Here is a 115343-nt window from a genome sequence, read left to right as displayed (position 1 = left end):
TAGCTTCAATCGTGTCAGCAAGCCTTATCGGTTTGGTATTATAATGACATCATCCTCTACACTATCGTAGCTCTTAAATCCAATAAATATATATACGAACGTGGGACATAAATCCCAATATAATAGCACAAAGATGATTTAAAATTAAGAATCGTCTTTGTGCTTCTTTATATACTCCATACTTATATGTGTCTTTAACATTAACAAATATGATTAAGACGTACTTTTCTTGTGGATTTATACTAAAAAGGTCTGGACATTAAGTTCCTAAACAATGTAAAAAAGACAATTTCTATTAAAATTATTTGATAGAAATTGTCTTTTCTCTTATGTATTATAATATACAGCTCGTTATCATTTTAGGGGGATAAGATGTAGTCCCACGATAGTGTTTGAATTCATCAAATTCATTATCTGGGATTGTTTCAACAATTTCATTTACATATCGAGAAATATTATTTGTAGGAATAAGAATTGAAGTTTCCATTGGTAGTGTATAGTGTAAGTTGCGTCACATTATAATCTTTATACATAAGGTACCTCGTTAATTTAGTTTAGTGATATTTATTAAATGATACGAAAGTGCCTTATTTTTTTAAAGTATGTTGATGTAAAATTACATATAAATGCAACGTATTTTGGCGAGACTCTTGAGGAAACAGGACGAGCTGAAGACTACAGGCTGAAGCTGTCCCCTAAGAAAGCGAGCCAACAATACGAAGTATTGAATAAAAAGAAGCGCTCAGATGAGTTGAATTCAATTCATCTGAGCGCTGTTTTTCTGAGATGTATGTCCCAGACTGTTTTTATCTTTTATTAAACTACTGCTATAAAATTATTTATTTGCAACTTTAGATACATAGTTTGAAGGCTTGTCTTTATCATAAATAGTTAATCCTGTAATATCCTTTGCATATTTAGCTGGAACAACTAAACTGATAAGATATCCAAAAATAAAGGCTATCATAAATGATATAATTGATACATAAAATGGCGAATTGCCTCCACCTATGCCATTAAAGAAATACGCGAAGATTACACCTGAAATAAGTCCAACGAACACTCCAAATGTATTTGCACGCTTTGTAAAGATACCTACCGCAAAGATACCAGCAAGTGGTACACCAAAAAGACCTGTTACTAATAAGAAGAGATCCCATAAGTTATTTGAATCTGCTGCGATTAAATACATAGAGATACCATAACTAAGCAAGCCAGCTATAATAATGACGATACGTGCAAAATTAACTTCGTCCTTGTCACGTCCTTTACCAAAGAAACGATGTTTAATATCTTCTGATATACACGCTGAAATTGAATTCAAACTTGATGAAATTGTAGATTGCGCAGCTGCAAAAATTGCGGCAATCAATAGACCACCTACAAAAGGTGGCATTTCAGTTAAAATGAAATACGGTACAACTGAAGAGGTATTAAATCCCTTAGGTAAGCTATCTTGATGTTGATAAAATGAATACATCATTGTGCCCATACCATAGAAAATAGGTGCAGAAATAAGCGCTAATACACCGTTTGTCCACAATGACTTTTTCGTTTCTTCCATTGAATCTGAAGCTTGATAACGTTGAACAACATCTTGACTAGCTGTGTATTGATGTAAGTTATTAAAAATATTTCCCAGGAAAATAATAGGAATCGATGCTGCTGCAGAATTCCATTTCCAGTTATCTGCACTCATAATCTTTTTATTAGCAATCGCATCATGAATGATCGTGCCAAAACCACCTTTAATTTCAAAGGCGCCAATTAAAATAATCATTAAAGCGCCACCCAATAGGATTACACCTTGGATAAAGTCACTCCATACTACCCCTTCAAATCCACCTAAAAACGTATATAAAATACATAATATTCCTACTAAGCTCGCTACTAAAAATGGATTCATATCTGATACAGATGTAATGGCTAGTGTTGGTAAATAAATCACAATTGCAATACGTCCTAAATGGAAAATGACAAAAAGTAATGAGCCAATAACGCGAACACTTGGTCCAAAGCGCGCTTCTAAATATTCATATGCTGACGTGACTTTTAACTTTTTGAAAAATGGTACGTAGAATGCAATTAAAATAGGTATAATTGCTACAATTGCGATGTTTCCTGCAATATATGCCCAATCCGTTAAAAATGCTTTTTCGGGTGTAGACATAAATGTAATCGCACTTAACGTTGTTGCATAAATAGAAAAGCCAACTGCCCAAGACGGTAAACGACCGCTAGCCGTAAAGAAACTATCTGTGCTTTGACTGGCACGTTTAGTAAAATAAGCTCCTACAGCTAACATAATCAATAAATACAGTAGAACTGCGACCCAGTTCCAAAATCCAAATCCTATTTGCTGCATTCACAACACCTCTTAATTTTCAATATTTTGTTTTTACAAGTTGTATTTATTAATTAAGTTGTCTAATGTGGCACGATGCGCTTCATTGAATGGCGCAAATGGGCGTTTTGGCAAACCACCATCGATACCACGCGTTTTTAATATTTCTTTTAAAGTTGGATAAATACCCATCGCTAACACGTTTTGAATAATATCGTTTGTTTCATGTTGAATTTTATACGCTTCTGATACATTGCCTTGTTGCGCTAATTCAAAGATTTGACGCGCACGACGTCCATTTACGTTATATGTTGATCCTATCGCACCATCTACTCCGGATACCGTTGCTTGAACAAGCATTTCATCAAATCCCGATAATATTAATTTATTTGGAAAGGCTTTACGAATACGTTCTAGTAAGAAGAAATTAGGTGCTGTGTATTTCACACCAATCACTTTGTCATGATTAAAGAGTTCCCCAAATTGTTCAATACTAATATTGACACCAGTTAAGTCTGGAATCGCGTATATAATCATGTTATTTTGTGTTGCCTCGATAATGTCGAAATAATATTGTTTAATTTCTTCAAAGCTAAATGGATAGTAAAATGGCGTAACGGCTGATAATGCATCATAACCTAATTCTGTTGCATATTGTCCCAATTCAATTGCTTCATTTAAATCTAATGAACCTACTTGAGCAATTAGTTTTGCTTTATCGCCAACCGCTTCTTTTGCTAATCTGAAAATTTGTTTCTTTTGTTCTTTACTAATTAAAAAGTTTTCTCCTGAACTACCATTTACATATAAACCATCTAAACCTTCTGTTTCAATGGCATTGCGTGCAATTTGTTTTAGTCCCTCTTCTTTAACTTGTCCCTGTTCATCAAATGGAACAAGCAGCGCTGCAAATATGCCTTTCAAGTTGTTATCCATTGTTTATCACTCCAATTTCATTGTTATTCATTCAAAGTTTATTTAGATAATAAATAGACTTAACCATTAACCCAACTTTTACATTAAAATTGTAAACGCTTTCTAATAAGGTTACAATATGTTTTGAAACGTTTTAACATTTTTGTCTTAATTTTATGAAAAATATTTTCAAAACATTAAATATTGTTCTAACTACGAACAACTGTTTATATAATGTTAATTGATAAAGGAGGAATAATAGATGTATAAAATTGCGGTAGACATTGGTGGTACCAATATTAAAATTGCCGTATTTAATACGGACTTAGATATGCTGGCACATGAATCTATAAAAACACCTGATAATAAGAAAACGTTAATCATTGATACGGTTCATGACTTAATTGCTAAGTATATTCAACATTATCAGCTAAAACGTCCACATATTGGTATTTCAACGGCTGGTGTAGTTGACACTGAACGAAAAGCAATTATTTACGCTGGTCCTACAATTGCAAATTACAATGGTACTGATTTCCAACAACATTTGGGAGATTTGTCTAATCATATTACAGTACATAATGATGTTGATGCAGCGTTGTTAGGAGAACTTGTATTACATAAGTATCCAGAAAGCCATATTTTCTGTTTAACATTAGGCACTGGTATTGGAGGCGCGTTTTACACACAACAACATGGCTTATATACAGGGGCGCGTTATCACGCAAATGAAATTGGCTACTTACTTTACCGTTCAAGCGATGGTTTAACTTATGAGCAACGGGCTTCAACATCTGCTTTGAAAGCGTTAATTAAAGCATACGGCTTAGATGCAAACATCAGCGTTCCTGCACTTTTTGACCTTGCAGAAGCTGACGACAAGCAATCTGTCCAACTGCTTAATGATTGGGGAAATGCTGTTGCTGAGGGAATTGCGCAAATACAAATCATCTATGATCCAGATTTAATCTTAATTGGTGGTGGTATTTCCTCACAAGGTGACAGGCTTATTCAATATATCGAACCCCATATTCAGCACTATTTACCCCATGGCTACGGAGGCGCTCGACTTCAAACAACACGCACGAAAAACCATGCTGCTTTGTATGGTGCACTTGTTGAATGATAAAGGGAGCAGGACTACGAATTCATTATGAATTCTGTCCCGCTCCCTTATCAATTGGTTCTAGTAATGATGTACCAATCTTTAGCTTATAATCACTATTTACCTAATATTGTCTGTCGTGTATGCTGATAAAGTTGATTCATATGGGGATCGTTTAATAGGAGATAACTGACAATATCCATTAAAAAGAAAGTGGCAATTTGCGTATTAATAAATTGAGAATCATTAATTCGAGATTGATCCGTAGTAATCAGTACTAAGTCTGCCTTTTCAGTAATACTACTACCTTCATAATTCGTTATAACCGCAACATATGCGCCTTGATCATGTGCAATCGCTGCTGCTTCAATTAATTCTATCGTCTCTCCACTATTAGAAATAGCAACAAACATATCTTGCGCTGACAATAAGGACGCCGATATTTTCATCTGATGCGCATCTGTGGACACCATTCCTTTTAAGCCCATACGCATCGTTCGATAATAAAATTCGCTGGCTGTTAACCCAGAACTACCTAAACCAGCATAGTTAATTTGACGTCTTGTTTTTAAATTATGCGCAAAGCGTTTAATCTTTTCCTCAGAAATAAATTCCCCTGTCTGTTGTATAATACGTTGGTGATAACGGTGAATTTGTTGTACTAGTGGCGCATTTTCGACTATTTTTTCAGATTTTTCATGTTGTACACTAAATTTCATATCTTGAAAGTTATCATAGCCTAACTTATTACTAAAACGTGTAATAGTGGCCGGAGACGTACCAATGGCATAAGCAAGAGAATTAATAGTAGAAAAGCGATCATCTAATTCTTGTTCTTGAATAAATGTGACAATTTTGCGATCCATTTTTGTTAGTATGTGCCGACTACGTTGTACTCTATTATCAAATTTCATCATCCTCAGTCCTTTATTCGTATTAACTTGAGTGTAGACTATTTGAAAATCTTTTTCAAAAGTTAAATTTAAATTGATAAAAAATTTCTTAATGATATGATGATATTAACCAATCATTCTAGACCTATCTTTTACAAATTAAACAAAAGTAATTGGAGTGTTTAACATGTTACCACAAGGATTAATTGTTTCTTGCCAAGCTTTACCTGATGAACCATTACATTCATCATTTATTATGTCTAAGATGGCTTTAGCCGCTTATCAAGGAGGCGCAGTTGGCATCAGAGCCAACACTAAAGAAGATATACTCGCGATAAAGCGTGAAGTCAATTTACCAGTTATTGGTATTGTTAAACGAGATTATGCCAATTCGGATGTCTTTATTACCGCAACGTCTAAGGAAGTCGATGAATTGATCGCTAGTGGCTGTGACGTTATTGCGTTAGATGCGACGAAACAAACTCGACCAAAAGAAACGCTGTCAGAATTAGTTGACTATATTCGACAATATGCACCAAACGTAGAAATTATGGCAGATATTTCGACATTAGACGAAGCTCAGCAAGCAGATAAGTTAGGATTTGATTATATTGGCACAACATTAAGAGGCTATACCTCATATACTAAAGGCCATATTTTATACGAAAATGACTTTGCTTTTTTAAAGGATGTACTGAATTCAGTTTCAGCCAAAGTTATAGCTGAAGGCAATGTCATCACACCAGAAATGTATAAACAAGTGAGTGATTTAGGCGTTTATTGTACTGTCGTTGGCGGTGCAATCACTCGACCAAAACAAATTACCGAACGCTTTATTAAAGCGATAGCTGAAGATTAATTTACACATTTATTTTAAAATTGAATGTCACTGGAGGTGTTTCAAATATGAGAATTTTAAATCTTGGAGACCAGCAAACAGCTAGTCGCTACGTCGCTATAGAATTAATTAAATTACTCCAAGATAAACCTGACGCAATATTAGGTTTAGCAACAGGAGCTACGATGACAAGCGTTTATCCATATTTCACTGATTTATTAGATTTAAATCACATAGATGTCTCTCAAGTGCACACATTTAACCTCGATGAGTATGTTGGTTTAGACGCACATCATGAGCACAGTTATCATCACTATATGCATGAACGCTTATTTGACAACTATTCTGGCTGGAATAAAGCGTTCATCCATATCCCAAATGGTGCGGCAGACAATCTTGAAAGCGAAGCATTGCGCTATGAAACATTATTACAATCGGTTGGTCAACGTGATATTCAACTGTTAGGCATTGGTCAAAATGGGCACATTGGCTTTAATGAGCCAGGAACACCTTTTGATAGTCACACCCGCGTCGTTAATTTGACGACATCCACGATTCAAGCTAATAGTGTGCATTTCTCTAAGTTAGCAGATGTTCCTAAACAAGCCATATCTATGGGTCTAGATAACATCACACGCGCGAAACGTATTATACTATTAGCGTTTGGTGACAAGAAACATGATGCCCTACAAAGATTGATAGATGGACATATTACTGAAGATTTACCTGCGTCTATTTTACATCAACATGAACGTGTAGATGTGATTGTTGATAACGCGCTTTATCAATCATTAAACATTTAGTTGACCAAAATACACTAAATAACATACTATAAAAGCCATTCTGTGTAGTTAACGTTTCTACATAGAATGGCTTTATATTCCGGTTTGATATTTGACTTATTTATATTCAAATAATTTTAAGATAAATAGTGCTATTAAACTAATAAGAATACAGATACCACATGCTGATACAAAAATAATTTCAGTTTCTTGCCAGGCCATCTCAAAGACAACGCCTGCTTTAGTTATGATGCTATTAGAGATAAAGTTGACAATCGCCAAAGCAATAATCGCTAATGTTGCGGCTAATAACAGCATATTAAAGAAAAAGATAGCATTAGGAAATCTATAATTACTTTGCATATAATACGCCTCCTAAATTTATTTATTATGGTCTTAATTTATCTATTCCCCAAGTGAACGATATCGATGCATACAACCTGCTTTGATTGTTGTTAATACTTGAATATCATCATCAACAATAACTAAGTCAGCGTCTTTACCTACTGCTATACTACCCTTTTGATCATCAATTTTTAAAGCGATTGCCTGATTTAAACTGGCTACGCGCCACACTTGGTCTAGTCCTTGTCCAGTAAAGGTCATCACATTTTTCAGTCCATCATTCATTTTCAAAATACTTCCAGCTAAAGATCCTGATGCTAGACGCGCTTCTGACCCTTTAACGATAACATTTTGACCGCCTAGGTCGTATTCTCCATCAGACATGCCTTTAGCACGCATGGCATCAGTAATAAGATAGAAATGTTCATGTCCTTTGAGTTGATACGCAAGTTTAACCGCTGTTGGATGTGAATGAATACCATCAACAATCACTTCCGTATTTAATCCTGAATTGGTCCATGCTGCGCCGAAAACTCCTGGCTTGCGATGCTCAAAGCCTGTCGCTGCATTGTATAAGTGTGTAATATGTTTCGCACCACATGTGACTGCCTCATTCGTTTGATCAAAATCCGCAACAGTATGACCTATTGAGAAAATAATATCATGATGTAGTGCAGCTAATGTCTCTTGTGCACCTTCCACTTCCGGTGCAAAGGTGATCACTTTAATTAAACCTTGCGCACTTTGTTGAAATTGTTGAATTTTATCCACGGAAGGTCGTTGCACATATTGTGGATTTTGTGCACCCACTTTATGTTCTGAAATAAATGGCCCTTCTAAATGTATTCCCACAATTTCTGCTGCAGTTCCTTGTTGTTGTTCTTGATGATACTTAGCAATATTAGCTAAAGCTTTAATGATATTTTCATCAGACTGTGTCATTGTAGTTGCTAAGAAACTTGTCGTTCCTTCTGACAATAAATTTTCAGCTAAATGTTTTAATCCTTCATATGATGCATCCATGGCATCAGCACCATATCCCCCATGAATGTGAATATCAATAAATCCTGGTAGGACGTGCTGACCTTGTGCATCAACCGTTTCTAACATACCATCATATTCACCTGATGCGATTTGCTCAATACGTCCATCATTAATCACGACATATCCATGCTCAATCACTTGCTGTTCTGTGTAAATCTTCCCGTTAATTAGCGCATATTTAGACATACGATCCCTTCTTTTCTGTGTATAATGATTGTCTTATAACGCCTTTATTATATCATTTCAGACTCTGCTCTCCCATGCTTCTTGAAAAATGAAAAATCTTTTCATTATTAGATGTTTCACCATTGTCCATATATGATTGTGTTACTTTTCTCACCACAGCATTTGTATTTAAAATCCATAAATTTTTGAATTATTTTAAAACTTATGGTTATACTTTTAACGACAATAAATTTAAACAAAGGGATGACTAAACAGCTCCATGTCTGACAAAAGGAAGAAAAATAACAATTTTGTTTATGCATTTTCCGTACTTATCATTTTAATCATCACTGCAATTGCCGGCTTATTTCCAAAAGCATTTGGATCACGAGCACAAGCAATTTATAATTTTTTGACTAATTCGTTTGGCTGGCTATTTTTGCTAATTATCTTTATTCTCGACGTCTTTTTGATTTCCCTCGCTGTTTCACGTTATGGCCGCTTCAAGCTGGGAGATAATGATGAAGCGCCTGAATTTTCAACTATTTCATGGATTGGTATGCTATTTTCTGCTGGCTTAGGTGTTGGTATTGTCTTTTGGGGTGTAGCCGAACCATTGACGCACTATTTACATTCACCTTTTCCTGGGAAGATTACCAGTGAATCTGCATCATCTGCACGGCTAGCTATGGGATATACGTTCTTTCATTGGGGAATCTCTCAATGGTCTATATTTGCGATTGCCGGTTTAATAGTAGCATTCTTTCAATTTAGAAAAAAACGCAACGGACTCATTTCCACCGCAATGGAACCTGTCTTTGGTGAAGCTTATAAACGTCCATTTCGCAATATTATTGATATTTTAGCTATTATTGCCACTGTCATGGGTATTGCAACCTCAATTGGTCTTGGAATTTTACAGATTGGTGGCGGCCTTAACTATGTATTCCATATTCCAAATACAAATGTAACTAAGATAGGAATTACAATTTTAATGGTGTGTATCTTCTTAGGCTCTGCTTTAACCGGCTTAAATAGAGGCGTAAAATGGTTGAGCAATATCAACATTGGGTTAGGCGCACTGTTACTTAGCTTTATGCTTATATTTGGTGATTTAAAATTTATTGTAGAATCTTATACGCTTGCGATTGGCGATTATATCACGCATTTTGTTGAATATAGTCTCCGTATTAATCCGTATCAAGGGGATAATTCTTGGGTGCAAAAATGGACCGTCTTTTATTGGGCCTGGGTTATTTCTTGGTCCCCATTTATTGGTGGTTTCGTGGCTCGTGTTTCTCGTGGGCGCACAATCCGCGAATTTGTCGTAGGGGTTCTGCTCGTGCCACCTTTAATTTCATTTTCATGGATAGCTGGCTTTGGCGGGACAGCATTAAAAATAGCACTTGGCGGTGATCCGATTGCTAATGTAGTCGATAAAGATTATACTGTAGCATTATTTGAGTTACTGTCTAAGTTCCCGATTAGCGACATCACTAGTGCCCTAGCCATTACCTTAATCTTTATCTTCATCGTTACTAGTGCGGATTCCACCACACATATCGTTGCTAGCATGGCCACAGGTGGTGAAGAAAATCCAAAAGTTAAACATAAAGTTATTTGGGGTTTATTAATCGGTGCTATATCGGTTGCTATGACGATTGCCGGTGGTTTAACAAGTTTACAATCCGCAGCCGTCGTTACTGGTTTGCCTTTTTCTATTATTTTGCTGTTAATGATTTTTTCTTTAATGCGTGCATTACGCAGAGAGCATACGAAACACTTTGCCATGACATATATTAATGATGATAAAGATTACACGATTAGCTTAGAAGAACGTGAAGATCAACAAGATAAACAACATGATTCTACAAACAATATAAATAAAAAGAAATAGCATAAAGGGAGCAGAACTGAACTCATTATGAATTCCTAGTCCTGCCTCGGCAAGTTGACTTGGATTGAAAAAAGCTTGGTATAAGCATATTTTCAATCCAATCAACTACTGCCAATATATCGTTCATAGTCTCAAACTGGTCAATGTTGTTAGTATAGGTATTGATCTGCAAAAAAGGCTACAGTCGTCAAGATTGAATTAGATTTAGGCACTATATCTTGAATCTAATCTGATAAAGTGCATGATGTCGCTACAAGCACCATAGCAATGGCTATTGAAAATGCGATATCTAATAATTGGATTTGTTGTGGCTGCCAATAAGCTTGTTATGTTTCAGGTGTTGCCTCAGCACCATAATCTGATTTAAATATTCGAAGTACCCATGGCAGCCCATCTAATGATGCCATAATAGCCTCCCACGTATCATCTTTCACAATCAATGTCGCTATCTTAACAGAAAACAATTATCGTTGTTGCCCTCAAACATCCACTAATTCTTATTGTTCATTGTAAATCTTCATATTTTTAAACACTCAAAAAAAGAAACTGATTATTTCTCTCCCCAAAAAAGTCTTTTTTATGCGATAATTATATATAAGATTAATTTTAGATAGAAATTGGAGTGACGAAGATGTCCGCAGATATATTAACTACTGATGTATTACAAGCGCGTCTAAATTTGATGCCTCAAATACACGATGAATTGGAAGCACAAATTAAAGAACAACTGCAAGGTCAAAATCGTAAAGATATCGCTCATATTAAAGAAGCAACAATCGTTTTAATTAAGTTACATATTACAAAAATGATTAAAAATCAAGCACGTTATGGTGAAACAAGTACTAATGATGATCACTTACACTTTATCGAAGGCCGTCATGCCTACCAACTATTTTATGCATTAGATAGTTCAATGCATGTAGAAGAATTAGAATTATCAGAAGACTTATTGGCTAAATATGATGCTGATATCGAGCGATTATTAAATGTGCGTGGACAATTGACACCATTTATTAACGTAGCTATCGAAACATTCGATTCTTTTTCTGAAGATTTAGATCTCACTATTGAATATCTTTTCAAAACATATCCTGACATTTTAACAATGGTACAAGATAAGGAGTTTAGATTGCATAAATTTGATTCACTCATTGAAGAGGCTTTTAAACAATTAGCCACTACACATCAATACGGTGACTTTGGCACAGCGATGGCTCAAGCATCAATTGTAGATACACCATAACAATATAGGGAGCGGGACTACGAATTCACAACGAATTCTGCCCCGCTCCTTATTGTTAATCGTCATAATTTTGTTCTAATTTACGTAGTTCATCTCTTGTTTTCAAAGCTAATCCTTCACCATAATCCATCATTTTCACAATATCTTTAAAAGCTGCATGCGGAATAGCTAATTCCTCTAAATCATCTTGAGTGATGTGTAAATCAATACATTCAGGCTGCCCTGCTGCAAGTTTTGTCACAAAGTCAGGTTCTGTGACAAACGGTGACGACATACCCACCATATCTGCTTGTCGCATCGCATCTAATGCACTTTCTACCGAGTTAATTCCACCACTCGCAATCATAGGTAAACGCCCATTCAAATGATCATATACAACTTGATTGACACGTTTTCCAAAGTGTTGCCCTGGTGTACGGCTTGTATTTTGATAGATGTGTCGACCCCAACTAGCAATAGCTAAATAGTGAATATTGGCAACATCCATGACCCAGTCTAAGTGTTGATTAAATTCATCAATGGTATAGCCTAGATCACTTCCACGTGTTTCCTCAGGTGTAGCCCTATAGCCAAGAATAAAATCAGCAGGTGCTTGTTGATCAATCACATTTTGAACAGCTTGCATGACTTGTAGTCCAAAACGTGCACGGTTTTCTAAGGAATCTACCCCATAGTCATCATGTCGTTGATTTGAAAAAGTAGAAAAAAACGTTTGTATTAATAGACGTTGTGCAACTGATATTTCTACACCATCAAAGCCTGCTTGAATAGCACGAGATGTAGCATCAGCATATTGTTGAATCACATCTTTAATCTTCTCTTGAGACATTTCTAGTACTTTATGAGGTGTTGGAGAATGCAGTGACATCGGGCTAGGTCCATATACTTCACCAAAATTTCGAATCGCTTGATTGGAAAAACGTCCTGCATGTGCCAATTGAATAATCGCTTTATTGCCATCTTGTTTCATGACTTGGGCTAGCTTTTTCAACCCAGGAATACATGTATCATCTGAGATATTAAAACCATACTCAAAGAGCTGACCATAAGGCTCAATATAAGCAGCACCAGTCACTTGAAGTCCAGCTGATCCCGCCCGTCTTTCAGCATAGCGCAAATCTTCTTGAGTAATATGTCCATCATGCGTCGATGAATTTGTCGTCATTGGTGACAACACGAAACGGTTGTTCAATTGTACGCCGTTAGGTAGCGTGATAGGTTGCAATAATGGTGTGTAATCTTCCATGTCAGTGTCATCTTCTTTCATCTGCTTATTAACATCAACGTATCACGACCGCTTAAAATTAGCAATTTAATCACACTTCTTAAATAGTTTTTACTAATGCATTTGACCACTTTGAACCAAATAAACCACATAAAAATATGTTGTTGTAAACTGAAATTTAGCAATACATAACAAAAACCGTTAAAATAAAATTGGGTAAATAATTGGGGAATGATAAAACAGTAATGGAGATGAGTTTTTGGTAGAACTAAATGTGTTAGATTATGCGATGATAGATGAAGGGAAAAATGCTGAGCAGGCACTTCACGATACAATACGCTTGGCACAACTGGCAGATCGACTACGCTTTAAACGTTTTTGGATAACAGAGCATCATAACGTGCCAGCTTTTGCTTGCAGTAGTCCAGAATTATTGATGATGCACATTTTGGGTAAAACATCCCACATTAAAGTAGGCTCAGGTGGTATTATGTTGCCTCATTATAGTCCTTACAAAGTCGCCGAAAATTTTCGCATGTTAGAAGCATTTTATCCTGGACGCGTCGATCTTGGCATTGGCAATAATCCTGGTACACCTGCCGTGAAACGTGCAATGGACGAGGATAAATCTGAATATCTTGATTATCAACAAAGTATCGTAGATCTTCGTCATTACTTAACAAATCAGCAAAGTGAGCAGCGCTTTTCTAACGTCATGGCACAACCAAACATATCACATCATCCTGATATGTGGCTATTAAGCATTAGCCAACGTTCGGCTAAAATGGCTGCACAGCAAGGTATGGGGTTTGCTGTTGGTACATTTTTATTGCCAGATACAGATAGCATACGTGCCACACAACATAGCATCGCTGCTTATCGCCAGCATTTTGAAATTACATCATTACAGATGTCACCAAGTGTTATGTTAACCGTGTTTGTCATTGTAACTGACACTGAGAAAGAAGCTACACGATTATTACAAGCACTAGATGTATGGTTATTAGGAAAACGTTATTTTGCTGAGTTCGAACGTTTTCCATCTTATGAGACTGCATTACAATATCAACCAACTGCGCGAGATAAAGCACGCATGCAAGCATCTCATTCTAAAATTTTAGCTGGAACCATCACACAAGTAACACCAAAACTCGACGCCATGATTCAAGACTTTCAAGCTGATGAAGTCTTAGTGGTACCTCTCCTACCAAATATAGAAAACCGCTGTCGCACGCTAGAATTACTTGCACAAGCATATCTATAATTAAAGAAAGGAAGTATATATATGGCTAAATTAGCAAACTATCTATTAGTACAAAAGGAAGGAAACCAATATGTCTATTATATGACACCAGAACTTCAAGATGATATTGGTACTGTGGGTTATGTTGAATTCATGACTGCAAACGATGTCGCTAAAAACGATGAAATTGTAAGTATTGAAGCTTCAAAAACGGTGTTAGATGTCCAAACGCCTCTTGCCGGCACAATTGTGGCACGCAATACAAAAGCTGAAGACGAACCAACGATTTTAAACTCAGAAAAACCAGAAGACAATTGGTTAGTCAAATTAGAAAATGTAGATGAAGATGCGTATAACGCATTACCAGAGGCATAAATGTTACAAACACAGAGTAAACGTCTCGCTTATTTAACACATTATTTATGGCAAGAAGCACATGGTTCAGAACCGTTAAACTACCCTACTGACTCCACAGCACAATGGGAATTATATCGTGGCTTAGCCAATGTCAGACCACCAGAACCTATTTCTCAAGAATATTTAGATATTCAAGATGCTTATCTTTCAGCATTATCAACTGAACGACAGCCCATTCATATGGATGCGTTAACACCTGTAGAGAATCAACAGTTATATGTGTGGCAAGGTGATATTACACGTCTGGCTGTTGATGGGATTGTCAATGCTGCTAACAGTAGCCTCTTAGGTTGTATGCAAGCCAATCATGATTGTATAGATAACATAATCCATACAAAAGCAGGCGTTCAACTTCGTCTTGATTGTGCACAAATCATCAAACAACAAGGTCGTAAAGAAGGTATAGGTAAGGCTAAAATCACACTGGCGTATAACTTGCCTTGCCGTTATGTCTTGCACACTGTCGGTCCACAAATACGTAAATATCCTGTTTCGCAAATGAATAAAGAACTGTTAGCGCGCTGTTATACATCTTGCTTAGAATTAGCTGAACAGCACGGTTTACAACATATAGCTTTTTGTTGCATTGCGACAGGTGTATTCGGCTTTCCACAAGAAGAAGCTTGCCATATCGCGATTAAGACCGTTTCGGATTATTTAACAACACATCCATCATCAATAAAGGTTATTTTTAATGTCTTTACTGATAAAGATGCACAACTTTATACGGAGGTGCTTCAGACTCATGAGTCATAATAAATGGGCAGCACTCCAACTTGCTCGCGAAGACGCTGCACAAGTCGATATACTACTACGCGCTATCTATGAAGCAGATGCAGTCGTTGTCGGTATTGGCGCTGGTATGTCGGCAGCTGATGGCTTTACCTATATAGGTGAACGTTTTACACAAAACTTTCCAGATTTTATCGAAAAATATGGTTTCTTTGATATGTTACAAGCCAGTTTACATCCCTTTGATAGTTGGCAGGAATACTGGGCATTCGAAAGTCGTTTTGTTGTTTTAAATTATTTGGATCAGCCGGTCGGAGCATCATATCTTGCTTTAAAATCATTATTAGCGCAAAAAGCGTATCATATTATTACAACCAATGCAGATAATGCTTTTTTAGCAGCAGACTATGATTTAAATAAAGTATTTCATATTCAAGGCGAATATATTTTATGGCAATGTAGCCAGCATTGTCATGCACAGACCTATCGTGATGATGATGCTATTCGTCAGATGGTAGCTGAACAACAAGATATGAAAATTCCTTGGACATTGATTCCACATTGTCCAAAATGTGATGCGCCTATGGAAATTAACAAACGTAAAGCACAAGTTGGCATGGTTGAAGATGCTGATTTTCATGCACAGCTCGAACGGTATAATGCCTTTTTAGCTGAACATCAACATGGCAAAGTCTTATACCTTGAAATTGGTATCGGTTATACGACACCACAATTTGTGAAACATCCGTTTCAGCGCATGACACGTCACAATCCAGATGCCCTTTTTATGACTTTAAATAAAAAAGCTTATCGTATTCCACAAAATATTAAAGCGCGAACCATTCATTTGAATGAAGACATTGCTACATTAATGACAACTGCACAGCAGAAAATGAACAACTAGGAGCTAAAATTATGTATTTAATTGAACCCATCCGCAATGGAAAATATATCGCTGATGGTGCGGTTAACCTTGCCATGCAAGTTTATGTAAATCAGCATATTTTTTTAGATGAAGATATTCTATTACCATACTACTGTGACCCTAAAATTGAAATTGGACGTTTCCAAAATACTGCCATCGAAATCAATCAAGAATACGTTGATACGCATGGCATTCAAGTAGTACGTCGAGATACTGGAGGCGGTGCCGTTTACGTTGATAAAGGTGCTGTAAATGTGTGCTGCATCCTTGAACAAGATACGTCAATTTATGGAGACTTCCAACGTTTCTATCGTCCAGCAATCAAAGCATTGCATCATCTTGGTGCCACCGATGTCATCCAAAGTGGACGCAATGATTTAACACTCCATGGCAAAAAAATTTCTGGCGCCGCTATGACAGTAATCAACAACCGTATTTATGGTGGTTACTCTCTACTGCTCGACGTTGATTACGATGCCATGGTGCAATCATTAAATCCAAATCGCAAAAAAATTGAGTCCAAAGGCATTAAATCCGTACGTGCTCGCGTGGGTAATATTAGGGATTCACTTGCCCCTGAGTATCAAGACATCACCATTCAAGCGTTCAAAGACCTTATTATTAAACAAATTATGGGCATCGATGACATTTCAGATGCCAAACGCTATACATTAACCGACGAAGATTGGGCTGGTATTGATCAACTCGTTGCTGACAAATACGCAAATTGGGAGTGGAATTATGGACATTCTCCGCGTTATGAATATAATCGCAATGCGCGTTTTGCTTGTGGTACCATTGATATTTCACTTTCAGTAACACAAAATCGTATCTCAGGTTGTAGTATTTTTGGCGATTTCTTTGGACAAGGCGATATTCATGATGTTGAAACACATCTAGTAGGTACACGAATGGTTAAACAGGATTTAATCGCTCGCTTAGAAGATATTGATTTAAATTATTACTTTGGATCATTATCAGCAGAAGAATTAACACAACTCATTTTAAGCTAGTTACCTAAAACGTCTCGGACATCGTCATGTTTTAGGCTATGAACTCTATATTGGCAGTAGTTGACTGAATTGAAAATACGCTTATCCCAAGCTTTTTTCAACCCGAGTCAACCTTGCCAGGGTGGGACTTCAAATTCACAATAAATGCTGTCCCGCTCTTTTTTTATTATTTAAAATGTAAAAAGTATTTGACATTCTAAATTTCAGTTGTTATGGTATTTATGTAAAAAACTTTTGACATTTTGAGGTGTAATACAATGAAAATCTTAGCATATATCGGTTTCTTTATATTTTCAGTATCATGGAGTATCGTCACCACTGCATTGTTGCCAGCAGAGAGCGTCGATGGTCGTAAAAAAGACGATACCAAATACGATGAACGACAACGGCGGATGTTCCTAGAAATATTTGCACGCACATTTGTGTGGATAGTTTATATAATGCTATCTTCAGTATTTTTGCGTTTATTTGGTATATACAAGAAAGTTTCAGAATCACTTTTTATATTTAAAGATTATCCAGAATTACTATACATCTTATTGGGCCTGTTATTTTTAGTCATGAATTACTTTTCTGTAAAAAAGAAATATACCACTTAGGATGCGTGATATATGAAAAATAAAATTAAAGCCTATCGTAAAAAAATAGGCATGTCTCAAGAAACGTTAAGCAAAAACGTCAACGTTTCGCGCCAAACAATTAATGCTATCGAGAATAATAAATATGATCCCACATTAATGTTAGCGTTTAAACTTGCAAAGCAGTTTGATACAACCGTTGACGATTTATTTAGCACAAAGTAAAGCAAAGGATGATTCAAATGTTAAAAAAGCAAGATGAAATGGAACGTCATCACTTTAGTATCGCAAGTAAATGGACAATTGGTTATTTCTTTATTGCTTTATTCATCTACAGTGTATACACCAAGATAACAACAGGACAATTCGATATCATTTGGCTTATTTTAATGAGTGGCCTTGTACTGTTTTGGGGTATTTTAACATGGCATAAATATCACACACGTTTATAGTTTAATCGTGAGTCCAATATAACACTATGCTGCGCCGTTTCTGCTAGCTCGAGCCGACATATATGATGCCCTGATGGCAGGTGGTGCTTGAATTGCTCCCAAAGCCAGTTAGCGATATTTTCAGCTGTTGTATTCATTAAAATCAATGTATTGTTGATAAGCTGACCATCCAATTTAGGATGAATATATTGATAATATATCTCGTCAATATCAAAGAAATCAATGGCTAACCCGTATGCATTAACTGGAGACTGGATATCTATCGTTAACCGATATTCATGATCAATCAAATCTCGATAATGATGTGCGTCAAAATAAATACGATTATCAGCTGTAAACTGATAATAACTGCGAACAACAATGTCTTGCTGACTACCATATTTAAATTGTTGTGGTAATTGTACTTCACTGATATCGTTATACATCATCTGTTCCTCCTTTTATAAATAAGTTCCTCCAATTAAGAATATAAAAAATCATCTGATATAATCATTTATATACTCAGATGATTTTTTATACTTATCTAGCTGTTTACAGACGCTATCGATCTGTTTTATTTTGTAGTTTATTTTTCAAAAAGTTATTGTCGAAAAGTACGCTTAAGAAATTCAACACGATTTCACGTTCTTTCTTGTTTTTAAAAGCTATCGTGGCATTAAATTCAAATTGATTATCCCCATAAATCAATTCAACAACGGCACTCATAAACTTATCAGATAAGGTATATCCTTTAATATTGCGTATAATAATTTCCTTAAAAAAGTGTTCCTTATTTGAAATAATAACAATATGTCGTCTACTTAAAATCAATGTCGATTCGACAAATGTTTTCTTGCCATTTTGATTATAGACATACTTTACTTTTGTATTATATAGTTGTGCTTCTGTCCCAAATTTCTTATTATATAACTCCATATCTGCATTCATGTGTAGCACCTCCAAAATAATTATTATCATCCCCGAAATAAGTTCTTTCATGCTTATAAGTAACTAAAAAAGTGCGATTCATTCTATTTAATAATGAAAAAGGCACACAAGGTTATCTCAAACCTCATGTGCCATATCATTTGTCTTATCAAACGTGATGCATCAACAAATCAAATCCTAATTCAATTGTCTTAAATAATACTGTTCCGTAAATGAAATATTCAACCACTTATCATAGTTTGTAAAAGCCTCATTTATATTATGAATCAGCTCATCACGATAAACATCTGCTTGTTCAATCGTTCTAATTGCTGATTTGGAATCTACAATATTTTGTAAATCTATATAAATCGCTTGTCCCATTTTAGAAATTCTTAAATCTTCTTCACGAATATTATATTTTAAGTTTAATTCTTTAACAATCGTAAAAATTTCATATTGAACTTCTTCAGATGCTGACATAGAAATAAGTTCCTTACCATTATTGTATAGTAATCGAATTGGCATTGTAATCAGGATAATCCCTGCGAGTAACACCATTCCTGGGTCAATGTAAGGAATGAGCCATGCAAGTGGCGTGTATTTTAAAACAAACATTAACACAAAGCCAAATACTAAACCAAAACTAACTACAGTATCGAGTAACCACTGCAACATTTCAGCATAAATAAGATCTGAACGTTTACGGTTGCGTGACAACATTAAACACACTAGACCACAGCCTACAAATGAGAAAATACCATAGAACAAACCAATGTTTGCATTGATATCTCTCCCGCCTTGTAGAATCGCATAAACTGATGATACTAATGATAAGATACATAATAACAACATGATTGATGAGTTAAAGATAATGGTAAGAGGTTGAAACACATATTTACCAAACGGAAAAGACTCATGATTCGGTTTCTTGATTGCTATAGATGTAAATAAAGAAAGTGAAGAAATTAATAAGCTAAGCACTGCATACAGACCGTCAAGTAACACCATGTCACTGTTTGATACGATACCTAAAAAGATACCTACCACGGAAAAGATCAGTGCACCTATCGTAGAAATGACTAATATTCTACTCACAGAATGATCTGCTTTTTTCATTTTTATCTAGTCCTTTTACATATTTACACCTATTATTTTACACCTAAATTCAAATAAAACAATCCCATAGCCGTGTTGCGAGAGGTTTGAGAATACAGCTAATGGGATTGTTAAGGAAAGAATATTCACGTTTTTTAAGCTATCTTAATTATTTTGTAATATTTTCATGAGGTTTGTTTACGTCAAATCTATAGGAAATCAATCCATAAAGTGTCCATCCGGCAAACGTTACTATTGCACCGTAGTAAACTGCGATACCACCAGAAGAGTAGATTGCATATAATGTGTAAAGTCCTGCAATGACTGCAATAAAGTTTGTCCATTTCATGCCTTTAGCAGACACACTACCTGCTTCTTTCTGCATCGTCTTAATACTTGCCATAGTAAGAACGTATGGCACAGCGTTCGTTACAACGGCCAAGTTAACTAAAATGGTAAATTGTTTAGATAATGATGGACTAATTGTCATTAATGAAATTAGTGTTTGTAAACATGTAATTATCAACATACCAATTAATGGTGTACCATTACCAATTGTTTTAGCGAATACTTTAGGGAAGTATTTTTCAACTGCAGACGTTCTAAACACTTCTGCAATTGTAAATTGCCAACCAATTAATGAACCGAAACATGAAATAATCATTAATCCGATTACAATGCTACCTACTGTTGGGTTAAACATATGACTAAATGCTAAACCGAATGGTGCATTTGAATGTGCTAAATCTTTAATTGGTGAAATACCTAAAATAACGTTTGTAGAAATAATGTACATTACCGCAGCACCGATTGTACCACCCATAACGGCAATTGGTACGTTTTTCTTAGGATTATCTACAGCATCACTATTTGCTGCTGCTGACTCTAAACCTAAGAATGCCCATAAGGTAATTGAAATTGATTTACCCATACCTTCGAAGAATCCAAAGTGATGTGGGTTCCATGATGATGCGAAGTTACTTCCACTGAACCAGAACCATCCAATAATACTGATGAATACAACTGGAAGAATAACGCCCCATACAGTAAATGAACTGATTTTACCAGTGATGCTTGCACCACCAAAGTTTAATGATGTTGCTACCCATAACGCTAAAATTGTCCATAACGCTGTAGCAACTGGTGACATATGGATGTGAAGTAATTCAGCTGTATAACCTACTGCTGAAATAGCGATGGCAGCATTGGCAATTACCAACGAAAGACCATACGTATAGTTAGTTAAGAATGCTCCGGCTTTACCGAATGAGTATTCTGCATAACCACCCATTCCTCCACCTTTTGAGCTGTATAAACCTGCTCTAGCAAAGATGAAAGCAAGCATTACTGCTCCAACTGTTGTCACAATCCATGAAAGGATTGACATTGTACCTACTTGTGCGAGGTTCGTCGGTAACATGATAATACCTGAACCCATCATGTTAACAGCCGTAACGATTGTTAACTGAGTCACACTCATTTTTTTCTTTTGAGCCATGTTCGTTCTCCTTCCTAGCTTTCTAGCACATAACCAAATGCTTTAATTTTGCCGTCTACTTCTTCAAAGTAAACACCTTGAATTTCTGGTGCGAATCCAGGGAATTTATTGATACCTTCTTCTAAAATCTTGAAGTAAGATTTAGCTGTTTCGCTCCATTTTTCACCTGGAACAACACAGAAGATTCCTGGAGGATATGGTAATGCACCTTCAAGTGCAATTTCTCCAACGATGTTGTCTAATTCAACTAATTTAGCGTTGTTTTTCAATAATTGAATGTTAGCATCGTAAGGTTTCATGCTTTGTTCTGGTAAGTAGTCTTTTAAGAACATTTTTTTCTGGAATTCTTTTGTATTATGTTCTTTATAGAAATCATGTAATTCTTGGCATAATTGACGAATTGTATAACCTTGATAGCGTTCAAAGTTTTGATGATACAATCTTGGCAACACTTTATCTAGCGGTGCATCTTGATCAATTAAGCTTTCGAATTTGATTAATTTAGCGATTAAATTGTTCATTTTAGCTTCGTCGCTAGCTGGTGTCATTAAGAATAGAATAGAGTTTAAGTCATTTTTCTCAGGAATAATGCCATTTTCACGTAAATAATTAGCCAAAATAACTGCTGGGATACCAAAGTCCATGTATGAATCATCTTCTGGGTTGATACCTGGTGTTGTTAATAAGAATTTGTTTGGATCAACGAAATATTGGTCTTTACCATAGCCGTTGAAACCATGCCATGATTCTTCTGGATTGAATTTCCAATAGTCTAAATTGCTAATGATTTCTTCTGTTGGTGCATCAGACCATTTTTTACCATTCACTTTTTCAGGTAAGAACGGTTTAATATATTTACATTTAGCTAGGATTTCTTTTCTAGCATTTGTTGATACCGTTAAACAATCGTTCCAAAGTTTTTCTCCCATAGGTCCTTCTTGCATTCTTGCGTTGATATCTAGAGAAGCGAACATTGGATAGAACGGTGAAGTTGATGCATATTGCATATAAGCATTATTGAAACGTTTATGATTGATATAACGTTTTTGGCCTTTAATGTGTTTATCTTTTTTATGGATTTGTGACGCTTGTGAGAAACCAGCTTGTTGTTTATGTGTAGATTGAACAACAAAGATACCAGGATCATTTTCATCAAGGTCTAATAATAATGGTGAAGATTTTTTCATTAATGGAATGAATTGTTCATAACCCACCCAAGCTGAGTCGAATAAAATGTAATCACATAAGTGACCAATTTTATCTACAACTTGACGTGCATTGTAAATCGTACCATCATAAGTTCCCAATTGGATAACGGCTAAACGGAAAGGTCTATCCCATTTTGCACGTTCAGGATCCACTTTAGCAACTTCTTGTCTCAAATATTCTTCATCAAAGTCGTGTTCGTGAATACCGCCAATGAAACCATAAGAGTCACGTGCTGTTTGCATATAAACTGGACGGCCACCGTCTTTAACTAAAGCTGAAATATAAACTGATTTGTGGTTGTTTCTGTCAAATAATACTAAGTCATCAGGCATAATTGCTGATGTAATCGTAATGTTATTTGATGTTGTTGAGCCGTTCATAACAAAATATGTTTTGTCTGCATTATAAACTTTTGCAGCATGTTTTTGAGCATCTACGGCTGGACCTTCATGGATTAATAAGTCCCCTAAATCCACGTCTGCGTTACAAATATCTGCTCTAAAAATATTTTCGCCGAAGAATTTGTAGAATTGTCTTCCAGCTGGATGTTTAGCAAAATATTGTCCACCTTGGTGTCCAGGACAGTCGAATTGCACATTACCGCGTTCAACATAGTCCGCTAAAGTATTAAAGAATGGAGGTAGTACATTGTTTTCATATTTAGAAATTGCATATTCTAATTTTTTTGAATTATATTCAAAATTACTATTGTTTACATCTATTATGAAATCTACTTCTTTTAAATCCACTGCGTTAGCTGCATCTTTATCATTTTCGTAGTCGGAAACAACAAATACAGGAATGTCTAATTTTGCCTCTTTAAGTTTGTTGACAAAATCCATATCCTCTTCCATAAGAACAACAGCACCTAAATCGATGATGTCTTCATCTTTGTCATGGATCGATACAATTTCTCTTTCGCTAGTGAAATATTTTCTTGCTTCCTCCGAAGAAGCAACTTTCAAGAATTTCATAAATATAACCTTCTTCCCTCAAATTAATTTATTCTCTTTTGTACCTCCACCGACAGTGTAGTACGATTATCAAAAATTGTTAATACCTTAAATAATTATTTCTGTGAAATATTTCACATTTAATATTACAACGCTTACATACACAAGGCTTTTGAGAATTGTTAAGTTTTTGTGACAAGTATGTAAATTGCATTTACAAAGTAAAAACCCCGCCATTGTAGGCATATTTGTCTATACAACTTGGGAATTTTTATTATAATATGTCTTTAAAAGTAACCAATATGCAAAATATTATTGCGGACTATGAACAAATGTTTATATCTATTTTTTCACAATCTCACATCCGATTTTTGATTAAAAATTTAGACATGTATCTTCTCAAAAAGATGATCCATGTCCTAGAAAATAAATTTTCACACTTCCTTGTATATTCATAATATTTTATATTTATGCATTTAATACGATTAATAATTCAATTCTCGCTTGCTTAAAATCGAATGTTTTTTTAAAAAACTTGCAGTTAAATATTTTGCTATTCTATCTATTCTGGCTATTTACAACTTGTGGCTCAATTAATTCGACTATCTGCTTTTCATAAAGAGGTCGCTTGCTTCAATTACTACCTAACAACTACACATATATGGTCGACTGATACTAAGTGGTGTTGTCTCAACTGTGGAAATCATACCAGCTATAATAAATATTGAATCAAATTTAGCATCCCGTTGATTGGTAAATGATAGTGCCTGTCTTCTTTTGTCATGCTTAACTATGACAGTGTCTACCTAATAATATAAAGATTTATCACATTGTTTTTGATTGTCTAATATGATGCGTTTGGCGTTGTGATATAATTGCTTGCAACATTAATGACGCAGCATTTACAGACCAATATAAAGCTAGTGCTGAGGGAGATTGAAACGCAATGTAGAGAATAAATAACGGGGAAACAATCATCATCACATAGCCCATCATTCTTTGTTCCTTAGGCATTTGTCTGGCACTTAACCATGATTGGACAAAATACATGAACCCAGCAATCATAGCCATCATGCTATCTGGTGATGTGAGATGAAACCACATAAATGTTGGATGACTTAGAATTCCTCCTGAAGTTGGCCATTTTAATGTCGCATATAATCCTAATAAAATAGGGATTTGTATTAGCATAGGTAAACAGCCAAACATGGTTGTTAAAGGATTAAGTTGATGTTGTTGATATAACTGCTGCAACTCTTGATATGCCTCATTTTTTAGTTGCTGAGTTGCTGCTGCTTTCATTTTTTGTTGTATCGGTTCAATTTTGGGTTGTAATTCTTTCATTTTCATACTGGTTATTGCCATTTGTTTTTGGTTATGCAACATGAGTGGCATTAATATTAATCTTACTAGGCACACAATAATAACAATAGCCAATCCATAATTATGATTCAAATGTAAACCCAAATAATGTAGCAACCCATCCATAGGTCCAACAACAAGTTGATACACCAAACCTGTCCTTTGATGTGTATCACTGTAATTGCATCCTGAAAGTAAACTAATCCCTAATAAAAGTATTGTCACATACCATTTCTTCATTTTATTCAGTCCCCTGGCGATATATAAAGTCTAAACGCTTCACAATGTGTTGAAATTGTGGATTATGCCACAATTCTGCAAATCGTTGTTCGTCAGCTACGACTCTATAAAAGTCACGTACCACTCTATCATTTTGTATATTTAATCGCTCACCAAACGGCATTTTTGCTAAAAACATATCAATATCATTAAAAAAATAATCTTGCTGATAATTGCAATTTCGCACAACTCGTTCATAGCACTGACAGTAGTCTTCTAAATATTCTAAAGCTTGCTCATACTCAGTTTGTTGATAGTAATACATAGCCAGCGACAAATTAATACCAATATTGATATATGGAAATAATTGATTGGTATTAAATCCCTGCTGCAATGCTTTAAAACGCTGTTCGATATCACTGATTTCTTCGTATAAATCACGAACCAATATCAACTGTAACTGTTGAGACATTAACATTAGTGATTGATACATATCCACTTGAATCACACTTGAAGCCTTCGCTAAGTTCCCTTGTTGTGCATAAGCATCTGCTAAAAAGAACGCTGTTCCCTCTTTAATTGAACAATCAGGAACAGTGTCGATAATGGCGCCATAGTCTGCAGAATATAGCTGAAATGCTAAACGATAACATTTAGCATATTTTATCAGTTCATCAGAATCGGATTTTTCTTCAACTATATCGCATAATGTTTGTGCAAATTGAATCGTATCTAGACGTTGTTCCTCATTTTCAGCATAATAAATATGATTCATCAGCAACGCAATGATTGACAATAAAAATGAATACTCATTATTGTTATTATGACAACTCTCTCTCACTGCAGTTAAAAATGTCCCATACGAATGATTAGTCAATTGTTTAGACAATTGTTGACATAGATGAGTAGCGTCTTCTTTCGTTAATACATCTTGATAATCCAATAATTCGTCCACACTCATATTAAATAATTTTGCAAGCTTTGGTAACAACTGAATATCAGGCATTAAACTACCATTTTCCCATTTTGAAATAGTTGGCTTTGTGATATCTAAATATGCAGCCAATTTATCTTGCGTTAATCCTAGTTTAGTCCGCTGCGCTTTTATAACCTTATTAATTTTAATCATATTAAACAACTCCTTACATTTATTGTATCTAGCAGTTGAACTAAATTGTATTTCTAATATGACAATATCAAGGAAATAAAGTTTCCAAATAAGAAACTTATAGTCGTATGGATATTCTTTTCGTTTAAAAATTCGTATAAAAACACGGTGTATGATAATTTAAAATACTATCATTCGAAAATCTTGTATCGTAAGTTACAATATTGATAAAGAGGTGATATAAATGAAAAGCATCTTTAATTTCTCATTCGTTCTAGGGCTTATGTTAATTATCGTTGGGATTGTACGTTTATTTAATGGTATTGATATTGTATCTATCTTTGCAATTGCACTGGGAATTATGGAAATATTTCTCTCATTAAGTCAGCGCAAACAAATTAAACGACAAAACCAACATGCTTCAAATGACTCAAAACACGAAAAACCAAGTTTTAAACATACTCATGATAAAGAATAATCATCATTTCAGCTACTAAAATAAACAAAATTTATTATAATATATATAAATGATAAAATAATATAGTCTGTACTAAATAACGCTCCATGTTATCGTTTTTTACGATTGAATTAATGTGTACTTATCGTTTTACTTTATTCAAACTTTACAACTTTTAAATAAGATACGTGAGATTAAGTGTTTTCTCATTTTCTCTAGCAGTATCTTCACAAAAACAAAAAATAAACATATTAACTATTAACTTTATTTCACAAATTAGTGAATCTTTAGCATTGTTCAATAGTTAAATATGCTTATCCGCTCTCGTTTCCTATGTTCAGTAATCTAATGGCCCTAATAGTATAAAGATAATGAATAATACAGCACTCAAAAATGTTGTCGGCATAAGCCACCATACTTTGGTAAAATGTTGGCGCTTAAGTTCAATCAATCCAATCATAGTAGAAAAACCCCATAAATCATCAAATACAACATTTCCAAATATATTCTCTGGTAGTAGCGCATCTAATAATTCAATTAAAAATGCTGCCATTAAACCAAGTTGGTAGCTAATCACTAAAATACGTCGCTGCTTAGATTGCCATTGTCGACTCAGACGCAAATACGCCCAAAGTATTATTACAAGAATGAACACCTCGATGATAATAGTTAAATAATACAAGTAATCATTGCTTATTAACATTTTAACCCTCTTAACATTAAAAAAATTATAAATATGTTCACTTTTAGAATAGGTCATATCAATGCATCATTCAATTATGATATACCAATTTTATTTACTTATGTTGTTATGTTATGTTGTATATGTAAATGATCACTGGGGGTGCAGTAATCGCTGCTGAGAGAAACTTTGTTTCAACCCTTGAACCTGATGGTTAGTACCAGCGTAGGAAAGTGAACCTTGTGCGTCATTGATGCGTAGTCCTTTTGATATCAATCTTTTTCTTGTTAAACACAAGCATTCACTTTTGCTACGTGAATGCTTATTTTAATAGGAGGAGAAAAGATAATGGATACACTAACAGTTGGTTTAGAATGGTTTTTAAATCCAGATCATATGCCGCTGATCATTGGCATTGAAAAAGGCTGGTTTGCAGACGCACAACTTGACGTACATATGATTGAGCCAGAAGCGCATTTCGATGCACTATCTGAAATTGAAAACAACAAAATGGATATAGCGATAACAGAACCTATTCACTTAGTTGAAGATCGTGCTAACGCTAAAGATGTTGTTGGCTTCGCACGATTCTTGCACACTAACGGTGGTGTCATGTTCAACAAAGATAAAGCAATAACTCGTCCACGTAACCTTATTGGAAAACGCTTAACCTATCCTGGGGCACCAGGCTCCGGTGGTATTGCAATTGTTAAAACAATGATTGAAGCCGATGGTGCTACATATCAGGAAGGTGATTTGATTCCTGTGAACAATAGCTTTTATCATACAGATGCATTAGAGAAGGACAAAGCAGACGCAGCAACGTTAATCTTTGAAAATTTCGAAATAATCGAAGCAAAATTACGTGGCTTAAATGTCGATTTCTTCGCTCTTAAAGATTATAATGTTCCAGATTTTTGTCAATTAATATTGATTACCTCTCCACAACACCTCAAAATACAGCATGATAAATTATCACGTTTTATCACTGTCATTAAAAAAGCTATAGATTATATTCATCAACATTTGGATGAAGCGATTGCAATTTATTGTGCTTATACGCACACTGATGTATATGATGCATTAAACCAACAAACCATACAAGCTACAGCCCATTGTTTTACTAATGATTTATCAATGAGCTCCGATTATTACAATGATTTACAACTATGGTTACACGAAAACGATAAAATCGTACAACCCATTGATTCACAACTTTATTTCACTAATGAATTATTATTCCCACGTTATCACCGACACTAATCAAAACCACCCGTTATAAGGGAGGGTTTGATTGTAGACAAACCTACTTTTTATAAAGGGGGGTTTGTCTTTTTATAATTTTAAAAATTATAAAATGAAATTACTTTTTATTATTGAACATCTCCTTAAATATTTCTGTATTAGCATATATAAATATTGAGATTAGAACTAAAGATACACTTGCAAAATAATAAGGCATAAATGTTTGAGGCACCAATCCAATTAATATTGCACCTATAGTCATACCTATATATCTTACAAAATTAAAAACACCTAAAACCTTTCCTTTGATACTTTCGAACCTTTGAGATATTAGAGTTGATAGTAAGGCAGGAACAAGGCCGACAAAAAGTCCTAGTATAAAAATGATGAATGATAAAATTATTAAACTTAAAGTATTAAACAATCCAAATAGCAAAGTAAATATTGAAAAAATAATAACAGTGTATTTAAGTATAATTAAACCCTCATGCTTCTTTGAAATTCTTTTGTAGAACATACTACCTAATATTACACTAACTGTAATAGGTAAAAATAATACACCGGATATTCCTTCACCTATATTGTATATATTGTTTAATAATGTTGGTAAATAAACCAATATTGAGAAATAGGTAAAAAATATTAAGAATCCTAACAATACTAAAGTAATAAAAACTTTATCAGATAAATAATTTTCATTTACTTTTTCTGTTAATTTTCCTATTCCTTTTTCAACATTAGGTATATTTGTAAATGATATAATTAAAAATAGTATCATTGATATCGCAAACAAAAAACTAAAAATCCCCATATAATCCCATTTAGCACCTATACTACTGCCCAATATAGGTGCCAATGCTGGAGCACATGATAAAAATATTTGATAATTTGCCATTGCGGATGCTCTACCATTACCTGAACTTAACTTAGCCAATAAAGTTAAGGTTACAAGTGGAATTATTCCACACCCAATAGCTTGTACTAATCTTGATATCGCAAATAAAATGAAATTATTTGTAATAGCACAAACAAAACTAGATAAAATAACAATTCCTAATCCTGCTAAAAGTACTTTTTTCGAATCTCTAGAATCTATACTTTTACCTAGCAATATTTGCATGATGGCAACAATAAATATGAAACCACCAACTGTTACATTGATCCAAAATAAAGACACATGAAAATCATCATGTAATCTCGGAATGATAGGTGTATATATATTTTGAATTAGTGATACGAAAAACGCTAAAAATCCTAGAATATATAATTTTATATTACTTTTCATTTCAGCCATTAGAATCAACTTCTTCTTTTTTTAGTTCATCAACACTTCTCTGTAGAAATTCAATAATTGTTTCCATTTCTTTATCATCGAATACTTTTAATACTTCTTCGTATTTTTTAACTGCTTTTTTATGTAAATCATCGTGTATAAAAGAAAGTTTTTCCCCTTTTTTTGTTAGCTTATAATAAATCTCCCTTTTATTTTCCTCATTATTCAATTCAACCACTAAATTCTTAGATAATAGTTTTTTTATGGATTTAGTAACTGCTGGTTTAGATAAATTTAACTCTTTGGCAAGAAATTTATTATTGATTTTATCATTTTTATCGATTAACTCTATGATATGAAATTGAGTTAAAGATAAATCAAGGTTTTCATTCTCTCTTCTATACTTTCTTCTTTTATCAGCATTTTCTCTTTCAATTATAAATTTCTGTAACATTAATATGACTTTTCTTTGCATATCCACTTTAATTCCCCTCCAATAGTTAACCAGTTAACTATATTATTATCTATTTTATTTTTATTGTCAAATGTAATTGCTCACATTATATAAATTTGGTATTATTTAATTGTTAACCAGTAAAATGTTTATGGGTTAACAATTAAATGGGGGGGATTAATGTGCATAACTTTAAAGTAGACTTTTTAACAAAAAACTGTAAACAAATTTATCAGAGAAAAAGGCATGTCATTTTAGGTATAAGCCCTTTTACAAGCAAATATAATGAATTATATATAAGAAAAGTTATTCAATGGGCTAATTTAAATTTCGATGATTTTTCTATTCTATTAGCAGGAGAAGAATCTAAAAATCTTTTAGAATGTTTAGGTTATTCAACTTCTAAAGCTAATCAAAAAGTTCGGAAGGAAATCAAAAGACAAATTAGATTCTGTGAAGACGCAATCTTAAAATGTAATAAAACTATAACAAACAGAATTCATAGATTTTCTGATTTCAGACAACATATTTCTTATATTGAGATGTATGAGAACATCGTAAATCAATTCTATACAGACTCTAACTTCAAAAACAGTTGTTTAAAAATGTCATTTCAAGCCATTAAAAGTAAAGCCAAAAACCTTAATACATCTATTGAAATGACACATGAATCTTTAGAATATGCAGCACAATATGTTTTGGCAGAACTACCATTCTTTCTCAACGCCAATCCTATAATTAATACTCAAGAAACTTTAATGGCTTATCATGCACCATGGGAATTAGGTACGAGTATTATAAACGATAAATTTAATTTAAAAATGAATGAAAAACAGGGCTATATAATATTAACTGATAGAGGGGATAATTATGTTAAAAGTGTCTAAAAGTATTTTCGACAAAGGATACGAAGTAAATCCTACTTCCTACTTCAAATATTTACGAGAAAACGATCCAGTTCATTATGAAGATTCAATTAATGCTTATTTTATAAGTAATTATAAAGATGTAAAGTATGCTCTTAAAAATAATGAAGTTTTCACTACTAAGACATTAGCCAAAAGAGCTGAGCCTGTTATGAAAGATAGGGTTCTAGCACAAATGTCCGGTCATGAACATAAAGCTAAAAAGAAAGCTATTTTAAAAGGTATGACTGGAAAATATCTTGAAAAATTAATACCTATATTAGAAAAAAGAGTTAATTATATTATTGACAAATTTATTGATAAAAAAGAAATAGATATAGTAAACGACTTTGGAAAAGTATTTGCAATTCAAAGTTCTATGGATTTATTGGGCTTAAACATTGAAGACTCAGAAAAAATTAGAAAATGGCATAATGGCATAGCTAAATTTATAACTTCTTTCAACTTAAGTAATGAGGAAATTAAATATTCATTAGAATGTAGTGATAAATTAGAAGAATATTTGATGCCTTTGATTAGAAAAAGAAAAAATTCTGCTAAAGACGACTTAATTTCTATTTTACAAGAATATAAAGATACTGAAATTTTAGCTTTAACTTTAAATATTTTATTAGCTGCAACAGAACCTGTCGATAAAACATTAGCCTATTTATTTTACAATTTATTGAATAACCCTGATCAATATCAAGATGTCATAGATAATCCTAAGTTATTAAGGGCAGCAATTACAGAAACCCTTCGTTTCAATTCTCCTGTTCAATTAATACCTAGACAATTATCTGAGTCTTTTACTTTGCACAATACACACTTGAAAACCGGGGATACAGTGATATGTATGATTGGAGCTGCAAACAGAGACCCTAACGCTTTCACTAATCCTGATAAATTTAATATTTATAGAAATTCTGAAAGTAGCAAGCCATTCACCACTCATTCTCAAAGTTTATCATTTGGAGCAGGAATCCATACATGCGTTGGTGCATCTTTCTCGTTAATTCAATTAGAAATGGTGGCAAATATTTTATTAAAACGATTAAAAAATATAAAATTAAAATCCATGCCTCTTGAAGAAAAAGGAATATATACTAGAGGACCTAAATCAATGATAATTAATTTTGATTAATTACAAATTGTAGACAAACCTACTTTGAAAAAGGTTAGTTTGTCTTTTTATGATTTTTAAAATATATTTAATAATCCAATAGATTCTTACAAACTTTATTAATAGCCTTCACCAGCAATATAACGTATAAGTTTTTATTACATCAAAATCGAGACTGAAGCATAGAAATTTTGTTTTCTGAGAATTATATTATCACTAATACGAAGGTATAAGTAGTAATAAAAAGTTGAACATTGACATCACAAAAAAGCTTTTCAACAAAGAAACCCAAAACAGAGAAATGCTCCTCACGTGTATACGAACAATACGAGTTCGGTTAAATGATACAATTCGCAAAAATTTGAGGTACAATTTTCGCGAATTGCTCGTTTCAACTCAAGTCATCAACATTTTTGTCTCGACCTCGTCTTTATGGATGACTAACGATTAACGTGAGTTGTCCATCAAATTCAACGTCATAATCATCAGCTGTGATAATAAAATGACTGCCTTTGTTAATTGGCCATTGTTCTCCATCTATAGCTACAATACCTTGTCCATCTATCACAGATACTAGACAATAAACATGTGGTTTCTCATATGGTAACGTGCCATCAATTTCCCATTTATCTACTGTAAAGAATGCGTTTGACACAAACTGTGTCATTGACTGGCCGTGCTTGATACTATGTATCGGCACCGTATTAGGATTTTTCGTTTCAAGATCAATAACCGCCTTACTCTGTTCCAAATGAAGTGCACGTAGTTGTCCATTTTTATCTTTGCGATCATAATCATAAATACGATAGGTCGTGTCTGAAGATTGTTGTGTTTCTAGAATCGTTATCCCGGCCCCAATGGCATGTACAGTTCCAGCCGGCACATAGAAAAAATCACCTGCTTTAACCGGAACGTGTTTAAATAACGTGTCAAAGTCTCGTGCATCAATCTTCTGGGCTAACTCAATTTGATTATCTGCATGAACACCATAAATAATTTCTGCACCTTCCTTAGCACTGATAATATACCAACACTCTGTCTTGCCATACTCGCCTTCGTGTGCTAAAGCGTAGGCATCATCCGGATGAACTTGCACAGATAATTTATCATTAGCATCCAAAATCTTTGTTAACAGTGGAAATTGGCTGCGTTGATCTTCTCCAAATAATGCGCGATCTTCATCCCATACTTGCGTCAAAGTCTTTCCTTTATGCAGTCCGTTTTCAATAATGTTCGGACCATTTGGATGTGCTGAAATCGCCCAACATTCACCAGTAGTATGACTTGGAATATCATAATTAAATTGTTGTTGTAAGGCACGACCTCCCCAAATGCGTTCTTGAAAAACTGGTTGTAAAAATAACACCATGTCCTGACGCCTCCTTTATAGTTGTTGTAACATGTGATATATATCTGCTGTTGATGCTGCTTCAATAAATTGTTTACGTGTAGCATCGTCCATTAAGGCTCTTGATAAACGTTGTAACAACTTCAAATGTGTATCATTACTATGATTTGGCACAGCTATTAAGAAAATAATTTGTGGTAATGAACCATCTAGACTATCCCACTTTACACCTGTTTGATGCTGTAATACTGCCACAACAGGTTCTTTAACTGCAGCTGACTTGGCATGTGGAATCGCCACGTTCATTCCTATTGCAGTTGTCGCTTCGGCTTCCCGCGCTACAATAGCATCTTTTAAAGTTAAACAATCATTAACATAGCCATGTTTATCCAATTGCTGAATAAGGCAATCTATTGCTTCATCACGCGTCATAGGTGTTTGGACACGTTCAATCAACTCTTGATGAAAGACTTGTTGTTCAGCAGTATTTTTATTGTCAAGATTTTCATTTACTGACGATTGTGGAGACGTAGTAACTTCTGTGGCTAACGTTGTTTTTGCCTGTGTTTCATCAACATTAATGGCAGGCGTTTTACGTTTTAACAATAATACAGTCAGCGTTGTCACGATACTACCAACAATGACTGCTATAAAGAACCAAACAATATGGTCGATACCTCCAAGTACTGCTACAATCGGACCACCGTGCGCGACACGGTCACCCACACCACCTAAAGCTGCAATCACTGCTGCCAACATTGCGCCAAACATATTGGCTGGGATAATACGCAATGGATCTTGTGCTGCAAATGGAATTGCACCCTCAGTAATACCAAATAATCCCATTGTAAATGACGCTTTACCCATCTCTTGTTCTGATTGATTAAATTTATGCTTTTGGAAAAATGTAGCTAGACCTAAACCTATCGGCGGTGTACACACAGAAACTGCGACCATTCCCATAACCGTATAATTGCCTTCAGCGATCAAAGCCGAACCGAAAAGAAAAGCTACTTTATTAACTGGGCCACCCATATCAAAGGCAATCATTGCACCAATGACTAGTGCTAAGATAATGATATTTGTACCTTGCATACCTTTTAGCCAAGTGGTTAACACACTAAAAATACTCGAGATTGGCCCTCCGATAACAAAAATAAAAATTAAACCGACAACCAATGAAGCTAATATCGGAATAATAATAATTGGCATAATTGGTGCCATCGCTTTTGGAACTTTAACCTGTTTAATCCATTTAGCAACATAACCAGCAATAAACCCTGCAACAATGCCACCAAGAAAACCGGCACCTGCAGCACTACCATAGAAACTGCCATCCGCTGCGATAGCACCACCAATCATCCCGGGTACTAAACCTGGTTTATCTGCGATACTATATGCAATATATCCAGCTAAAATCGGTACCATAAATCCAAATGATAATTTTCCTATATTTTCAATTGATTTCCAAAATGTACCATCATGCACCACTAGGCCTTTAGATGATGTTTCTCCGCCTAACGTCAAAGCAATCGCTATCAGCAATCCACCTACAACTATAAATGGCACCATAAATGACACACCATTCATTAGATGTTGATAGACCATTTGCACGCCACTTTTTTTATTTTCATCATCTACCACATCATGTTCGTTTGTTTCACCGTGATGATGATAAATTTTAGCGTCATGATCAATGATACGTTGAATTAATGCTTGTGGATGATGAATGCCTTCGCGCACATTTTCATTAATTAATCGTTTACCATGAAACCGAGCCAAATCAACTTGTCTATCAGCTGCAATAATAATGCCATCTGCCTCACGTATCTCCTTGGCAGTTAACACATTTTCTGCTCCCACGCCGCCCTGTGTTTCAACTTTAATATCAACACCCATCTCTTTAGCTGCTTGTTCTAATTTTTCTTGAGCCATATATGTATGAGCAATTCCATTCGGGCAAGATGTAATCGCTAATATTTTCATTTCAATCACGCTCCTCAACTTAAATTGTAAGCGATAACATTAAGGCATTAAAAAAGATAATTGCCACTAGTACCGGCAATTATCCTTGTATTAATCCGAAAATTTCTTGTTTAAATGCAACTTCGTCTAAGCGACTCAAGTGTTCTACAGCTGAATCATCTAATTGAGCTAGCACGTGCATCAGTTGCTTATTCATGTGTATATCTTGAGGTGTAATGGCTAAGAAAAAGACTAACTTGACCTCATGTTCTTGCCAATAAAAACCCTCACTATGTTTAAAAATTAGAACATGTGACTTTAGCACCTTGTCTGGATCTCCATGCGGCATGGTTACACCATGTCCAATATAGGTGGATGATGCTTTCTCACGTAATAATGCTGTATGAATGTAATCCTCTTGCACTGCATGACATGCCATTAAAATATCATGTGCACGATCAAATAACTCAGGCAAACTTTGATATGACTTAGCTGTAATCACTTTAATAGGAATTGAACTCATATCATGGGAGGTTATGGTTGGATTAAGCTTTTGCTTAACCAATGATTGAATTTGATGTTGATCCTTTTCTGATAATAATGGAGATATCTTTATGACATCAACATATGATGGTACCTCAACATCTATATCATGTGTCATCACTAAAACGTCCACACCTTCAAATGAATAAGTAGCCAAATTATCATACTGAAGCGTATCTTGCACTTTAATATGTCGATTTAATGTTGTTAATTTCGTTTCTAATAGTTGAGAAATACCTAAGCCATAGTAGCAACAAATAACCATATGAACACGCGTCACTTCATTTCGATCAATGGATGCTTGAAAATGAATGGTTAAAAAGGCAATTTCATCTTCACTCAGCGTAATATCCGCTCTTTGCGACAGTGTTTGAACAATGTCAAATAATACGTTAAAGACATATGGGTAGAGCGTTTTGATTTCACTCGTCAATGGATTATTCATATACACTTCTTTTATAATCCTCAAATACGTACGACTAAAATGTTCCGTTAGATTGTCTTTTAAAATAACATCTTGACTAAATGGAATATGCATCTTTGCTTCCATTTTTAAAATTAATTGTTGAATATAACTATCAATAAATAGTTTTTCGAACGTTAGCTCAAACTTATTAAAATGGTAGCCGATGAAAAAAGAGAATAGTTGGCTTGTATCATCATTTAAGTCATAGCCTAAACGATGATTAATTTCTTCAATAATTCCTCGTGAAATCACTAAGGCTTCTTCATTTAAATGCCAAGACTGTGCATTCGACTGATGTCTTTTCATAATTAAAATAAGATGGATCATCAATTGTTCTATTTGTATGTCGGATGTAGATAGTTGCTCCGCTTGTAAATTAGTTTTAAAAATCTGACGTATTGTACAAACATGTGCTTCGGGTAGTTCATTCAGAATCAAATCTTCCACACGTACATGCTGTGTTGCTAACTGATTCAAATGTAAAATTGCATTATTTATTGCAGTTTCACTACCTTCTACAATAATACCTTTTCTTTTTTTAATATGTATATCTACTTCAAACTTGTCACACCACATGCGCAAACGCTCTAAATAATCCAATAATTCACGCTTTGTGAAACAAAATTGTTGTTCCAAATCTGTCAGAGTTACGATGGTATGATGCATCAACAATCGATAACCCAGCTGCACTAGATGGTTACTATCCTGCAAAGAAAATCTTTGAAGAGCCGCTTCGATATCTTCAATCGTGTAACGCGCCGTATTAAGCGTATATCCTTTAGCCTTTACACTTATAATCAGTTCTGCTAACAGTGACATATTTACAATTTTAATATCATTTCGTGCCGTCCGATTCGATACATTTAAATACGTTGCAATCTCATCTGACGTTAAATAACTCGATTGATTATTTAAAAATAACTGTACTAATTTCAATTGTCGATCAATCATCATTCACCCTACTCTCTATCTCAGGATTCGTTGTTGTTTAATGAGCAACCGTTTTCAAATACTTATTGTAGCCTGGAACAAAACGGAAAGCAATGAAGGATCTAGTAATATTTATATAGGTCTCAACACAAAATAATAGCACAAAGATGGTTTGATATTAGAAATCATCTTTGTGCTTCTTACGACGAGAGCGGGACAGAATTCATAATGAATTCGTAGTCCCGCCCTCTATTAAAAATTTCGTTTATTATTATTTCGTTGTTGAAAATACCGTATTACTAAAATTTTCGCCCTATTATTTTCTGTTATAAGATCATCATTGATAAATGCTAGAATACCTGTACTAATCAAGCAATAAACACACTGTGCATATGGTATAATACGATTTAAAAATATTGGACTTCCACCTGTAATATATGAAATACATACCATTATGCTCATCATAAAGGTTAATATAAGCAGACCCAACTTTTTCTTCTTATGCGGATGGGAAAAAAGATGCATTCGTATCATATGAAGTTTGCTAAATATACATGCAATTTCTTCGTACATATTCCCTTCAAAATCATAGTATTTATAATGAATACATTTATAAAGTGCTCTTAATGGATAGTCTACATTTTTTGAAGCAAGTTCCTTATTTATATCTTCTACTGTATCTAACCTTAATTTGTTTTCATAAAATTTTCTATTTAAACCTCTCTTGATAAACCATCTACCTTGCAAATCCCTGTAAATTATAAAAAAGTTTAAGCATGTCTGTATTAATACGATCCATACCATTATATTTGATAATATCAATGCACATACGATAGCAATTAGCATAATTTCCAAAAAATCATTCTTTAAATTTAGCAGTATTTTTATTTCTATAGCTAATGGAAAGCAAAAAATACCAATGATAACAATTGAATTCAAAAAGAACATAAAATAGTAGTCCCATTTCTTTTCAAAATCAAGAAACTTGAGCATGAATTTAACCGTGCTTTTCAAAATTGCTAGCATGTTCTTGCCTCCAGTAATTTTATTCCATGTTTTAATCTTTATATATACGTAGATGTCTTATTGACATAACCTATGATGCTATTATTAGTAACATTCTAGCATATCTCATTTTATATTTTTTATTATATGTATTCAACACCCCAACTTGCGTTGTCCGTTGGCTTTCTTTTCGAAAGCCTCTCTGTTGGGGCCCCACCCCAACTTGTGTTGCCTGGTGAATTTCTTCTCGAAATTCTCTCTGTTGGGGCCCCACCCCAACTTGCGTTGCCTGGTGAATTTCTTCTCGAAATTCTCTTTGCTGGGGCCCCACCCCAACTTGCATTGCCTGATGAATTTCTTCTCGAAATTCTCTCTGTTGGGGCCTCTGTCCTTCATTACTTTCATATCTTATTAAGCTATGATACGTTAGGGTTATTCTTAGTAATAAGGAGTTGAACAGTTTGAATCAAGAAGCATTAGATCATGAATTATTGTTAATAAAACAATCTATCGATATGTTACAAGAAACATTAGCACCTGACTTAAAAACTCGTGACTTAATGCTATTGCGATACGGCTATACTGTGAATGAAACGCGTGAACTTGATCGTTATTTCTATGAGTTATTTCAATCTAAAACGTCTGTTTCTTTTGAAGATTATCATCAAAAGGTATGTAAAATTCGAGGTTTACCTCACATTTCGAAAATTCAAACGGAAGACATCTTAATTGGCTACAAAGCGAGTGGCCTTTATACACAATTAATGTCTGAAATCTTGCGAAGTAAATAAGTTTTCTTTATTATTACAAATTGAATAACGCGCTACAAATCCAACTAATTTTGTAGCGCGTTATACTCTGCAGAGCATCGATCGATGTGTCGTTGGAACCTCAGTGATTTCAACTTTTTGACTATAGCTTCATACACAAATTCTTCACTTGTGTTAAATTTAGCAACTCGAAAGTTGCTATGTTTTGATTATATCGCAGTAAACCGCTTGTGCACGTTCAAAATAACGATTATTGAATAGTTGATATAATTATATTTGAAAGTGTTAAATTTACAACTATTTTCGTACAATTTTATTGTATAGATTGTGCATTATATTCTCAATTTTTATTCGTCAAGTCACAATTGCAGAAGAAAAATAAACTACACAACTAAAATAATTAGAAATTAGGCGACACTTTTTGTAAATTGTCTATTAATTCTTATAAAATTACTCATATTTATTGCTAAAACACCACTATAATCCCATAATATTATGTATAATAATAGTGTAGCGATTTTATAGTAAGTTTTGAGTCTTATTATAATAGATGTTGTTCAGACATCATCCAAATAAAATCAGAGCCATGCAATACTTAACTTTTAAGTATCATGACTCTGGTTTTTATATTTCAATTTATTTCGATTTATTAGTACGGCTTTCTTTCCAAAACTGATAGATGTTAAAGGCGATAAATACGAAAGTCAATATAACTAAGCCTATCACAGAAATATAGATATATTGTGAGTTGTCTTTAGCAAACAAACACGCAACAATATTAGGCATACAAAGTGCTAAAATAATCAGTGCATACACTTTTTGCTTTAGTAAAATACATGCTAACATAACTGCAATAAGTAAGACTATCCCTAAAATAATACTTTGCTGTTGATTCAATGTCACGATGTTATAAATCGGAAATTTTCCTGTTAAATACGTACTTAATACCATTAAGCCAAATATAGGAAAACCAGTCAAAAAGGCTAAAACATAAAGCCTCTTCTTATCTCCAAATTTTAAAATAAGCATTTTAATTACATACAATCCTACAATGACACTGATAAAGAAGATAAAGAAAATATTTAAAATATAACCGACACTTAATGTAAATGATTTAGTAAATAAATCTGGAATAGTAAATACGGCAATCATAAAGAGAATAAAGTAAGTCATATACTTAGCCAATTGATTAGCAAACGGCATATGCCGTGCAAAGCGATTGGCATAATCTTGTACTGGCGTGTCAATAATATCGCTCACATCTTTACCTTGCTGTTCACATATCGTTAAATGATCTCTTAATTCTTCATCTATTTCATCAATTTGTTCTTCACTTTTACCTCTAAATAACAATTCTACTCTAAGTTTAGTTAAAAATTCCTCTGACTGTTTACTTAACATTTATTTCACTCCCGAATAAATTTGTCATTCCAATATTTAAATATTGCCATTTTTCTTTAAAACGTGTTAATTCGTCTAAACCACTGTCAGAAATTGTATAATATTTGCGTTTAGGGCCGCCATTATCGGATTTACGTGTTGTGGTATGCACATAACCCTTTTTGCTTAGACGTAGTAAAACTGGATAAATACTCCCATCACTAATTTCTGGAAATTGATTTTCTTTCAATTTTTCTAAAATTTCGTAACCGTACGTTTCACCTTTTGCAATTAAGCCTAAAATTGCACCATCTAAAAGCCCCTTCATCATTTGATTCGAAACAGACATATCTATCACCTTTTTATCAACTATCTTGTAATATAAGATAGTACATCAAATTCATTTTGTCAACTATCTTACAATAAAAGATAGTAATTTTCCAAAAAAACACCCTCAATCCATTTAACCAATGCATTGAGGGTGTGCTGTCCTATTATAAAATAAGTAAATATGGATTTTCGATATATTTTGCTAATACTTTTAAGAACTCTGCGGCGCCTGCGCCATCTAATATTTGATGATCGAAAGTTAAACTTAAAGGAATACGTGACACTTGTCTCAAACTATCACCATCTAATGTGACTTCTTTCATCAATGCACCAACACCTAAAATCCCTGTTTCTCCTAGATTAAGAATAGGCGTAAAGTATTCAATACCACTTGTCCCCATATTCGTGATGGTAAATGTTGCACCACTCAATTGAACATCATCTGTGTGACCATCACGTACGGCTTGAGATGTTTTTTTAATTTCTTCAGCGAGTGCACCAATGCTTTTCGTATCAGCTTCATTAATAACAGGTACCATTAGGCCTTCTTCTAATGATGTTGCAATACCTAAATGAACATCCTCATATTCCAATAGCTCACCATTGTCATAGCGTGCATTCATTGCGCCATAGTCTTTTAAGGCAAGTACAACTGCTTTAGCTAAGAGTGCAGTTACAGTTAATTTCACATCTTTATCTGCTTGATTTAATTCAACGGTTAATTTGTCTTTAAAATCAAGTAGACGATCGGCATCTACTTTGCGATGTAATGTTAATTGGGCCGTGTTAGCTAAACTTTCACGCATATTTTGTGCGATGCGCTTACGCATTGGATTTAATCCTTCTCCAATATTAGTAACATCAACGTTTTTACTTGTTTGGACTGATGTTTCAGTAGCTTTACTGTCATCGTAATCATAACCTTGAGCTTCTACGCGTTGAATGTCTAATTTGGTAATACGTGCATTTCCACCTGTGCCTTTTATGCGATTAATATCTAACGCTTTGTCTTCAGCCATATTGCGTGCAAGTGGTGAAATAAAGATACGCGTGTGTTGTTGTGGTGATTTTTCCACATCTGCAGTTGATTTTTCTGTTGAATAAGATTGAGCATCGTCTTTTGCTGTCTCCGTTGACGTCTCATGCTGATCATGTTCTGATGTATCTGCAGTTTCATTTGTTGACTCAGTTGAACTTGAGCTATTATCTGTAGCTTCGTCTGCATCACCAATGATTCCAAGAACACCTTTAACTTTAGCATCTTCTCCTGCTTGAACCTCGATTTTTAGCAATGTTCCTGTCGCTGGCGCTTCAATATCTTGGGTTAATTTTTCTGAGCTAATAGTTGCTATACTATCACCTTCGTTGACATCATCACCTTCAGCGACAAACCATTCTTCTACAGTACCTTCTGTCATTGTCATACCTAGCTTTGGCATAATGATATTTTGACTCATTTATGTCACCCCCTCATTTATGATTTAACTTTTCTTAAGTCATCAACTAATTCTGCTGCAACATCTAATACTTTATCTGCATTTGGAATATATGCTTGTTCTAAGTTTGCTGCGAATGGTACAGGAGTATCTGGCGCCGTTACTTTTTTAATTGGACCATCTAAATAATCAAAAGCACGGTCGCCCATAACCGAAGCAATATCTCCTGCAACATTACATTGTGGGTTAGATTCATCAATCACAATTAAACGTCCGGTCTTTTTAACAGATGTTAATACAGTTTCTTCATCCCATGGTGAGACAGTGCGTAAATCTATCACTTCAACGGAAATATTGTCGTCTTTTAAACGATCTGCGGTTTCTTCGGCTACAGCAACCATTTTACCAATTGCCACAATGGATAAATCTTCCCCTTCACGGACAACACGTGCTTTACCTATATCAACGGTATAAGGTTCCTCTGGCACATTTCCTTTTTGTCCAAGTAACGTTTTATCTTCTGAAAATACGACTAAATTGTCATCTTGTACCGCCGCCATTAATAATCCTTTGGCATCATATGGGTTTGACGGAACAACTACTTTTACACCTGGTATCGCAGCAAACACGTTATAAAGGGATTGAGAATGTTGTGCCGCTGCACCTGCACCAGCCCCATGAACTGTTCGCACGACAAGTGGAATTTTAGCCTTACCGCCAAACATGTATCTCATTTTAGCGCCTTGGTTTAAAATAGGGTCTAATCCAAATCCTAGAAAATCATTAAACATAAGTTCTGCAATCGGACGCAAGCCTGTAGCTGCTGCCCCCACTCCTGCACTTAATGTAATGTGTTCTGCAATCGGTGTATCAATGACACGATTACGGCTATATTTTTTCGCTAATCCTTTTGTCACTCCAAATACGCCGCCAAAAGTATCATCGTCTTTAATGTGCTTAACGCCTGCACCACCAGAGACATCGGTACCAATGAGAATGACATTTTCATCTTGTTCCATTGATTGATCAATCGCTTCGTTAATTGCACCCATAAATGTTAGCTTTCGCGTTTCAGTCATAATGATATCCTCCTTTTAGGCAAATACATCTTTATATAATGATTCGACATCTGGTAAATCACTGTCATCAGCATATTTCACGGCATCTTCAACTGCTTGTTCTGCAGCTTTTTCAATGTCGTCAGCTTCGTCTTCAGTTAACCAACCTTCTTCAATCGCTTGCTTTCTAAATTCTTCGGTTGCATTTTTATCAGCATTGCGATCATCTGGTGATTTAACCTTTTGTTCGTCACCTTCAAAGTGACCATATTTCCGATAAGTATCACATTCAATTAGGGTCGGTCCTTCACCTTTTTTAGCACGCGCAACCGCTTCTTCTGTCGCTTCTAAGACTGCCATGACATCCATACCATCCACACGTACACCTGGCATGTTATATGCAGAAGCGCGTTCAGCAATTGTCTCTGACGCACTGGCATAATCATGCGTTGTACCTTCACCAAATTGGTTGTTCTCACAAACAAAGATAACCGGTAAATTTAAAATAGACGCAAAATTAAGTCCTTCGTGGAAATTGCCTTCGTTTGCAGCGCCATCACCAAAGAAACATACAGCCACATTTTCTTTCTGCTGGTTGCGAATAGAAATACCTGCTCCGATTGCTAAACCAAAACCGCCACTTACAATTCCATTAGCACCTAACATACCTTTATCAATTTCGGCTACGTGCATAGAGCCACCCTTACCATGACCTAATCCTGTTTTTTTACCCATAATTTCTGCCATCATGCCATTCAAATCACAGCCTTTCGCGATGGCATGGCCATGACCACGATGGGTACTCGTGATGTAATCATCATCTTCAAGTTGTGACATGACACCAGTTGCAACTGCTTCCTCTCCAACATATAAATGGACAAAACCAGGAATTTTACCATCACTGAAAATTTTGTGCACTTTTTCTTCAAAATAGCGAATTTCATTCATTGTTTTATAAATCCAACGTGCTTGTTCTTTTTCCATAACTCATTCCTCCTCATATCCTCTTGATAGTGGCTTGCTATGTCCATTTAGTCATCGTCGTTGCTTTAACTAAACATCATGGCATATCTCACATATGAATCGCCTGATTATAATAAGCATCTGCACCTTCTCCAATCGCTTCCAACAATGCCGGATGGGGTTGAATAATTTCACTCAGCTCAGCAATCGTTCCCTCAGATGCTTTAACACCTAGTAATTCCCCAATTAAATCGGTAGCATGTGGTCCTACTATAAATGCACCTAGTATTTCTTTATATTTTTCATCTATTACCAACTGTACAAATCCTTGGCCTTCACCTTTAATTATGGCTTTAGCATTTCCTTGAAAACCAGATGTCGTCACTTTCACTTCGTAACCTAGCGCTTCAGCTTGTTCAGCTGATAATCCTACCGATGCAGCCTCGAGACGTGTATAAATACAGCGAGTAATATCTTCTTGTTTAATTGTTTTGGGCTGCATTCCAGCTAAATGTTCAGCTACATGTATACCATGAGCACTTGCGGCATGCGCTAATTGATAACCAGATGTTAAATCTCCGATTGCATAAAGATGTGCTTTTGATGTTTGATAGTGCACATCAACTTGTAGGTACTTACCGTCACGACTCAACTCCAAATCATTTACAATTTCGATGTTTGGTTGACGCCCTGTTGCTACTAACAAACGATCAAAAGAAATCTTATCTTGTCCTTTTAAATGCAATGACTTTTTCTCTACCTTTTCAATATCTGCAGATGTAATAATTTCAATCCCTTGTGACTCTAAATGTTCTCTCAACAGCGCTCTCACTTCATCAATTTCAGTAAGCAATATATCATCTGCTACTTCTACAATGGTTACTTTGACACCTAAATCTGCCATGGATGATGCCAATTCTGTAGCAATGACGCCACCACCTATGACTACTAATGATTTAGGTAACGCTTCCATATCAAAAAACGTATCTGTCGTTTCATAATCAACGTTTTCTAAACCTGGAATAGATGGTACAAATGGTCGACTGCCTGTTGCTAATACAACATCTTGTGATGACAATGTTTCATCATTTACTGTAACTGTAAGATCAGAATTAATTTTGGCTTCTCCCTTATAATAACTAACCTTATTTTTCTTCAATAAATGGGTCACACCACTTGTTAATGTTTGTACAACTTGTACTTTACGTGAAGTTAATTGCGCAGCATCAATCGTCAAGTTTGATGTGTGAATACCCCATTCATCTGCACTTTGAATGTCATGCACTTTCTTACCATGCTCTAATAAGGTCTTGGATGGAATACACCCAACATTAAGGCACGTACCACCAGCATTATTCTTTTCTATGATAGCTACTGTCTTACCTAATTGGGCCGCACGAATTGCTGACACATAACCACCTGGACCGGCACCAATAATAATCACATCATACTTTTCTGTCATGAATGTCCCCCCTTTTGTTCATAATGTTTTATGACTTAATATACAATGACTAGTGTTTCTAGAAATAAGAAGATTTTTGCAAGCGTTTTCTTATTTCTTCACCACCATTTTACGCCCGCGTTTTTGAATATTCAAATAAATATATATTTTAAGTTATTGTTAATTTAAAAATAAAACAAGTGGACCTTAATTAAGTATCGCAATTCATAATTGTCAATTTGAGAAATAGCAACCTTGCTTAGTCAATTTTTTATACACTTTTTTTAATCCCAGACACATACACAAATGCATTTCAAAGAAGCAAAATACTGACGGTTCTTTTTCAGCGTTTAATACTTAGTTTAATGCCTCATCTATGTTTTCTATAACATCAAAATAATTGCATTAAAAAAGGAGCAAGATAGAATTCATTATGAATTCATAGTCCAGCCCCGGCATGATTTAAATATGTATCTCCAATCTTTTTTAGCAACGTCAAAATTCAACTTAACATTGTTATATCTTCTATAACTTTAAATCCTTACTTTCATTTTCAGCGTGTTTTTTCTTACGATCTTCTTGAGCACTTACCCATTGCCCTAATAAAAAAAGCTCTGCAATAATTGTTAAAAGGATGGTCCCAATTAATTTCAATCCTAAAATCCCTGTAATATGCATATAAACAATTACTGCCAAGGTAATAATTGGAATAATTAATCCAAATCGTTTTTTCCCTGTACGTGATAATAAATATTGTGTAGCAATAACAGCAGAAGCTAATAGCACAGGTGTTATTATTTTTAATATTTCCATAAATGTTCCCAACATCATCAACCTTTCTCTTTCTTGTTATTCAACCCCAAAAACATTTTCGCATCATTTAAACTCAACTTTTCTTCAACTTCTAAGCTATAAACATTCTTTACTAAAGGATTTTCAATTGTATCATCAGCGCATTTAACTCGCTAGCTCATATGGGTTAAGTAGCTGCTTAACAGTAGGATAATAAACATCATAGTATTTAAATAATGCATTTAATGACGCAAACAACAGTACCAATTTTTTAATCAATTTAAAATCTGTTTAATCTTATTTAACTATCCAACTTACACTATGACTGTAATTCATACTTATTCCTTCTAATGTGCAATATATCACAATTTTGATGTTATTAAGCTTAAATTTTTCTTAATTGATGTTTAAACTTTGCTTATGTCTTTTCGATATAATCATAAGAAATATGCCTTTCACAAATTAAAATAAGGTGCATCCCCAAAACAGTCAGATCATTGTCCAACTTTTGAGATGCACCTTAGAAAAATGATGGTTTCAACTATGACATAAGTGCTGCTTTAATTTTAGTTAATCCTTGTTGTAACACTGTTCTTGGCACAGCTAAATTAATTCTGATATGACCATCTGCATTATGTACAAACTGTTCTTGACCTTCGATTATCACGCCTGCCCGCTTAATAAAATACTTCGCCATAGGTTCAGAAATATGCTGCTGCGTGATATAATCACTCAAATCTACCCAAGCCAAATATGTTGCTTCTGGGATTTTAAATTTCGCATTTGGAAGCTCTTGTTGTAAAAATTGTTTTAACCATTCAAAGTTGCCATCTAAATAAGTATTCATAGCTTGTAGCCAATCTTCACCTTGTTCATAAGCAGCTTGAGTTGCTGCAATACTCAATGGATTCTCACTACCAAAATGTTGTTGTTTCCATGTATTTAATAGTCCTTTATGCCTAATAATTAGATTTGAAAACATAAGCCCTGCTATGTTAAACGCTTTGCTTTGTGACATGGCTGTAATAACTTTATCATAGTCAGGAAGAACGGTCGCAAATGGTAAATGTTGCATACCTTTTCTCATTATATCGCAGTGAATTTCATCAGAAATTAACCACACATCATGTGCTTTCATAATATTTCCGAAGCGTTCTAATTCCTCACGTGACCATACACGTCCAGATGGATTATGTGGATTGCAGAAAATACATAGCTTAATATTATGTTGTACAATTTGACGTTCTACATCATCAAAATCAATGCGATAATACTCCTCTTCGTTGATAAGTGGTGAGTAGTGTACCTCAACTTGATTCTCATCACATGCCATTTTAAATGGACCATAACTTGGCGTTAAAATAAGCGCATGATCATCATTGTTACAAATATAACTTACTAACTCTATCAACCCGGCAACGATTCCATGAGAAAAGACCAATTGCTCTTGCGGAAAGTGATAGCCGTAACGTGATTGCGTCCATTTAACAAATGCGTTGTAATAATCCACATGGAATACTTGTGTGTAGCCTAAAATTTTTTGATCTAAACGACGACGAATGGCATTCAGTACCACGTCAGGTGTCGCAAAATCCATGTCCGCTATCCATAAGCGAATTAAGTCATCAGCATGTTGTAAATCTGACACATCTGCATTACCAAATAAATATGGCAGATAGCCTTCAACATTCATCGCATTGGTTGAACGTCTATCAATGATTTCATCAAAATTATATGTCATATCAGTACCTCCGCTAAGTCTTTATACCGATTATAGCCTATTATTTTCTTTTATTCATTTACAATCCATAACAAGTGAAAAGACAGTGTGGAACATAAATAGAACGGATTAAAATTGCAACGCCAAAATCTTTTTATCAAGTATAGTTTCCACAATATCATTTGAACGCATAAAAACCGAAGTTTTATTAGTAGCAGATGTTGCATCATGTTACCGTGCTTATTTCTTAAAAAACTTCGCCGTAAAACGACACATGAATACGTAATATATATAACGAGACCCCCGAGAATACAGTGTTCGACAAAGACCGGCCCCCAACAAAGAGAATTTCGAAAAGAAATTCGCCAAACAAAGCAAGTTGGGATGGAGAGATAGCGCTCTATGCATACGAGTCAATCATACGACGTATTATGAATAAAGAAGCCAGTAAATGAGTTTTTGTAAACTCATTTACTGGCTAAATTTCTAGTGTTTATATCACAATCTGTTCAACTATTATAAATAATTTAAATTTAAGCCAATCCATCCACGATATACATTACGCCTATGATGGTAAAACTTATGCCAATCATCATCGATACAATGACCATTCCCATCATTGGATTAAACAGCAGAATAATACCAAATAGCAAACCAAGCATATTGATCAAAATTGATAGTCCTTTAAATCGCCCTTGTCCTGACAATGTCATTAAACCAATGACTGAGCTAATCACAAACCAAACGGCAAACATGTAGATAAAGAAGGCTGAGCCTACACCAATATTGAACATGACTAGTAGACCAAATATAATGTCAATTACCGCCATAAACGTTGTTAAAGTGCCACTACCAGTCATCGCCTTGGCTGCTCTTCTGAAAAAGAGCCCTAATATACCATTAATCACAATAAATACACCAATTAGCCACGTTAAGGCATAAAAATTTTTAACCGGATGACTAAAAATAATAATAGCAGTAATCAATAATAGGGTTCCCATAATGAGACTTGACCATTTTAATTTGTCATTTTGTTTACGCATCATTCGCACTCCTTGCATTTCCGTTGTTTATGTTAAGACCAATCCAATAAGCAAGCCACATATAAAACAACTTATTATTTATCTACTAAATACCCCTATAACACAACTATAATCATGACATATCCACTAGTTAAACAATTAAAATACATTAAGAATTACTTATTATGATTATTAAAAATAATAGCATAATATTATTATGACATTTTAATGACATCAATCATTTATTATTGTATGCATGCTATGATAATAATTGAACGTTGACAAAGTTTCGAGGCAATTTAAAAAGGAGGGCTGTCTATTGAACAAACGGCAAATTAAGGCAATGGGAACCCTCATACAACTATCTATCAATCACGATGATGCAGAATACTTATTCGATCTCGCTGAAGCCAAAATTAGAGCTTGGGAACAACGTTTTAGCGCGAACAATACCCAATCAGAGTTGATGGCAATCAATCAACAAGCCGGTATTCGTCCAGTTCAGGTACATCCTGAATTGTTTCATCTTATTAAAAAAGCACATCAAGCATCAATGTCATCCAATCTAAAATTAAATATTTTAATTGGTCCCCTCGTCAAGTTATGGCGAATTGGCTTTGAAGATGCTCAATTACCCACAAACACAGAAATTCAACAACGACTAAGACGCATTCAACCACATCACTTATACTTAAACGATGCCAAACATGAGATTTTTTTAGCACAGCGTGGTATGGAAATCGATTTAGGTGCAATTGCAAAAGGTTATTTTGCCGACGAATTACAAGCATTTTTTCTTCAAAATGGTGTAACTTCAGGCATTATCAATCTTGGGGGTAATGTCATTACAATTGGCAGTCCTGCTACACACAAAACTTGGCATGTAGGTATTAGAGACCCATTTCATCACGATGGATTACCATTATTAACCGTAGAGATACAGCAACAATCGGTCGTGACATCTGGTATTTATGAGCGCTATTTCTATCAAGATGGTCAACTGTATCATCATATTTTGGATAGTACTACTGGCTACCCAGTGAACAATGATATTGCAAGTGTTACGATTATTTCTAACCATTCTATAGATGGCGAAATTTGGTCAACGCTATGTAGCTTCGGCTACGCGCAACAGAATATTGATTTGTTAAACCAAATCGACAGAGTTGAAGGAGTGATTATACGCAAAAATCATGACATCTTGTTTACACATCAATTAAGAACAAAGTTGCATTTATAATCTTTGCTCATAAGAGCATATATTTTTTACATCATATTGTGAATGTTTTCACAATACACACTCAGGAGGATGTTATTATGGATAAACACATTACTGATCAGCTGACACTACATTGTGGTGCAACATTAAAGAATCGTGTTTTAATGGCACCAATGACGATTCAAGCTGGCTATTTTGATGGTAGCGTCACTAGAGAGATGATTGACTACTACCAATTTAGAGCTGGGAGTGCATCAGCAATAATTGTCGAAAGTTGCTTCGTTGAAGACCACGGTAGAGGCTTTCCTGGCGCTATAGGTATCGATACGGATGAAAAGATTCCTGGTTTAACACGCTTAGCCGATGCCATTAAATCAAAAGGTTCGAAAGCAATTTTACAACTATATCATGCTGGTCGTATGGCTAATCCAAAATTAAATGCTGGTGAAACACCTATTTCTGCTAGTCCAGTAGCTGCTTTAAGACCTGACGCTTCAGTACCACGAGAAATGACCCACAATCAAATTTTAAACATGATTGAACGCTTTGGAGAAGCAACGAGACGTGCCATTGAAGCAGGTTTTGATGGTGTTGAAATTCATGGTGCTAACACGTACCTTCTACAACAATTTTTCTCTCCACACTCTAACCGCCGACAAGATGACTGGGGCGGATCACGAGAAAAACGAACAAACTTCCCCGTTGAAGTATTGAAAAAAGTACAACAAGTTGCCTCAGAACATCATGCGCAAAATTTTATTATTGGTTACCGCTTCTCCCCTGAAGAAATAGAAGAACCTGGTATTCGCTTTGAAGATACGATGTTCTTACTTAACACCTTGGCACAGTACCATCCAGATTACTTCCATATTTCTGCTAATAGCTATAAACGAACTTCTATCGTTAACCAAGATGATACTGAACCGCTAATTAATAAATATTTATCCCTTCAAAATGAAACATTGGCAGAGATTCCAATCATGGGTGTTGGAAGCATTGCACAACGTGCAGATGCAGAAGAAGCCTTGACTCTAGGCTATGATTTAATGAGTGTTGGTAAAGCTTATTTAGTCGAGCCAAATTGGTTAGAAAAAATATTAAATGACGAAACTGTAGAAGATTTCGCAGATATACACGATCAACAAACGCTACACATTCCTTCACCTTTATGGAAAGTCATGGACTTTATGATTCTTGATAAGGCCGAAGAACATAGAAAATATGAAAAATTAAAAGCATTACAAAATAAAAAAGTAGCGTTTAAAGCAGGAGTTTACAACGTTTATGCAAAAGGACATAATGGTAATTTGCCAATGCAAGTAGAACTGTCTAAAGATAAAATTATAAGCGTTCATGTGGATGACAGCGGCGAGTCTGAAGGAATTGCTAATCCTGTCTTTGAACGTTTACCTCGCGATATTATCGACGGACAAACATTAAATGTTGATGTCATTTCAGGTGCTACCGTAACCAGCCAAGGTATTATTGATGGTATAGCCGATGCCATCACTCAAGCTGGTGAAGATCCAGATATTTTACGAGCTAGACCAAAACCTGTTGTGCAATGGTCAAATGAAACAATAGAAGAAACGACAGATATTGTTGTAATTGGCACGGGTGGTGCTGGATTAAGTGCAGCTGCTACAGCTTTGGATAATAACAAAGAGGTTATTATGTTGGAAAAATTCCCTGCTATTGGTGGTAATACAATTCGAACTGGTGGCCAAGTCAACGCACCAGAACCACAATGGCAAAATCGCTTCCCTGCACTCGCTGGTGAAAGAGATACATTACGTGAACTCTTATCATTAGACGAAGCAAACATTGCTGAGGACTACCTAGAAGATTTCCACAAAGTGAAAGATCAAATCAAAGACTATTTGAACGCTACAGAAGAAGAGAAACCTTATCTCTTTGATTCAATCGAATTACATCGTATACAAACTTATCTTGGTGGTAAGCGCACAGATAAATACGGAGAAGAGATTTCTGGACAATATGATTTAGTTAAAACATTAACAGACAATGTATTAACATCTGTTAAATGGTTGACAGACAAAGGTGTTCATTTTGACCGTTCTTTCGTTGATATGCCTGTAGGTGCGTTATGGCGTCGTGGCCATAAACCTATGAAAGCACAAGGTTTAGAATATATAGAGACGTTAAGTAACTATGTTAAAACAAACGGCGGACGTATTTTTACAGAAACGACAGCTGAAAAACTGATTGTTGAAGACCATAAAGTGGTTGGTGTTGAAGCACGTAAAGCAAATGGTGCCAAAGTGCATATTCGCGCACGTTACGGTGTCATTCTTGCTACAGGTGGTTTTGGTGCTAATACGAAAATGCTCCAACAATACAATACGTATTGGGATAACATACCTGATGATATTAAAACTACTAATTCCCCTGCCATTACTGGTGACGGTATTCGCTTAGGTGCTCAAGCAGGTGCGCAACTTGTAGGCATGGGCTTCACACAAATGATGCCTATTTCCGATCCGAAAACAGGTGCACTCTTTACTGGCTTAATCGTGACACCATCAAACTTTATCTTCGTCAATAAAGATGGTAAACGTTTTGTCAATGAGTTTGAAAGTCGTGACGTCTTATCCAAAGCTGCTTTAGAACAACCTGACGGCTTATTCTACATTATTGCAGATGCGAATATTAAAGAACTCGCAATGAATACATCTGAAGATAAGATTAATCATGAGCTTGAAGACGGCACACTCGTTAAAGCTGATACATTAGTGGCACTAGCTGAAAAATTAAATATAAATCCTGACACATTTATCAATACAATAGAGCGCTATAACGCTGCTGTCGACAAAGGACATGATGATGATTTTGGTAAAAATGCCTTTGATCTTAAAATTGAAAAAGCACCATTCTATGCAACACCACGAAAACCTGCCGTGCATCATACCATGGGTGGTTTAAGTATTAACACAGGTGCTCAAGTACTCGATATTAATGGCCAAGTCATTCAAGGTTTATATGCTTCTGGTGAAGTTGCAGGAGGTATACATGCTGGTAACCGATTAGGTGGTAATGCACTAGCTGATATCTTTACATTTGGTCGTATTGCAGCTCAAACCGCATCAGAGCATCAAGTTATTAAGGAATAGGTCGTGATGAGTATGTCAAATTCATATCAAAAAGGTAAACAACTTATTATTGGAATTATATTAGGTATTTTAACGTATTGGCTTTTTGCACAATCATTATTGAATATTGCACCTCATGTGCAACATGACTATAAAATAGACATGAGTGTAGTTAATATAGCAGTGAGCTTAACCTCATTACTTACAGGCGTCTTTATCGTTGTAGCAGGCGGATTATCTGATAAATTAGGACGTGTCAAAATGACCAACATCGGATTAATCCTTAGCATTATTGGTTCTTTAGCACTCATTATCTCAAACATGCCTATCTTATTATTAACAGGACGTGTCTTACAAGGATTGTCAGCAGCTTGTTTATTGCCTTCTACAATTGCTTTAATTAATCAATTTTTTACTGGTGAAGAACGGCAAAAAGCTTTAAGTTTCTGGTCATTTGGCTCTTATGGTGGTACAGGTTTAGCGTCATTATTCGCTGGTACTATTGCAACTTATGTAGGTTGGCGTTGGATTTTTATCCTATCTATCATCTTTGCGTTTATCGCAATTATCTTATTGCGTGGTACACCTGAATCCAAAGATCGTTCTAGCGATGGTAAACGCTTTGATGTCATCGGTATCATTGTCTTTGTAATCATGATGGTCAGTGTCAATGTAGTGATTACGCAAGGATCAAAAATTGGCTGGTTAAGCCCAATCATTTTAACCTTGATGATTATATTTGTACTCACGTTATTTATCTTTTATTTTTACGAACAACGACAACGGCATCCCTTTATCGACTTTAGTTTATTTTCAAACAAGGTCTATATTGGAACAACAATTGCCAATTTATTAGTAAATACCGTGATTGGTTCACTTGCTTTATTCAATATTTTTGCGCAAGCGGGCTTAGGTTTAACCGGAGCACAAGCTGGACTGATTACTATCCCTTATATGCTAGGCAGTCTATTAATGATACGTATTGGTGAGCGTTTTATGCAAAAAAAAGGCCCACAAATCCCATTGATGGCTGGTCCAATATCAATTAGTGTAGGTATTTTGTTGCTTGCCTTAAACTTCTTACCACATATCCTGTATTACATCATTGCTCTTATTGGTTTCTCTTTTATAGGACTGGGATTGGGCTTCTTCGCCACACCAGCGCTATCAACTGCAGTATCTAATGCACCTGAATCTAAGGTCGGTATGGCTTCAGGTATCATTAAAATGACCTCTACATTAGGTGCCGCATTCGGTATCGCTGTAGTAACAACTGTTTATTCAACTTTAGAGATAAACCACACACCTCATATGGCAGCAACTATCGCCCTTATTGTCGGTGCATGTATGGTCATTTCAGCCTTTATAGTAGCTTTCTTAGTTATACCTAAACAACACGTCAAAGCCTAACTTTTCACAGTCTAGGACGTCAATACCTCTGACAAGTTAGGGCGGGGCCCCAACAAAGAGAATTTCAAAAAGAAATTCACCAAGCAAAGCAAGTTGGGGCGGGGCCCCAACAAAGAGAATTTCTAAAAAGAAATTCATCAAGCAAAGCAAGTTGGGGATACACAATATTAAGTGTTATATATAAAAGAAGCACAGAGATGGTTTGATATAAATCATCTTTGTGCTATTATTTTAGAATCTTTTTCTTAGCCTGTTTTATACGATGTGACTTTTACTATTATATAATAATCCAGCGTTTTAGATGATTGAAAAAGCTTGGTATCCAGCGTATTTTCAACCCAGTCAACTAGTGACAATATATAGTTTATAGCCTAAAACATAATGATGTCCCAGACTTTCTTTTTAATAATTAAAGTTATCACTGTATCTTTATAACGAATCGATATCTTTTTTCGTCGATGATTGATACAAGCGTGTAACACCTGTTTTCTCTAGTGATAGGACAATATAATAGCCAAATAATCCTGATAAAATGGTTCCACTTAAAATGCGAATCGCATAAAGTAATATCACATTCCACCACGGCATATTGCCTAAATAATTAAAGAACCAATCGACAGGAACGGTAAAAATTCCTGCAGTTGCCCCTGCCAACATGGCAACAGATGCTTTCGTTGACTTATATTTAAAAATTAAGAAAATCAATTCACATGCAAGACCTTGTGCAAGACTGTGCATGATGATTGACATGTTTAACTCGCCAGATAATATTGTTTCTCCTGCGCCAGCTGCAAGTTCTGCTAAAATGGCAACACCCGGTTTACGAATGATAAGAAAAGCAACAATCGCCGCGATAAACCATAAACCATATGCAATTTGGTCTAAATGCAATCCTAGTGGTTTTAATGCGGCAACGGTTAAGCCTACCATTTTATAAATAATTCCAAAAATAAAACTAATTAATACGGTGACTAAAATATCTGCTAACGTCAATCTTTTCATTCTTACTCTACTCCTTCGATAACATTGAGCAGAAAAGTACAAAAAAAGAGAGAGACAACAATCTAGTTTCAGAACTTTTGGTTCCGAAAGCATAAGCTGTTCCTGTCTCAACCTCGTAAAAAAAGTATATATATCCCGCATCCTATATACTTCCCTACGCTAGTATTAACTAGGTCAGGTTCAAAGGGTTTGGATGACACCATCTCAGTTCGAAAACACCCCTAGTACTTATATCTGCATTACTTAAAATATAGTTCATTTAAAATACAATGTCAAAATTATTTTTGCATACACGATCTATCTTCAATATAATAAAAGTATTCCAATATTATACATCACTATGGGTGCATCTTGCTGAGAGAAGTAACTTACTTCAACCATTGAACCTGATATGGCTAATACCAACGTAGGAAAGTGATTAGATTTAATTACCGCTGAGCAGGATGTACCATTATATGATGGTGTATCCTGCTTTTTATTTATGCTTAGGAGGCTGTCCCAATGGATATTACACAAATAAAACAACAGATGACTAACTTTATTACTGACGGTAAATCAGAAGATTTTCCACAAATGGCGCTCACGCTTTTTAACTTTCAATTTAATCATAATTTAGACTATCAAAAATTTTGTATCGCCCAAGGCAAGACACCTCAAACTGTGCGTCAATGGCAAGATATTCCTGCCGTACCTATAGACGCCTTTAAACAAGCGACCTTTAGTGCGATTCCTCCAGAAGATGCAGCATATGTCTTTATGACAAGCGGTACGACACGCGGAATCAAAGGAAAAAATTATCATCTAGATTTAGATGTTTATGATTTAGCTATGACGAAATTTTTTAAGCAAAAGGTCATGCCTCAGATAGAACGTATTGATATGGGTATCTTATTCCCTAGCCCTAATGATATGCCCCATTCATCTTTAGCGCATTACTTAGAGGTTGTTAAACAACAATTTGGAACCTCACTTAGTGACACATTTATTAATCAACAGGGCATTCAATTTGAGTCAGTGGTGCAATCTTTACGTCATGCCGAAGCACAAGGAACACCTTATGCATTATTAGGCGCAAGTTATAGTTTGGTTCATTTCTTGGATTATTTAGCTGACCACGGCCTTTATTTTAAACTACCTAAAGATAGCTTTATCTTTGATACTGGAGGCTATAAAAATCAATCTCGCGATGTACCTCAATCAGAATTTTATAGCACATTAGAAAAACGATTTGGTGTGCCAAAAGATAAATGTATCAATATGTATGGTGTCACAGAATTAAGTACGCAATTTTATGATGATGGCAATGCGGTGTCACCTTCAATCAAGCACGGACCTCATTGGTGTCGTAGTAGAATTGTTAATCCGCTCACATTAGAACCTGTTCCAAATGGAGAAAAAGGTGTCTTAATTCATTATGACTTAGCTAATTATAATTCTGTTGCTGCAATTATGATGGAAGATATTGGTGAAGCACGAAATGATGGCTTTATCTTACATGGACGCACTGAAGGCGCTTTAGCTAAAGGTTGCTCCCTAGCTGTTGAGTCATTTTTAAACACGATGAAATAAAGGAGGATTAACGTGACCATACAACTTGGCTATGTCCCTTTTCTAAAGGCTGAAGACATTCATTATCAAACAATTCAAGTGGGCAACTATACCGTGAAAGTTCCAGACTTAACACAATCTCAATTAACTAACGTGTGTCATCAAATTAAATCGGCCAGATATCATTTACAAGCATATACGATTAATGACATCATTGACGTAATTGATCACGCCATCCAGATATTATTAGACCGCACATCTAAATGGCGTCAATTAGCTGAAGAAATTTTACCGCAATCAACGGGTTATCCTTTTGACAAAATAAAGGTTGGGCTAACGCGTTATTTAATGACTTTCCGGAAGCATCAACTACATCGTTTTATCGCGGAAGACTTACCTAACCCACAAATACTTAATCAGTTTATTCCAAATCATAAAGGGGGTTATACTAAGGCCGTTAGTCCTGCACTCATCACCCATTTATGGTCTGGCAATATACCAGGACTACCATTATGGAGCTTTATTAGTAGCTTATTAGTGAAATCTGGTAGCATTTGTAAATTACCGCATGCTGAACCCTTTTTAGCTAGTTGGTTCGCAGAAATTATTGCGGAAATCGATCCTGTTATTGCTCAATGCTTTGCCGTCATTTATTGGCCTGGTGGCGAGATACAATTAGAAAGTATTGCCATTGAACAATCAGACGTTATTTTAGGTTACGGCAATAATGATGTTCTGTCTGCCATTGCTCAACGAATTCCCGTGACTAAACGTTTCTTAGCTTATGGCGAAAAGGTCAGCTTAGCCTTAATAGGCAATGAAACATTATCTCCTAATAAAGTAGAGCAAGTAACTCGAAATATTGCCCGGGAAATTGCTAACTATGATCAGCAAGGCTGTTATTCACCACAAATGATTTTTATACAACAGGGTGGCAACTATCATCCTCTACAAGTTGCTCAAATGATTGCACATCAGCTACAACAAATTGAACAACTTTTCCCTGTTCAATCATTCAATTTACAAGATAGTATGACCAGATCACATTGGTTACAACAAGCAGAGACGCAAGCTTTACTTACTGATGATATACATGTTTTTAAAGGTGCTCATGCGTCATGGATTGTCACCTTCCATAAACAATTAACCTTTTTACCAAGTCCATTAAATCGATTTGTTAGAATTATGCCATTTACCAACATTACACAGCTAACACAGCTGCTCACACCTTATCGTTCATATTTACAAACGGTTGGCATTGCAGCTGCGACTGAAAAAATGTTTCAGTGGTCTGAAGCACTGGCTCAAGTAGGTGTCTGTCGTTTTTCAAGTCTTGAAACAATGACTTTACCGGAAGCTGGTTGGCATCATGATGGTGGCTTTAACTTACGCGATTTACTAAGCTTTGTCGATATTGAACAACCATTATTATCCAGCAGTGAACATTTTGTCGATTATGAAATTTAATTTTCAAAGAAGGAGGAATGATGATGACTACGTTACAAGACCAAGTCATACTCATCACTGGTGCAAGTAGAGGTATTGGCAGTGCCATCGCAGAAGCATGTGCTCAATCCGGTGCACACGTTATTATCAACTATAAATCCAATACACAAGCGGCACAAAAAACTGTGTCACGATGTCAAGCACATGGCGGTATTGCTGAAGCGATACAAGCAGATATCAATCAACGTCAACAAGTAGATGAGATGATGCATTATATACAGAATAATTATGGCAAACTCTCATGCGTTGTAAACAATGCCTTTCGTCCATTCGAATTTAATGCTGAAACCCGTCAAGTCGCAGATGAGATGAATTGGCAAGATTACGCGACACAATTTGAGGGCGCACTGCTGTATACGCATAATGTGATACAAGCAGCCTTACCTTATTTAAAGCAACAACAAGCAGCTTCAATTATTAATATGACAACAAATTTAATTAAACGGCCTATCGTCCCTTACCATTCTTATAATGTAGCTAAAAGTGCACTAGAAGCCTACACCAAAAATTTAGCAATAGATTTAGGTAAGTATGGTATTCGCGTAAACTGTGTTGCTCCTGGCCTTGTCTATCCAACAAATAATACACTAGCTACGAAAGAACAGCTTAAACAACAATTGATACAGCAAACACCTTTAGGTCGCTATACCGTCCCAGATGATATTGCTGGCCCTGTAATGTTTTTAGCAAGTGATTGGAGCCGTTTTATGACAGGACAAGTTCTATATGTTGATGGTGGACTCACAATATAGAATGACATTATGAGAGAATGAATCTGGAACATCATGCAGTAGTTGACTGGATTGAAAATACGTTGATACCAAGCTTGTTTCAATCCTAGTCAACCTTGCCGGGGAGCGGGACAGAATGCATAATAAATTCTGCCCCGCTCCCATTCGAAATCATATTATATATATCATATTTAACTATGAAAAAGCATATTTTGAACTATGTTCCCTATGATTGTTCTAATAATTCTTCAACTTCATTTTTAATTGTCGTAACGTGAGGACCGTATACAATCTGAGCGCCGTTACCTCTAACAATTACACCTTTGGCATCGGTCTTTAACAGTGTGGATTTATCAAGTAAGTCACCATCTTTAAGTGTTACACGCAACCGCGTTGCACAGCAATCTACGATCTCAATATTTTCTTTACCGCCTAACCCTTGGACAATTGTTTCAGCTCGCTCTGTTGCAGCTACTGTGTGTTGTGCTTCTTTATCTTCTCGACCAGGTGTCTTAAAGTTAAAAACAGTAATCAATGTTCTGAAAATCACATAATATAAGACAAACCACACAATACCAATAGGTATGACCCACAGATAATTTGTCTTATCATTACCTTGTAAAACACCAAATAAAATATAATCGATAAACCCACCACTAAATGTTTGTCCTACCGTGATATTAAAAATATCTGCCATCATAAAGGCCAAGCCATCTAAAAATGCATGAATTAAATACAATACTGGCGCAACAAATAAGAAACTAAATTCTAACGGCTCGGTAATCCCTGTCAAAAATGATGTTAATGCTGCAGACAACATCAATCCACCAACAACCTTTTTATGTTGTGGTTTAGCCGTATGATAAATGGCCAATGCCGCGCCACATAACCCAAACATCATCGTAATAAAACGGCCAGACATATAGCGTGAAATACCTGAGAAATAATGTGTGACATGTGGATCTCCTAGCTGTGCTAAAAAGATATTCTGCGTACCACGTACCATATGGCCTCCAACTTCTAATGAACCTCCAAGACCTGTTTGCCAGAATGGTAAATAAAAAATATGATGCAACCCAAATGGACCAAGTAATCTTAAAATAAAACCAAAGAAGAATGTACCAATAACGCCTGTTTTTTCAACTAAACCGCCCGCATTAAAAATCCCACTTTGCACTGTAGGCCAAATATAAAACAAGATAACGCCAAGAAAAATAGCACTTATCGCTGTGACAATAGGTACAAAACGAGAACCACTAAAGAAACCAAGATAAGCAGGTAACGTAATTTTATTATATTTATTATGCAAATAAGCCGTCAAAATACCTGTAACAATCCCACCAAAAACACCTGTTTCTATCGTTTGAATCCCTAACACCATACTTTGTCCATGCTTTGCAAGCTCCGTTGTCTTAGCTAAACCATCAGTTATGACTAGCATCCCATTCATGGTGGCATTCATGATTAAAAAGCCAATCAATGCAGCTAGTCCAGCCGTCCCTTTATCACTACGTGCTAGGCCTATAGCAACACCAATCGCAAAAATAACTGGTAAATTTTGAAAGACAATGTTTCCTGCACTAGACATTAATGTAAAAATATTCTGTAGTATGGCTACATCTAATACTGGATAAGTTTTGACTGTGTTTGGATTACTAAGTGCACCTCCTATGCCAAGTAATAATCCAACAGCAGGTAAAATAGCAATAGGCAACATAAACGATTTCCCAAATTGTTGTGCTTTCTCAAAAACTTTGTTCACTGTTTACACTCCTCCCAATAAGCAAGAACCACATTGTATGTATAGGGGTTCGTTTTCACATATACTATAATGTCGCAGAAAATTATTATCAATCTTTTTTAGTATTTTGAAAAAACTTTTCAAAATAGCACTTGAACAACTAATTTTATATCAGTCTAAATAAACAACAAATTATTTCATATAATTTATACTTCAATATTTATATATAATAAAACTACTACGCCATACATAAGAAAGGTCACTAACCATGGAAGAAGTATTGACAAACGATAGCTTTTCAAATTTAACATATACAAAACTTAAACGATTTAATAAAGATTATTGGAAATTTGTCTTAATCATGTTTCCAACCATACCAATATCTGCTATATTGCCTTATTTAGGAAATATATATTTAAAAAATAATAAAGATAATATATTTGTCCATGGAACCATATTTCCAGATAATTGGACGATTATAGCTGGTTTAATCTTTGCTTTACTATTTTTTTATCTCATTGTGCTTTCACCGCTTCTCTCATTTAAAAATGACGTGCAAACTGAAATTGATATTGTAAATAGCGTATTTATAAACAATCAGGGTGAACTTCACTCATTTATTCACTTAATTAAGTGTGATCATTTTGAAACTGAGTATTACGAACATTTAATTACATTTATCTCAAGAGAATATACACGCGTAACTAAGCAAGATTTATCTCATGAGCAACAGACACGCTATGACGAAGTACAGCCACATTTATCATTAGATGAAGCGCATCGCTATGTACGAGAATTATATTTAACATTGGAAAAACGTTATAACAACATTAACCTACCAGAATAGTCATGCCTTGTATTGTCAAATAGCATTTATGATTTAATTGGTTTAAGATCACCTTTTTGATGGAATAGAGAGAGTGAAAATTAATTAATCATGAGGTGATGGAATGTTTAAGTTAACAAATCAAATTGCACTCGTTACTGGCGGTGCTAATGGTATTGGCAAAGGCATTGCAGCAGCATTAGCCCAAGCAGGTGCTAAAGTGATTATTGGGGATATTGATGACACACGTGGTAAAGAAACGGCACGTGAATTGAACGGAGACTTCATTGAGTTAGATGTCAAACAGCATGACCAAGTTAAAGACGTCGTTGATCAAATTGTTGCTAAATATGAACGCATTGATATTCTGGCATCAAACACAGGTGTATACCCACAAATTGATATCGAATCATTGACTGAAGCAGATTGGGATTATATTCAAAATATTAATCTAAAAGGTATGTTTTTTGTAACACAAGCTGTGTTAAAAGTAATGAAAGCACAGCGTTATGGTCGTGTCATCATTACTTCTTCTGTTACTGGGCCAATTACTGGCTACCCTGGTTGGGCGCACTATGGTGCCTCTAAAGCAGGTCAATTAGGCTTTATGCGCAGTGCGGCACTAGAGTATGCGAAATATGGTATAACTGTAAACGCTGTACAACCAGGAAATGTATTAACTGACGGATTAAAAGCTCAAGGTGAAGCTTATTTAGAAGGCACACGTAAAATTATTCCTACACATGAATTAGGCGAACCTTTAGATATTGGTTATGCGGTAACATTCTTTGCGTCACAAGAAGCAAAATTTATTACTGGCCAAAGCCTAGTTATCGATGGTGGTCAATTGTTACCCGAAGAACCTGATGGTGTACTATAAAAATAGCACTGCTTTAATAAAACGGGGATGATGTTACCCCGTTTTTTTATTTTTAAAAATTGATAAAACATCATAATTGTAACAAGATATAACGATTGTTAACATTGCGTCTATAACTGATTATAAAAGGAGATTTTATGATGAATATCCGAGCGTTTGAGCACTATATGAGCATTGATTCTGAACGCTATTCAGAACCATCGCTAGAAGCATTAAATGATTATGCAACACGCTTTATGTATACGGTGCCTTTTGAAAATATCAACGTTCAAAATGGCATACCTATCTCTGTCGACATCAATGATTTATACCATAAAATTGTCGACAACCATCGCGGAGGTTTTTGTTATGAATTAAACACGTTATTCCAGGCATATTTAAAAGCTAAAGGTTTTGATGCACAGATGATGTCAGCTACCGTTCACACAGCAAACGGGGGACATCGGTTAGAAGGCTCACACGTGTCACTCGTCGTTCCATTACAAGGGACATATTATGTGACCGATGTAGGATTTGGTGATTTACCACTTCATGCGATGCCTATTACTTTAGAACAAGATAGTCAACCTGTACAAGATATATCTGGAACATTTCGTGCCATATTTGAAAATGAAAATAAAACAAGATTTTTTGTCCAAAAATGGGAAAGTGATACTTGGAAAACGAAATACGATGCAATATTAAAAGCATCTTCAATTGATGCATTTAAAGATAAAATTAACTATAATGAGACACATCCCGATTCTATCTTTGTTCAAAACTTACTCATCACACAGCCTAAATCATATGGTCGTGTAACAATGTCCCAACAACATCTTACGGTGACTGAACAAAACAGAAAAGTACAATACGACGTCACACCTCAAAATTATCGTCAGCTGTTACAAGATTATTTTAATCTTAATGTGACGATTGATCGGCTAGAACTATCATAATAGAAATTTCAATTGGGTAACATATGTTATGCTGATTTTATACACAAGTTACCTCATTCGTTTAGCACCGAAAAACTGGCTAAACCAGTTTTTCTAACAAAGTAAGCTACCCACTAAGCAAAAGCGTCAACTATACGAAGTATTGAATATAAAAAGGGAGCGGGACAGAATTCATTATGAATTCTTAGTCCCGCCCCGGCAAGGTTGACTAGGATTGAAAAAAGCTTGGTATTAGCGTATTTTCAATCCAGTCAACTACTGCCAATATAGAACTCAGAGCCTAAAATATAATTATGGCCCAAACTCTATTATTTTAAAATCAGACATTTGTCCTGAATTATATTGATGATTTTTTATAAAAAGAGACAATCTTTCAAATTATCAACGCGATGATTGTTAGTACACCAACAACAAGCGCTATGATTACAGCTTTAACATACTGCTTATCAAACACTTCAGATATAATCCATAATAACATGCTAACAAATACAAAGTACATATTATACTGAGTATTAATGATATGATGGTTTACCGATATTCCAGCTATAAAATTGATGATATCACACAAAACCACAGCACTGATGATGATAACCGCTAATATCAATAATAAACTACTAATGATCGATCTACGTCGCTCACTCAAAATAACACTCCTTTTATGATGTTATTATTTCTTTTATAAATATAATTTCACTTTGTTACTCAATTAATCAGCGAAAATAATAATGATTGCTAACACAATCATTATTATACTTAACACCGCAGCTTGAGTCTGACGCTGTATAATATTAATACTAACTTCAGCAAGCATGCCAATGATAAACAATACATATGCAAAATGATAAAATGGACGACCACCTACAATAAAATGGGCAATGATACTGATTAATAATGTTAAGACAGCTAACCCGACAAAGACAATCATAATGATATGCAGTACAGTTAATAATTTGGGATGTTGTTCTTTATTAAAAATAATATCACCTTTTTTAAGAATGTTTTTAACATCGCTACAATGATTGACCATTATTACATGATTTAATTGTTACTGTTCTGTTTTTACACCAGCACGCTGTCTAAGCTCAATTTCTATTTCTTCTAAGCTACGGCCTCTTGTTTCTGGCAAGAACTTAATAACAAAGATTAAGGCTACAACGCCAATTGCCGCAAAGATTAAGAATACCCATTCAACATCTAATGCTGCATTAATCATTGGGAACAATTGTGCCACGATAAGCGTACCAATATTCAATACTAAGGTTGCAATCCCTGTTGCAGCACCACGTGCACGCGTTGGGAATAATTCTGGTAACATTACCCATAACACTGGTCCCCAAGACGCACCGAAGAATACAATAAAGAGTGATAAGCAAACAATAATAATCCATGCAGATGATTGAATGCCTAACGTCCAAATCAAGATTGCCATAATTACTAAAGAAGCCACCATACCGATATTACCGACAACCAATAATTTTTTACGATCTATTTTATCGACAATAAATAATGCCAGAACTGTTACAAGCACATTTACTACACCAATGCCTACAGAACCTAAGATTGACGCTGATTCTCCAAAGCCAGCTTTTGTTAAAATAGGTGATGCATAGAAGATAACAGCATTAATACCAATAAACTGTTGTAAGATAGCAAACGTACAACCGATGATTAACGTCGGTCTTAACCATTTAGATTTTAATACCGACCAACTACTCTCCGTCTTTTCAGCAAGTTCTTTCATTTCTTTAATCTCACGGTCGATTTCTTCATCACTATATGTAATTTGCATTACGTGACGCGCTGCTTTTTCTGTTTTATTTTCTAATAGCCATCTTGGGCTTTCCGGCATAAAAGCAATACCTATTAATAAAATAATAGATGGTACCACTGCAAGTCCAAGCATCCAGCGCCATGCGCCCATATCTGCAAAGCCATAGCTTACTAAATAAGCTGCCAAAATGCCGATTGTAATCATCAGTTGGTTCAATGAACCCAATGAACCACGTAGTTCTGTTGGTGCTAATTCAGATAAATACACTGGCACTGTTGCCATTGAACCCCCTACAGCTAGGCCTATGACAATTCGTCCAAGAACTAATATCGTAACATTAGGCGCAATTGCTAAAATAAATGCACCTAATGCGAAGATAATCGCAATAAATAGTACTAAACGACGTCGTCCAATCTTATCTGATAGCGGCCCGCTACTACCTGCACCAATAACGGCACCAAACAGCATAGATGACACAACTAAACCACTTTGAAAGCTTGTTAACGGAATATCTTTAGGGATATAGGTTAAAGCACCTGAAATAATCCCATTATCGTAACCATAAAGTAAACCGCCTAGCGCACCTATAATAAAAATTAAATATTTTTTAATATTCATGTAATTATCCACCTTTTTTAAAACTTATGTATATTATAAGCTCTGACTCCATATGATTCAATTTACTTCACTCATCACTAATATCGACTTTCACTATTTTTACAGCGAACTCTATTCATTGAGATAGACGTTTAAAATGAGCCTCCATTTTTCCTATAGCTTCTTGTGCTCCTATTCGTGTAGTCGCAAACTTAAACGTGCCATTTAATGTTACGAGTGTTAACGAAATATCTGGCGCAAATAACGTTGTATCCCCAAAGTATCGTCGTAATCTTACTTTATCAACATGTTTGTAATACCCTGTATATTGTTGGTTACCAATGATGAATTCGTAACGTTCATGTCCATATTGGTACAATGTAACTTCTTTTTCAAAGATTTTATTGTGTAAACCTTTAAATAAACTATATGAAACAACAAGCGCAATACCCCCACTAGCCACAAAGCTATATTGCCCAGTTATTATCGCTGAAAGAAACCCAAAAATGACAATAAAGACGACTAAACCACATATAAACAAAATAACGCCAACTATAAATGGGAAAATGATATTTGACGTATATTTTAATATTTCATTATCAATAATTGTTACTTTAGCATGTGTATTATCTTGATGTATTGCATGGTTAAATTCCATGTATTCACTACCTTTACATATTTTGTAAACGCTACAATCTATTTAATATCCTACAAATAAAGCGATAGACATTGCTATGGCACATATTAACACCCAAATCACAATCAACTTCCAAGCAAATTTAATCCATTGTCCATAAGTGATACGCCCTACTGCTAATGCCCCCATCAAAATAGCAGATGTTGGAAAAAGCACATTGCTAATCGCATCACCATATTGGAAAGCTAATACCGTCAATTGGCGGTTGATATGTAATAAGTCAGAGATAGGGACCATCAGTGGCATCGTTGTTAATGCCTGGCCTGAACCTGATGGTATAAAGAAATTAAGCATAAATTGTAATATAAACATAGCAATAATAACGAACGACGCGGGTACATCAGCTAATAGTGATGTCATGCCATGAACAATCGTATCGATAATCTTGCCATTTTCTAAAATAACGACGATACCTTTAGCAAAGCCTACAACCAACGCGCCAAACAGAATACTTTGCATGCCTTCAATTAAAGCATCAAATGTCCCATTTAGTCCTAAGCCAGAAATAAGACCAGCTAATATACCTGCGAGTAAAAAGTTGGCACTCATTTCACCAAACGTCCATTCAAACTTAAAAATTCCGACAACATTCAAAATAATTGCTCCAAGCATAAGTGCCAAACTTATCACTTGTCTCGGCGTAAAATGCTGGTATTGAATATCTTCTTTCATTGTGCCCTCTTGCTGTTCTAACTCATAAACAAGACTTTTCGTATGATCTTGTTTAACTTTACGTGCATATAACATCACTGTTGTAATGGCTGCAATTAAGATAAAAATGTAAATAATCGAACGTAAGCCCCAACCAGAGAACATTGGTAATTCAGCGACTGTTTGTGCCACACCGACCGTAAAAGGATTAAGCATGCCACCAATAAAACCACTAGCAGCACCCAAGATGACCATTGCAGCACCTGTCATAGCATCATAACCCAAAGTTCTAGCGATTAAAATACCTAAAGGAACAAAAATAATGGTTTCTTCTGCTAAGCCAATTGAAAACCCTAAAATTGAAAAGATTGTCATCGTTAAAGGAATCATCAATATTTTTGCATTCCCTAATGCACGCATCGCTTTGTTCACACCATTTTCAAACGAACCCGTTTTATGTACAATCCCAAATGCGCCACCTACGAGAAAAATATAAAATACAATTTCTGCCCCGCTTACTAAGCCCTCTGGTATAGCTCTAAATATATCTAGAAATGACGTTGCCGCATGCGGTACATGATGATATGTACCATCTACAACTAACGTCTGCCCACCTTTTTTGTGACGTTCATACTCTCCTGAAGGTATGATAAATGTCATAATCCAAGCAATGGTAATAATGATCATTAATAATGCATATGTATGTGGCGTTTTAAACTTTAATTTCCGTTTCGGTCGTTTATTGTACCCGCGTGCCATAACGTTTGTCTTCCTTCCTCAACCAGGTTTATTTTATATGTTGTTTTCATATTTTATCATATACCCTTATTCTAGCCGGTTAACATACCCTTTATTAATTCTAAATTTTATCTTGTTCATTAAAACAAATGATTGCTCCAATTCAAATATACGATGCAATTTAGTAAGTGTATAAATTTTTCATATATACAATGAGATTAAACACACTATATTAAAGTACATCTAGGACATAAAGTTCTTGGACAAATTAAAAAGGCAATTCCCATTGAAATAATTATAGAAACTGCCTTATTTTTAAAGCATTTAAAGGTAAAATTACATGTTAATACGTAGTATTTATGGCGAGACTCCTGAGGGAGCAGTGCCAGTCGAAGACAGGGGTCCCAACAAAGAAGCATTTCGCCAAGCAAAGCAAGTTGGGGTGGGGCCCCAACAAAGAGAAATGCGAAAAGCATTTCGCCAAGCAAAGCAAGTTGGGGTGGGCCCCAACAGATAGGCTTTCGAAAAGAAAGCCATCGGACAAAGCAAGTTGGGGTGGCTGAGACGGCACCCTAGGAAAGCGAAGCCATTCAATACGAAGTATTGTGAAAATAGAGAACAGCAGCAAGATATTTTCTAATTGAAAATGATCTTACTGCTGTTTTTCTGATATTTATGTCCCATACTGTAACATTTTACACCTTATTGTTATTTACTATTCAGACCTACTACAAATATAACTGCTACCATCACAATAAATCAGTTACTTAATTAGATAGCAAAATAATCCATATTGAAATTAACAGTTTAATAGAAACTATACATACTACGATAAACTACGCCATACAACACATTTTGATTTGTAGTTTTTATGTTTAAGTTTACATAAATGGGTTAAGTCAATAGTGACAACGTTTTTAAATTAATCTCATTTCGATACATTTTAGTGTACAAAGTTTAGAACATGTGATACATTATTTATATCAAATATACAAAATATATTAAGATAAAATTAGGAGGTATTTATTTATGACTCAATTTAATTTCGATAAAGTACACAGCAGTATTGAATTTCAAATCAAACATTTAATGGTATCAAAAGTAAAAGGAACATTTAATGACATCGATGTAACCGTTGAAGGTGACATTAATAATCTTAGCTCATTAAAAGCAACTGCTACAATTGACCCTAAATCTATAGATACAAAAAATGAAGATAGAGATAACCACTTAAGATCAGGTGATTTCTTCGCAACGGATGAATATGACAAAATCACTTTTGTAACTAAAGAAGTGAAAGACGATAAAGTTGTCGGTGATTTAACAATTAAAGGCGAAACACACGAAGAAACATTCGATTTAGAATTTAATGGCGTAAGTAAAAATCCTATGAACGGTGAACAAGTTACTGGCTTTGTGGTTTCTGGTAAAATTGATAGAGAAAAATATGGCGTTAGCTTTAACCAAGCTTTAGAAACTGGTGGCGTTATGTTAGGTAAAGAAGTGAAATTCGAAGCGTCAGCAGAGTTTAGTATTCAAGAGTAATTCAGTCATAAACATTTTATAAACTGAGATAACATCTCAATAGTATGTTTAGTTTGGTATATGCGTATATCCCAATAATAGATGGACTTGTTTTTAATAATTAATAAAAATTTTAACACTAAATAAAGCTATCGCTTGTGACACACTTCTCACAAACGATAGCTTTGACTTTTATCTATATATCGAAGTTACACATTTTTCTTTTTAAAAACAAAAACTAATAATACTAAGAAAATAACGATATAAACAATATTACCAATAAACAATTCATGTAATTCTAAGTGACTCATTTCCTTAAAATCATTATCTACAATTTGTTGAGGTAACATAATCATATTTAGCGGATTCCATTTAAACCATTCCCATTTGCCATTAAAATATGTTAATAATGCTGCGACAAATGACATTACAAAATAAAAAAAGATGCCTATAGTAATCGAAAGTGTCGGACCTTTCATCGCACATGAAATCAGTAAAGTCAAACTTAGCACAAGCCACATGGTTACAAAATCAGCTACTGCTAAAAGTAACATTTCATTTAACAGTGGTGGCTGACTACCGTGTGGAGCCAATAAATCAATATCATTAAAGCTAATAGCATATAGGAGTAACGTCACAGCAATGACCCCAATAAAGCAGATAAGTGAATATATTACTAATGTAATAACCTTACTAATAACAATGCTCGTACGTGAATAATTACGGTACAATACATTTTTAATTGTTTCATAATGAAATTCCATTGAAATAATCGTACTTGCTTGTACAATCATTAAAATGACCACCCAATAAAATCCTGAAAAACCACCTTGAATAAGGCCTTCGCTAGACATGATATCACTATTTTGGGAAATGAAAAGTAATGTAATCATTATTGCAATAATAACGATTGGCCAAATCCACGTCGATTTCTTTTTACTTAATTTGAAACATTCTTGTTTAATTAAAGAACCCATATTATGCGTCGCCCTCCTTATCAATAATGTCTAAGAGCACCGTTTCAAAATTTTCAGCATCATGTTGCTCAATTTCTTCCCGCGTTGTTTCTTTAACGATTTTACCTTCATCAATAATTAAAATAGCATCTGTTATCTTTACTAATTCGCTTAGCATATGACTGGAAATTAAGAACGTAATACCTTGCTGTGCTTTATCTAAAATAAGATTACGCACATCTCTAACTGCTCTAGGATCTAAACCATTCATAGGTTCATCCAATATAATCAGCTTTGGGTCATTTAAAAAAGCAATTGCGATACCGAGCTTTTGTTTCATACCTAGTGAATATGTTTTAGCCTTATTATGTATATAGTCTTTCATTTTCAATTTAGTGACAATATCATCAATATCTGAATTATCCTTCGATTCATTTAACAATTTTAAATTATCGTATCCAGACATAAATGGGTAGACTCCAGGGCTTTCAATTAAAGCACCTATACTACTTCTTTTACTGCCACTATCAACAACTTTATAGTGTCCTTTTTGGTAATTGGAATATCCAAGTATAACTTTCATTAATGACGTTTTACCTGCGCCGTTCGCACCAACAAGGCCTACAATTTCACCTTTTTCCAAGTTAAAAGAAACATCTTGGAGAATCGTTTTCGAATTTATTTTCTTCGATATGTTATCTACTGTTAAAACGCTCACTCTGTCATCTCCTCCATTGAATAATAAGTAACACTTTAAGCCAATTCTCATATCATCATTAGCTACATCTAAATAAAAAGTGATACAGTATGACCATAACATAAAATATGTATTAAATTGATAATTGATTGTATATTTAAGGTTAATTTAAGAAAAATTATTTAAACTAAATACAACTATGTCATTTTACATTTTTTGTAATCGTTTGCAATTTTTGTAACTATTTTGTAATATGAAGGTGTAATAACTGCTATATCAAATTTAAGGAGTGAACGAACATGAATAAAATGACAAAGTTAGTATTATCTAGTACCCTTGTTTTCGGTTCTGTCCTCGGCGTAAATGCGATTAGTACGAATGCTCAACATGTATCCCATGCAGCAATAACTCCATATTATACTTATCATGGATATGCAGGTTATAACCCTAGTTTCTTGTTAACTCATGAGTTCAAAAATGGTATAAAATATAAAAATATTACCTTTAACGGCAAAAAAATTGTACCAACAAAAGGAACTAAAACTGTAAAGCTTTATGATCAAACCTTTTCTGGAGTTACTAAATCAGGTAAAAGTGCTTCAACCGTCTCATTTGATGTAACAGGTAAACTCACAACAGCACAACTCAAAAATGCTTACGGTAAAGCTTTAAAAAAGGTCGGTCCACCGAAACCTAGTAAAAAAGTAAAAGCAGTCTATGATTATCGACCATCTCTGGAGACACCACGTGTCTTATTTACCGTAAACCATAACAACAGAGTTACACATGTCGATATTACTTATGGTAGCATTGGTTATTAACCATCACCTCAATATATGTTTTATAATCAATAACTACTGACAAATGACGCGCGCTTACCCTCTTTGAGAATAAGCGCGCGTTCAATTTTTTATTGTTAGTGACCGTGCACAGTACGCGCACACAACCCGAAGTCTAACTTAATATTTTGTTAACCGTATATTATACGTATACTAAACCATTTCTGCTGTGTGCTTTTTTATTCATCTTTAAGGTGTTTTACATTTTTAAATCCTTGTCGATAGGAAGCCAATTCTTCCATAATCGCATACCAATCCGTACCAACTTTTTTTATTGTCTGCTGTATTAACTCATCTTGTGCTTTGTTTAAAGTGGCAATCAAGGCTTCACCTTCTTCAGTTGTATAAAGTTGTTTCACACGCCGGTCGTGTTTAGAAGGTTGTTCAAAAATTAATTGTTTATCTTTTAACTTTTTCAGTGTCGCATGTGAACCTTGCTTAGAAATTTCTAATGTCTGCAATAATTCTTTTATAGTAATACCGGGCAATTTATTAATAAAGAAAAGAAATCTATGGTGTTGCCGACTCATACCATATTGTTCGATAATTTCATTTGCAGTTAATGTGAAGGTTTTGTAGGCAAAATAAAATAACATGTGTTCATAATCATTTTTGTTCATCATTTTTACGTCACTTTCTATAAAGTAGAATAACGTCATTATAGTAAACTTTTGGTCTCACGTCATTAAAGTTCGAAATATTTTCGATAGGTCAATTATGTTGACCTATCAATAAAAAAGTATTATCATTCAAAGTGTAGAAAAAAGAGATAAAGGTGGAATGAATTATGAAACAACGTGTAGGACAATATTTAATGGACGCAATTTATCAAGCTGGTGCAGATAGAGTATTTGGTGTTCCAGGTGACTTTAATCTGGCATTTTTAGATGACATTGTTGCTCATGAACATTTGCAATGGGTTGGCAATACAAATGAACTCAATGCGAGTTATGCTGCAGATGGTTATGCCCGCCTCAAAGGTGTAAGTGCTTTAGTAACCACTTTTGGCGTTGGTGAACTTAGTGCTGTTAATGGCATTGCCGGTTCTTATGCGGAGCGTGTGCCTGTCATTGCCATTACAGGTGCCCCAACACGTGCCGTAGAACAAGCAAAAAAATATGTCCACCATTCATTAGGTGAAGGTACTTTTGACGATTATCAAAAAATGTTTTCACATATTACAACTGCACAAGATTACATTACACCAGAGAACGCGACAACTGAAATACCAAGATTAATTAATGCTTCCCTTCAAGAGCGTCGACCTGTTCACATCCATTTACCAATTGATGTAGCTATGACAGAAATTGAAGTTACAGAACCATTTAAACTTCAAAATCCAAAACAACATGATGTTTCAGAATACATTAAACTCATTCAACAAAAATTACAATCCGCTTCAAACCCTGTCATTATTGCAGGCCATGAAATCAATAGTTTCCATCTTCATGATGCGCTTGAACAACTCGTGAATCAGACCAACATTCCTGTCGCTCAATTATCTTTAGGTAAAGGCGCTTTTAATGAAGAAAACCCTCATTACCTTGGTATTTTTGACGGTAAATTTGCTGAAGATAATGTACGTGACTATGTAAATAACAGTGATGCGATATTAAATATAGGTGCTAAACTTACGGATTCAGCAACAGGCGGTTTCTCTTACGACTTTGACATTGAAGATGTCGTCATGATTAATCATCACAATTTCAAACTAGGAGATACTCAAAATAACGAGGTCTCATTGCCTGATATGTTACATGGGCTATTAGAGATGGATTACCATAACAAAGGTACGTATTCATCATATGTAAGACCTAAAGCACATTCTTACACATTATCAGATGAGCCACTTACACAAGAAACATACTTTAATATGATTCAAGACTTCTTACAGCCTGATGATGTTTTACTTGCAGAGCAAGGCACATCTTTCTTTGGTGCTTACGACTTAGCATTATATAAAAATGTTGACTTTATCGGCCAACCGCTTTGGGGTTCTATTGGTTATACTTTGCCCGCTACAATAGGTAGTCAAATGGCTGATACAACGCGTAGAAATATCTTACTTATTGGTGATGGTTCTCTACAATTAACGGTTCAAGGTTTATCAACGATGATTCGTAACCAGTTAAAACCAATCATTTTTGTAATCAACAATGATGGTTATACTGTAGAACGTCTTATTCATGGCATGAAAGCACCTTATAATGATATCCATATGTGGGACTACAAAGCCTTACCAGCAGTGTTTGGTGGCGATAATGTAGCCATACATGATGTACACACTTCAAATGATTTAAAACGAACATTTGATGAGATAAATGCAGAAAGTGATGTCATGCATTATGTCGAAGTTACAATGGCAGCTGAGGATGCGCCTGAAAAACTTGCGAACATTGCAGAAGCTTTCGCCTCACAAAATAAATAAGCTAAATATAAAAAAGTTTGAGCCATAATTATGTTTTAGGCTATAAACGATATATATTGGTAGTAGTTGACTGGATTGAAAATAAGCCTTATCCCAAGCTTTTTCAATCCAGTCAACCTTGCCGGGGCGGGACTATGAATTCATAGTCCCGCCCCCTTTTTCACGTGAAACAGTGAATAACTTTATTTATTATGTTAAAGAGAGATGCTGTGCTTCAAATTGTTGAATCACATAAGGGTCATGAGAAATAATCAGCAATTGTATATCCGTAAGTGATTGCAACATTTGTAAAATTAAGTCTTCATTAACAACATCTAAATTCGTTGTCGCTTCATCTAAAATCAATAGTTTAGGTTGAATGATTAACGCTTTGGCAATCCATACGCGCTGAAATTGACCACCACTCAATGTGGATACACGCTGTTGTAGCAATTGTGAAGATAATTGACATTGCGATAAAACGTTATCAACACGTGAAGCATGTAACGTCTTTGGTATACCAAACCGTTTTAACGGCTCGGTTAATACCGATTCAACGGTTTGTCGTGGATCCATACTTGTACGCTGATATTGTGGCACATATTGAATATCACGCATCCATTGTTTCGTTTTGTAATCATGCATTAACCTTCCATCTAATCTTAAAGAACCGGTATATTGTTTATCTAATCCTGCAATTATATGTGCTAATGTCGATTTCCCGCATCCGCTTGGTCCACTGATAATAAGATTCCCTTGTGCTAAATCAAAAGAAATATCTTCCAATATTATGCGCCCTTGTATCGTTTTATTAATATGATCAACCTGTAGCATAAGCTTCCCTCCGCTCTGCTGTACGAATCAGTGTTTGTGTATAGTGTCGCTCAGGATGATGCATCACCTGTTGCGCCTGCCCACTTTCAATAATTTGACCATGTTGCATAATACTGACATGCGTAGCGTAATCTTTTACTAAGCTCAAGTCATGTGTCACAAAAATAACCGTCATCTTTCTTTCTGAAATAATATGCATTAACTGCTGCATAAACTTAGTACGATTTTGCACATCCAAGGCACTTGTCGGCTCATCTAAAATCAAACATTGTGGATTACGAATTAATGACAGTATAAATGCCACGCGTTGAGCCATACCGCCACTTAGTTCGAACGGATAGTATTGTAAAAGTTGTTCAGGTTGTTCTAAACCTAAACGTGTCATCATTGTTTTTACCTCTTGATATTGTTCTGCTCGTGATAGTGTTGATTTTTTTGCATCATATAACATTGCAATATGCTGCTTGATTGTAATATTTTGAAACAAATTACTATTAGCATCTTGAAACATGGCATCGGCATGTAGTAAATCAATGTCCACATTACCTTGATATGTCAACTGATCATCAGTCATGTGTAAAATACTGCGAACCAATAGCGATTTACCACTACCACTTTCACCAACAATACAATGAAAACTGTACCGTTCTACCTCAAGCGATAACGATGAAATCAAGGTTTTATCTTTATGATAGATACTCAATGACTTAACTTGTATTATTCGATCTACTTGATGATTTTGTTGTTGATGATTTGAAATAATAAGGCATAACCTCCTAACAAAATACCAGGGAAGAAGAATAACCATGGTGCAATCGTTAAATAACTTTTACCGTCAAATAAAATAGTGCCAAGTTCGGGAATAGGCGGTTTAACACCTAAACCTAAAAAAGCTAATCCTGAAATACTCAGCATTATTTTTCCAAAATCTGCTGTTACTAACGCCATAATTTTACTTAATAAGTGTGGTAACATATGCGCATACAGCGTTTGAACGTTAGAATTACCACTTAACACTGCGTATTGAATAAATGGTTCTTTTTGAATATCACGTGTAAGATTACGAAAATAACGTAAATAGCGCCCTAGCCAGCCTATAACTAATGCACATAATAACCCAATCATTGAATCACTAACTAGCCCTAAAATAACGAGCGCAATAATGAATGAGGGTATTGCTAATAATAAGTCAGCTACGAACATACATAGTTTGTCGAACCAACGTCCCATTAGGCCTGCCATCATGCCAAAAATCAAACCTATACTGACACTTAAAACCACTACGACGACGGTTAAACCTAAAGTAACACCACTTCCTATAATCATACGTGTAAACATATCTCTGCCTAACTGATCGGTTCCCAATAAATGTTGCAAAGAAGGCGGCGCTAAGTGTTCACTAGGTTTACTATTCCACCCAAAAACAGCAATATACAGTGCTCCTATGAGACTGACACCTATGATCCTCCATTGCCAATTAACATGTGAATATTTCATCGTGCACCTCTCACTTTTGATTTATTAGCACGCAATCGCTGAATTCGAGGATCACTTTTTAATATTAATATATCTCCCAAATAATTAAGCAACATAATGACGACAATAATCAACATAATAATGCCTTGAATAAGTGGATAATCTCGTTGATTAATTGCTGTAATTAGCAGTTTTCCTAATCCCGACATACTAAAGATCACTTCTAAGATTACAGCTCTACTAAACAAATGAATAATACTATTGACGACAATCGTCATCAATGGCGCGAAGATAACTTTAAATTGGCAATAAATACGTGCCTTCCAAGTTGCTTGTCGTAACTTTATTAATTGGTAGGTATCATCCTGTCTAGTCTGCGCAATAAGATGCGCTGTCATCAATAAGAGATGACTTCCTTCTACTATAATCATGATGCCAACAGGCAATAGGTAATTTTGCCAAGATGCACTACCTACAAAAGGAAGTAACTGCCATTTGACACCCATATAATAAATAGCGACAATGGCTATCCAATATTCTGGCATCGATGTTATCACCTGGGAAATATAGCGTAAGCTTTGTGCTATACGAGCATGTGGCAGCATACCAACGCAGTAGCCTAATCCTACCCCTAAAGGTAACATGAGTACTGTAGCCCAACTCATTAATATCCATGTAGGTTTAAGTGCATTAGCAATGAGATTCATAACAGGTTCTTGCGTACTAAAGCTATACCCCAAGTCCCCAATTAATGCATGACCTAACCAATCCAAATAGCGCAACAAAATATGGCGTCCTAACCCCAAATGATGTTGTGCCATATCAATTTGTTGTTGTGTCATTTGAGTATAGCCATGGCGTTGTAAATATAAAATGGCTGGGTTACCTGCCGTTTGTTCTACTAAAATAAAAATGATAAGCGAACTTACAATAAGATAGCCAAATAATTTATATGTACGCTGCCACATTATTGATTAACTTCCAGCTTTTTATAGTCTACAGGTGCATCCGTTAGACCTGAAAATTTAAAGGACTTTATTTTGTCACTTGTTACGAATGTTTCGTTTGGATACGCGATAGGCACACCATAATATTGTTGATTAAAGTGCTTAAAGATATGATTAAAAGCCTTTTTTTGTGATTGCTTATCTATTTCTTTAGGAAATGCTTCTAACTGTTGCGTTAAGACTTTATCATTAGCTAAAACGCCTGGTTTATCGCCATTATTTTTAAACACTGAGTTCATGAAGTTATATGGCATTAATGCATCCGAATACGTGCGATAGAAAATCAAATCATAATCTTTCTTTGTCCATAAAGTATCGTAATACGATTGGGCATCTAAGTGCTTAATATTTACTTTAACTCCAACCGCTTTAAGATTGGCTTGAACTTGTTCAGCTTTATCTTTCCAATTCGGAAATTCTGCAGTTTGAATCACTAGATTAAATGTTAATACTTGACCATCTTTTTCATACATGCCTTGCTTGTTGCGATGATAGCCTGCCTGTTCAAATGCGTGTTGTGCCGCTTTTTTATCAAAACGATGTTGCTGTTGATTTTGCGCCGTTACATATTGTACATCTCGTTGAAATAGGCCTTTTAATGGTTGAGATGATAGCGCTTTTGTCTGAATACTTTCACTAATAGCTTGTCTTAAATCTTTATGTTGCAATTGTTTATTTTCTGGATTAAAAGCTATAAAATGGCTGACTGTACTAGGATTTTCTGATACCGATAACTTTTGGGTAGATTTTGCTTGTTTAATTTGTGCATCAGTCAACATACCCAAGGCACCGCCAGTAATATCAACTGCCCCACTTTGAATAGCGGATTGACGAGCATCACCATCTTCAATTGTTTGGAAGACTAAATCATAATTTAGTGGTTTATTGCCTTTAAAATACGGATTAGGTTTTAACGTTGTTTTTTCTTTGCCATCGTCGCCTATTTTAAACGCACCCGTACCAATCGCTTCTTTAAATTGACCTGTTACCTTGCCGTCTTTTACCGCGTGTGGACTCATAATTCGTAATGGCCTTACTTGTGTCAATTCATTCAACACTTGGTTGGATGGTGTCTTGAGGTTGATTTCAACTGTATGTTTATTTTTAACGACGACACTTTTTAATTGTTTGAGTGTTTCAACTGTCGTCTCTTTATTCATTGCTTTGGCACGTTCAATTGAGAATTTTACCGCTTGCGCATCAAAATCACTACCATCAGAGAATTTAACGCCTTTTTTCAAATGGAAACGATAAGTTTTACCCCCATCTTCAACCTCCCATTTTTGTGCTAATCCAGGTTTAAATGTTTTCTTTTTATCATACTGCACAAGGGCATCATACACAGCACTATAAACTGGCATTGCAGCATCATAGCCTTGTGCATCCAGCTTCGCAGCTTTTGCTTCAGTTGGCAATGACAACGTGACTTGTTTATGATTGTGCTGTGATTGCGAACAACCAGATGTTAATATTAATGCCCCAGTTACTAAAGCACATAATTGTCGTTTCATCATAATGACTATCCTTCTTTCACTGTTGCTTTAATCACGTAAGATTCTTGGAAAAGTGTACGCAAATAGTCACTCGGCGATAAATAAAAATCACTATAATGGGTTAAATCAATTTCGTCTGGCACCATTTCCCTCTTTACGCTAACTTGAAAGCCTTCCTGAACAAAACTGTCCACAATGTGTTTGAGCGAATGATTTTGTGAAGGCGTTGCGCCATATGTATTAATGACTTGTGCCATATAATCACAACTTGGATTATCGGTTAAATCTGCAAACGTAGCATAGTAAACACCTCGAGGCTTTAATACGCGTTTTAACTCTTTTGCGTGTTGGGGAATATCATCGATAAGATACAATACAGACGTACTAATCGCTGTATCAAACTGTAGGCCAGTATCACTTGGCATATCGGTTAAGACATACGATAATGGTAAGCCTGCTTTTAGCAATTCTGCTTTCTGCAAAGATTTTCGAGCTAAGTCAATGCCTACACCTTGCTTGAATGGAACCTTTTGATATAGTTGTCGTAAAAAGCCACCTTGATTACACCCAAAATCCAAAATCGTTTTTCCAATAATATCTTCTTTAGCGATGACATCAATTGTTCTATCCCAAGCATCATGATGATCACGTGCCATCGTGTCATCATCTTCTTGTCCTTTATGCCACCACTGTTCATAACTGTTTTTCATATTCTTCTCCTTAATATTTATTAATCGTAATTATTACGTTTTGTATTGTACTACAGTTTTCAATGAATAACAATGTCAAAATGGACTGACTAAATACAATTTATGTTGTCTGAATTTAATTAACATTTGTTCAAATGATGGGCAAGGCCTTTCTTAAATTATTAAAAATTATTTTAGATATATAAATGATACTAGAGTTAAATTGAATAGTCATTTATATAAATTAAGATTTTCTTTGTATACGAAATTTAATAAAAGTGTTACCTTTTAAAAACATCAATGGTATACTATTTTCGAAAACACATAAATAATACTACTTTAATACGATTTATTGTTTTCAGTCTTACATCATTCTATATAAGTTGGGGAGGATATATGAAGAGATTATTCAGTTTATTGCTCATTTCATCATTAGTACTTACAGCATGTGGATCAAAATCGCATTCAGAATCAAATAGTTCTGAGAAAAAATCATCTGAAAGCAAGTCGGCTACTGACAAATCAGAATCAGTTGATTCTTGTTTAGAAAAAGCCAAAAACAAACCTACAGCTAAATTCAAAGATAATAAATTTACATCAAATAAATTTGATATTGAAATTAAGGAAACAAAGGTTGTTAAGCCAGATAAATATACAGATAGTAAAAATCCTAATTTAGCCATTGTCTATAAGGTCAAAAATAAATCTAGCGAAAAAATTACGGCTAGTACGGCTTTTATTGAAGCATTTGACGTCTATAATGACACGAAAAACGTTCAAAAACGTTTAGAGACCGGTTTTGCTGAAGACTCAGACTTGTACAAAAAGTACGGCGAGGATATGCGCAATAACATTAACAAAGATGGTGAAGTAACAGGTGTGAGATTCTTTGAAATTAAAGATGACAAAAAACCTATTACGATTGAAGCCAAAAATCCTGATGGTTATACTACCAAGGAAATAGGCAAAAAAATCATTAAATTAGAACATTAATATAAGCTATTTAGGAGGCGCACAATGTCAAAAAAACTTAAAATTATTATTTCAGCAGTAGTGATATTGCTTATCGTTGCAGGTATTGGATTTGGTGCATATAAAATTTTTTCAAACACACCAAAAAATACATATTTACTGAGCGAACAAAAAACAGCAAAAAAATTCCAAAATTATTTTAATCACCGTTTTGATAATGAAGTTAAATTCCAAGAAAAGATGAAGGATAATTCTTATTTATCAAACATGTCTTTGAGTGCAGATGCTTCTAAAGAACTCATTGAAAGTATGGGATTGCCTAAATCAGTCATTGATGCAACAAAAATTACAGCTTCTATTGGTCATGACGATAAAAATACTAAATCATTAATCAAAGTAAATCCTACAATTGCAGATAAAGAAGTGGGTAATTTCCAATGGGCTGCAGATAAGAATTTCCAATACTTTACAGCGCCATTATTTAAAGGTGACTACAAAGTTAAAAATTCTGAGTTAGTGAAACAATATGCAGAAATATCTGGAGAAGATGAAGAGCAGCTTAAATCATCAGGAGTGACGAATCAAAGTTTAAATCTAAATACACTTTTAGGTTCGACACAAACACAACAAAAAGATGTGGATACAATTATTAAACGCTATACAGATATTGTCTTCGATCATTTAAAAGATGATAACTTTAAAAAAGAAGGCAAAGAAGAAGTTAAAGTCGACGGTGAGACAGAAAAAGCAAACAAAGTCACATTAAAATTAGACCGTGCTGATACTAAAAAACTTACTTTAGCCATCCTTAAAAAAGCTAAAGATGATAAAGAACTACAATCACTTGTGAAAAATCAAATGTCTAAAGATGAATACAAAAAACAAATTGAAGATGCACTCAAAAAAGCCGAAGATGCAAAAGAAAAAGAATTTATTGAATTCACATCCACAATTTACGAAAAACATCATGAAATCTTAAAACGTGACATTACATTAACAGATAAAGATAACAAAAAAGTAAAAATCGTTGGTAACAATAGCATCACTGATGACAAACTTGCGTTAGATTATAAATTCACTACTGACGATGGTTCATTCTCATTAAAAGGTAAATCTACTGGTAAAGACGATAACTATAAAGATAAATACGATGCTACATTCGATAACAACTACAATAAATCTACATTGACATTTGAAAACAAAGAAAAACAAGACGGTACAAAACGTCATGATAAAGGTACAATCACATTTGACAATGCTGGAACTAAACAAGACTTTACTTTTGACAACAGCTTAGATACAGATGTGAAAAATAACCAACAAAAACAAAAATTAACAGTTGGTATCAAACTTCAAGACGAGCCAATTAACTTTATTTTAAACAGTGATACGAAGTTAAAAGCAGACATCAGCTTTGATACGGATAAAGCCAAAGATATTGGTGAACTTTCATCTAAAGAACTTGACAAATTAGATAAAGAAATAAGCAAAAATGGCGAAAAACTATTAGAATCTATCATTAAAAAAGTAACAGATGATTAAACGTTTACGACCTACGCGTTAACTGTGATGAGCTGAAAAGCAAAGATGGTAGCGGGACAGAATTTATTATGAATTCGTAGTCCCGCCCTGGCAAGGTTGACTAGGATTGAAAAAAGCTTAGTATAAGCGATATTTTCAATCCAGTTAACTACTGCCAATTTAGAGTCTAGAGCCTAGTCCAAGACTCACATCTACTGCAATAATAAATCCCTACACAATCATATCGCAGTGCATGCTCACACGATGATTAAATATGGAAGGAGTGGTCAAATGAAGTCAATACAATTGTTTCATATCTACCACTCTTTTTTATTAAAGAAGTGGTATTTATTTGTCTATTTAATATTGATTGTCCTATCACTAGTCTTGGCTTTGACGGCAGTTCAATATGCCAATCAAGAAGATAAAGGTTTCCGTCTTGGCATTGTGGATAAGGATCATTCAAAAGAAACACAGCTTATTTTAGGTTCCGTGGGTAAAGGGAGTAATTTTGGGAAACATGTTACCTTAAAACAATACAGTGAGAAAACAGCTAAACAACGTCTATCCAAACATGAATTAGATGGCTATTTTGTTTTTGACAAAGGTATGACACATGCCTTTTATCATCAAGGACAATTACCTATCACAGTATATACATACGACCAACAGTCTACAAAGAGTGTCGTTATTAGCCAATTAACCCATTCAGTTTATGATCGCTTAATGTTATCGATGGGAGGTATTTTAAGCTACACACACTTAACTGAGAAGCCATCATCTCAAGACATGGTTATGCTAATGACTGATTTACTATTTACCGGATTGAATCGTGTTAATGCTTTTAATTACGAACCAGTAAAGGTTTATGATACAGGCAGTTACTATGTCGTTACTGGATACTTACTATCCATTTTTATACTTTGTCTATCGTTATTTTCTGTGCTCAAAATGAATCAAGAAACGGCATTGAAAGAACGATTGCAACTCTTTCACTTCTCATTTGAAAAGTTAACATTTGTTCGTGGTGCGATTGCATGGTTCTATTCAATGATTTGGGCAATCCTTGGCTTTCTATGGATTAACCATACATTAGACGGGTCTTTTGAAAGTTATAATTGGCCAACCGTAGCAATTCAGCTCACTTATTTCGTGACTTTCTTAGTCATGCTGCTCATCTTAATTGAGCTTATTAGTAAAAACTGGATGAATTTACTTTTAAAATGCGTATTAACGCTTATCTTTATCGTATTCTCAGGCATAACGGTGCCAACAATCTTTTTCCAACATAGCTTTAACAGTATATTGGCAACACAACCGTTTAGTTTAGTAACAAATCAAATGTTGGAAATCACATTAAATAACTTTATTTTAGATACACATCCAGCCTTTTATATCAGCTTTATTGCTGTGGCATTGGCACTCTGTGTGGTCGCTGTTTGGAGGTATCGTCGATGAAACCTTACATTCAACTTGTCATTCGAAAACAATGGCTACAATATGTTCTTCTGCTCATCATTATTGGTGCAGCACTAAGCTTATTATATGCCGGACAAAAAATGGCTAGTCAAAACTTTAAGATACCTATTGCTATTCAAGATATGAGTCATAGTAATGACTCAAAACAACTGATCAAGCACATTTCGGATACACGATTTGTTTCGGTTAAATCCATATCTGCAGACGATATTTATATTGATGATGCAGTTAAGAAAAAGGAAGCTATGATCAGCTTACAAATTCCAAAAGATTTTGATAAGCGCTTAGCCGAAAACCGTTTGAAGTCATCGATTCAACTCTATGGACGAGATGATTTTATTGGTAATATTGCATTAGAAATCGTTAGTCGTTCATTATATGAACAACAAATACCGCATATTATTCAAGAACACTTAGATAAAAATCATCACCACCAAAGTATAGACAAAATTAAAGAAGCCTATAAGAATAATACACCAACATCAAAATTCAAAAATGTTGCGATTCATTCATCAGCGAATCACTCGCTTTCGATTAGTTTAATATTTGCATGGGTACTCATGATCAGTGCAATTCAAATTGTACTTCATCAAAGATTAAAACAAAATGCGCCACTTGGGCGATTATTGCAATTTAATCACAGTCGACTCAAACTTTATGGCACTTATATCGTGACACATACATGTTTACTTTTATTCGTAATGATGATGATTCAGTGGTTGATGCATCAGCCATTAAGTTTATTCTTTTATGCTAAATCATTCGCTGTTATTTTTATCTATGAATGGGGTATCGCAAGCTTATTATTTAAGGTTAATACACTCAGCCATAGATTATTTATGGCTATTGTCTGGTCAATCGTGATAGCTATTCTATTTATTAGCATTCAAATGTAAAGGAGTGAGACACATTGATCGAATTACATGCTATTTCTAAAAGTTATAAACGTAAACACATTTTTGAACAGCTAAATATGCAATTTGCTGACAATCAACTGACTGTCTTGCTCGGAGAAAATGGTGCTGGGAAATCGACATTATTGCGTTTGATTTCAGGGATTGAACAACCAAATTCAGGTACCATTGATTACTTTGGTAAGACGCTATCAAAACGTCAAATTAGAAATATAGTAGGCTACGTGCCACAGGATATTGCTTTATTTGAACATATGAGTGCACAAGAAAATATTCAATTTTTTAAATCATTGTGTGACAAACCTGTTGATGATGATACCATAGCCCACTATTTGAAATTATTAAACTTTACTGACATGAAGGCACGTGTATCTACGTTATCAGGCGGGAATAAACGCAAAATTAATATTTTAATTGGTTTATTAAGTCAACCTAAAATACTAATTTTAGATGAGCCTACTGTTGGTATTGATTTAAAATCACGTTATGATATTCACCAACTGTTAAACCAAATGAAATCCAGTTGTTTAATCATTTTAACGACACACCATTTAGATGAGGTAGAAGCATTAGCTGATAACATTAAACTCATCGGTCAACATCCATTTTATCGAGATGTTTTAAATGATAAACAATGGACTTATGAACATTATCATAATGCTTTATAGTATTAATAAACGCCTATCACAAAAGGACAATTTCTAACTCCTTTCGTGATAGGCGTTTTCGTATAATGCAGTTGTATCTTAAACAATTTCAAAGTAATATTCTTGCCAATTGATTATATTTAACCTTCATTCAATAGTTAGATTTGTAAAATACTTATCTTGCCAATGCTGTGTTTTAGCAGCTGATGGATTAAGGTCCTCTTCCCATGTTGGATAGACACGTAAAGCCATTTTCCCCTTATGTGATGTTGTCGATATGATATGTTGTTTAACTAGAACCTCTCGAGGAAATACGAACTGTCCAAACCGTTGTCCATCAATAACATTGACGACTAAAAACATTGGAAATTCAGCATCTTGATATGGTCTGTTGTTATTATCGTCATCTTTACACCACATCGCAAAGAAATATCCTCGTTTTTTAGGTGTTTTATGTGCGCGTCTACTCATATAAGTTTGCCCATTTAACTCGCACCTAAATGCTTCATAATCCGCATTCCACGGTTCTGTCTTGATTTCGATAGATGTATTACTATGATTAACTTGCAGTAGTTCTTTAACTAGATCTAAAGATTGCATGTTTTGTAAGTGTTTTGTCATATATACCTACCTTTTTGGCATAACCACATCTGCTTTATGATGCTGAATCATTTTTGATTGGTGCCGATTTGACTTGATTACCATTTTGATCTTCTTTAATCATTTTTTTACCTTGCAATTTATAAGTACCTAGAATTTCGCCATCTTGATTCCGATAATTGATTGACCAACTATCTTTCGTCATTTTAATATTATCCCACAGATAATCTTTATTAGCAGGCGCTCCTTCAAGTTGAGCAATTTGGTCAAATAGCTGACTACGTGCATGTGCCATTTCAGTGCCGCTTTCTTTTAATTCGCGCTGTTTTCTCTCAGTATCTGATTCATCCATACGTGGATCTTTTTGTGTTATTTTAATCTTATTCTCCATCTCAGGTAATGAACGATTATTTTTATTCTCTGTATATACTTTATTTAAATCGTATTCATCCCCAGATTTCAAAGCATCTTGATAATTGCGAATTGGACTTTGTGTAGCACCAATATAAATCTTATCATCATTTACCCCTACTACTGTGCGATAGCTACCTTTATCAGGATAAACCATGTAGAATTTCATTCCATCAGGTGCCTGACTTATATTTTCATAAGGAACTAGACCAAAGTCAACAATTTGCTTCACATCATTGTCACCTGTCCCTTGTCGCTTATATTTGCCTGTTAATATTTCATTTTTGGTTAGTGAATATTTACCTTTTGGATCAGCATAAAAAATTAATGCAAGTTTCGTTTTATCTGATAATTGTGCTGCTGACGATTTAGTTTGTCCCTTATCTTCTTTATCACTGTGTTGTTGGCCTGATGTTTTATTCTGTTTCTCATTGTTCTCCGTTTGATGTTTAGACGTGTGCTTTTCATCTTTCTTATTATCAGCTTGTGACGTCTTTTTCTGATTTTCTTGTTGTGATGAATCACTGTTTTGACAAGCCGTCAATAACATGAGTGCCACCGAACTTGCTAGAAATACTTTTTTCATATTCCTCATCCTTTCTTTGTTTAATAACACTTTTTAAAATATATAATTAACTTATACTTTAAACATATCATAAAATGTATTATAAAAAAATATGGTATATGCTTCACATCCTACGCGCTTAATTCAACCTACTTTACATAACTTCGAACGGCAAACGCATGTCAAAGTTGAAACTGAACAAGAAACAACGAATTCAAACACTTTATATACAAAAAACTGAATAGCGCACAGAACAAAGAAATATCATAAACATTTCTACAAACAATGCAAGATGGAGATGAATTGTCTAAATTGACTTTGTTGTCAGTTTTCTTCTTTTTAAGATTGTACTTACTTCTTTGAATTTTTTTACTATTGCCTCTTTTTAATGTGACCTTTAGAAAAGTCATGAAACGTGGGATAATATGAACATTGCGAACAATTTAATATTTGAAAGGAGTTAAATGATGACACCATCATTGAAATATAATCAAATTACAACTATTTTCTTCATCACCGGCATCGCTGTGATGTGTAGTTTATATACAGCGCTTCCTTTAACCGTAGCATTCGCTAAAGACTTCGATATTCCAAAATCGATTGCTACATTAAATGGTGTTGTTTTCTCAATTACCTATTCTGTAAGCTGCTTATTTTATGGCACTATTTCAGAAAAATTTGGTCGTATTCGTACCATTTTATGTGGCTTAGTGGGCTTAGTCATTATTTGCTGTCTGATTGGCTTTGTGCGGTCATTTATCTTATTAATTATTCTACGTGCACTGCAAGGCATCTGTGCTGCAGCATTTTCTCCAGTATCTATTACCTATGTAACTGAGAACTATTCACCAGTGAAGCGTGTAACAGCCATTAGTTTTATTAGTACAAGCTTTATGTTATCTGGTGTAATTGGTCAAAACTTAAGTGAAATTATTGTACGTTATACACATTGGCATAGCGTGTATTTTACCTTAACAATACTTTATCTCATTTTAGCTGTGGCCATTTATAAAAAAGTTCCTGAAAGTCCAGTCTACCACCCTCATATTCGTTTACTTAGCTTTTTCACTAATTTTAAAGCCTTTAAAACGAACAAAATGGTCTTACTATGTTATTTTGTATCACTAACCTTGTTAACGATGTTTATTAGTATGTATGATATATTTAATGCCTATATCACTTCAGATATTGTCGGCGGGAATCAAACAACTGCGATTAATGCAAAGCTATACGGCATCTTCGGCATGCTATTAGCTTTACTTGCAGGACGTTTAAGTGATCGTATCGGCGTCAAAAATGTCATCCTTACATCATTAATGATTAGTATTATATCGTTATTAGGTATGGCATGTACTACAAATGTTACTTTACTTGTGATTTGGAGTGTCACGTTTATTGCAGGAATTGCATTTTGTGTCCCTTCCGTCATCTCAAATGTAGGTATTGTAGTCAACGGTAATCAAGGATTCTTTTTATCTGTAAATACCTTTATTTTATTTTTAGGAACTGCACTTGCACCAATTATTAATATTTATATAGCACGCATACAAAACTTTTCACTTCAATTTATTATTATCGCTTGTATTGGTATCATTTCTCTTTGTGTTGCACTTTTTCTACCTAAAACTAAACGCTATTAATTAACAATGGTATGTGTCTGGGGCATAATTATGTCTCAGGCTCTGAACTCTATATAGACAGTAATTGACTGGATTGAAAATACACTTATCCTAAGCTTTTTCAATCCGAGTCAACCTTGCCGGGGCGGGACTACGAATTCACAATGAATTCTAGCCCGCTCTAATTCTTTTACTATATACCTGCTGCAATATCTTTCAATATTTCTTCAACAGTAATCTTTGCACTGGTTAAAACAATAGGCACACCTGCACCTGGATGTGTACTTGCACCTGCAAAATATAGATCGTGATAGTCACGAGCAACATTTGGCGGTCGGTAATAATTACTTTGAGCGAGCGTTGGCATTAAGCCAAATGCTGCACCATACTGCGCATGATAGTCTCGTTGAAAATCTAACGGTGTAAAAATTGTTTCTGATACGATATGCTGTTTAATATTTTCAAGGGCTTCTATCGTTGCTAACTTGTGATAAATGATTTCCTTGATGCGAGCTACTATCGATTCATCCTGCCAATCTATTTTTGTTGTTTTCAACTCTGCAGTAGGCATAAGTACATATATACCTGTTTGTCCCTCAGGCGCTAGCGTCGTATCACCTACTGCTGGAACATAAATATATAATGATGGATCCTTTGACAATTGACCATTAAATATTTCTTTCACATTTTGTTCAAAATCTGCCGAAAAAATCACATTATGTAATAACAGGTTGTCTCTCAAGTCTTGATCTATACCAATATACATTAGGCATGCAGAACATGAATAATCTAATTGTGCTATTTTTTGTGGCGGATACTTTTTAACAGGGCTATGTTCAGGCATAAGATGTTGTGCTGCATATGGAAAATCAGCAGTACATAATACCTTATCAAAGCGTTCAACAAGACCATTGACTCTTATTCCATCGGCTCGTTTATATTTTGGGTCTATAATAATTTCATCGATTTGTGCGTTTAAACGAATATCAACACCCAAATCTTGATTTAAACGTGTTAAACCTTGTGCCATGCCGTACATGCCGCCTTTAATAAAATGCACACCAAACATCATTTCAATCATCGGTATAATAGAATATAGTGATGGCCCACGCTTGGGATCGATGCCAATATATAACGTTTGAAAAGCTAAGAGTTTTTGGATTTTATCATTATCAACATATTGTGCAATTAAATCATCTGCATGATTTAACGTCTTTAATTTAGCACCTTGCACTAATGACGTTAAGTTATAAAAATCACTAGGCTTACGAAACGTACGCTCTAAAAAATATTTGCGTGCAATTTCATAACGCTTATAAATATCAGTAAGAAATGACATAAAGCCATGTGTTGAACCTGGCTCGATGTGCTCTAACATTTGTTGTAATTGAGCTAGATCAGTAGGTACACGAACTTTGTCATCCTTAGCAAAATAGACATCATAAATATAAGGTAATTGTGTCATCTCTACATAATCTTCAAAGTTTTTGCCACATGCTTCAAATACTGCTTTATAGACTTCAGGAATCATCACGATTGTAGGGCCCATATCGAAAGTAAATCCATCTTTAGTAAACTGACTCATACGCCCACCAAGTTGATCATTTTTCTCAAACAATGTCACTTGATGACCTTTTGCTGCCAATCTTGCCGCGGATGCTAAACCAGTCACGCCTGCACCAATTACTGCTATATTCATTGCTATTCCACCTGTCCTTGATATTTCTTTTTTATACGTCGATAAAATTTTGCCTTATCTACTTTGGATACATACACGCGTTGATGTAATGTGTACCCTGCCTTTCTAACTTCATCAAGAATGCCCGCATAAATCACTGCAGCTAGCTCAATAATAGGTTGCGCTTGCTTATTAAACACATGAATATTCGACAGCGCATCATGGTAGGCTTGTTCTGCTATATAAGCTAATGCTTCCCACATCTTAATATAATTCGATGTCACACCTTGCTGATATTGTTGTTTAATATCAATATTAAAGTGCGCCAACCGTTCTTTACTAATATAAATACGTCCGTGTTCAAAGTCTTCTCCAACATCACGTAAAATATTAGTTAATTGTAAAGCTTCTCCTAATTTTCGTGCGACTCGAAACGTTTCTGTAGTTGGCTGTTGTGCTAAAATAGGTGTTAAAACTTCTCCAACAGTTCCCGCAACCCCATAACAGTAATCTAACATAGCTTCATCAGTATCAAATTGCTCAAAATATTGATCTTTGCGTACTGTATCAATAAGCTTGTAAAATGCTGGGTATTCCATTTTAAATGTATGTGCGACATTTGAAAATGCGTGCATGATTCGCGCATCGCTTTGAAATTCAGGATGCAACTGTTGTTGTTCAATGGCCATAATATCTTGTCGTATGTACTGCAAATATTGTGGATCATGATGAACATCGATACTATCATCAATCACACGGCATACAGCATAAATCGCCCATACTGCACGTCTTTCTCTATCTGGTAAATAATCAAAGGCATAGGAGAAACTTTTAGAATGATGCTTCATCAGTTGATGGCAGTATTGAAAATGGTCATCTAGTGTCATCTCGTGCACCCTCCTTGTATTAAATATTTATAACATCACAAATGATACGTTCGGCCTTTCCATATAACGCTTCGCTTACAGTAAGACTGTATCCATGATGATAAAAACACACCACTAAAAAAGATAAATAAGATAGGGTGCAAACATAACATCCAACGTGAAAAATGACCTACTCGTCGATGTATGCGTATAAATTGCATTGTATAAAGAATATATAATATCCCCATGTTAACTTTAGATATCGGCTTTACTAACAAACTAAGTATTAAGCCTGATGCTGTAATAATCGATCCCATTAACCATATAACAATACTTGTCATAACCTTTGGCGAAGTTGCAGTAGCACCAACAGAAAAATGTTTAACCCATCCATGAACGAGTGACTGAATGCCATCTTCATACATTCGGAATTGAATATCTTGCTGTCCTTCATATAAATTTACTGGTAAGCCTTGTTGTGAATATGCTTGACCTAATGCGAACCCTTCAATAATATGATGTTTAGCTTGTTGATGTCCTTGTGTGGACTTATAATCAGTTGAATTAGTCAAGACAACAGGCCCAAAGGCCATGCGCGTAGTCTGCTGTCCGTCTATTAATGAAAATTGATTCGTACCAACTACTGTCAATGTATTAAATAGCGCCGATAAACTTTCATAAGGTCGTATAGTAGAATGATAAGGTTGGACACTTAACAAACCTCGGTAATCTTGTTGGTAGTAAGTATCGATGAGTGCTTGAATTGCTCTAGGGGATGTTAATGTCACATCGGCATCAACAAACAACAATAGTGGAGTTGATGCGTAGGTCGCACCTTGATAACAAGCCAATGACTTACCTTGCCATAATGACGGTTTATCAGTTTGAACTGAATAGACAGAAGCTCCAGCTGCGCGTGCGATTTCAGCAGTTTGATCTGTGGATCCATCATCCATCACAATCATTTCTACAGAAACGGTTTGTTGTGCTAATGACTTTAATAAGCGTGGTAAGCGTTGCGCTTCGTCACGCGCTGGAACAATAACGGATAATTCCAATTGTTTTGATGAATGAATTTTACTATGTGTCAATGGATGGCGTCGACCATACATGACTTTACCACTAATGATAGAAAAGAACGTAAATAGCATAGTTAATGAACTAATCCATTTCACTTTAGTCTCTCCTTTCACCGTGTTCGATAGCATTAATTTTATCCGCTACTTGTTGCCCGCTTAAAGTAACCATAGGCATGCCCCCACCCGGATTTACAGAACCACCAACAAAAAATAGATTATTAAAATAAGCACATTGCTTTGGAAACTTGAAGCCCTTATTTTTCTTTTTATCTGCCACAACGCCATAAATAGCACCACGATTAGAACGATAATGACGTTCTATATCTTCAGGCGTCCACATATCCTCAAACACAATGTGCGCTCTTAAATCATCTAATCCCATAGCTTCTAACTTATCCAAAACACGTTCTTTTAATTGCAGATAATCTTCCTGAGAGAAAGGTTGATTTTGAATATATGGAATATGCGGTAAAACTTTAATGCTCTCATAACCTTGAGGTGCCTGAGTTGGATCGGTTTTATTCGCATTCACTAAATAAATTGTTGGATCATACGGTAATATTTTGTCGTGAAAGACTTCACGATAATTACGCTTTGAATCTGCTGTGAAGAAAAAGTTATGATGTGCAAGCTGTGGAAAGTACTTATCAATACCTAAATGTAGTACGAGACCTGAACTTGCAGGTTCATAAATCTTTTCTAAACGTTCAATCTTTTTATCACTAAAATGCAGTAATTCACGATATGTCGGAATAACTTCCATATTTGAAATGAGATAGTCCGCTTCGACGCTTTCTCCAGTTGTTAGTCTCACACCTACAACTTTGTCAAATGACGTTTGAATGTTTTCTACACCTACGCCAGTATGAATATGAACGCCTTCTTCACGCGCTAACGTTTCAAGTGCTTGAGCCAGATGATGCATTCCTCCTTTGACATACCACAAGCCTTGTTCTTGTTGCATATGATAAAGCATTGATAACACGGCTGGTGCGTCATATGAAGATGAGCCAACATATTTAATAAAGTACCCTAACATATCTCTCAATTGTGGATTTGATACACGTCTATTAATAGCTTGTTGCATAGTAGAAAAATAATCAAAGCCACGCAATGCTTTAAACGGCCCGTGGTAAGTCAAAATTTCTGGTAAGGTATCTAAACCTAAGCGGAAATAGCCTTGTTCCGTAAAACGATGAATGCGTTCTGCGTAATCATAAAATGACATTAATTCTTGTCGATCTTGTGCTGTCAGAGTTGAATTATTATCAATAGTATCAGCAACATTATCATATAAATCTATCGTTTCCCCAGATGGAAAGAAACTACGCCATTGCAATGGCAATCGCTCTATATCTACGTAATCTCTCATTTCTTTACCACTGTGTTGAAAAAGCTGTTCAAAAATATAAGGCATAGTAAGAATAGATGGTCCTAAATCAAAACCAAATTGAGAGGTAGTTAGACGATTAACCTTTCCGCCGATATGGTCATTTTGTTCATATAAATCGACACGGTAGCCACTCTGTGCCATCCGAATCGCAGCGGAAATACCGCCAAGACCGCCACCAATCACAACTACTTTTTTAATTGGCATACACTCACTTCCTATCTGTTTTTCAATTTATGATAATAACGCTCGAGCTTAGGGCGATTATAACGTTGCACAATCATACATGGTACATTTGCTAATAAAGCATATGTCATATGTGGTATTTTTATATATTTCGGCGCAGCAAGAAATACAAACATTGGTAACATCGCTATTCCATGAACAAATTCTGCACGCCGTGTTTCTATAATAAAATCATATATATCTTGCGCTGACGGTTGCGCCATTAGAGTCGATTTATTATAAATTGCCGGATTTAAACGATGTCCCTTTGGCAAATGATCTTTCCAGCGTTTGACTTGAAAGACATCATTCCAAAAATCTCCTTCACGTTCGAATGCGAATGACTTAAAACAGAAATCACACTTAATTAAAAATGTAGTACTTAAACGTGTTCCCCACACGGCAACCAACATCTGAAGCACAAACCAATAAATACCACTGCCTATGATGAGCCAAATAACGGATTTTTTACGCATGGTGTTCCGCCGTATAATCTGGATTATCTTTATTAAGTAACCAATTACCTGTCGCCAAGTATGAAGCAAACGCTGACCAACAAATATAAGGAATTAATAAATAACCCGCAATTCGATGTTTTTGATAGAATTGGACGGCGGTCGCAACAACTGCACTAAATAAAATATAACTGTCAATGAGGGCTGCACCACGTAATTTATATTTAAAATAAAGTAATGACCATAAGTAATTTAAACCTAACTGCAAGTAATATGTGGCTTGTGCTGCTTGATGCTGTTTTTGTTGTGAAATGATGTCATGAGCAATACCCATACTTAAATAAAGTGTTGGCCAGACAATCGGAAAAACATAGCCCGGTGGTGATAATGGTGGTTTAACATTTTTACTATAATCCCGACGTGCATTTTTTACGGTGATTTTGCCAATAATTTGACCACCGATTAAAGGTAAAGCAATACGACACAGCTTCTTGCTCACTTTGATACCGTTCATCTTCACATCCTCCTTTATGTTGAATAACGTAAATTTATAAAAGAATTAATTACATTTAGTTAATAATTCACCTATTCCCTTAAAAGATATGCATTAACCACTATATAACAAATTGGTCCTTTTAATATTTAAGGAAGAATTAAGCTGCATTTAGTTTTATTTTTATGTGTGTACGTTATGGTATGGGAGAGGTGAATAATATTGAAACGAATTAAAGTTGCAGATGCGCTAAGGGGATTTAGCTTATTAGGGATTTTTATAGCTAATTTACTTATATTTCAATTTGATTTAACTGGACAATTATATATTGATCATTTTCATTTAAGTCCATTCAACCACGGTGTTTTTAATATTATTAATATTCTTTTTGTAGGTAGTTTTATGCCTATCTTTGCTATGCTTTTTGGCTTTTCTATGGATAAATTATACCAATCCATGAAACGAAAAGGTGTTAAACGTCCGAAACTAAAACTCTTTCGTCGCGCTTTTTTCCTGATGATTATTGGAGGTTTACATGCATCTTACATATGGGGTGGAGATATATTATTTGGTTATGGCTTCTCTATGCTATTTGTCATTCCTTTCATTCATATGGGGAAACGTGCTTTTAAATACTTTACGCTCATTATTTTTGGATTATTGCTCGTACTATTTATCGTCATGCCATTTTCCGGTGATAATGGTATGCAAACAACACCTAGCAAACATGACACAGCAAATTATGTATCAAAGATTACAAAGATTTACAGTGAAGGTAGTTATTCAGATATTCGTCATGTTGATGAAACCGTTGAAGATCCAAAATTTGCTTTATTCGAAGATCAACTAGGGTCAATCTTTTTCCTACTCATTTTTATTCTTATTCCTTTAATGGAAGTGCCATTATTTACATTAGGTGTCTATTTATCTAAAAGTGGTTGGTTCGAAAAAGATGCGCTTGATTGGTGGTCCTCTAAATTATGGATATGGATTATCCCCCTAGCACTTATCGGCAAATCAGCAGTACTCTGGGTTCAACATCCAACAATTGCTGAAAATTTCACGGAAGTGTTCGGTATCATACTCGCATTTGGTTATATGAGTTTATTTAAATATATGTATCAAAAATTACCACAACATTTTACATTCCGAGGTTTAGAACATATTGGTAAAATGTCACTGACCTTTTATTTAATACAAAGTGTGATTGGCACTATGATTTTTTATGGCTATGGCTTAGGGCAATTCGGCAGCGACCATGTAACAATGATGTTTGGTATCTTTATTGTTCTTTACGTTCTTCAAGTGCTAGTTGCTTCTTGGTATCAACGTCATTGGCGGTATGGACCAATGGAATATCTATTACGTATGTTTACTTATTGGCAATTACGTGTCGGCAAGAAAAAACATGCTAGACATCATTCCTAGAAAAAAAGTTTAGGCCACAATTATGTATTAGGCTATGAACTATATATTGGCAGTAGTTGACTGGATTGAAAACCCACTGATACCAAGCTTGTTTCAATCCTAGTCAACCTTGCCGGGGCGGGACTACGAATTCGTTATGAATGCTGTCCCGCCCTTTTTTTATTTTATGTTTATCCCTTAATCTTCTAATAATTGATATGGAATTAATAGATGCGAGTCATACTTGCCACCTGTATATATGTGATTTAAACCATGATTGACTGTATCTTGATGTTCATAGCGTGTCTTCATTCCTAGTACTGGTGTGCTTGTGCCTTTAACGACTTCACTACCCTTTATCACAACTTGTAATTGTTCTCCGCTTTTAAATAGCGTACTAGATGGCAAAATTTCTACTTCAACAGCAACAATTTCTTGAGGTGCAAGTTTAAGTTCTTTCATATGATGATGCCAAGGTTGTAGTGCTGTTGATTTTTCAATATCTAATTCTCGATGTGATACACGTAACCAACCAGTTGCCACTTGTCCATTTTCAATATGATTAAAATCAGGAAAATGTACCTCTTCTCCTTGACGATTGATTTTCTTTATGCCAATGAACAAGTCCATATCATCTGCTTCTTCTGTTGCTACCCATAACTTGAGTTTCATATTTCCAGTTATTTCAGTATTGTGAGTAAAACGTTTACTAAATCTCACTTCATCATCAAGTGAATCATCACTTAAATAGCTTACTGAAACTGTTTCTTCTGGTAACTGCGCTTGTAATGACATATCTTGTGCATTTAAATATAACGGCTTTTCACTCATCTGTGGTAATGGATATGCTGTCGCTGTGTTGTGATAACCCTGATAAAATTTATCACGTACTTCATAACTTACACGCGGTGTTTCAGGCCAATCATTATCAATACCTTTAAGGTAGTAATCAAAGAACGATTTTTGTTGTTCTAGTGATTCACGTGCATAATATGTTTCCCATTCTTTACGTCCATGAATTTTCAACCATTTATGCTGTGATGATGCTTGTTTAAATCCTTCAAATGTGCCACGATTATGGAGGCCTTGTGTAGACCAACTCGCACAGACAAACATAGGTATTTGAATGTGAGCTAATGGCGCTTGTTTAGCTTGCCAGTATTCATCAAACAACGGATGATTTTGCTGTGCAGCAATTAAATCTTCAATATCCATGTCTGGCCATCTTTGCACTAAACCTTGATACCAAAAACGGTAAAATCCTGTATCTGGAATACCACCATGAAAGGCGATTTCTCTATACATATCGTTCAATCCTTCCCACGGTATCATAGCTTTTAAATGCGTTGGATTTAGAGAAGCAACCCACCATTGCGTCACCGCTAAATAAGATACGCCATTCGTCCCTACATTGCCATTGCTCCATCGTTGTTTGCCAGCCCAATCGATGACTTGAGCATAATCTTTAGCTTCTGATAATCCCCAAGGATAAAGTGTACCAACTGATTTAGCACTACCTCTTAAAGCTACTTTTACAACAACATAATCATTAGGTACCCAAAAGCCTGGATCCGGTGATTCTTCAGGTGTAAAGCTTGACGTTAGAATTGTACCTATTGTTGGCCACATAGGTCCCATATTTGTGATTTTAGGTTTATTATCTTTTCCATAGGTATCTGCAGATATAACAACAGGAAATTGCCCTTCTTTATTTGGTCTAAATATATTCACATATAATTGTGTACCATCTTCCATTGTCACTGGTCTATCTTTTTCCATTATCATTTCTTGATTTCCATATTGAACACTATCAACGACTATATGATTAGTTCCTTCTTTAATCTGTTCTAATGGCGTAACTGTTAATTGTGGATTACCTAATATATCTTTTTCCATCGTTTGTCATCCCTTTCATGTTTCTGCATTTTAATTACAATTTCATTCTAACCACTGTATCATTTTTAACAACAAGCAGACCATCGCAATTTGTTTGAAAATCAACATAGGAGTCAAAACTGTTTATAATTAGACTGGAATGAGGAGGGAGTATGTGGCACAAGATCGTAGAATTAGAAAATCTAAACAAGCGATACACCATGCCTTTTTACAATTACTAACAGAAACGTCGTTTGATAAGCTAACTATACAACAATTAACTGAAACTGCTGATATTAATCGTAGTACGTTTTATAGTTATTACGTAGATAAATATGATTTATTAGAAGAAATTGAGAATAAACTCATACAAGATTTACAATATTTTATTGCTGAACAACATCAACAACAACACAACATCATGCTTAAAAACATCATCACCTATTTAATCGAGCACATTGATAATCATAGAGATGTATTTAGCATCTTATTTAAAATTGGTAAAGCATCAATGATTCAAGAAAAACTTTATAACCTTATTTATAATCATTTAAGTCAATATAAAAATGAAGATGATACGATTGAAGGCATGCCATTTTCTTATTATATGAGCTATGTTTCAGGTGCAGGCATTTCTTTAGTCAAACATTGGATTCAAGATCCGCATCCTATAGCCAAAGCACAACTTGAATATCACTTTTATCAAATTGTTAGCCATGGTGCAGCAAGTATGATTCGATTTGACTCATAAAAGCACAAAAAAGCCTAGAACATTGAATGTTCTAGGCTCTTTCTATAATGGTTAATTACATTACTACAACGTTAGTAGCTTGGTCGCCACGTTGACCTTCAGTAATGTCGAATTCAACTTTTTGACCTTCTTCTAAAGTTTTGTAACCTTCACCAGCGATACCACTGAAATGTACGAATACGTCATTTCCGTCTTCTCTTTCGATGAAACCAAAACCTTTTTCTGCGTTAAACCATTTTACTGTACCGTTATTCATATAGAATACCTCCGTGTGCTTTTGCACTAATATTTGTAACAAAATCATGTATAAAAAAGAGAGTATTCTAGATAAACACACTACAATTTCACGAACTTTTATTACGATAGACTAACTATAACGTATATTTCATGATAAGTAAAGCTTTTTACTAAAATAAATAATTATAAGTTTTAGTTATTTTTATTTTCAACTGATAAAACCCTACTAAATCCTACAGTTATCCGCTTCACTTTGTAACTTATAATTTATCTATATACTAATCCACCATCTGTAAGAATAGCTTGACCTGTAATATAGTCTGAATCATCTGATGCTAAGAATGATACTAGATTAGCCACATCTCGTGGTTCTTGATAACGTCCTAATTTAATTGCAGCTGAAAATTCAGCAAAAGCTTCACCTGGTTGTAACTCGTCGTTATAGCGTACCATTTCAGCATCGATACGATCCCACATTTCTGTTTTAGCAACACCTGGACAATAAGCGTTCACTGTAATATGATCTTGCGCTAACTCTTTTGCTGCTGCTTGTGTAAATGAACGCACCGCGTGTTTTGAAGCTGAATATGTGCTTAACATTTCATAAGATTCATGTCCGGCAATGCTGCAGGCATTGATGATTTTACCTTTAGTATGTTGTTTTTTAAATTGTTCTGCTGCTGCTTGTGTGCCATAAACCATACCAAAAACATTAATATTAAACACACGTTGAAGTTGTGCTTCATCAACTTCTAAAAATGGACTTACTGCATCAACACCAGCATTGTTTACGAACACATCTAATTGACCAAATTCAGCTACTGCAAATCTAACCAATTCTTGTTGTTCTTTTTTCACTGATACATCACTTCTAAAAGCAACAACGTTATAGCCTTTACCTTTGAATTCTTCTTCTGTTTTTAATAAAACATCTCCATTAATATCTTGGATAACTACGTTAAAACCATCATTCGCTAAGCGTTCTGCAATGCCTTTACCTAATCCACCTGCTGAACCTGTAACTACTGCTGTTTTTGACATAATAAACAACTCCTTAAGATTATTAATCTATCTCTCACTTACTAGTTTAGCCTTAAGAAGTAAAATTACAATAAATACGCATAAAAACCAGCTCATTTTAACATATCTTTCAAACTTGTAAGCTGAAACTAATATTTTGAAAGATTAGATAAAGGCTCATACATATAACCATTTATATAATCAAATTATAATAAATCATTTGAGGTGAAGTACTATGACAATATTGAAAAATATCATTTCAACACTTTTCTGTCTCGCAATGGTGGCTTTGGGTTTATTCATCATCATGAAAATTGGTGGTCACTATTTCCCACAAGTTGACATGTTACGCACAATCAATGAATATAACCCGCTTTCTAATCTGGATATCTATTATTAACGGTATTCTGTGCGACTTACAAACACAAAGATTAAAGTAATTAGCACGCAAATATATAAAGCAAACCAAACATTCAGAATGGCAAAGGGCATATTCAATAATTGAGATACATCTTTGTTATAAACGGATAATAACTCACTCACGGGTGGAAAGACCCATAAGATAAATTTTAATATTGAAAAATTTTGTATCAGAGGTATCTTCAAAATTGAAATTAAATATATCAACACCAGTACTAACCAGCGATACTTTTGAGATAAACCTTGAATAACTTTTAACAATAATGTAAAAACAATTCCTAATAGCGCTAATGCTATGTGAATGTATATTCCTAAAAGAATATTAGAAACTGAAAGATGTTGCTCAAACCTCATCGTCACAATTGGATATGCCACAGCAAATAATATGAAAGGTATAGACACTAGACAGCTAAATACCAATTTACCCAAAATGTATTTCCTTTTCCCATTCAATTGGACAAACAACAATTGTTGTTCTTCGATATTTTCTAAATTTAAAATTATTGTAGTTAACCATGTCATGATGAACAATAAAATAATAGCACTGCTAGCAAAGCTTGAGAGAATAGGCTGTCCTGAATAAAAATAAAGCATGATAAGCGCAGTTAGAAAGAACATACAAGGAGCAATGTATTGATATGCTGTAATAAATTTCTTATATTGATAGATGACAAGACCGCCCATTATGTCCACTCCTTCACTGTTGTTATATCATATTGTTTATCTATTAATATTTTTAGAACATGATTACATTGTTGTTGATTAACTTTTATTAAAGTACACGTTGAGCGCTGTTCAATGATTTCCATATCAAACTCTCTTACTAATTCATTTAAGTCTATTTGGCTAACAAATTGTGTTTCAATTATTTTATAACTTACTTGAGCCTGTTCCGTTAGTTTCATGAGACGCTGTGTACTTAATTTAAATTGGTGTGTGACTAATCCGTAATGCTGCGCTTCATCATGTGAGGTTAATATTACTGTTGCATATTGTTTCAAATACTTCAATATAGATGTTAGCACTGAAACAGATTGTTTATCTAATCCTGAAAAAGGTTCATCCAAAATATAAATGTCTGCTTGTTTTAATAAGCATTGTATTAGGTTTAATTTTTGTTGCGTCCCTTTTGAACATTGTTTAATCGGTTGTGATAAAAATGCCTCAATATGGAAACGTTGAATTAAATCATCTAAAGCGAAACAGCTATGTTGCACTTCATAAAGTTGTTCAACAAATAATAGATATTGTTGTACCGTTAATGTTATGGATTTAGGTAAATGATCAGGTGCATAACTCACTTGCCCATTAATAGTTACATTTCCCACTGTTGGTTTATATATTTGTGCTAACATCTTTAAAGTAACACTTTTACCCGAACCATTAGCCCCAACGATTTGGATAATGCTCTGATTAGGAAATTCAATCGTCATATCACTAAAAATCACTTGGCCATTGATAACTTTAGTGAGAGATTTCCCTTTAATAGCTAAGTCCATCATACCTTTGTCTCCTTATTTGTTTCTGTCTTTATAACGTAAGCTTAACATCATTTTCTTGAATCAAATTTATTATCCTATCGTGTTTGACAATCATATACAAGCATTCCAACACGATAAACGAATTATACAGAGATGACATCATTTTTGAGATTATAGCCACTTCAAAGTGATGTATAAACCTATTAATGTGATAAAGAGGACAGGTAATGTAATCACAACCCCTGTCTTAATATACGTCCACCAAGAAATTTTCATCCCTTTTTGGCTTAAGACATGAAGCCATAACAATGTGGCAAGGGAACCAATAGGCGTCATTTTAGGTCCTAAGTCAGAACCAATCACATTAGCGTAAATCATGCCTTCTTTAACTATTCCTACTACAGCTGCTTGGTCGATAGCTATCGCATCAATCATCACGGTAGGCATATTATTCATCACAGAAGATAATATTGCTGACATAAAGCCCATACCCATAATGCTTGTAAAGAGGCCATGATGTGCTATCGTCACTAATACATGTGATAATAATGTTGTAATGCCTACATTTTTCAAACCAAAAACAACCAAATACATTCCTATGGAAAAGATAACAATATTCCATGGTGCACCTTTGACCACCTTTGTTGTATTAACAGCATGCGATTGCAGTGCTAATGCTAAGAAAACAAGTGCAATCGTTGCAGCAATAAATGATATCGGTATAGGTAAAAATTCACTTAGTATATAACCTATAAATAGCACACTGAGTACAAGCCATGACCAACGAAATAATCGATAATCTTTAATCACTGCTGTAGGTTCTTTTAATTGTGAATGATCAAAATGTTTAGGAATTGTTTTTCTAAAATAAAGCCACAACACAATGATACTTGCAAAAAGGGAAAAGAAATTCGGTATTAGCATTCTAATTGCGTAACCCATAAAACTCAAACTAAAAAAATCAGCTGAAACGATGTTCACTAAATTGCTGACGGTAAAAGGCAATGATGTCGTATCTGCAATAAAACCACATGCAATAATAAATGGGAAAATGACTTTTTCTTTAAAGCCAAGATGACGTACCATAGCTAAGACAATAGGCGTTAAAATGAGGGCTGCACCGTCATTAGCAAAGCAAGCTGCAACGATTGCACCTAAAAGCAAAATATAGATAAACATCTTTACCCCTTTACCATTAGAAGCACGTACCATATGTAATGCTGCCCATTCAAAAAAGCCAATTTCATCTAAAATTAACGAGATGATAATCAATGCGACAAAAGTTAACGTCGCATTCCATACAATATCAGTAACTTTAACAACATCTCCAATGCTGACCACACCTGTTAATAAAGCAATGATGGCACCCATCAATGCAGTGATACCAATATCTAAGCCCTTTGGCTGCCAAATAATAAAAATAATCGTCACTATAAATATAAGGATCGCTAGCATAGTTATCATTGACTTCCACCTCGCTCAAGATCATTACAAATACACATCGGATTAGATTGGTGAATCTGATTTAGCTGCTGTATTAACTGTTGATAATGTTCTTGATTTAAGCGATACATTCGCTTATTGCCCTCTTTACGTACTTCTACAAAATGATGTGCAACTAGCACTTTCATATGGTGGCTCAATGTTGGTTGCGAAATATTAAAGTATTTTAAAATATTGTCTGCACACAACTCATCACATGATAGTAAGTCTAAGATTTCTAAGCGTGTCGCATCTGCACATACCTTTAATTTTACTGCTAACGATTGATATGACATGGCTATCCTCCTTTATCCATATATAGATTAACATCTATATAGATAGAGGTCTATATGTATTTTACATAAAATTAAACCTCTCTACATTACCAAATATTGGCAATATAGAGAGGTCATCATTCATTATAATTGTACTGGGATTTTACCTTTAAAGTTCACATACCGATATGCTGCCATTACCGCTTCCTCATCAGGGGGTTCAACATCTTCTAATTGGTAATGTACGCCTAACGTCTTCCATTTATGAACACCGAGCTGATGATAAGGTAAGATTTCAAACTTTTCTACATTATCTAGCGAATTAATAAATTCTCCTAGTCGTATCAAGTCTTCTTTATCGTCTGAGTAACCTGGAACAAGTACATGACGAATCCACACGGGTTGTTTCATTTCTGATAATTTTTGAGCGAATTTCAATATATGGGTATTGGGTCTTCCTGTTAAAGCCATATGCTTATCATTATCAATATGTTTGATATCTAATAAGATTAAATCCGTATACTGCTGTAGTGTGTCAAAATGACGATTGAAAGCAATGGTATCATTGGCACAACCTGCTGATGTATCAATACATGTATGAATACCATATGCTTTTAAAGCTTTAAATAGCGCTTCTAAAAATGGCATTTGAAGTAATGGTTCTCCACCACTTACGGTCACACCACCACCTGAGGCATCAAAGTATGGCTGATATGGTAATATTTCGTTAACCATTTCATCAACAGTCACTTCTCTTGATGGCTCATTAATCTTCCACGTATCAGGATTATGGCAATATAAACAGCGTAATAAGCAACCTTGCGTGAACAATATATATCTTAATCCAGGTCCGTCGACAGTGCCCATACTTTCAACGGAATGTATGTGTCCTTTAATCATTTGACTCCCACCCTACTTCTATTACATTTGTTCATGGAATGTACGAGAAATAACATCTAACTGCTGTTCACGTGTTAATTTAATAAAGTTTACCGCGTATCCAGATACACGAATCGTCAATTGTGGATATTCTTCAGGATGTTCCATTGCATCCATTAATGTTTCTCTGTTAAATACGTTAATATTTAAATGGTGTCCATGTTGCATAGCATAACCATCTAGCATACTTGTCAAGTTTCTATTTTGATCGTCATCTTCTTTTCCAAGTGATTTTGGCACAATACTGAAGGTATTAGAAATACCGTCTTTACAGCAATCATATGGGATTTTAGCAACCGAACTTAATGATGATAATGCACCTTTTTGATCGCGTCCGTGCATTGGATTAGCACCTGGTGCAAATGGTTCTCCTGCTTTACGACCATCTGGTGTGTTACCAGTCTTTTTACCGTAAACAACGTTTGAAGTGATTGTTAAGACACTCATCGTATGTTCAGAATCACGATATGTTTTGTGACTACGTAACTTAGTCATAAAGCGCTCAACGAGTTCGACAGCAATATCATCAACGCGACTATCATTATTACCATATTTAGGGAAATCGCCTGTAATATCGAAATCAACCACTAAACCATCTTCATTACGAATTGGTTTCACTTGGGCATATTTAATTGCTGAAAGTGAATCAGCTGCGACAGATAATCCTGCAATACCTGTTGCCATCGTACGAATAATGTTCGTGTCATGTAAAGCCATTTCAATACGTTCATAACTGTACTTATCATGCATGTAATGGATGATATTTAATGAATTAATATAGACACCTGCAAGCCAGTCCATCATTTTATCAAACTTATCATATACTTCATCGTAATCTAATATTTCTGTATCAATACCTTTATATTCCGGTCCTACTTGATTGCCAGATTTTTCATCTTTACCACCATTAATCGCATATAATAATGTTTTTGCTAAGTTAGCACGCGCGCCGAAGAATTGCATTTGTTTACCAATCTTCATAGCAGATACACAACATGCAATACCGTAATCATCGCCATAGCTTTCACGCATTAAATCATCATTTTCATATTGAATTGAACTTGTTTTGATACTCATTTTAGCACAATACGTTTTGAAATTATCAGGTAAGCGTACAGACCATAGCACAGTTAAGTTTGGTTCTGGCGCTGGTCCAAGGTTATCTAATGAATGTAAGAAACGGAATGAGTTTTTCGTTACGAGCGGACGTCCGTCAATACCTACACCACCGATTGATTCAGTTACCCAAGTTGGGTCACCTGAAAATAGTTCATTGTAATCTGGTGTACGTGCGAATTTTACGATACGTAATTTCATGATGAAATGATCGATAATTTCTTGAACTTCACTTTCTGTGATTGTTCCATTATTTAAATCACGTTCAGCATAAATATCTAAGAACGTTGATGTTCTACCTAAACTCATTGCTGCACCATTTTGTTCTTTAATTGCTGCAAGATAAGCAAGGTATAACCATTGCACCGCTTCTTTAAAGTTTTCAGCTGGACGACTTAAATCAAAGCCATACGTTTGACCTAATTCTTTTAACTCTTTTAATGCACGATATTGTTCTGATAATTCTTCGCGCAAGCGGATAACATCTTCTGACATTTCTGTAGACATCGTATGGAAATCATGTAGTTTTTGTTCCATCAAGAAGTCTACACCGTAGAGTGCAACACGACGGTAGTCACCGATAATACGTCCACGTCCGTAAGCGTCTGGTAATCCTGTAATGACACCTGCTTTACGACAAGCAAGCATTTCTTTAGAATACGCATCAAAAACACCTTGGTTATGGGTTTTACGATATTCTGTAAATATTTTTTCTGTATCGGCATCTAATTCATAACCATAAGCTTCACAAGCTGCTTTAGCCATACGAATACCACCAAATGGTTGCATAGAGCGTTTAAACGGTTTGTCCGTTTGTACACCCACTATAGTTTCTAAATCTTTATCAAGATAGCCTGCATCATGAGAAGTTATTGTTGAAGCAACTTTAGTGTCCATATCCCACATGCCACCACGTTCACGTTCTTCTTTAGACAGTTGCATCACTTGTTGCCATAATGTTTGGGTTGCTTCTGTAGGTCCTGTTAGAAACGCATCGTCTCCTTCATATAAATTGTAATTCAATTGGATAAATTCTCTTACATCTACATGTTTGTTCCAACGACCATTTTTAAAACCTTGCCAAGCATCAGTATGTTTATATGTTTCTTTCATACAGTTGCCCTCCATTTCTGTTGTAAGTGTTTTCAAGAGCATTGTAGCATGGTTATTGTGATTTTTTTCACATGATTTATGACTAATTTTCATCAAATATTTGTCTAAATCGTAAACCTGTATTAGTTTGTAAAACAGTTTAATGTTCATTTAGTTGTGTTATGCAACAGTTGTATTGTGTAATGTATAAATTATAGTTTTGAACTATCAATCATTTATATAATCAAGCATGAAACGCGAAGCAATTATCAAATTTGACTTTTGCTCCGCGTTTCTTATGTCAGCTTTAACTTCTATTTTTGATTGCCAACTTTTAATCGTCTTGTTGATTGTCTATTACTTTACCTGTTTGCGCATCTACTGTGATATCACGTTGTTCTTTATCTTTTTGTAACGTGATATCATAGACTAACTTACCATCATCTTTACTGAGTGACCATTCTTTAATCTCACCATCAAATGCTCGTTGTGCTGCTTTAATAGCTGATTTATAGCTTTTCACTTCGCTATATTTAAACGTGTCTTGGTCATCTGAATGATCTTGATCACCTTTTTCTGATTTTTTATGCTCGACACGTTGGCTTTTATCGTTAACTATAACCTCAGATTCATTATGGTTCTGAGGGTTTTGCTGTTCGACTTTGTAAACCCATTCTCCATTTGATTTTTCAAAAGAGATTTCGGTCACTTGCTGATTTTTATAACTGTTCTGAGCTTTTTTAATCGCGTCTTCAGGTTTCGTTTTAACTTCTTTTAATGCAATTGTCCCCTGATGACTATCTTTTTGATGGTTCGATGTCGTGGTATGGTTATCTGATTGACTACAAGCACCTAAAAATAGTACCGATGCTGTAATCAATGTGATTGTTTTCTCTTTTTTCATGTTGTTGCACTCCTTTTTATGTGTTAATAGACGTTTCCCGCTGAACATCGAACAAAACACATTTTAAGAAATTTTATACATTAGATATGAAGCAAATGGGAGCGTGATAGCACTCATTTTGAATTCGTAGTCCCGCTTCCAGCAAGGTTGACTAGAATTGAAAAAAGCTAGGGATAAATGTATTTTCAATCTAGACAACTACTACCAATATATTTGTTTAGACTGAGACAGCACACTGTGAAAGTGAAACTATACAATACAAATCATTAAATATAAAAAGGCACAAAGACGCCTTTAATTTCAAATCATCTTTGTGCCATTATCTTTGAATTTATATTACAGCGTTGTATGAATCATTAATTATTTAACAAATCATATTGTACGATGCTGTCAAGTGCTGCTAAAATCGCTTCTTCTTGTGTCGCTATTGGTGTCCAGCCAAGATATTTCCTAGCTTGTTCATTACTAACATTACGATTAATATCAAGTAATAATTTGCCCTCTTTCGCTTGCTTATTCACTTTTGCACCTAACGATAATATAAAATTAGGCACGCGTTTTGTTGATACTTTCTGTGCTAGATTTGGGCGTTCTTTCTTAATAAGCGCTGCGATTTCCGGCATAGTAATCTGACCGTCTGCAGTGGCAATAAAGCGTTTACCGTCTGCTTCATTATGCGTCATTGCACGAATATGCAAATCGGCGACATCTCTCACGTCAACAATATTTAATGCAATATTTGGTATGCGTTTCATTGAACCATTAACTAAATTTTTGACTAAATCAAAACTACCAGAAATATGTGCATCTAAAGATGGGCCCATCATTGCTACTGGATTGATTGTTGCAAATTCTATTTTACGCGTCGCATTTTCAACATAATTCCATGCAGCTTTTTCAGCCAATAATTTAGATTTTTCATAAGCTGATAAGCCCGGTTCATGTTCATCTGTCCAATTACGTTCCGTCGTTATACTTGATTTATCCTTATTACTAAAACCAACCGCACCAAAATTTGATGTCATCACAACACGTTGAACACCTGCATGATCAGCAGCACGTAAAATACGTTGCACGCCTTCGATTGCAGGACGTATTACTTCTGACTCATCGTCAGGAATTTCAAAAAAGACAGGCGAAGCGACACTTAGCACATATTGACAGCCTTGCATCGCATCATCCCAATGTTCATCACTAGATAAATCTGCTTCGACAAATGTGAGTCGTTCTGTTGGAATATCATTGGCTTTCATTGTATTTAAAATATTTGCTTGTTTATTGATAGAACGCACAGTTGTACGTACGTCATAACCTTGTTTCAATAGTTCCGAAATAATACGCATGCCTAAAAAGCCGGTACCACCTGTCACTAATACTTTACTATCCATGCTCATAACCTCCTGGCTACTTTTTTTAAGAGTAAATTTTAACAGCTTATCACATTATAACGTTAATAAAATAACTTAATTCACTGTTTATTTAGCAGCTCATCTTATTAAAATACCCCTTAATCAACATGACCAAGCATCATATCAATTAAGAGGTATCTTTTTTTATTTCATCTATTTATGTTGCTGTTTTTTAGGACCTTTTAATGGCCACCAATTTCCTTTACCTAGCGTGCTTACTACGGCTGGAATAAACAATGGTAAGATGAATAAATTATATATAAGTAGCCCCAAAATGAGTATTGTCGCAATTTGCATCAGTGTGAGCATTCCTGATGTGTACAATGCCGCAATGGTACCAACGATAATAATGCATGCTGTGACAATTACCGTACCCATTTTCTTCATCGCAGTTATTAATGCATTATGAATATCATGTGTGCGTACTTCCTCATTAAAGCGGTTGAGTAAGAAGATTGCATAATCAATACCTAATGAGAATAATATGACTAGGCTAAAGAATGGTGCTACTAAAAGTACGCCTTTTTCACCAAACGAATAATCAAATAGCACATTGGCGATACCCATAGAAACGTAATACGTAATGAGTATTGAGAACATCATATACAACGGCATAATAATAGAACGTTTAAAGACGACAAGTACTAAGAATGTAACTAGAGACATTAATATAATCACTTTCGTCATATCCGTATTAATCGTGTGGTCTAAATCTGCGTTTTGTGAGGTAACACCGCCGTATTCAATCTTGCTATTTTTAAATACAGTACCGTTTTTCTGATTATCTATTGTATTTTTAATGTTATTTAACGTTTTAAAGGCTGACTTAGAATAAGGATTTTGTTTTAATTCTACATTGAGCAAGACAACATTACCGTGGTCTGCACTATATTGGTCAATTGAGCGTTTCATATCTTTATTATTCAGCATATCTTGTGAAATATACATACCTGAACGGTTAACACTATCGTCTTGTGACATACCTTTCAAATAGCTTTGTATTTCTTTTTGACCATCGATGACTTGTTCATTACCTTGTTGTGCTTGTTGTAAGCCTTGGGATAATTGACTTGCTTGCTGTGTAATACTTTGAACACCAGCCTGTGGATTTTGACTTGCTTGTTGCATTTGTTGCTGTACCACTTGACTTTGTGTCAATGGCTGAACCTTTTGTTGCATTGTACCTAAACCATTGTTAACTTGTCCTAATCCTTTATTGGCTTTCGTCAATTGTTGTTGAATTTCATTTAATTGATTTGTGGCAGATAATTGCTTAATTGGGGTGCCTGTTGGACGAGTAATCGTATTAACACCTTTGACATTATCGATTTTATTTATACTTTTCGCTAACGTTTCTAAATCACTTAACCCTTTAGATGTTGTTAATTTATCATTATCTTTGATGGCAATGGTTACCGGGAAAGCTTCTCCTAATTCAAATTTATCTTTGATAATATCTAAGGCTTTAACAGAGCCATAATGATTACTTATTTCATTTGTATTATCGTATGTGATTTTATTTGGTGTGAAGTAAATAAGTGGTAAAAATACAGCTAAAATCACTAAAATGACAACGAATGCGTGTTTACTAGATAAATTTCCAAGTTTACCCCAAAATCGATTTTCTTTGTGCGATGTTGCTTTTTTACTTGGCCAAAATATTTTTTCGCCTAATAACACCATGATAAGTGGCAGTAATGTGTACATAATAATTAATAAACATACTACACCTACGCCGATACCCACTGCAGAGCGGAATAAATCGAATTGTGCAAACAAAATCACTAAGAAGCTGACAAAAATTGTACTTCCACAAATGAGTATCGTTTTACCGCCACTCACAAATGTTTCATAAACCGCTTTCGTCTTATCATCATGCGCGGCCAGCTCTTCTTTGTATCGATTCAATAATAAAATACAATAATCTGTACCAATACCAAACAATAAAGCTACTAAAAATGGCTGAATATATACTGATACTGGGAAATCGCAATATTTTACTAAGAATGCAATAATTGCAGAGCTAAATAAATAAGATAAACCTACAATAAACAATGGAATAAATGGTGTGACAACAGAGCGGAATACTACAAATAGAATGATCAGAATTAAAGCAACTGTTACAATTTCTGTTTTCTGTAGCCCTTTATCTGTCGCTTTATTAATATCATGTGTAACTAGATCATTATTAGTTAAGTACACTTTTCCAGGGTGATCGTCAATTTTATTAATCTTATCAGCCACTTTGACAGAATCACCTGTTGTCATTTCAACTGGAATCATTATTGTTTTTTTATCTTTTGAGACAACTTTTTTGAAGGTATCTTTATTGGTATACGGTGATATAACTTGATTAACGCCATCTATCTTTTTAATTTCTTTAATAAAATGTTCTACTTTGTCATTGCCTTGTTCACTTAATGGTTCTTTCATTTTGATGACTGCAACTATGGAATTAGAATTTGCTCCTACGTCTTTCAACATATGTTCATATTTTTGTGACGATGTACTATCAGGAGGCTTAATTTCACCCTTTTCTTTTGCCAATTGAGACAAATTTGGTGCAAAAATAAGTGACAACACAATTACAATGATTACTAATATTGAAATCGGCCATTTAAATCTCAAAATTGTCTTCATTATCTCTTACTCCCTTTTTATTTTTTAGCAAGGTCATTATCTAACTAAGTGTTAACCATTGCTTTCTGTAGTATTTTCGTTTATCTTTTAATAGACAAATTGTCTATTATGTAAGATACCACAAAACATTTGATATTTCTCATTAAAAATTTCTAGATTTGCACTATAATAGACGTTTTTAAAATTTGTGTTGATTAAATTCCAAATGATAGACGAATAAGGAGGAAAACAACATGGACAAACGACAAAAACGGACGAATAACTATTTAAAAAAAGGCTTAACACAATTATTAAGCACTCAAAACTATTCAGACATTACCATACAACAACTTGCTGAAGCATCACATATCAACCGCAGTACATTTTACTTACATTATCAAAGTAAAGATGACTTTATTGTTTCAATCATTGATGAAACAATTACAGAGTTATTAGATTATGTAAAACGAGATTCATCCTCAGAAGATGCCATTTTCAGTTCAGAATTTAAAGTATCATTTTATAAGTTATTAGAATACATTGAAATGAATTATGAGTTTATTCGTGTTCTGTTTATCAATATGAATAATACAAGATTCCGTTCACTATTAGTTGAAAAGGTACGAGAAAATATTTTCCTACCTTTATTAGAGAAAAATCATGTTTCATTAACGTTTAAAAATGAAATTGCATTAAACTTTATTATTCATGGGCATTTAGGCGTTATTGAACGTTGGATTAATGACAATGTTCAATATAGCTCACATTATATCGCTCAAGTCATGCTTGAAATAGCTAACACTAATCCTTTTGAACTATTAGGCATCGAATCAGAACTAGAAGAGCGCTAAAGAAACAGAGAATAGAACATCCTTTTTAGAAAAACCAAGGAGCGGAACAGCATTCATGATGAATTCGTAGTCCCGCTCCTGCCAAGTTGACTAGGAGTGAAAAAGCTTGGTATCAGCGTATTTGCACTCCAGTCAACTACTGCCAATATAGCATTCAGCGCCTAAAACATAATGTTGTCTCAGACTCTGGTTTCTTTATTGATAATACTTTGTATGATTGGCTTCTTAGGGAGAGAACTTCAGCCACCCAACTTGCGTTGTTCGCGGAAATGCTTGTTGCATTTCTCTTTGTTGGGACCCCACCCCAACTTGCTGTGTTTGTTTATTTTACTTTATATTCTTTTTCTATTTTTGATTATAGTAATTGTAAAGATAAACGCTATAATTAGTCCACCATTTATACATAAACTGATGACTATAGGCTGTATCATCCCGGATACTTTAACCACTTCTACTTTTGGCGGGTGTGTTCCCGGTAAAAATGAACGTTGATACGTTAAATGCACATATTTACCGTGATTGATTTTGAACTGATAACCTTTGTGATCTTTAGGTACAACATCATATAAATCTTTCTTCACATAATACATTTTCCCTTGAATACGGTGCTGACCTTTACTAAGCACTTTGCGATAATCATAATTTTTGAAAGCACGTCGAACCATGATATTAGAAAGTTGTTGACGCACATGTTTTGCTCGTTCATCAGCAAATGGCTGTACTTGAAATAGCACTGAATGAATTCTTAAGTTATTTTGTTTAGCTGTTAACGCTAAGTTATAGCCGTGATTGCTGGTACCTGTTTTTAAACCATCAGCACCCGCTAAACCATCAGCTTGTGCGGGTAATGATAAATTAGTGTTTTTAAGCATATGACCATGTTGTTTATCGGACGTCAGTCTTGTAATCTTCAACACTTTAGGATGTTGCTTTACTAATTGTTGTGTTAATACAGCCATATCTTTCGCAGTCGTTTTAGAGAAATGTTGTTGCTTGTATTTTGACGGTGCAAAGGGCTTTATTAATCTATTATCTGCACCACTAGGATTATTAAAATGCGTATGTCTCATGTGCAATGCTTGCGCCTTACGATTCATACGATGTGTGAAATCAGATGAGTTGCCATCAATATGTTCTGCCAACACCAACATTGCTGCATTACTTGACGCTAATGCACCTTGTTTTAATAATTGCTTAATCGTATATGTTTTACCTTTAATCAATGGAAAGGTTGTTAATCCCGGTATGCGTGACATTTTGGCATATCGTCCTGAAACTTTTACTTCATCAGTTAATTTAATTTTACCTTTATCTATGTCGTCTAATACTAAATAAATAGTCATTAGCTTGGTAATTGATGCTGGATCTACGTTGTCATGCTGATGATAGTCGTAAAGAATTTGTCCTTGTTGCGTAGTTACAATCATACTTTTAGGATTGTAGTGCTGAG

Annotated in this window: 107 protein-coding genes, 1 pseudogene and 3 riboswitches (2 of these 111 cut by a window edge); of the genes and pseudogenes, 41 read left to right on the top strand and 67 right to left on the bottom strand. The window is 34.8% G+C overall.

Annotation, left to right across the window (positions count from 1 at the left end; genetic code table 11):
• A protein-coding gene (locus AL499_RS08015) for a NupC/NupG family nucleoside CNT transporter (RefSeq protein WP_002492421.1) crosses the window boundary here: on the top strand, nt 1-44 show its 3' end. The gene continues 1177 nt to the left of window position 1, outside the view; only the last 44 of its 1221 coding nucleotides appear in the window; its start codon lies beyond the left edge, outside the window; the stop codon is at nt 42-44.
• Nucleotides 45-337: 293 nt separating this feature from the next.
• On the opposite strand, the pseudogene AL499_RS12545 reads toward AL499_RS08015, so the two are convergent.
• The 3 genes and pseudogenes from AL499_RS12545 to AL499_RS08005 all read right to left on the bottom strand — a co-directional run.
• Nucleotides 338-533: pseudogene (locus AL499_RS12545) on the bottom strand (IS5/IS1182 family transposase); the annotation flags it as partial.
• A gap of 302 nt (nt 534-835) precedes the next feature.
• Nucleotides 836-2365 carry a sodium:solute symporter family protein gene (locus AL499_RS08010; protein ID WP_002479010.1) on the bottom strand — a complete coding sequence of 510 codons (1530 nt, stop codon included), beginning with the start codon at nt 2363-2365 and terminating at the stop codon, nt 836-838.
• Nucleotides 2366-2398: 33 nt separating this feature from the next.
• Nucleotides 2399-3280, bottom strand: coding sequence for an N-acetylneuraminate lyase (locus AL499_RS08005; protein WP_002460695.1), 882 nt, complete (start codon nt 3278-3280; stop codon nt 2399-2401).
• Nucleotides 3281-3521: 241 nt separating this feature from the next.
• Here AL499_RS08005 and AL499_RS08000 point away from each other — a divergent pair, with 241 nt between their 5' ends.
• Nucleotides 3522-4385, top strand: coding sequence for an ROK family protein (locus AL499_RS08000; RefSeq protein ID WP_002492389.1), 864 nt, complete (start codon nt 3522-3524; stop codon nt 4383-4385).
• Between the two features lie 95 nt (nt 4386-4480).
• Here AL499_RS08000 and AL499_RS07995 read toward each other — a convergent pair whose 3' ends face one another.
• Nucleotides 4481-5278: a MurR/RpiR family transcriptional regulator gene (locus AL499_RS07995; protein ID WP_002479011.1), complete on the bottom strand. Its 798-nt coding sequence runs from the start codon at nt 5276-5278 to the stop codon at nt 4481-4483.
• A gap of 166 nt (nt 5279-5444) precedes the next feature.
• Between AL499_RS07995 and AL499_RS07990 the strand changes: the two genes are divergently transcribed.
• A complete protein-coding gene (locus AL499_RS07990; RefSeq protein ID WP_037540728.1) occupies nt 5445-6116 on the top strand; it encodes an N-acetylmannosamine-6-phosphate 2-epimerase in 672 nt (223 codons plus the stop codon).
• Nucleotides 6117-6163: 47 nt separating this feature from the next.
• Nucleotides 6164-6898: a glucosamine-6-phosphate deaminase gene (gene nagB / locus AL499_RS07985; RefSeq protein ID WP_002460700.1), complete on the top strand. Its 735-nt coding sequence runs from the start codon at nt 6164-6166 to the stop codon at nt 6896-6898.
• Between the two features lie 96 nt (nt 6899-6994).
• On the opposite strand, the gene AL499_RS07980 is transcribed toward nagB, so the two are convergent.
• Together AL499_RS07980 and nagA are read right to left on the bottom strand one after the other, a co-directional pair.
• Entirely contained in the window at nt 6995-7240 is a 246-nt protein-coding gene (locus AL499_RS07980) for a hypothetical protein (RefSeq protein ID WP_002460701.1), read from the bottom strand.
• Nucleotides 7241-7282: 42 nt separating this feature from the next.
• Nucleotides 7283-8452, bottom strand: a complete 1170-nt coding sequence (nagA, locus tag AL499_RS07975) for an N-acetylglucosamine-6-phosphate deacetylase (RefSeq protein ID WP_002492447.1) — start codon at nt 8450-8452, stop codon at nt 7283-7285.
• A gap of 259 nt (nt 8453-8711) precedes the next feature.
• Between nagA and AL499_RS07970 the strand changes: the two genes are divergently transcribed.
• The gene (locus AL499_RS07970) at nt 8712-10328 is read left to right on the top strand and encodes a BCCT family transporter (protein WP_002492551.1); all 1617 of its coding nucleotides are present in this window, start codon (nt 8712-8714) and stop codon (nt 10326-10328) included.
• 631 nt (nt 10329-10959) lie between these two features.
• On the top strand, nt 10960-11571 hold the full coding sequence (locus AL499_RS07965) for a hypothetical protein (protein WP_002492490.1): 612 nt from the start codon (nt 10960-10962) through the stop codon (nt 11569-11571).
• A gap of 55 nt (nt 11572-11626) precedes the next feature.
• On the opposite strand, the gene AL499_RS07960 is transcribed toward AL499_RS07965, so the two are convergent.
• Complete coding sequence (locus AL499_RS07960; RefSeq protein ID WP_002492457.1) at nt 11627-12817, bottom strand: NADH-dependent flavin oxidoreductase; 1191 nt, start codon at nt 12815-12817, stop codon at nt 11627-11629.
• Between the two features lie 238 nt (nt 12818-13055).
• On the opposite strand from AL499_RS07960, the gene AL499_RS07955 reads away from it, so the two are divergent.
• The 8 genes from AL499_RS07955 (at nt 13056) to AL499_RS07920 (ending at nt 18156) form a co-directional block, all read left to right on the top strand.
• Nucleotides 13056-14060, top strand: coding sequence for an LLM class flavin-dependent oxidoreductase (locus AL499_RS07955; RefSeq protein WP_002492412.1), 1005 nt, complete (start codon nt 13056-13058; stop codon nt 14058-14060).
• 21 nt (nt 14061-14081) lie between these two features.
• Nucleotides 14082-14414, top strand: coding sequence for a glycine cleavage system H family protein (locus tag AL499_RS07950; protein ID WP_002460709.1), 333 nt, complete (start codon nt 14082-14084; stop codon nt 14412-14414).
• Entirely contained in the window at nt 14415-15212 is a 798-nt protein-coding gene (locus AL499_RS07945) for a protein-ADP-ribose hydrolase (protein ID WP_002492425.1), read from the top strand.
• Nucleotides 15202-16092: an SIR2 family NAD-dependent protein deacylase gene (locus AL499_RS07940; RefSeq protein WP_002492464.1), complete on the top strand. Its 891-nt coding sequence runs from the start codon at nt 15202-15204 to the stop codon at nt 16090-16092. Before AL499_RS07945 ends, AL499_RS07940 begins: the two co-directional genes overlap by 11 nt.
• A gap of 11 nt (nt 16093-16103) precedes the next feature.
• Nucleotides 16104-17126: a lipoate--protein ligase gene (locus AL499_RS07935; RefSeq protein WP_002460713.1), complete on the top strand. Its 1023-nt coding sequence runs from the start codon at nt 16104-16106 to the stop codon at nt 17124-17126.
• Between the two features lie 257 nt (nt 17127-17383).
• A complete protein-coding gene (locus AL499_RS07930) occupies nt 17384-17725 on the top strand; it encodes a hypothetical protein (RefSeq protein WP_002460715.1) in 342 nt (113 codons plus the stop codon).
• Nucleotides 17726-17737: 12 nt separating this feature from the next.
• Complete coding sequence (locus tag AL499_RS07925) at nt 17738-17929, top strand: helix-turn-helix transcriptional regulator (RefSeq protein ID WP_002460717.1); 192 nt, start codon at nt 17738-17740, stop codon at nt 17927-17929.
• Nucleotides 17930-17946: 17 nt separating this feature from the next.
• Nucleotides 17947-18156 carry a hypothetical protein gene (locus AL499_RS07920; protein ID WP_002492404.1) on the top strand — a complete coding sequence of 70 codons (210 nt, stop codon included), beginning with the start codon at nt 17947-17949 and terminating at the stop codon, nt 18154-18156.
• On the opposite strand, the gene AL499_RS07915 is transcribed toward AL499_RS07920, so the two are convergent.
• The 7 genes from AL499_RS07915 to AL499_RS07885 all read right to left on the bottom strand — a co-directional run bounded on the left by AL499_RS07915 (nt 18141) and on the right by AL499_RS07885 (nt 26530).
• Nucleotides 18141-18581 carry a 6-pyruvoyl trahydropterin synthase family protein gene (locus AL499_RS07915; RefSeq protein WP_037540725.1) on the bottom strand — a complete coding sequence of 147 codons (441 nt, stop codon included), beginning with the start codon at nt 18579-18581 and terminating at the stop codon, nt 18141-18143. The genes AL499_RS07920 and AL499_RS07915 overlap by 16 nt on opposite strands.
• A 115-nt stretch (nt 18582-18696) precedes the next feature.
• Nucleotides 18697-19083, bottom strand: coding sequence for a hypothetical protein (locus tag AL499_RS07910; RefSeq protein ID WP_002479023.1), 387 nt, complete (start codon nt 19081-19083; stop codon nt 18697-18699).
• A gap of 177 nt (nt 19084-19260) precedes the next feature.
• On the bottom strand, nt 19261-20181 hold the full coding sequence (locus AL499_RS07905; RefSeq protein WP_002460722.1) for a cation diffusion facilitator family transporter: 921 nt from the start codon (nt 20179-20181) through the stop codon (nt 19261-19263).
• Between the two features lie 148 nt (nt 20182-20329).
• Nucleotides 20330-21658, bottom strand: coding sequence for a putrescine-ornithine antiporter (gene potE, locus AL499_RS07900; protein ID WP_002460723.1), 1329 nt, complete (start codon nt 21656-21658; stop codon nt 20330-20332).
• Nucleotides 21659-21672: 14 nt separating this feature from the next.
• On the bottom strand, nt 21673-23841 hold the full coding sequence (speC, locus tag AL499_RS07895; RefSeq protein ID WP_002460725.1) for an ornithine decarboxylase: 2169 nt from the start codon (nt 23839-23841) through the stop codon (nt 21673-21675).
• An 804-nt stretch (nt 23842-24645) separates the two neighbouring features.
• On the bottom strand, nt 24646-25422 hold the full coding sequence (gene yidC, locus AL499_RS07890; protein ID WP_002492553.1) for a membrane protein insertase YidC: 777 nt from the start codon (nt 25420-25422) through the stop codon (nt 24646-24648).
• 1 nt (nt 25423) lies between these two features.
• A complete protein-coding gene (locus AL499_RS07885; protein ID WP_002492465.1) occupies nt 25424-26530 on the bottom strand; it encodes a helix-turn-helix domain-containing protein in 1107 nt (368 codons plus the stop codon).
• Between the two features lie 223 nt (nt 26531-26753).
• Between AL499_RS07885 and AL499_RS07880 the strand changes: the two genes are divergently transcribed.
• Entirely contained in the window at nt 26754-26987 is a 234-nt protein-coding gene (locus AL499_RS07880) for a tripartite tricarboxylate transporter permease (protein WP_002492492.1), read from the top strand.
• A 316-nt stretch (nt 26988-27303) separates the two neighbouring features.
• Here the strand turns inward: AL499_RS07880 and AL499_RS07875 are convergent, their stop codons facing one another.
• Nucleotides 27304-27669: a hypothetical protein gene (locus AL499_RS07875; RefSeq protein ID WP_037540724.1), complete on the bottom strand. Its 366-nt coding sequence runs from the start codon at nt 27667-27669 to the stop codon at nt 27304-27306.
• Between the two features lie 127 nt (nt 27670-27796).
• Nucleotides 27797-27897: riboswitch (TPP riboswitch) on the top strand.
• 99 nt (nt 27898-27996) lie between these two features.
• Between AL499_RS07875 and AL499_RS07870 the strand changes: the two genes are divergently transcribed.
• Nucleotides 27997-28911: an ABC transporter substrate-binding protein gene (locus tag AL499_RS07870; protein WP_002492431.1), complete on the top strand. Its 915-nt coding sequence runs from the start codon at nt 27997-27999 to the stop codon at nt 28909-28911.
• Between the two features lie 100 nt (nt 28912-29011).
• Here AL499_RS07870 and AL499_RS07865 read toward each other — a convergent pair whose 3' ends face one another.
• Together AL499_RS07865 and AL499_RS07860 are read right to left on the bottom strand one after the other, a co-directional pair.
• The gene (locus tag AL499_RS07865) at nt 29012-30178 is read right to left on the bottom strand and encodes an MFS transporter (RefSeq protein ID WP_100218002.1); all 1167 of its coding nucleotides are present in this window, start codon (nt 30176-30178) and stop codon (nt 29012-29014) included.
• 1 nt (nt 30179) lies between these two features.
• Complete coding sequence (locus tag AL499_RS07860; protein ID WP_094449198.1) at nt 30180-30641, bottom strand: MarR family winged helix-turn-helix transcriptional regulator; 462 nt, start codon at nt 30639-30641, stop codon at nt 30180-30182.
• A 161-nt stretch (nt 30642-30802) separates the two neighbouring features.
• Between AL499_RS07860 and AL499_RS07855 the strand changes: the two genes are divergently transcribed.
• Nucleotides 30803-31507, top strand: coding sequence for a tRNA-dependent cyclodipeptide synthase (locus AL499_RS07855; RefSeq protein WP_002492512.1), 705 nt, complete (start codon nt 30803-30805; stop codon nt 31505-31507).
• Nucleotides 31491-32669, top strand: a complete 1179-nt coding sequence (locus AL499_RS07850; RefSeq protein ID WP_002492554.1) for a cytochrome P450, cyclodipeptide synthase-associated — start codon at nt 31491-31493, stop codon at nt 32667-32669. The genes AL499_RS07855 and AL499_RS07850 overlap by 17 nt, the downstream gene beginning before the upstream one ends.
• 409 nt (nt 32670-33078) lie before the next feature.
• On the opposite strand, the gene manA is transcribed toward AL499_RS07850, so the two are convergent.
• The 4 genes from manA to AL499_RS07830 form a co-directional block, all read right to left on the bottom strand.
• Nucleotides 33079-34017 carry a mannose-6-phosphate isomerase, class I gene (manA, locus tag AL499_RS07845; RefSeq protein ID WP_002492385.1) on the bottom strand — a complete coding sequence of 313 codons (939 nt, stop codon included), beginning with the start codon at nt 34015-34017 and terminating at the stop codon, nt 33079-33081.
• Nucleotides 34018-34032: 15 nt separating this feature from the next.
• On the bottom strand, nt 34033-35982 hold the full coding sequence (locus tag AL499_RS07840; protein WP_002492461.1) for a fructose-specific PTS transporter subunit EIIC: 1950 nt from the start codon (nt 35980-35982) through the stop codon (nt 34033-34035).
• 79 nt (nt 35983-36061) lie between these two features.
• A complete protein-coding gene (locus tag AL499_RS07835) occupies nt 36062-37924 on the bottom strand; it encodes a BglG family transcription antiterminator (protein ID WP_226952527.1) in 1863 nt (620 codons plus the stop codon).
• 228 nt (nt 37925-38152) lie between these two features.
• On the bottom strand, nt 38153-38926 hold the full coding sequence (locus tag AL499_RS07830; RefSeq protein WP_002492408.1) for a hypothetical protein: 774 nt from the start codon (nt 38924-38926) through the stop codon (nt 38153-38155).
• A 440-nt stretch (nt 38927-39366) separates the two neighbouring features.
• Here AL499_RS07830 and AL499_RS07820 point away from each other — a divergent pair, with 440 nt between their 5' ends.
• Nucleotides 39367-39696 carry a hypothetical protein gene (locus tag AL499_RS07820; protein WP_002492454.1) on the top strand — a complete coding sequence of 110 codons (330 nt, stop codon included), beginning with the start codon at nt 39367-39369 and terminating at the stop codon, nt 39694-39696.
• A gap of 615 nt (nt 39697-40311) precedes the next feature.
• Here AL499_RS07820 and AL499_RS07815 read toward each other — a convergent pair.
• The 9 genes from AL499_RS07815 to AL499_RS07775 form a co-directional block, all read right to left on the bottom strand.
• Nucleotides 40312-41076, bottom strand: coding sequence for a hypothetical protein (locus tag AL499_RS07815; protein WP_002492394.1), 765 nt, complete (start codon nt 41074-41076; stop codon nt 40312-40314).
• The gene (locus AL499_RS07810; protein ID WP_002460740.1) at nt 41066-41404 is read right to left on the bottom strand and encodes a PadR family transcriptional regulator; all 339 of its coding nucleotides are present in this window, start codon (nt 41402-41404) and stop codon (nt 41066-41068) included. Before AL499_RS07810 ends, AL499_RS07815 begins: the two co-directional genes overlap by 11 nt.
• Before the next feature lie 145 nt (nt 41405-41549).
• The gene (locus AL499_RS07805) at nt 41550-42842 is read right to left on the bottom strand and encodes a dihydrolipoamide acetyltransferase family protein (RefSeq protein WP_002492516.1); all 1293 of its coding nucleotides are present in this window, start codon (nt 42840-42842) and stop codon (nt 41550-41552) included.
• A 17-nt stretch (nt 42843-42859) separates the two neighbouring features.
• A complete protein-coding gene (locus AL499_RS07800) occupies nt 42860-43900 on the bottom strand; it encodes an alpha-ketoacid dehydrogenase subunit beta (RefSeq protein WP_002479036.1) in 1041 nt (346 codons plus the stop codon).
• 15 nt (nt 43901-43915) lie between these two features.
• Nucleotides 43916-44863 (bottom strand): thiamine pyrophosphate-dependent dehydrogenase E1 component subunit alpha, encoded by a 948-nt coding sequence (locus tag AL499_RS07795; RefSeq protein ID WP_002479037.1) that lies wholly within the window; start codon nt 44861-44863, stop codon nt 43916-43918.
• An 88-nt stretch (nt 44864-44951) separates the two neighbouring features.
• Entirely contained in the window at nt 44952-46304 is a 1353-nt protein-coding gene (gene lpdA / locus AL499_RS07790; RefSeq protein ID WP_002492524.1) for a dihydrolipoyl dehydrogenase, read from the bottom strand.
• Between the two features lie 504 nt (nt 46305-46808).
• Entirely contained in the window at nt 46809-47096 is a 288-nt protein-coding gene (locus AL499_RS07785) for a hypothetical protein (RefSeq protein ID WP_225306478.1), read from the bottom strand.
• 520 nt (nt 47097-47616) lie between these two features.
• Nucleotides 47617-48816, bottom strand: coding sequence for a MalY/PatB family protein (locus AL499_RS07780; protein ID WP_002492387.1), 1200 nt, complete (start codon nt 48814-48816; stop codon nt 47617-47619).
• A 512-nt stretch (nt 48817-49328) separates the two neighbouring features.
• Entirely contained in the window at nt 49329-49838 is a 510-nt protein-coding gene (locus tag AL499_RS07775; protein ID WP_037540717.1) for an HdeD family acid-resistance protein, read from the bottom strand.
• A 298-nt stretch (nt 49839-50136) separates the two neighbouring features.
• On the opposite strand from AL499_RS07775, the gene AL499_RS07770 reads away from it, so the two are divergent.
• The 3 genes from AL499_RS07770 to AL499_RS07760 all read left to right on the top strand — a co-directional run bounded on the left by AL499_RS07770 (nt 50137) and on the right by AL499_RS07760 (nt 55556).
• Complete coding sequence (locus AL499_RS07770; RefSeq protein ID WP_002492444.1) at nt 50137-51057, top strand: FAD:protein FMN transferase; 921 nt, start codon at nt 50137-50139, stop codon at nt 51055-51057.
• A gap of 77 nt (nt 51058-51134) precedes the next feature.
• The gene (locus AL499_RS07765) at nt 51135-54167 is read left to right on the top strand and encodes an NADH-dependent flavin oxidoreductase (RefSeq protein WP_002492376.1); all 3033 of its coding nucleotides are present in this window, start codon (nt 51135-51137) and stop codon (nt 54165-54167) included.
• 12 nt (nt 54168-54179) lie between these two features.
• A complete protein-coding gene (locus AL499_RS07760) occupies nt 54180-55556 on the top strand; it encodes an MFS transporter (RefSeq protein ID WP_037540733.1) in 1377 nt (458 codons plus the stop codon).
• A gap of 429 nt (nt 55557-55985) precedes the next feature.
• Here the strand turns inward: AL499_RS07760 and AL499_RS07755 are convergent, their stop codons facing one another.
• The gene (locus AL499_RS07755) at nt 55986-56558 is read right to left on the bottom strand and encodes an ECF transporter S component (RefSeq protein ID WP_002492523.1); all 573 of its coding nucleotides are present in this window, start codon (nt 56556-56558) and stop codon (nt 55986-55988) included.
• Between the two features lie 134 nt (nt 56559-56692).
• Nucleotides 56693-56791: riboswitch (TPP riboswitch) on the bottom strand.
• A gap of 97 nt (nt 56792-56888) precedes the next feature.
• Nucleotides 56889-56988, top strand: a riboswitch (TPP riboswitch).
• A 71-nt stretch (nt 56989-57059) separates the two neighbouring features.
• On the opposite strand from AL499_RS07755, the gene AL499_RS07750 reads away from it, so the two are divergent.
• Genes AL499_RS07750 through AL499_RS07740 form a run of 3 tightly spaced genes read left to right on the top strand, consistent with a single transcriptional unit; the run spans nt 57060 to nt 60364 of the window.
• Nucleotides 57060-58127: a LuxE/PaaK family acyltransferase gene (locus tag AL499_RS07750; RefSeq protein WP_002460757.1), complete on the top strand. Its 1068-nt coding sequence runs from the start codon at nt 57060-57062 to the stop codon at nt 58125-58127.
• A 12-nt stretch (nt 58128-58139) separates the two neighbouring features.
• Nucleotides 58140-59573 (top strand): acyl-CoA reductase, encoded by a 1434-nt coding sequence (locus AL499_RS07745; protein WP_002492392.1) that lies wholly within the window; start codon nt 58140-58142, stop codon nt 59571-59573.
• A 20-nt stretch (nt 59574-59593) separates the two neighbouring features.
• A complete protein-coding gene (locus tag AL499_RS07740) occupies nt 59594-60364 on the top strand; it encodes an SDR family oxidoreductase (protein ID WP_002460759.1) in 771 nt (256 codons plus the stop codon).
• 205 nt (nt 60365-60569) lie between these two features.
• Here the strand turns inward: AL499_RS07740 and AL499_RS07735 are convergent, their stop codons facing one another.
• On the bottom strand, nt 60570-62105 hold the full coding sequence (locus AL499_RS07735) for a PTS transporter subunit EIIC (RefSeq protein ID WP_002492409.1): 1536 nt from the start codon (nt 62103-62105) through the stop codon (nt 60570-60572).
• A gap of 247 nt (nt 62106-62352) precedes the next feature.
• Here AL499_RS07735 and AL499_RS07730 point away from each other — a divergent pair, with 247 nt between their 5' ends.
• The 3 genes from AL499_RS07730 (at nt 62353) to AL499_RS07720 (ending at nt 64725) form a co-directional block, all read left to right on the top strand.
• Nucleotides 62353-62931, top strand: coding sequence for a hypothetical protein (locus AL499_RS07730; RefSeq protein WP_002492576.1), 579 nt, complete (start codon nt 62353-62355; stop codon nt 62929-62931).
• Between the two features lie 103 nt (nt 62932-63034).
• Entirely contained in the window at nt 63035-63790 is a 756-nt protein-coding gene (locus AL499_RS07725; protein ID WP_002492541.1) for an SDR family oxidoreductase, read from the top strand.
• 140 nt (nt 63791-63930) lie between these two features.
• Nucleotides 63931-64725, top strand: coding sequence for an arylamine N-acetyltransferase (locus AL499_RS07720; RefSeq protein WP_226952587.1), 795 nt, complete (start codon nt 63931-63933; stop codon nt 64723-64725).
• A gap of 373 nt (nt 64726-65098) precedes the next feature.
• Here the strand turns inward: AL499_RS07720 and AL499_RS07715 are convergent, their stop codons facing one another.
• From AL499_RS07715 to AL499_RS07695, 5 genes are all read right to left on the bottom strand, one after another.
• Entirely contained in the window at nt 65099-65368 is a 270-nt protein-coding gene (locus AL499_RS07715) for a hypothetical protein (RefSeq protein ID WP_002479052.1), read from the bottom strand.
• Nucleotides 65369-65431: 63 nt separating this feature from the next.
• Nucleotides 65432-65752, bottom strand: coding sequence for a hypothetical protein (locus tag AL499_RS07710; RefSeq protein WP_002492383.1), 321 nt, complete (start codon nt 65750-65752; stop codon nt 65432-65434).
• Between the two features lie 18 nt (nt 65753-65770).
• A complete protein-coding gene (gene glcP / locus AL499_RS07705) occupies nt 65771-67114 on the bottom strand; it encodes a glucose transporter GlcP (protein ID WP_002460768.1) in 1344 nt (447 codons plus the stop codon).
• 115 nt (nt 67115-67229) lie between these two features.
• A complete protein-coding gene (locus AL499_RS07700) occupies nt 67230-67751 on the bottom strand; it encodes a hypothetical protein (protein ID WP_002460769.1) in 522 nt (173 codons plus the stop codon).
• Nucleotides 67752-67793: 42 nt separating this feature from the next.
• Complete coding sequence (locus AL499_RS07695) at nt 67794-69200, bottom strand: YfcC family protein (RefSeq protein WP_002479054.1); 1407 nt, start codon at nt 69198-69200, stop codon at nt 67794-67796.
• Nucleotides 69201-70208: 1008 nt separating this feature from the next.
• On the opposite strand from AL499_RS07695, the gene AL499_RS07690 reads away from it, so the two are divergent.
• Nucleotides 70209-70724 carry a YceI family protein gene (locus AL499_RS07690; RefSeq protein WP_002479056.1) on the top strand — a complete coding sequence of 172 codons (516 nt, stop codon included), beginning with the start codon at nt 70209-70211 and terminating at the stop codon, nt 70722-70724.
• 188 nt (nt 70725-70912) lie between these two features.
• On the opposite strand, the gene AL499_RS07685 is transcribed toward AL499_RS07690, so the two are convergent.
• Complete coding sequence (locus AL499_RS07685) at nt 70913-71680, bottom strand: DUF2705 family protein (protein ID WP_002460774.1); 768 nt, start codon at nt 71678-71680, stop codon at nt 70913-70915.
• A 1-nt stretch (nt 71681) separates the two neighbouring features.
• Entirely contained in the window at nt 71682-72377 is a 696-nt protein-coding gene (locus AL499_RS07680; RefSeq protein ID WP_002479058.1) for an ABC transporter ATP-binding protein, read from the bottom strand.
• A gap of 278 nt (nt 72378-72655) precedes the next feature.
• Here AL499_RS07680 and isaB point away from each other — a divergent pair, with 278 nt between their 5' ends.
• The gene (gene isaB / locus AL499_RS07675) at nt 72656-73177 is read left to right on the top strand and encodes an immunodominant staphylococcal antigen IsaB family protein (RefSeq protein WP_002460777.1); all 522 of its coding nucleotides are present in this window, start codon (nt 72656-72658) and stop codon (nt 73175-73177) included.
• Nucleotides 73178-73374: 197 nt separating this feature from the next.
• On the opposite strand, the gene AL499_RS07670 is transcribed toward isaB, so the two are convergent.
• Entirely contained in the window at nt 73375-73818 is a 444-nt protein-coding gene (locus tag AL499_RS07670; protein ID WP_002492441.1) for a MarR family winged helix-turn-helix transcriptional regulator, read from the bottom strand.
• Between the two features lie 164 nt (nt 73819-73982).
• On the opposite strand from AL499_RS07670, the gene AL499_RS07665 reads away from it, so the two are divergent.
• Nucleotides 73983-75623, top strand: a complete 1641-nt coding sequence (locus AL499_RS07665) for an alpha-keto acid decarboxylase family protein (protein WP_002492518.1) — start codon at nt 73983-73985, stop codon at nt 75621-75623.
• Nucleotides 75624-75812: 189 nt separating this feature from the next.
• Here the strand turns inward: AL499_RS07665 and AL499_RS07660 are convergent, their stop codons facing one another.
• The 6 genes from AL499_RS07660 to AL499_RS07635 are packed head-to-tail and all read right to left on the bottom strand — an operon-like array spanning nt 75813 to nt 81122.
• Nucleotides 75813-76436, bottom strand: a complete 624-nt coding sequence (locus tag AL499_RS07660; protein ID WP_037544273.1) for an ABC transporter ATP-binding protein — start codon at nt 76434-76436, stop codon at nt 75813-75815.
• Nucleotides 76423-77139 carry an ATP-binding cassette domain-containing protein gene (locus tag AL499_RS07655; RefSeq protein ID WP_002479059.1) on the bottom strand — a complete coding sequence of 239 codons (717 nt, stop codon included), beginning with the start codon at nt 77137-77139 and terminating at the stop codon, nt 76423-76425. The genes AL499_RS07660 and AL499_RS07655 overlap by 14 nt, the downstream gene beginning before the upstream one ends.
• A 23-nt stretch (nt 77140-77162) precedes the next feature.
• On the bottom strand, nt 77163-77933 hold the full coding sequence (locus AL499_RS07650) for an ABC transporter permease (protein WP_002479060.1): 771 nt from the start codon (nt 77931-77933) through the stop codon (nt 77163-77165).
• Nucleotides 77930-78880, bottom strand: coding sequence for an ABC transporter permease (locus AL499_RS07645; RefSeq protein WP_002479061.1), 951 nt, complete (start codon nt 78878-78880; stop codon nt 77930-77932). The genes AL499_RS07650 and AL499_RS07645 overlap by 4 nt, the downstream gene beginning before the upstream one ends.
• Complete coding sequence (locus AL499_RS07640; RefSeq protein ID WP_037540715.1) at nt 78880-80433, bottom strand: ABC transporter substrate-binding protein; 1554 nt, start codon at nt 80431-80433, stop codon at nt 78880-78882. The genes AL499_RS07645 and AL499_RS07640 overlap by 1 nt, the downstream gene beginning before the upstream one ends.
• A gap of 5 nt (nt 80434-80438) precedes the next feature.
• Entirely contained in the window at nt 80439-81122 is a 684-nt protein-coding gene (locus AL499_RS07635) for a class I SAM-dependent methyltransferase (RefSeq protein ID WP_002492377.1), read from the bottom strand.
• 375 nt (nt 81123-81497) lie between these two features.
• Between AL499_RS07635 and AL499_RS07630 the strand changes: the two genes are divergently transcribed.
• The 5 genes from AL499_RS07630 (at nt 81498) to AL499_RS07610 (ending at nt 86655) form a co-directional block, all read left to right on the top strand.
• Nucleotides 81498-82094, top strand: a complete 597-nt coding sequence (locus tag AL499_RS07630; protein WP_002492451.1) for a DUF5067 domain-containing protein — start codon at nt 81498-81500, stop codon at nt 82092-82094.
• Between the two features lie 24 nt (nt 82095-82118).
• Nucleotides 82119-83615 (top strand): DUF6583 family protein, encoded by a 1497-nt coding sequence (locus AL499_RS07625; RefSeq protein WP_002492479.1) that lies wholly within the window; start codon nt 82119-82121, stop codon nt 83613-83615.
• Nucleotides 83616-83885: 270 nt separating this feature from the next.
• On the top strand, nt 83886-85052 hold the full coding sequence (locus tag AL499_RS07620) for an ABC transporter permease (protein ID WP_002479064.1): 1167 nt from the start codon (nt 83886-83888) through the stop codon (nt 85050-85052).
• A complete protein-coding gene (locus tag AL499_RS07615; protein ID WP_002460793.1) occupies nt 85049-85969 on the top strand; it encodes an ABC transporter permease in 921 nt (306 codons plus the stop codon). Before AL499_RS07620 ends, AL499_RS07615 begins: the two co-directional genes overlap by 4 nt.
• A gap of 14 nt (nt 85970-85983) precedes the next feature.
• Nucleotides 85984-86655, top strand: a complete 672-nt coding sequence (locus AL499_RS07610) for an ABC transporter ATP-binding protein (RefSeq protein WP_002460794.1) — start codon at nt 85984-85986, stop codon at nt 86653-86655.
• Between the two features lie 126 nt (nt 86656-86781).
• Here the strand turns inward: AL499_RS07610 and AL499_RS07605 are convergent, their stop codons facing one another.
• Complete coding sequence (locus tag AL499_RS07605; RefSeq protein ID WP_002460795.1) at nt 86782-87255, bottom strand: MepB family protein; 474 nt, start codon at nt 87253-87255, stop codon at nt 86782-86784.
• Nucleotides 87256-87289: 34 nt separating this feature from the next.
• On the bottom strand, nt 87290-88231 hold the full coding sequence (locus AL499_RS07600; RefSeq protein ID WP_002492379.1) for a hypothetical protein: 942 nt from the start codon (nt 88229-88231) through the stop codon (nt 87290-87292).
• Nucleotides 88232-88677: 446 nt separating this feature from the next.
• Here AL499_RS07600 and AL499_RS07595 point away from each other — a divergent pair, with 446 nt between their 5' ends.
• A complete protein-coding gene (locus AL499_RS07595) occupies nt 88678-89850 on the top strand; it encodes an MFS transporter (protein ID WP_002492488.1) in 1173 nt (390 codons plus the stop codon).
• 172 nt (nt 89851-90022) lie between these two features.
• On the opposite strand, the gene AL499_RS07590 is transcribed toward AL499_RS07595, so the two are convergent.
• The 6 genes from AL499_RS07590 to AL499_RS07565 are packed head-to-tail and all read right to left on the bottom strand — an operon-like array spanning nt 90023 to nt 96036.
• Nucleotides 90023-91528 carry a phytoene desaturase family protein gene (locus AL499_RS07590; RefSeq protein ID WP_002492491.1) on the bottom strand — a complete coding sequence of 502 codons (1506 nt, stop codon included), beginning with the start codon at nt 91526-91528 and terminating at the stop codon, nt 90023-90025.
• Nucleotides 91529-91530: 2 nt separating this feature from the next.
• Nucleotides 91531-92394, bottom strand: coding sequence for a phytoene/squalene synthase family protein (locus tag AL499_RS07585; protein ID WP_002492462.1), 864 nt, complete (start codon nt 92392-92394; stop codon nt 91531-91533).
• A 35-nt stretch (nt 92395-92429) separates the two neighbouring features.
• Entirely contained in the window at nt 92430-93548 is a 1119-nt protein-coding gene (locus AL499_RS07580; RefSeq protein WP_002492405.1) for a glycosyltransferase family A protein, read from the bottom strand.
• Between the two features lies 1 nt (nt 93549).
• A complete protein-coding gene (locus AL499_RS07575; protein WP_002492493.1) occupies nt 93550-95049 on the bottom strand; it encodes a phytoene desaturase family protein in 1500 nt (499 codons plus the stop codon).
• 11 nt (nt 95050-95060) lie between these two features.
• A complete protein-coding gene (locus AL499_RS07570; protein ID WP_002492583.1) occupies nt 95061-95543 on the bottom strand; it encodes a glycosyl-4,4'-diaponeurosporenoate acyltransferase CrtO family protein in 483 nt (160 codons plus the stop codon).
• On the bottom strand, nt 95536-96036 hold the full coding sequence (locus AL499_RS07565) for a TspO/MBR family protein (RefSeq protein ID WP_002492469.1): 501 nt from the start codon (nt 96034-96036) through the stop codon (nt 95536-95538). The genes AL499_RS07570 and AL499_RS07565 overlap by 8 nt, the downstream gene beginning before the upstream one ends.
• A gap of 201 nt (nt 96037-96237) precedes the next feature.
• Between AL499_RS07565 and AL499_RS07560 the strand changes: the two genes are divergently transcribed.
• Complete coding sequence (locus AL499_RS07560) at nt 96238-97443, top strand: DUF418 domain-containing protein (RefSeq protein WP_002492539.1); 1206 nt, start codon at nt 96238-96240, stop codon at nt 97441-97443.
• A gap of 177 nt (nt 97444-97620) precedes the next feature.
• On the opposite strand, the gene AL499_RS07555 is transcribed toward AL499_RS07560, so the two are convergent.
• Nucleotides 97621-99318 carry a CocE/NonD family hydrolase gene (locus AL499_RS07555; protein WP_002492406.1) on the bottom strand — a complete coding sequence of 566 codons (1698 nt, stop codon included), beginning with the start codon at nt 99316-99318 and terminating at the stop codon, nt 97621-97623.
• Between the two features lie 154 nt (nt 99319-99472).
• Between AL499_RS07555 and AL499_RS07550 the strand changes: the two genes are divergently transcribed.
• A complete protein-coding gene (locus AL499_RS07550; RefSeq protein ID WP_002492423.1) occupies nt 99473-100048 on the top strand; it encodes a TetR/AcrR family transcriptional regulator in 576 nt (191 codons plus the stop codon).
• A 55-nt stretch (nt 100049-100103) separates the two neighbouring features.
• On the opposite strand, the gene AL499_RS07545 is transcribed toward AL499_RS07550, so the two are convergent.
• Together AL499_RS07545 and AL499_RS07540 are read right to left on the bottom strand one after the other, a co-directional pair.
• Nucleotides 100104-100304 (bottom strand): cold-shock protein, encoded by a 201-nt coding sequence (locus tag AL499_RS07545; RefSeq protein ID WP_002479078.1) that lies wholly within the window; start codon nt 100302-100304, stop codon nt 100104-100106.
• A gap of 248 nt (nt 100305-100552) precedes the next feature.
• Nucleotides 100553-101326 (bottom strand): acetoin reductase, encoded by a 774-nt coding sequence (locus AL499_RS07540; protein ID WP_002460813.1) that lies wholly within the window; start codon nt 101324-101326, stop codon nt 100553-100555.
• 214 nt (nt 101327-101540) lie between these two features.
• On the opposite strand from AL499_RS07540, the gene AL499_RS07535 reads away from it, so the two are divergent.
• Complete coding sequence (locus AL499_RS07535) at nt 101541-101705, top strand: hypothetical protein (RefSeq protein ID WP_002460814.1); 165 nt, start codon at nt 101541-101543, stop codon at nt 101703-101705.
• Here the strand turns inward: AL499_RS07535 and AL499_RS07530 are convergent.
• The 9 genes from AL499_RS07530 to AL499_RS07490 all read right to left on the bottom strand — a co-directional run bounded on the left by AL499_RS07530 (nt 101702) and on the right by AL499_RS07490 (nt 113063).
• Entirely contained in the window at nt 101702-102409 is a 708-nt protein-coding gene (locus tag AL499_RS07530; protein WP_002479079.1) for a hypothetical protein, read from the bottom strand. The two genes, AL499_RS07535 and AL499_RS07530, sit on opposite strands and share 4 nt — an antisense overlap.
• Nucleotides 102409-103227 carry an ABC transporter ATP-binding protein gene (locus AL499_RS07525; protein ID WP_037540713.1) on the bottom strand — a complete coding sequence of 273 codons (819 nt, stop codon included), beginning with the start codon at nt 103225-103227 and terminating at the stop codon, nt 102409-102411. Before AL499_RS07525 ends, AL499_RS07530 begins: the two co-directional genes overlap by 1 nt.
• 150 nt (nt 103228-103377) lie before the next feature.
• Nucleotides 103378-104667, bottom strand: coding sequence for an arsenite efflux transporter membrane subunit ArsB (gene arsB, locus AL499_RS07520; RefSeq protein ID WP_269465280.1), 1290 nt, complete (start codon nt 104665-104667; stop codon nt 103378-103380).
• The gene (locus AL499_RS07515; protein WP_002460816.1) at nt 104667-104984 is read right to left on the bottom strand and encodes an ArsR/SmtB family transcription factor; all 318 of its coding nucleotides are present in this window, start codon (nt 104982-104984) and stop codon (nt 104667-104669) included. Before AL499_RS07515 ends, arsB begins: the two co-directional genes overlap by 1 nt.
• 123 nt (nt 104985-105107) lie before the next feature.
• Nucleotides 105108-105863, bottom strand: a complete 756-nt coding sequence (gene pflA, locus AL499_RS07510) for a pyruvate formate-lyase-activating protein (protein ID WP_002460817.1) — start codon at nt 105861-105863, stop codon at nt 105108-105110.
• Nucleotides 105864-105884: 21 nt separating this feature from the next.
• A complete protein-coding gene (pflB, locus tag AL499_RS07505; RefSeq protein WP_012990671.1) occupies nt 105885-108131 on the bottom strand; it encodes a formate C-acetyltransferase in 2247 nt (748 codons plus the stop codon).
• 313 nt (nt 108132-108444) lie between these two features.
• Nucleotides 108445-109014, bottom strand: a complete 570-nt coding sequence (locus AL499_RS07500; protein ID WP_002491966.1) for a PepSY domain-containing protein — start codon at nt 109012-109014, stop codon at nt 108445-108447.
• Between the two features lie 356 nt (nt 109015-109370).
• Complete coding sequence (locus AL499_RS07495) at nt 109371-110402, bottom strand: SDR family oxidoreductase (RefSeq protein ID WP_002460821.1); 1032 nt, start codon at nt 110400-110402, stop codon at nt 109371-109373.
• Nucleotides 110403-110576: 174 nt separating this feature from the next.
• A complete protein-coding gene (locus AL499_RS07490; protein WP_002491971.1) occupies nt 110577-113063 on the bottom strand; it encodes an MMPL family transporter in 2487 nt (828 codons plus the stop codon).
• Nucleotides 113064-113296: 233 nt separating this feature from the next.
• Between AL499_RS07490 and AL499_RS07485 the strand changes: the two genes are divergently transcribed.
• Complete coding sequence (locus AL499_RS07485; protein ID WP_002460823.1) at nt 113297-113893, top strand: TetR/AcrR family transcriptional regulator; 597 nt, start codon at nt 113297-113299, stop codon at nt 113891-113893.
• Nucleotides 113894-114225: 332 nt separating this feature from the next.
• Here the strand turns inward: AL499_RS07485 and pbp4 are convergent, their stop codons facing one another.
• Nucleotides 114226-115343, bottom strand: the 3' portion of a protein-coding gene (pbp4, locus tag AL499_RS07480) for a penicillin-binding protein PBP4 (protein WP_002491964.1). It continues 118 nt past the right edge of the window; only the last 1118 of its 1236 coding nucleotides appear in the window; its start codon lies beyond the right edge, outside the window; it ends in the stop codon at nt 114226-114228.

The organism is Staphylococcus lugdunensis (assembly GCF_001558775.1).
Lineage (GTDB): Bacteria > Bacillota > Bacilli > Staphylococcales > Staphylococcaceae > Staphylococcus > Staphylococcus lugdunensis.
This window is presented reverse-complemented; position numbering and strand designations above follow the sequence as displayed.

What these genes read in the sequence shown, in the direction of transcription:
- AL499_RS07755 (WP_002492523.1), bottom strand. Translation starts at nt 56,558, where the DNA reads ATGAAAAGATTGACGTTAGCAGATATTTTAGTCACCGTATTAATTAGT.
- AL499_RS07570 (WP_002492583.1), bottom strand. Translation starts at nt 95,543, where the DNA reads ATGCGTAAAAAATCCGTTATTTGGCTCATCATAGGCAGTGGTATTTAT.
- AL499_RS08005 (WP_002460695.1), bottom strand. Translation starts at nt 3,280, where the DNA reads ATGGATAACAACTTGAAAGGCATATTTGCAGCGCTGCTTGTTCCATTT.
- AL499_RS07750 (WP_002460757.1), top strand. Translation starts at nt 57,060, where the DNA reads ATGGATATTACACAAATAAAACAACAGATGACTAACTTTATTACTGAC.
- AL499_RS07875 (WP_037540724.1), bottom strand. Translation starts at nt 27,669, where the DNA reads ATGTTAATAAGCAATGATTACTTGTATTATTTAACTATTATCATCGAG.
- AL499_RS07760 (WP_037540733.1), top strand. Translation starts at nt 54,180, where the DNA reads ATGTCAAATTCATATCAAAAAGGTAAACAACTTATTATTGGAATTATA.
- AL499_RS07575 (WP_002492493.1), bottom strand. Translation starts at nt 95,049, where the DNA reads ATGCCAATTAAAAAAGTAGTTGTGATTGGTGGCGGTCTTGGCGGTATT.
- AL499_RS07665 (WP_002492518.1), top strand. Translation starts at nt 73,983, where the DNA reads ATGAAACAACGTGTAGGACAATATTTAATGGACGCAATTTATCAAGCT.
- AL499_RS07695 (WP_002479054.1), bottom strand. Translation starts at nt 69,200, where the DNA reads ATGGCACGCGGGTACAATAAACGACCGAAACGGAAATTAAAGTTTAAA.
- AL499_RS07525 (WP_037540713.1), bottom strand. Translation starts at nt 103,227, where the DNA reads ATGATGGACTTAGCTATTAAAGGGAAATCTCTCACTAAAGTTATCAAT.
- AL499_RS07495 (WP_002460821.1), bottom strand. Translation starts at nt 110,402, where the DNA reads ATGGATAGTAAAGTATTAGTGACAGGTGGTACCGGCTTTTTAGGCATG.
- AL499_RS07815 (WP_002492394.1), bottom strand. Translation starts at nt 41,076, where the DNA reads ATGTTAAGTAAACAGTCAGAGGAATTTTTAACTAAACTTAGAGTAGAA.
- AL499_RS07905 (WP_002460722.1), bottom strand. Translation starts at nt 20,181, where the DNA reads ATGAAAAAAGCAGATCATTCTGTGAGTAGAATATTAGTCATTTCTACG.
- AL499_RS07795 (WP_002479037.1), bottom strand. Translation starts at nt 44,863, where the DNA reads ATGGAAAAAGAACAAGCACGTTGGATTTATAAAACAATGAATGAAATT.
- AL499_RS07595 (WP_002492488.1), top strand. Translation starts at nt 88,678, where the DNA reads ATGACACCATCATTGAAATATAATCAAATTACAACTATTTTCTTCATC.
- AL499_RS07730 (WP_002492576.1), top strand. Translation starts at nt 62,353, where the DNA reads ATGGAAGAAGTATTGACAAACGATAGCTTTTCAAATTTAACATATACA.
- AL499_RS07775 (WP_037540717.1), bottom strand. Translation starts at nt 49,838, where the DNA reads ATGCGTAAACAAAATGACAAATTAAAATGGTCAAGTCTCATTATGGGA.
- AL499_RS07535 (WP_002460814.1), top strand. Translation starts at nt 101,541, where the DNA reads ATGACAATATTGAAAAATATCATTTCAACACTTTTCTGTCTCGCAATG.
- AL499_RS07620 (WP_002479064.1), top strand. Translation starts at nt 83,886, where the DNA reads ATGAAGTCAATACAATTGTTTCATATCTACCACTCTTTTTTATTAAAG.
- AL499_RS07630 (WP_002492451.1), top strand. Translation starts at nt 81,498, where the DNA reads ATGAAGAGATTATTCAGTTTATTGCTCATTTCATCATTAGTACTTACA.
- speC (WP_002460725.1), bottom strand. Translation starts at nt 23,841, where the DNA reads ATGAAATTCTTGAAAGTTGCTTCTTCGGAGGAAGCAAGAAAATATTTC.
- pflB (WP_012990671.1), bottom strand. Translation starts at nt 108,131, where the DNA reads ATGAAAGAAACATATAAACATACTGATGCTTGGCAAGGTTTTAAAAAT.
- pflA (WP_002460817.1), bottom strand. Translation starts at nt 105,863, where the DNA reads ATGATTAAAGGACACATACATTCCGTTGAAAGTATGGGCACTGTCGAC.
- AL499_RS07930 (WP_002460715.1), top strand. Translation starts at nt 17,384, where the DNA reads ATGAAAATCTTAGCATATATCGGTTTCTTTATATTTTCAGTATCATGG.
- AL499_RS07640 (WP_037540715.1), bottom strand. Translation starts at nt 80,433, where the DNA reads ATGATGAAACGACAATTATGTGCTTTAGTAACTGGGGCATTAATATTA.
- manA (WP_002492385.1), bottom strand. Translation starts at nt 34,017, where the DNA reads ATGGTGTTATTTTTACAACCAGTTTTTCAAGAACGCATTTGGGGAGGT.
- AL499_RS07950 (WP_002460709.1), top strand. Translation starts at nt 14,082, where the DNA reads ATGGCTAAATTAGCAAACTATCTATTAGTACAAAAGGAAGGAAACCAA.
- AL499_RS07920 (WP_002492404.1), top strand. Translation starts at nt 17,947, where the DNA reads ATGTTAAAAAAGCAAGATGAAATGGAACGTCATCACTTTAGTATCGCA.
- AL499_RS07940 (WP_002492464.1), top strand. Translation starts at nt 15,202, where the DNA reads ATGAGTCATAATAAATGGGCAGCACTCCAACTTGCTCGCGAAGACGCT.
- glcP (WP_002460768.1), bottom strand. Translation starts at nt 67,114, where the DNA reads ATGAATATTAAAAAATATTTAATTTTTATTATAGGTGCGCTAGGCGGT.
- AL499_RS07530 (WP_002479079.1), bottom strand. Translation starts at nt 102,409, where the DNA reads ATGGGCGGTCTTGTCATCTATCAATATAAGAAATTTATTACAGCATAT.
- AL499_RS07830 (WP_002492408.1), bottom strand. Translation starts at nt 38,926, where the DNA reads ATGCTAGCAATTTTGAAAAGCACGGTTAAATTCATGCTCAAGTTTCTT.
- AL499_RS07915 (WP_037540725.1), bottom strand. Translation starts at nt 18,581, where the DNA reads ATGTATAACGATATCAGTGAAGTACAATTACCACAACAATTTAAATAT.
- AL499_RS07650 (WP_002479060.1), bottom strand. Translation starts at nt 77,933, where the DNA reads ATGAAATATTCACATGTTAATTGGCAATGGAGGATCATAGGTGTCAGT.
- AL499_RS07860 (WP_094449198.1), bottom strand. Translation starts at nt 30,641, where the DNA reads ATGCAAAGAAAAGTCATATTAATGTTACAGAAATTTATAATTGAAAGA.
- AL499_RS07490 (WP_002491971.1), bottom strand. Translation starts at nt 113,063, where the DNA reads ATGAAGACAATTTTGAGATTTAAATGGCCGATTTCAATATTAGTAATC.
- AL499_RS07685 (WP_002460774.1), bottom strand. Translation starts at nt 71,680, where the DNA reads ATGGGTTCTTTAATTAAACAAGAATGTTTCAAATTAAGTAAAAAGAAA.
- AL499_RS07800 (WP_002479036.1), bottom strand. Translation starts at nt 43,900, where the DNA reads ATGACTGAAACGCGAAAGCTAACATTTATGGGTGCAATTAACGAAGCG.
- AL499_RS07600 (WP_002492379.1), bottom strand. Translation starts at nt 88,231, where the DNA reads ATGAAAAAAGTATTTCTAGCAAGTTCGGTGGCACTCATGTTATTGACG.
- AL499_RS07810 (WP_002460740.1), bottom strand. Translation starts at nt 41,404, where the DNA reads ATGTCTGTTTCGAATCAAATGATGAAGGGGCTTTTAGATGGTGCAATT.
- AL499_RS07720 (WP_226952587.1), top strand. Translation starts at nt 63,931, where the DNA reads ATGAATATCCGAGCGTTTGAGCACTATATGAGCATTGATTCTGAACGC.
- AL499_RS07840 (WP_002492461.1), bottom strand. Translation starts at nt 35,982, where the DNA reads ATGAAAATATTAGCGATTACATCTTGCCCGAATGGAATTGCTCATACA.
- AL499_RS07765 (WP_002492376.1), top strand. Translation starts at nt 51,135, where the DNA reads ATGGATAAACACATTACTGATCAGCTGACACTACATTGTGGTGCAACA.
- AL499_RS07850 (WP_002492554.1), top strand. Translation starts at nt 31,491, where the DNA reads ATGTTAAAAGTGTCTAAAAGTATTTTCGACAAAGGATACGAAGTAAAT.
- AL499_RS07740 (WP_002460759.1), top strand. Translation starts at nt 59,594, where the DNA reads ATGATGACTACGTTACAAGACCAAGTCATACTCATCACTGGTGCAAGT.
- AL499_RS07945 (WP_002492425.1), top strand. Translation starts at nt 14,415, where the DNA reads ATGTTACAAACACAGAGTAAACGTCTCGCTTATTTAACACATTATTTA.
- AL499_RS07565 (WP_002492469.1), bottom strand. Translation starts at nt 96,036, where the DNA reads ATGAACGGTATCAAAGTGAGCAAGAAGCTGTGTCGTATTGCTTTACCT.
- AL499_RS07700 (WP_002460769.1), bottom strand. Translation starts at nt 67,751, where the DNA reads ATGGAATTTAACCATGCAATACATCAAGATAATACACATGCTAAAGTA.
- AL499_RS07690 (WP_002479056.1), top strand. Translation starts at nt 70,209, where the DNA reads ATGACTCAATTTAATTTCGATAAAGTACACAGCAGTATTGAATTTCAA.
- AL499_RS07925 (WP_002460717.1), top strand. Translation starts at nt 17,738, where the DNA reads ATGAAAAATAAAATTAAAGCCTATCGTAAAAAAATAGGCATGTCTCAA.
- AL499_RS07870 (WP_002492431.1), top strand. Translation starts at nt 27,997, where the DNA reads ATGGATACACTAACAGTTGGTTTAGAATGGTTTTTAAATCCAGATCAT.
- AL499_RS07970 (WP_002492551.1), top strand. Translation starts at nt 8,712, where the DNA reads ATGTCTGACAAAAGGAAGAAAAATAACAATTTTGTTTATGCATTTTCC.
- isaB (WP_002460777.1), top strand. Translation starts at nt 72,656, where the DNA reads ATGAATAAAATGACAAAGTTAGTATTATCTAGTACCCTTGTTTTCGGT.
- AL499_RS07995 (WP_002479011.1), bottom strand. Translation starts at nt 5,278, where the DNA reads ATGAAATTTGATAATAGAGTACAACGTAGTCGGCACATACTAACAAAA.
- potE (WP_002460723.1), bottom strand. Translation starts at nt 21,658, where the DNA reads ATGGCTCAAAAGAAAAAAATGAGTGTGACTCAGTTAACAATCGTTACG.
- AL499_RS07670 (WP_002492441.1), bottom strand. Translation starts at nt 73,818, where the DNA reads ATGATGAACAAAAATGATTATGAACACATGTTATTTTATTTTGCCTAC.
- AL499_RS07980 (WP_002460701.1), bottom strand. Translation starts at nt 7,240, where the DNA reads ATGCAAAGTAATTATAGATTTCCTAATGCTATCTTTTTCTTTAATATG.
- AL499_RS07485 (WP_002460823.1), top strand. Translation starts at nt 113,297, where the DNA reads ATGGACAAACGACAAAAACGGACGAATAACTATTTAAAAAAAGGCTTA.
- AL499_RS07910 (WP_002479023.1), bottom strand. Translation starts at nt 19,083, where the DNA reads ATGAATGCAGATATGGAGTTATATAATAAGAAATTTGGGACAGAAGCA.
- AL499_RS07660 (WP_037544273.1), bottom strand. Translation starts at nt 76,436, where the DNA reads ATGCTACAGGTTGATCATATTAATAAAACGATACAAGGGCGCATAATA.
- AL499_RS07605 (WP_002460795.1), bottom strand. Translation starts at nt 87,255, where the DNA reads ATGACAAAACACTTACAAAACATGCAATCTTTAGATCTAGTTAAAGAA.
- AL499_RS07880 (WP_002492492.1), top strand. Translation starts at nt 26,754, where the DNA reads ATGAAAAGCATCTTTAATTTCTCATTCGTTCTAGGGCTTATGTTAATT.
- AL499_RS07935 (WP_002460713.1), top strand. Translation starts at nt 16,104, where the DNA reads ATGTATTTAATTGAACCCATCCGCAATGGAAAATATATCGCTGATGGT.
- nagA (WP_002492447.1), bottom strand. Translation starts at nt 8,452, where the DNA reads ATGTCTAAATATGCGCTAATTAACGGGAAGATTTACACAGAACAGCAA.
- AL499_RS07515 (WP_002460816.1), bottom strand. Translation starts at nt 104,984, where the DNA reads ATGTCATATCAATCGTTAGCAGTAAAATTAAAGGTATGTGCAGATGCG.
- AL499_RS08010 (WP_002479010.1), bottom strand. Translation starts at nt 2,365, where the DNA reads ATGCAGCAAATAGGATTTGGATTTTGGAACTGGGTCGCAGTTCTACTG.
- AL499_RS07965 (WP_002492490.1), top strand. Translation starts at nt 10,960, where the DNA reads ATGTCCGCAGATATATTAACTACTGATGTATTACAAGCGCGTCTAAAT.
- AL499_RS07545 (WP_002479078.1), bottom strand. Translation starts at nt 100,304, where the DNA reads ATGAATAACGGTACAGTAAAATGGTTTAACGCAGAAAAAGGTTTTGGT.
- AL499_RS07645 (WP_002479061.1), bottom strand. Translation starts at nt 78,880, where the DNA reads ATGTGGCAGCGTACATATAAATTATTTGGCTATCTTATTGTAAGTTCG.
- AL499_RS07585 (WP_002492462.1), bottom strand. Translation starts at nt 92,394, where the DNA reads ATGACACTAGATGACCATTTTCAATACTGCCATCAACTGATGAAGCAT.
- AL499_RS08000 (WP_002492389.1), top strand. Translation starts at nt 3,522, where the DNA reads ATGTATAAAATTGCGGTAGACATTGGTGGTACCAATATTAAAATTGCC.
- AL499_RS07540 (WP_002460813.1), bottom strand. Translation starts at nt 101,326, where the DNA reads ATGTCAAAAACAGCAGTAGTTACAGGTTCAGCAGGTGGATTAGGTAAA.
- AL499_RS07590 (WP_002492491.1), bottom strand. Translation starts at nt 91,528, where the DNA reads ATGAATATAGCAGTAATTGGTGCAGGCGTGACTGGTTTAGCATCCGCG.
- AL499_RS07635 (WP_002492377.1), bottom strand. Translation starts at nt 81,122, where the DNA reads ATGAAAAACAGTTATGAACAGTGGTGGCATAAAGGACAAGAAGATGAT.
- AL499_RS07780 (WP_002492387.1), bottom strand. Translation starts at nt 48,816, where the DNA reads ATGACATATAATTTTGATGAAATCATTGATAGACGTTCAACCAATGCG.
- AL499_RS07625 (WP_002492479.1), top strand. Translation starts at nt 82,119, where the DNA reads ATGTCAAAAAAACTTAAAATTATTATTTCAGCAGTAGTGATATTGCTT.
- AL499_RS07725 (WP_002492541.1), top strand. Translation starts at nt 63,035, where the DNA reads ATGTTTAAGTTAACAAATCAAATTGCACTCGTTACTGGCGGTGCTAAT.
- AL499_RS07835 (WP_226952527.1), bottom strand. Translation starts at nt 37,924, where the DNA reads ATGATGATTGATCGACAATTGAAATTAGTACAGTTATTTTTAAATAAT.
- AL499_RS07710 (WP_002492383.1), bottom strand. Translation starts at nt 65,752, where the DNA reads ATGGTCAATCATTGTAGCGATGTTAAAAACATTCTTAAAAAAGGTGAT.
- AL499_RS07990 (WP_037540728.1), top strand. Translation starts at nt 5,445, where the DNA reads ATGTTACCACAAGGATTAATTGTTTCTTGCCAAGCTTTACCTGATGAA.
- AL499_RS07960 (WP_002492457.1), bottom strand. Translation starts at nt 12,817, where the DNA reads ATGGAAGATTACACACCATTATTGCAACCTATCACGCTACCTAACGGC.
- AL499_RS07555 (WP_002492406.1), bottom strand. Translation starts at nt 99,318, where the DNA reads ATGGAAAAAGATATATTAGGTAATCCACAATTAACAGTTACGCCATTA.
- AL499_RS07785 (WP_225306478.1), bottom strand. Translation starts at nt 47,096, where the DNA reads ATGGAAATATTAAAAATAATAACACCTGTGCTATTAGCTTCTGCTGTT.
- lpdA (WP_002492524.1), bottom strand. Translation starts at nt 46,304, where the DNA reads ATGACAGAAAAGTATGATGTGATTATTATTGGTGCCGGTCCAGGTGGT.
- yidC (WP_002492553.1), bottom strand. Translation starts at nt 25,422, where the DNA reads ATGAAGAAATGGTATGTGACAATACTTTTATTAGGGATTAGTTTACTT.
- AL499_RS07885 (WP_002492465.1), bottom strand. Translation starts at nt 26,530, where the DNA reads ATGATTAAAATTAATAAGGTTATAAAAGCGCAGCGGACTAAACTAGGA.
- AL499_RS07615 (WP_002460793.1), top strand. Translation starts at nt 85,049, where the DNA reads ATGAAACCTTACATTCAACTTGTCATTCGAAAACAATGGCTACAATAT.
- AL499_RS07805 (WP_002492516.1), bottom strand. Translation starts at nt 42,842, where the DNA reads ATGAGTCAAAATATCATTATGCCAAAGCTAGGTATGACAATGACAGAA.
- nagB (WP_002460700.1), top strand. Translation starts at nt 6,164, where the DNA reads ATGAGAATTTTAAATCTTGGAGACCAGCAAACAGCTAGTCGCTACGTC.
- AL499_RS07500 (WP_002491966.1), bottom strand. Translation starts at nt 109,014, where the DNA reads ATGAAAAAAGAGAAAACAATCACATTGATTACAGCATCGGTACTATTT.
- AL499_RS07865 (WP_100218002.1), bottom strand. Translation starts at nt 30,178, where the DNA reads ATGAAAAGTAATATAAAATTATATATTCTAGGATTTTTAGCGTTTTTC.